The sequence below is a fragment of the Streptomyces violens genome, assembly GCF_000717745.1.
In the GTDB taxonomy this organism is placed as follows: Bacteria; Actinomycetota; Actinomycetes; order Streptomycetales; family Streptomycetaceae; genus Streptomyces; species Streptomyces violens.
Window position 1 is genome coordinate 1 of the sequence record NZ_JOBH01000012.1, and the last position, 113,421, is coordinate 113,421.

Annotated in this window: 101 protein-coding genes and 3 pseudogenes (1 of these 104 only partly in view); 64 read left to right on the top strand and 40 right to left on the bottom strand. The window is 72.1% G+C overall.

All coding sequences use genetic code 11. The features are described from left to right. From IF04_RS37710 to bioD, 3 genes and pseudogenes are all read left to right on the top strand, one after another. Positions 1-654: pseudogene (locus IF04_RS37710) on the top strand (biotin synthase BioB); the annotation flags it as partial. Next, on the top strand, positions 647-1,957 hold the full coding sequence (locus tag IF04_RS0123265) for an adenosylmethionine--8-amino-7-oxononanoate transaminase (RefSeq protein ID WP_030261260.1): 1,311 nt from the start codon (positions 647-649) through the stop codon (positions 1,955-1,957). The pseudogene IF04_RS37710 and the gene IF04_RS0123265, both read left to right, overlap by 8 nt. Positions 1,958-1,973: 16 nt before the next feature. Further along, positions 1,974-2,666, top strand: coding sequence for a dethiobiotin synthase (gene bioD / locus IF04_RS0123270; RefSeq protein WP_030261264.1), 693 nt, complete (start codon positions 1,974-1,976; stop codon positions 2,664-2,666). Positions 2,667-2,748: 82 nt separating this feature from the next. Here bioD and IF04_RS0123275 read toward each other — a convergent pair whose 3' ends face one another. The 3 genes from IF04_RS0123275 to IF04_RS0123290 form a co-directional block, all read right to left on the bottom strand. Continuing rightward, positions 2,749-3,987 (bottom strand): MFS transporter, encoded by a 1,239-nt coding sequence (locus IF04_RS0123275; protein ID WP_030261266.1) that lies wholly within the window; start codon positions 3,985-3,987, stop codon positions 2,749-2,751. Positions 3,988-5,250: 1,263 nt separating this feature from the next. Further along, complete coding sequence (locus IF04_RS0123285) at positions 5,251-6,186, bottom strand: LysR family transcriptional regulator (RefSeq protein WP_030261268.1); 936 nt, start codon at positions 6,184-6,186, stop codon at positions 5,251-5,253. Positions 6,187-6,233: 47 nt separating this feature from the next. Continuing rightward, positions 6,234-7,667 carry a purine-cytosine permease family protein gene (locus IF04_RS0123290; RefSeq protein WP_051831489.1) on the bottom strand — a complete coding sequence of 478 codons (1,434 nt, stop codon included), beginning with the start codon at positions 7,665-7,667 and terminating at the stop codon, positions 6,234-6,236. A gap of 149 nt (positions 7,668-7,816) precedes the next feature. Between IF04_RS0123290 and IF04_RS0123295 the strand changes: the two genes are divergently transcribed. From IF04_RS0123295 to IF04_RS0123320, 6 genes are all read left to right on the top strand, one after another. Beyond that, positions 7,817-8,725 (top strand): LysR family transcriptional regulator, encoded by a 909-nt coding sequence (locus IF04_RS0123295; RefSeq protein ID WP_030261273.1) that lies wholly within the window; start codon positions 7,817-7,819, stop codon positions 8,723-8,725. A gap of 124 nt (positions 8,726-8,849) precedes the next feature. Continuing rightward, positions 8,850-9,371, top strand: a complete 522-nt coding sequence (locus tag IF04_RS0123300) for a flavin reductase family protein (protein WP_030261276.1) — start codon at positions 8,850-8,852, stop codon at positions 9,369-9,371. A 23-nt stretch (positions 9,372-9,394) separates the two neighbouring features. Next, the gene (locus IF04_RS0123305; protein ID WP_030261279.1) at positions 9,395-10,867 is read left to right on the top strand and encodes a 4-hydroxyphenylacetate 3-hydroxylase family protein; all 1,473 of its coding nucleotides are present in this window, start codon (positions 9,395-9,397) and stop codon (positions 10,865-10,867) included. After that, complete coding sequence (locus IF04_RS0123310; protein ID WP_030261281.1) at positions 10,864-11,301, top strand: RidA family protein; 438 nt, start codon at positions 10,864-10,866, stop codon at positions 11,299-11,301. Before IF04_RS0123305 ends, IF04_RS0123310 begins: the two co-directional genes overlap by 4 nt. Continuing rightward, positions 11,298-11,978, top strand: coding sequence for a DUF1028 domain-containing protein (locus tag IF04_RS0123315; protein ID WP_030261285.1), 681 nt, complete (start codon positions 11,298-11,300; stop codon positions 11,976-11,978). The genes IF04_RS0123310 and IF04_RS0123315 overlap by 4 nt, the downstream gene beginning before the upstream one ends. Then, the gene (locus IF04_RS0123320) at positions 11,975-13,144 is read left to right on the top strand and encodes a M20 family metallopeptidase (RefSeq protein WP_030261287.1); all 1,170 of its coding nucleotides are present in this window, start codon (positions 11,975-11,977) and stop codon (positions 13,142-13,144) included. The genes IF04_RS0123315 and IF04_RS0123320 overlap by 4 nt, the downstream gene beginning before the upstream one ends. On the opposite strand, the gene IF04_RS0123325 is transcribed toward IF04_RS0123320, so the two are convergent. Then, positions 13,122-13,724, bottom strand: a complete 603-nt coding sequence (locus IF04_RS0123325) for a TetR/AcrR family transcriptional regulator (protein ID WP_030261290.1) — start codon at positions 13,722-13,724, stop codon at positions 13,122-13,124. The two genes, IF04_RS0123320 and IF04_RS0123325, sit on opposite strands and share 23 nt — an antisense overlap. A 149-nt stretch (positions 13,725-13,873) precedes the next feature. Here IF04_RS0123325 and IF04_RS0123330 point away from each other — a divergent pair, with 149 nt between their 5' ends. The 8 genes from IF04_RS0123330 (at position 13,874) to IF04_RS0123365 (ending at position 25,147) form a co-directional block, all read left to right on the top strand. Next, complete coding sequence (locus tag IF04_RS0123330; RefSeq protein WP_037960447.1) at positions 13,874-15,304, top strand: purine-cytosine permease family protein; 1,431 nt, start codon at positions 13,874-13,876, stop codon at positions 15,302-15,304. Between the two features lie 30 nt (positions 15,305-15,334). Then, a complete protein-coding gene (locus IF04_RS0123335) occupies positions 15,335-16,822 on the top strand; it encodes an aldehyde dehydrogenase (protein ID WP_030261293.1) in 1,488 nt (495 codons plus the stop codon). Continuing rightward, positions 16,819-18,132 carry an ArgE/DapE family deacylase gene (locus tag IF04_RS0123340; protein WP_030261294.1) on the top strand — a complete coding sequence of 438 codons (1,314 nt, stop codon included), beginning with the start codon at positions 16,819-16,821 and terminating at the stop codon, positions 18,130-18,132. Before IF04_RS0123335 ends, IF04_RS0123340 begins: the two co-directional genes overlap by 4 nt. Positions 18,133-18,167: 35 nt before the next feature. Continuing rightward, positions 18,168-19,511: an aminotransferase family protein gene (locus tag IF04_RS0123345; protein WP_030261296.1), complete on the top strand. Its 1,344-nt coding sequence runs from the start codon at positions 18,168-18,170 to the stop codon at positions 19,509-19,511. Positions 19,512-19,554: 43 nt separating this feature from the next. After that, the gene (locus IF04_RS0123350) at positions 19,555-21,042 is read left to right on the top strand and encodes an APC family permease (RefSeq protein ID WP_245654482.1); all 1,488 of its coding nucleotides are present in this window, start codon (positions 19,555-19,557) and stop codon (positions 21,040-21,042) included. A 172-nt stretch (positions 21,043-21,214) separates the two neighbouring features. Next, positions 21,215-22,495: a phosphonoacetate hydrolase gene (phnA, locus tag IF04_RS0123355; RefSeq protein ID WP_051831491.1), complete on the top strand. Its 1,281-nt coding sequence runs from the start codon at positions 21,215-21,217 to the stop codon at positions 22,493-22,495. A gap of 204 nt (positions 22,496-22,699) precedes the next feature. Next, complete coding sequence (locus IF04_RS0123360; protein WP_030261301.1) at positions 22,700-23,950, top strand: MFS transporter; 1,251 nt, start codon at positions 22,700-22,702, stop codon at positions 23,948-23,950. A 60-nt stretch (positions 23,951-24,010) separates the two neighbouring features. After that, on the top strand, positions 24,011-25,147 hold the full coding sequence (locus tag IF04_RS0123365) for a TIGR03364 family FAD-dependent oxidoreductase (protein ID WP_030261303.1): 1,137 nt from the start codon (positions 24,011-24,013) through the stop codon (positions 25,145-25,147). A 74-nt stretch (positions 25,148-25,221) separates the two neighbouring features. On the opposite strand, the gene IF04_RS0123370 is transcribed toward IF04_RS0123365, so the two are convergent. Both IF04_RS0123370 and IF04_RS0123375 read right to left on the bottom strand, forming a co-directional pair. Continuing rightward, positions 25,222-26,676, bottom strand: coding sequence for a glyceraldehyde-3-phosphate dehydrogenase (locus IF04_RS0123370; RefSeq protein WP_030261307.1), 1,455 nt, complete (start codon positions 26,674-26,676; stop codon positions 25,222-25,224). A gap of 100 nt (positions 26,677-26,776) precedes the next feature. After that, positions 26,777-28,255: an aldehyde dehydrogenase family protein gene (locus tag IF04_RS0123375; RefSeq protein WP_030261309.1), complete on the bottom strand. Its 1,479-nt coding sequence runs from the start codon at positions 28,253-28,255 to the stop codon at positions 26,777-26,779. A gap of 222 nt (positions 28,256-28,477) precedes the next feature. Between IF04_RS0123375 and IF04_RS0123380 the strand changes: the two genes are divergently transcribed. After that, on the top strand, positions 28,478-29,368 hold the full coding sequence (locus tag IF04_RS0123380) for an LLM class F420-dependent oxidoreductase (protein ID WP_030261311.1): 891 nt from the start codon (positions 28,478-28,480) through the stop codon (positions 29,366-29,368). Between the two features lie 19 nt (positions 29,369-29,387). Here IF04_RS0123380 and IF04_RS0123385 read toward each other — a convergent pair whose 3' ends face one another. Together IF04_RS0123385 and IF04_RS0123390 are read right to left on the bottom strand one after the other, a co-directional pair. Continuing rightward, complete coding sequence (locus IF04_RS0123385; RefSeq protein ID WP_078600678.1) at positions 29,388-29,999, bottom strand: helix-turn-helix domain-containing protein; 612 nt, start codon at positions 29,997-29,999, stop codon at positions 29,388-29,390. A 4-nt stretch (positions 30,000-30,003) separates the two neighbouring features. Then, on the bottom strand, positions 30,004-31,809 hold the full coding sequence (locus IF04_RS0123390; RefSeq protein ID WP_030261314.1) for an ATP-binding SpoIIE family protein phosphatase: 1,806 nt from the start codon (positions 31,807-31,809) through the stop codon (positions 30,004-30,006). Positions 31,810-31,946: 137 nt separating this feature from the next. Here IF04_RS0123390 and IF04_RS0123395 point away from each other — a divergent pair, with 137 nt between their 5' ends. The 3 genes from IF04_RS0123395 to IF04_RS0123405 all read left to right on the top strand — a co-directional run bounded on the left by IF04_RS0123395 (position 31,947) and on the right by IF04_RS0123405 (position 37,155). Beyond that, the gene (locus tag IF04_RS0123395; protein ID WP_051831492.1) at positions 31,947-36,068 is read left to right on the top strand and encodes a HAMP domain-containing protein; all 4,122 of its coding nucleotides are present in this window, start codon (positions 31,947-31,949) and stop codon (positions 36,066-36,068) included. Beyond that, on the top strand, positions 36,065-36,646 hold the full coding sequence (locus IF04_RS0123400; RefSeq protein WP_030261328.1) for a response regulator: 582 nt from the start codon (positions 36,065-36,067) through the stop codon (positions 36,644-36,646). Before IF04_RS0123395 ends, IF04_RS0123400 begins: the two co-directional genes overlap by 4 nt. Before the next feature lie 83 nt (positions 36,647-36,729). After that, positions 36,730-37,155, top strand: coding sequence for a GNAT family N-acetyltransferase (locus IF04_RS0123405; protein WP_030261330.1), 426 nt, complete (start codon positions 36,730-36,732; stop codon positions 37,153-37,155). Positions 37,156-37,175: 20 nt separating this feature from the next. On the opposite strand, the pseudogene IF04_RS0123410 reads toward IF04_RS0123405, so the two are convergent. Further along, positions 37,176-38,240, bottom strand: a pseudogene (locus tag IF04_RS0123410) (BNR repeat-containing protein); the annotation flags it as partial. A gap of 5 nt (positions 38,241-38,245) precedes the next feature. On the opposite strand from IF04_RS0123410, the pseudogene IF04_RS39900 reads away from it, so the two are divergent. Beyond that, a pseudogene (locus IF04_RS39900) lies at positions 38,246-38,392 on the top strand (BNR-4 repeat-containing protein); the annotation flags it as partial. Between the two features lie 42 nt (positions 38,393-38,434). Here the strand turns inward: IF04_RS39900 and IF04_RS0123420 are convergent. Together IF04_RS0123420 and IF04_RS0123425 are read right to left on the bottom strand one after the other, a co-directional pair. After that, positions 38,435-38,755: an L-rhamnose mutarotase gene (locus tag IF04_RS0123420; protein ID WP_030261332.1), complete on the bottom strand. Its 321-nt coding sequence runs from the start codon at positions 38,753-38,755 to the stop codon at positions 38,435-38,437. 75 nt (positions 38,756-38,830) lie between these two features. Then, entirely contained in the window at positions 38,831-39,742 is a 912-nt protein-coding gene (locus IF04_RS0123425) for an arabinan endo-1,5-alpha-L-arabinosidase (protein WP_051831522.1), read from the bottom strand. A gap of 247 nt (positions 39,743-39,989) precedes the next feature. Here IF04_RS0123425 and IF04_RS0123430 point away from each other — a divergent pair, with 247 nt between their 5' ends. From IF04_RS0123430 to mug, 11 genes are all read left to right on the top strand, one after another. Then, positions 39,990-40,916 carry an LLM class F420-dependent oxidoreductase gene (locus IF04_RS0123430; RefSeq protein WP_078600682.1) on the top strand — a complete coding sequence of 309 codons (927 nt, stop codon included), beginning with the start codon at positions 39,990-39,992 and terminating at the stop codon, positions 40,914-40,916. 222 nt (positions 40,917-41,138) lie between these two features. Then, positions 41,139-42,491, top strand: coding sequence for a hemolysin family protein (locus tag IF04_RS0123435; RefSeq protein WP_030261339.1), 1,353 nt, complete (start codon positions 41,139-41,141; stop codon positions 42,489-42,491). Next, positions 42,488-43,507, top strand: a complete 1,020-nt coding sequence (locus tag IF04_RS0123440) for a hemolysin family protein (protein WP_030261341.1) — start codon at positions 42,488-42,490, stop codon at positions 43,505-43,507. Before IF04_RS0123435 ends, IF04_RS0123440 begins: the two co-directional genes overlap by 4 nt. A gap of 51 nt (positions 43,508-43,558) precedes the next feature. Then, positions 43,559-44,332 (top strand): SGNH/GDSL hydrolase family protein, encoded by a 774-nt coding sequence (locus tag IF04_RS0123445; protein WP_030261343.1) that lies wholly within the window; start codon positions 43,559-43,561, stop codon positions 44,330-44,332. A 135-nt stretch (positions 44,333-44,467) separates the two neighbouring features. Next, positions 44,468-45,940 (top strand): extracellular solute-binding protein, encoded by a 1,473-nt coding sequence (locus IF04_RS0123450; RefSeq protein WP_051831524.1) that lies wholly within the window; start codon positions 44,468-44,470, stop codon positions 45,938-45,940. A gap of 2 nt (positions 45,941-45,942) precedes the next feature. After that, positions 45,943-46,893, top strand: a complete 951-nt coding sequence (locus IF04_RS0123455; RefSeq protein WP_030261347.1) for a carbohydrate ABC transporter permease — start codon at positions 45,943-45,945, stop codon at positions 46,891-46,893. Next, complete coding sequence (locus IF04_RS0123460) at positions 46,890-47,744, top strand: carbohydrate ABC transporter permease (RefSeq protein WP_030261349.1); 855 nt, start codon at positions 46,890-46,892, stop codon at positions 47,742-47,744. The genes IF04_RS0123455 and IF04_RS0123460 overlap by 4 nt, the downstream gene beginning before the upstream one ends. Further along, positions 47,741-48,787 carry an NAD(P)-dependent alcohol dehydrogenase gene (locus IF04_RS0123465; RefSeq protein WP_030261351.1) on the top strand — a complete coding sequence of 349 codons (1,047 nt, stop codon included), beginning with the start codon at positions 47,741-47,743 and terminating at the stop codon, positions 48,785-48,787. Before IF04_RS0123460 ends, IF04_RS0123465 begins: the two co-directional genes overlap by 4 nt. A 76-nt stretch (positions 48,788-48,863) precedes the next feature. Further along, positions 48,864-49,670 (top strand): DeoR/GlpR family DNA-binding transcription regulator, encoded by an 807-nt coding sequence (locus IF04_RS0123470; protein ID WP_030261353.1) that lies wholly within the window; start codon positions 48,864-48,866, stop codon positions 49,668-49,670. Positions 49,671-49,773: 103 nt separating this feature from the next. Continuing rightward, positions 49,774-51,207 (top strand): adenylosuccinate lyase, encoded by a 1,434-nt coding sequence (gene purB / locus IF04_RS0123475; RefSeq protein WP_030261356.1) that lies wholly within the window; start codon positions 49,774-49,776, stop codon positions 51,205-51,207. A gap of 12 nt (positions 51,208-51,219) precedes the next feature. Next, a complete protein-coding gene (gene mug, locus IF04_RS0123480; protein WP_030261359.1) occupies positions 51,220-51,771 on the top strand; it encodes a G/U mismatch-specific DNA glycosylase in 552 nt (183 codons plus the stop codon). Here the strand turns inward: mug and IF04_RS0123485 are convergent. Then, complete coding sequence (locus IF04_RS0123485) at positions 51,702-52,199, bottom strand: hypothetical protein (protein WP_051831493.1); 498 nt, start codon at positions 52,197-52,199, stop codon at positions 51,702-51,704. The two genes, mug and IF04_RS0123485, sit on opposite strands and share 70 nt — an antisense overlap. A 164-nt stretch (positions 52,200-52,363) precedes the next feature. Here IF04_RS0123485 and IF04_RS0123490 point away from each other — a divergent pair, with 164 nt between their 5' ends. Further along, positions 52,364-53,518, top strand: coding sequence for an ROK family transcriptional regulator (locus tag IF04_RS0123490; RefSeq protein ID WP_030261364.1), 1,155 nt, complete (start codon positions 52,364-52,366; stop codon positions 53,516-53,518). Positions 53,519-53,534: 16 nt separating this feature from the next. Here the strand turns inward: IF04_RS0123490 and IF04_RS0123495 are convergent, their stop codons facing one another. Together IF04_RS0123495 and IF04_RS0123500 are read right to left on the bottom strand one after the other, a co-directional pair. Then, positions 53,535-54,287 (bottom strand): GntR family transcriptional regulator, encoded by a 753-nt coding sequence (locus IF04_RS0123495; protein WP_030261367.1) that lies wholly within the window; start codon positions 54,285-54,287, stop codon positions 53,535-53,537. Between the two features lie 270 nt (positions 54,288-54,557). Further along, positions 54,558-55,445 carry an RNA polymerase sigma-70 factor gene (locus IF04_RS0123500; protein ID WP_030261369.1) on the bottom strand — a complete coding sequence of 296 codons (888 nt, stop codon included), beginning with the start codon at positions 55,443-55,445 and terminating at the stop codon, positions 54,558-54,560. A gap of 182 nt (positions 55,446-55,627) precedes the next feature. Between IF04_RS0123500 and IF04_RS0123505 the strand changes: the two genes are divergently transcribed. The 3 genes from IF04_RS0123505 to IF04_RS0123515 all read left to right on the top strand — a co-directional run bounded on the left by IF04_RS0123505 (position 55,628) and on the right by IF04_RS0123515 (position 59,614). Next, positions 55,628-56,479 (top strand): alpha/beta fold hydrolase, encoded by an 852-nt coding sequence (locus IF04_RS0123505; RefSeq protein ID WP_030261371.1) that lies wholly within the window; start codon positions 55,628-55,630, stop codon positions 56,477-56,479. Between the two features lie 168 nt (positions 56,480-56,647). After that, positions 56,648-58,231, top strand: a complete 1,584-nt coding sequence (locus tag IF04_RS0123510) for an alkaline phosphatase D family protein (RefSeq protein ID WP_030261373.1) — start codon at positions 56,648-56,650, stop codon at positions 58,229-58,231. A 114-nt stretch (positions 58,232-58,345) separates the two neighbouring features. Beyond that, positions 58,346-59,614 carry a GNAT family N-acetyltransferase gene (locus tag IF04_RS0123515; RefSeq protein WP_425428445.1) on the top strand — a complete coding sequence of 423 codons (1,269 nt, stop codon included), beginning with the start codon at positions 58,346-58,348 and terminating at the stop codon, positions 59,612-59,614. Here IF04_RS0123515 and IF04_RS0123520 read toward each other — a convergent pair. After that, positions 59,514-60,800: a trans-sulfuration enzyme family protein gene (locus tag IF04_RS0123520; RefSeq protein ID WP_078600686.1), complete on the bottom strand. Its 1,287-nt coding sequence runs from the start codon at positions 60,798-60,800 to the stop codon at positions 59,514-59,516. The genes IF04_RS0123515 and IF04_RS0123520 overlap by 101 nt on opposite strands. A 59-nt stretch (positions 60,801-60,859) precedes the next feature. Between IF04_RS0123520 and IF04_RS0123525 the strand changes: the two genes are divergently transcribed. Beyond that, on the top strand, positions 60,860-61,345 hold the full coding sequence (locus IF04_RS0123525; protein ID WP_030261380.1) for an Lrp/AsnC family transcriptional regulator: 486 nt from the start codon (positions 60,860-60,862) through the stop codon (positions 61,343-61,345). A 27-nt stretch (positions 61,346-61,372) separates the two neighbouring features. Here the strand turns inward: IF04_RS0123525 and IF04_RS0123530 are convergent, their stop codons facing one another. From IF04_RS0123530 to IF04_RS36735, 3 genes are all read right to left on the bottom strand, one after another. Beyond that, positions 61,373-61,735 (bottom strand): STAS domain-containing protein, encoded by a 363-nt coding sequence (locus tag IF04_RS0123530; RefSeq protein ID WP_030261382.1) that lies wholly within the window; start codon positions 61,733-61,735, stop codon positions 61,373-61,375. Between the two features lie 176 nt (positions 61,736-61,911). Beyond that, positions 61,912-62,115: a hypothetical protein gene (locus IF04_RS0123535; protein WP_030261384.1), complete on the bottom strand. Its 204-nt coding sequence runs from the start codon at positions 62,113-62,115 to the stop codon at positions 61,912-61,914. Beyond that, entirely contained in the window at positions 62,112-62,714 is a 603-nt protein-coding gene (locus IF04_RS36735; RefSeq protein ID WP_051831494.1) for a hypothetical protein, read from the bottom strand. The genes IF04_RS0123535 and IF04_RS36735 overlap by 4 nt, the downstream gene beginning before the upstream one ends. A 146-nt stretch (positions 62,715-62,860) precedes the next feature. On the opposite strand from IF04_RS36735, the gene IF04_RS0123545 reads away from it, so the two are divergent. Both IF04_RS0123545 and IF04_RS0123550 read left to right on the top strand, forming a co-directional pair. Beyond that, a complete protein-coding gene (locus IF04_RS0123545; RefSeq protein WP_030261387.1) occupies positions 62,861-64,882 on the top strand; it encodes an oxidoreductase in 2,022 nt (673 codons plus the stop codon). 92 nt (positions 64,883-64,974) lie between these two features. Next, positions 64,975-65,529 (top strand): PadR family transcriptional regulator, encoded by a 555-nt coding sequence (locus tag IF04_RS0123550; RefSeq protein ID WP_030261388.1) that lies wholly within the window; start codon positions 64,975-64,977, stop codon positions 65,527-65,529. Here the strand turns inward: IF04_RS0123550 and IF04_RS0123555 are convergent, their stop codons facing one another. The 3 genes from IF04_RS0123555 to IF04_RS0123565 are packed head-to-tail and all read right to left on the bottom strand — an operon-like array spanning position 65,530 to position 69,182. Beyond that, positions 65,530-66,693, bottom strand: a complete 1,164-nt coding sequence (locus IF04_RS0123555) for an acyl-CoA dehydrogenase family protein (RefSeq protein WP_030261389.1) — start codon at positions 66,691-66,693, stop codon at positions 65,530-65,532. It lies immediately after the preceding gene. A 51-nt stretch (positions 66,694-66,744) separates the two neighbouring features. Continuing rightward, positions 66,745-67,935, bottom strand: a complete 1,191-nt coding sequence (locus IF04_RS0123560) for a CaiB/BaiF CoA transferase family protein (RefSeq protein WP_030261391.1) — start codon at positions 67,933-67,935, stop codon at positions 66,745-66,747. Next, complete coding sequence (locus IF04_RS0123565) at positions 67,935-69,182, bottom strand: MmgE/PrpD family protein (RefSeq protein ID WP_030261393.1); 1,248 nt, start codon at positions 69,180-69,182, stop codon at positions 67,935-67,937. The genes IF04_RS0123560 and IF04_RS0123565 overlap by 1 nt, the downstream gene beginning before the upstream one ends. A 273-nt stretch (positions 69,183-69,455) precedes the next feature. On the opposite strand from IF04_RS0123565, the gene IF04_RS0123570 reads away from it, so the two are divergent. The 3 genes from IF04_RS0123570 to IF04_RS0123580 all read left to right on the top strand — a co-directional run bounded on the left by IF04_RS0123570 (position 69,456) and on the right by IF04_RS0123580 (position 72,061). Beyond that, positions 69,456-70,349: an HTD2 family dehydratase gene (locus IF04_RS0123570; protein ID WP_030261395.1), complete on the top strand. Its 894-nt coding sequence runs from the start codon at positions 69,456-69,458 to the stop codon at positions 70,347-70,349. Further along, a complete protein-coding gene (locus IF04_RS0123575) occupies positions 70,346-71,200 on the top strand; it encodes an HpcH/HpaI aldolase/citrate lyase family protein (protein ID WP_051831495.1) in 855 nt (284 codons plus the stop codon). Before IF04_RS0123570 ends, IF04_RS0123575 begins: the two co-directional genes overlap by 4 nt. 117 nt (positions 71,201-71,317) lie before the next feature. Next, the gene (locus tag IF04_RS0123580; protein WP_030261399.1) at positions 71,318-72,061 is read left to right on the top strand and encodes a GntR family transcriptional regulator; all 744 of its coding nucleotides are present in this window, start codon (positions 71,318-71,320) and stop codon (positions 72,059-72,061) included. Positions 72,062-72,068: 7 nt separating this feature from the next. On the opposite strand, the gene IF04_RS0123585 is transcribed toward IF04_RS0123580, so the two are convergent. Both IF04_RS0123585 and IF04_RS0123590 read right to left on the bottom strand, forming a co-directional pair. Then, positions 72,069-72,632, bottom strand: a complete 564-nt coding sequence (locus tag IF04_RS0123585; protein ID WP_030261401.1) for a GNAT family N-acetyltransferase — start codon at positions 72,630-72,632, stop codon at positions 72,069-72,071. A 26-nt stretch (positions 72,633-72,658) separates the two neighbouring features. After that, a complete protein-coding gene (locus IF04_RS0123590; protein WP_030261403.1) occupies positions 72,659-73,252 on the bottom strand; it encodes a TetR/AcrR family transcriptional regulator in 594 nt (197 codons plus the stop codon). A 97-nt stretch (positions 73,253-73,349) separates the two neighbouring features. Here IF04_RS0123590 and IF04_RS0123595 point away from each other — a divergent pair, with 97 nt between their 5' ends. Then, on the top strand, positions 73,350-73,775 hold the full coding sequence (locus tag IF04_RS0123595) for a nuclear transport factor 2 family protein (RefSeq protein WP_030261406.1): 426 nt from the start codon (positions 73,350-73,352) through the stop codon (positions 73,773-73,775). Next, a complete protein-coding gene (locus tag IF04_RS0123600; protein ID WP_030261409.1) occupies positions 73,772-74,638 on the top strand; it encodes an NmrA family NAD(P)-binding protein in 867 nt (288 codons plus the stop codon). Before IF04_RS0123595 ends, IF04_RS0123600 begins: the two co-directional genes overlap by 4 nt. Positions 74,639-74,645: 7 nt before the next feature. Here the strand turns inward: IF04_RS0123600 and IF04_RS0123605 are convergent, their stop codons facing one another. The 3 genes from IF04_RS0123605 to IF04_RS0123615 all read right to left on the bottom strand — a co-directional run bounded on the left by IF04_RS0123605 (position 74,646) and on the right by IF04_RS0123615 (position 78,347). Then, complete coding sequence (locus IF04_RS0123605) at positions 74,646-76,010, bottom strand: aldehyde dehydrogenase family protein (RefSeq protein ID WP_037960458.1); 1,365 nt, start codon at positions 76,008-76,010, stop codon at positions 74,646-74,648. A gap of 136 nt (positions 76,011-76,146) precedes the next feature. Continuing rightward, positions 76,147-76,842 (bottom strand): type 1 glutamine amidotransferase domain-containing protein, encoded by a 696-nt coding sequence (locus IF04_RS0123610; protein WP_030261414.1) that lies wholly within the window; start codon positions 76,840-76,842, stop codon positions 76,147-76,149. Between the two features lie 116 nt (positions 76,843-76,958). Continuing rightward, positions 76,959-78,347: an MFS transporter gene (locus IF04_RS0123615; RefSeq protein ID WP_211259853.1), complete on the bottom strand. Its 1,389-nt coding sequence runs from the start codon at positions 78,345-78,347 to the stop codon at positions 76,959-76,961. A gap of 242 nt (positions 78,348-78,589) precedes the next feature. On the opposite strand from IF04_RS0123615, the gene IF04_RS0123620 reads away from it, so the two are divergent. Both IF04_RS0123620 and IF04_RS0123625 read left to right on the top strand, forming a co-directional pair. Beyond that, complete coding sequence (locus IF04_RS0123620; RefSeq protein WP_245654483.1) at positions 78,590-79,117, top strand: DinB family protein; 528 nt, start codon at positions 78,590-78,592, stop codon at positions 79,115-79,117. Positions 79,118-79,266: 149 nt separating this feature from the next. After that, the gene (locus IF04_RS0123625; RefSeq protein ID WP_030261421.1) at positions 79,267-79,893 is read left to right on the top strand and encodes a histidine phosphatase family protein; all 627 of its coding nucleotides are present in this window, start codon (positions 79,267-79,269) and stop codon (positions 79,891-79,893) included. Positions 79,894-79,909: 16 nt separating this feature from the next. On the opposite strand, the gene IF04_RS38830 is transcribed toward IF04_RS0123625, so the two are convergent. Further along, complete coding sequence (locus IF04_RS38830; RefSeq protein ID WP_157847697.1) at positions 79,910-80,083, bottom strand: hypothetical protein; 174 nt, start codon at positions 80,081-80,083, stop codon at positions 79,910-79,912. A gap of 217 nt (positions 80,084-80,300) precedes the next feature. Between IF04_RS38830 and IF04_RS0123635 the strand changes: the two genes are divergently transcribed. Then, the gene (locus IF04_RS0123635) at positions 80,301-80,495 is read left to right on the top strand and encodes a hypothetical protein (protein ID WP_030261424.1); all 195 of its coding nucleotides are present in this window, start codon (positions 80,301-80,303) and stop codon (positions 80,493-80,495) included. Positions 80,496-80,535: 40 nt separating this feature from the next. Beyond that, the gene (locus IF04_RS0123640; RefSeq protein WP_078600688.1) at positions 80,536-82,134 is read left to right on the top strand and encodes a hypothetical protein; all 1,599 of its coding nucleotides are present in this window, start codon (positions 80,536-80,538) and stop codon (positions 82,132-82,134) included. Positions 82,135-82,274: 140 nt separating this feature from the next. Here the strand turns inward: IF04_RS0123640 and IF04_RS0123645 are convergent, their stop codons facing one another. Beyond that, the gene (locus IF04_RS0123645) at positions 82,275-83,780 is read right to left on the bottom strand and encodes an SCO1417 family PLP biosynthesis transcription factor (RefSeq protein WP_030261428.1); all 1,506 of its coding nucleotides are present in this window, start codon (positions 83,778-83,780) and stop codon (positions 82,275-82,277) included. A 288-nt stretch (positions 83,781-84,068) separates the two neighbouring features. On the opposite strand from IF04_RS0123645, the gene yczE reads away from it, so the two are divergent. The 4 genes from yczE (at position 84,069) to IF04_RS0123665 (ending at position 87,660) form a co-directional block, all read left to right on the top strand. Continuing rightward, complete coding sequence (gene yczE / locus IF04_RS0123650) at positions 84,069-84,680, top strand: membrane protein YczE (RefSeq protein WP_106975657.1); 612 nt, start codon at positions 84,069-84,071, stop codon at positions 84,678-84,680. A 127-nt stretch (positions 84,681-84,807) separates the two neighbouring features. Next, positions 84,808-85,599 (top strand): glycerophosphodiester phosphodiesterase family protein, encoded by a 792-nt coding sequence (locus tag IF04_RS0123655; RefSeq protein WP_030261433.1) that lies wholly within the window; start codon positions 84,808-84,810, stop codon positions 85,597-85,599. 73 nt (positions 85,600-85,672) lie between these two features. After that, entirely contained in the window at positions 85,673-87,025 is a 1,353-nt protein-coding gene (locus tag IF04_RS0123660; RefSeq protein WP_030261436.1) for an MFS transporter, read from the top strand. Between the two features lie 257 nt (positions 87,026-87,282). Next, a complete protein-coding gene (locus IF04_RS0123665) occupies positions 87,283-87,660 on the top strand; it encodes an RNA polymerase-binding protein RbpA (protein WP_030261439.1) in 378 nt (125 codons plus the stop codon). Positions 87,661-87,729: 69 nt separating this feature from the next. Here the strand turns inward: IF04_RS0123665 and fxsA are convergent, their stop codons facing one another. The 5 genes from fxsA to IF04_RS0123690 form a co-directional block, all read right to left on the bottom strand. Further along, on the bottom strand, positions 87,730-88,296 hold the full coding sequence (gene fxsA / locus IF04_RS0123670; protein WP_030261441.1) for an FxsA family membrane protein: 567 nt from the start codon (positions 88,294-88,296) through the stop codon (positions 87,730-87,732). Between the two features lie 142 nt (positions 88,297-88,438). Continuing rightward, on the bottom strand, positions 88,439-89,218 hold the full coding sequence (locus IF04_RS0123675; RefSeq protein WP_030261442.1) for a polyprenol monophosphomannose synthase: 780 nt from the start codon (positions 89,216-89,218) through the stop codon (positions 88,439-88,441). After that, on the bottom strand, positions 89,215-90,927 hold the full coding sequence (lnt, locus tag IF04_RS0123680; protein ID WP_030261443.1) for an apolipoprotein N-acyltransferase: 1,713 nt from the start codon (positions 90,925-90,927) through the stop codon (positions 89,215-89,217). Before lnt ends, IF04_RS0123675 begins: the two co-directional genes overlap by 4 nt. 592 nt (positions 90,928-91,519) lie before the next feature. Continuing rightward, on the bottom strand, positions 91,520-93,160 hold the full coding sequence (locus tag IF04_RS0123685) for an amidohydrolase (RefSeq protein ID WP_030261444.1): 1,641 nt from the start codon (positions 93,158-93,160) through the stop codon (positions 91,520-91,522). Between the two features lie 98 nt (positions 93,161-93,258). Continuing rightward, a complete protein-coding gene (locus IF04_RS0123690; RefSeq protein ID WP_030261445.1) occupies positions 93,259-93,699 on the bottom strand; it encodes an Lrp/AsnC family transcriptional regulator in 441 nt (146 codons plus the stop codon). A 207-nt stretch (positions 93,700-93,906) separates the two neighbouring features. Between IF04_RS0123690 and IF04_RS0123695 the strand changes: the two genes are divergently transcribed. Then, a complete protein-coding gene (locus tag IF04_RS0123695; protein WP_030261448.1) occupies positions 93,907-94,320 on the top strand; it encodes a hypothetical protein in 414 nt (137 codons plus the stop codon). 150 nt (positions 94,321-94,470) lie between these two features. Here IF04_RS0123695 and IF04_RS0123700 read toward each other — a convergent pair whose 3' ends face one another. Continuing rightward, on the bottom strand, positions 94,471-95,643 hold the full coding sequence (locus IF04_RS0123700; RefSeq protein WP_030261450.1) for an acyl-CoA dehydrogenase family protein: 1,173 nt from the start codon (positions 95,641-95,643) through the stop codon (positions 94,471-94,473). A gap of 343 nt (positions 95,644-95,986) precedes the next feature. On the opposite strand from IF04_RS0123700, the gene IF04_RS0123705 reads away from it, so the two are divergent. The 7 genes from IF04_RS0123705 (at position 95,987) to IF04_RS0123735 (ending at position 105,698) form a co-directional block, all read left to right on the top strand. Further along, positions 95,987-97,285 carry a glycoside hydrolase family 18 protein gene (locus IF04_RS0123705; RefSeq protein ID WP_030261452.1) on the top strand — a complete coding sequence of 433 codons (1,299 nt, stop codon included), beginning with the start codon at positions 95,987-95,989 and terminating at the stop codon, positions 97,283-97,285. 321 nt (positions 97,286-97,606) lie between these two features. Then, on the top strand, positions 97,607-98,116 hold the full coding sequence (locus IF04_RS0123710; RefSeq protein WP_425428446.1) for a DUF6230 family protein: 510 nt from the start codon (positions 97,607-97,609) through the stop codon (positions 98,114-98,116). Between the two features lie 26 nt (positions 98,117-98,142). Further along, positions 98,143-99,126: a DUF6114 domain-containing protein gene (locus IF04_RS0123715; protein WP_037960461.1), complete on the top strand. Its 984-nt coding sequence runs from the start codon at positions 98,143-98,145 to the stop codon at positions 99,124-99,126. Between the two features lie 165 nt (positions 99,127-99,291). Continuing rightward, a complete protein-coding gene (gene lanKC / locus IF04_RS0123720) occupies positions 99,292-101,934 on the top strand; it encodes a class III lanthionine synthetase LanKC (protein ID WP_051831497.1) in 2,643 nt (880 codons plus the stop codon). Beyond that, positions 101,931-102,044, top strand: coding sequence for a SapB/AmfS family lanthipeptide (locus tag IF04_RS38390; protein ID WP_106975652.1), 114 nt, complete (start codon positions 101,931-101,933; stop codon positions 102,042-102,044). The genes lanKC and IF04_RS38390 overlap by 4 nt, the downstream gene beginning before the upstream one ends. A 76-nt stretch (positions 102,045-102,120) precedes the next feature. Beyond that, entirely contained in the window at positions 102,121-103,854 is a 1,734-nt protein-coding gene (locus IF04_RS0123730; protein ID WP_051831498.1) for an ABC transporter ATP-binding protein, read from the top strand. Next, positions 103,851-105,698, top strand: coding sequence for an ATP-binding cassette domain-containing protein (locus IF04_RS0123735; protein ID WP_063829516.1), 1,848 nt, complete (start codon positions 103,851-103,853; stop codon positions 105,696-105,698). Before IF04_RS0123730 ends, IF04_RS0123735 begins: the two co-directional genes overlap by 4 nt. Here the strand turns inward: IF04_RS0123735 and IF04_RS0123740 are convergent. Continuing rightward, positions 105,628-106,233, bottom strand: coding sequence for a response regulator transcription factor (locus IF04_RS0123740; RefSeq protein ID WP_030261467.1), 606 nt, complete (start codon positions 106,231-106,233; stop codon positions 105,628-105,630). The two genes, IF04_RS0123735 and IF04_RS0123740, sit on opposite strands and share 71 nt — an antisense overlap. Positions 106,234-106,478: 245 nt before the next feature. Continuing rightward, positions 106,479-107,426 carry a hypothetical protein gene (locus IF04_RS0123745; protein WP_030261469.1) on the bottom strand — a complete coding sequence of 316 codons (948 nt, stop codon included), beginning with the start codon at positions 107,424-107,426 and terminating at the stop codon, positions 106,479-106,481. Positions 107,427-107,618: 192 nt separating this feature from the next. Here IF04_RS0123745 and IF04_RS0123750 point away from each other — a divergent pair, with 192 nt between their 5' ends. Beyond that, a complete protein-coding gene (locus IF04_RS0123750; RefSeq protein ID WP_030261471.1) occupies positions 107,619-107,837 on the top strand; it encodes a hypothetical protein in 219 nt (72 codons plus the stop codon). A gap of 24 nt (positions 107,838-107,861) precedes the next feature. On the opposite strand, the gene IF04_RS0123755 is transcribed toward IF04_RS0123750, so the two are convergent. After that, positions 107,862-108,608, bottom strand: coding sequence for a FadR/GntR family transcriptional regulator (locus tag IF04_RS0123755; protein WP_051831499.1), 747 nt, complete (start codon positions 108,606-108,608; stop codon positions 107,862-107,864). A 5-nt stretch (positions 108,609-108,613) separates the two neighbouring features. Beyond that, complete coding sequence (locus tag IF04_RS0123760) at positions 108,614-109,936, bottom strand: enolase C-terminal domain-like protein (RefSeq protein ID WP_030261476.1); 1,323 nt, start codon at positions 109,934-109,936, stop codon at positions 108,614-108,616. A gap of 186 nt (positions 109,937-110,122) precedes the next feature. On the opposite strand from IF04_RS0123760, the gene IF04_RS0123765 reads away from it, so the two are divergent. Together IF04_RS0123765 and IF04_RS0123770 are read left to right on the top strand one after the other, a co-directional pair. Further along, positions 110,123-111,454, top strand: a complete 1,332-nt coding sequence (locus IF04_RS0123765; protein ID WP_051831500.1) for an MFS transporter — start codon at positions 110,123-110,125, stop codon at positions 111,452-111,454. Further along, entirely contained in the window at positions 111,429-112,355 is a 927-nt protein-coding gene (locus IF04_RS0123770) for a fumarylacetoacetate hydrolase family protein (protein ID WP_030261480.1), read from the top strand. Before IF04_RS0123765 ends, IF04_RS0123770 begins: the two co-directional genes overlap by 26 nt. A gap of 21 nt (positions 112,356-112,376) precedes the next feature. Here IF04_RS0123770 and IF04_RS0123775 read toward each other — a convergent pair whose 3' ends face one another. Both IF04_RS0123775 and IF04_RS0123780 read right to left on the bottom strand, forming a co-directional pair. Beyond that, positions 112,377-112,787 carry a PaaI family thioesterase gene (locus IF04_RS0123775; RefSeq protein ID WP_030261481.1) on the bottom strand — a complete coding sequence of 137 codons (411 nt, stop codon included), beginning with the start codon at positions 112,785-112,787 and terminating at the stop codon, positions 112,377-112,379. Between the two features lie 64 nt (positions 112,788-112,851). Further along, positions 112,852-113,421, bottom strand: partial view of a maleylpyruvate isomerase family mycothiol-dependent enzyme gene (locus tag IF04_RS0123780; protein ID WP_063829517.1) — the 3' portion only. 72 nt of this gene lie beyond the right edge of the window; only the last 570 of its 642 coding nucleotides appear in the window; the start codon falls outside the window, past its right edge; it ends in the stop codon at positions 112,852-112,854.

Genomic DNA, 113,421 nt, shown 5'->3' on the forward strand with positions numbered 1-113,421 from the left:
CACCACGACGCACACCTACGAGGACCGCGTCTCCACCGTCCAGCAGGCCCAGGCCGCCGGCATGTCCGCCTGCTCCGGCCTGATCGCAGGCATGGGCGAAACGGATGAGGACCTGGTGGACGTGGTCTTCTCCCTGCGCGAGCTGGACCCCGACTCCGTCCCGGTCAACTTCCTGATCCCCTTCGAGGGCACCCCACTGGCCAAGGAGTGGAACCTCACCCCGCAACGCGCCCTGCGCATCCTCGCCATGGTCCGCTTCGTCTGCCCCGACGTCGAGGTCCGCCTCGCCGGCGGCCGCGAAGTCCACCTGCGTACGCTCCAGCCCCTCGCGCTGCACCTGGCCAACTCCATCTTCCTGGGCGACTACCTGACCAGTGAGGGCCAGGCCGGCAAGGACGACCTCGCCATGATCGCCGACGCCGGCTTCACGCCGAGGAAGCCACGGGCGGCTGCGGCGGACACGGTGGTGGCGGCGGCTGCGCGCCGTGCGGTGACGCCGGGGCCGAGCCGACCGCCGCCGAGCCGGTTACCGCCGAGCCGCAGCCGGTCGCCGCCGGTGCGGTGGCCGAGGCGCCGGACGCCGACGGTGCCCGTACCGACCTGGTCGCGGTGCGCCGCCGCGGCGCCGGCACCGACCTGCCGCCCAATGCCTGAGCCGGAACCGATGGACGTGCGCGACCTGCTGGCCCTGGACCGGCAGCATGTGTGGCACCCGTACGGCCCGATGCCCGGCAAGGACGACCCACTGGTGATCGAGTCCGCCGCCGGAGTCCGGCTGCGGACCGCCGAGCCGGTCCAGGGTCACACCGAGCTGGTCGACGGCATGTCGTCCTGGTGGTCGGCGATCCACGGCTACAACCACCCGGTACTGAACGAGGCCGCGCGCGGCCAGCTCGACCGGATGAGCCATGTGATGTTCGGCGGGCTCACCCACGAGCCCGCCGTCCGGCTCGCCCAGCGGCTCGCCGACATCGCGCCGGGCGACCTGGAGCATGTCTTCCTGTGCGACTCCGGGTCCGTCTCCGTCGAGGTCGCGGCCAAGATGTGCCTGCAGTACTGGCGTTCGCTCGGCCGCCCGGCCAAGCAGCGCCTGCTGACCTGGCGCGGCGGGTACCACGGCGACACCTGGCAGCCGATGTCGGTGTGCGACCCGGACGGCGGCATGCACGAGCTGTGGTCCGGGGTGCTGACCCGGCAGGTGTTCGCCGACGCGCCGCCCGGCGGGTTCGACGCGCCGGTGGACGAGGCGTACGCGGACCACCTGCGCGACATGATCGGCCGGCACGCCGACGAACTGGCCGCGGTCATCGTGGAGCCGGTCGTACAGGGCGCGGGCGGCATGCGCTTCCACTCCCCCGCGTATCTGCGGGTGCTGCGAGAAGCCTGCGACGCACACGACGTGCTGCTGGTCTTCGACGAGATCGCCACGGGCTTCGGCCGCACCGGCGAGCTGTTCGCGGCCGGCCACGCGGATGTCGTACCGGACGTGATGTGCGTCGGCAAGGCGCTGACCGGCGGCTATCTGACGATGGCGGCGACGCTGTGCACGCCTCGGGTGGCGGACGGGATCTCCCGGGGCGAGGTGCCGGTGCTCGCGCACGGGCCGACGTTCATGGCCAACCCGCTGGCCGCCGCGGTCGCCAACGCCTCGCTGGATGTGCTCCTGGCCCAGGACTGGCGCCAGGAGATCAAGCGGATCGAGGCCGGGCTGCGGGACGGACTGGAACAAGCCCGGACGATCCCGGGCGTCCAGGACGTACGCGTACTGGGCGCCATCGGCGTCGTCCAACTCGACCACCCGATCGACATGACGGCCGCGACCCGGGCCGCGGTCGGGACCGGCGTGTGGCTGCGCCCGTTCCGCGACCTGATCTACACGATGCCGCCGTACATCACCGGCGACGAGGACATCGCCCGTATCTGCGCCGCGGTGTGCGCCGCCGCGCGCGAGGGCTGAGGAGGAACACGTAAGTATGTCGGTGCTGTTCATCACGGGCACAGGCACGGAGATCGGCAAAACGGTCACCACCGCCGCCATCGCCGCCGCCGAACTGGCCCGCGGCCGGACGGTCGCGGTGCTCAAACCCGCACAGACCGGCGTGGCAGCAGGCGAGCCGGGGGATGTCGCGGAGGTCGCGCGACTCGCGGGCTCCGGCGTCACCACTGCCGAACTCGCCCGGTACCCCGAGCCGCTGGCGCCCGCGACCGCCGCCCGCCGGGCCGGGCTCCCACCGGTACGCCCGCACGAGATCGCCGAAGCGGCGGGCAAGCTGGCCACCGAGCACGATGTGGTGCTGGTGGAGGGGGCGGGCGGGCTGCTGGTCCGGTTCGACGAGGCCGGCGCGACCCTGGCCGACGCGGCGAAGGCGCTCGGCGCGCCGATGCTGATGGTGGCGCAGGCCGGGCTCGGCACGCTGAATGCCACGGCGCTTACGGCGCTCGCGCTGCGCACGATGGACATCGCTTGTGCGGGCGTGGTCATCGGCAGCTGGCCCGCCGAGCCGGATCTGGCGTCGCGTTGCAACGTGGAGGATCTGCCGGAGGTGGCGGGGGCGCCGTTGTTGGGACTGGTGCCGGCCGGGTCGGGGGCGTTGCCGCCTGCGCGGTTCCGGGCGCGGGCGGGGTCTTGGCTGGCGCCGCGGCTGGGCGGGACTTGGGGCGGGTGACGCCCGCGCCGGGGGTTTCGGGGGCGCTGCCCCCGGACCCCCGGTCCTCAATCGCCGGACGGGCTGGGTTTGGGCGCAGCCCTCAGTCCAGCTCCGCACCCTTCCGTTCCGGAATCAGGAGCATCGCCGCCATGTCCAGGACGTAGATGACGGCGAGGAGGCCGATGGCCTTCTGGAAGCCGTAGGTGCCGGCGACCAGGGCGACCACCAGCGGCGCGAAGCCGCCGATTCCGCGGCCGACGTTGAAGAGGACATTCTGCGCGGTGGCGCGGGCGTGCGTCGGGTACAGCTCGGCGATGAGCGCGCCGTAGCCGCCGGTCATGCCGTTCACGAACGCGCCCATGACCGCGCCGCCGATGAGCAGCGCGGTCGGCGTTTCGAGCGTGGCGTACGCGAGGACCGTGACGACCGAGCCCGCCTGGAAGATCCAGAAGGTGGGGCGGCGGCCGATGCGGTCGGCGAGGTGGCCGAAGGCGAGGATGCCGCAGGCCATGCCGACGACGGTGACGGCGGTCCAGGCACCGGACTTGGTGAGGCTGTAGCCGAACTGCTGGGAGAGGTAGCTCGGCAGCCAGGTCATGATGCCGTAGTAGCCGAAGTTCTGTACCGAGGTCAGGACGAGGACGCCGAGGGTGGCGCGGCGCGCGGCGGGGGTGGCGACCAGGGAGCGCAGCGGCGCGGTGGCCGGGCGCTCGGCGGTCTTCGCGGCAGTGAACGCGGCGGGCTCGTGCATGGTGCGGCGGAAGAGGAAGGCCGCGACCGCGGGCAGCACGCCGAGGGCGAAGAGGGCGCGCCAGCCCCAGGCGTTGATGACGGGCGCGGAGAGCAGGGCGGCGGCGAGGACGCCGGTCTGCCAGCCGAGGCCGACGTAGGAGGTGCCGCGGGCGCGCTTGCGGCTGGGGAACGCCTCGGCGGCCAGCGCCATGCCGATGCCGAATTCGCCGCCGATACCCATGCCGGCGATGAAGCGGGAGACCGCGAGCTGGGTGAAGTCCTGGGCGATCGCCGTGACGCCGGTGAAGACGGCGAAGAGGATGATCGACCAGGTCAGGACGCGGATGCGGCCGAGGCGGTCGGAGAGTATGCCGAAGAGGAGCCCGCCGGCGACGCAGCCGATGAGGGTGATCGTGGTGAGCGACCCGGCCTGGGCGGAGCTCAGGCCCAGCCCCGCGGTGATCGCGGAGAGAGCGAAGCTGAGGATGAGGAGGTCGAAGCCCTCCAGGCCGTAGCCGACGGCGGAGGCGAGTACCGCTTTGCGGGCGTAGGTGTCGGGCTGGGTGGCGGCCGGTTCCGTGGCCACGTCCGCGGGTGGGTTGGGCATGCGTCCTGGTCCTGCTCTTCCGTCCGTACGGGTTGGTGCTGGGCGTACGTCGGGGTGGGCAGGCGTGCGGCGGAGAAGGCTCGGCCGCGGGCCCGCGCCGACGCGGCCGAGACGCCATTCTAGGACGGGCCCTCGCCTGTCAGGTACGCGCGGTGCCGGGACCGGCGACAGACCGGCCTCCCGGCGGCGCAATCAGCGGCGGGAGCCGCCGTCGGGTCGTACGGGGGTTCGCGGTGGAGTCGCACCGACCGCTGCGGGTTCCGCCGCGCGGTATCGCCCTGCCGTCCTCGCCCGTGGTGCTGGGCACGGCGCGGCGCCCGGAGACGGCGGGTTGAACAGTACGCCGTCTCCGGGCGCCGGCCGCGTCCGCGATGTGTCGTCTCCGGACGCCGGTCGCGTCCGCGGATCGGTCAGCGGCCCTCGCGGGCCACGCCGGTGCCCCGCGCCGGGACGCTTCGTATGCTCGTGCACGGCACCTGTGAGCGCAGGTGCTTGCTGCCGCGCTGTACTGCCAGTGCGTCGGTGGCACGGACTCTTGCCACCGAACCGCGCTGGAAGACCAGCACGACGGCCGGCGCTCCCACCGCCCGCACATCCGCTCTAACGGACTGGACTTGCCGCCAACGGCCCTGAAGGAGCACCAGGTCGCCCTGCCTCACCTGCAGCGCCCTCACCGCACCATCACAGCCCACATTTCTTGGCCCACCCCATCTGTCGTGGCGGGACCTCTCGGTGCGCCCCCTCCCCAGGGGCGGACTTCGGTCCTGCCGTGATTGGTCCGGTAACTCTGGCGCCTCGTTCGCTTCTGCGCACACTCCGATCCGGTCACATTGCCGACCCTTGGGTATACGCGCGTTGCGTGACCATATGCGTTTGCTCATGCGGGGTGGACGGCCCGGTGACGGGGGCTTGGGTGGCACTGGGTGCCACATGCCGCCCGAGCAGCGGATGCGCTCCGCCCGGCCAGCGAAAAGTGCAATATTGCATCCGAGTGAGGTGGTGCATGGATGCACTTGTGCGCGGGTGCGCACCCTCGTGATGGCAGTGCGTGCCACCGTGATCACGCGCCGCTACGAGGCGGTCACCGGCCTGCTGGCCTCGGCCGGTGTGCAGCCACCGCGGAACCCTCCCGAACCGGCCCCTGCGCGGTACTTGGGCTGATCACGGCCCGTGCGGGCGCAAACGGCCGCGGGAGGCGGAAGGCACGGGGTGACGGCCGGATAAGGGCGGTGGGTGGCGCACGCCACTGTCTCCGACCGGCCGTTACTCGTCCGTACTGTGGGTTCCCGGGCCGGGCAACTCCCCTGGCCAGTGACGCAGTTCACGCAGCAGGGTGAGGAAGGCACGTTCCGCCGGGGAGAGCAGGCGGTCCCTGCGGTGCACCAGGCTGACCGGCCGGGGCTCCGGCGCGGGCACGACGGGCAGTACGGCGAGCCGGCCGGCCCGTACGTCCTCCCCCACCGCGTGTTCGGAGATCAGCGCCAGCCCCAGGCCGGCGGCCACGCACTGCTTCACGGCCTCCGGGCCCCAGATGTCCGCGCGCGGCACGTCCTCCAGCGCCCAGTCGGCCAGCACCTGTTCCTGCAGGCTGCGGGTCTGCGAGCCGGGTTCGCGCAGCAGGAAGCGCGCCCCGGCCAGCTCCGCGGGCGTCACCTCGGCGGCGCCCGCGAGCCGGTGGCCGGGGGCCGCGACCAGTACCAGCCGCTCGTCCAGCACGGTCTCCACGACGAGCCGGTCGCCGTGCGGGCTGCCGGCCACCACCGCGATCCCGATGCCGCCGCCCAGGAGTTGTTCCTGTACCGCCTCGCCGTTGCCCACGAAGATGTCGCACTCGATGGCGGGGTGCCGTTCCCGGTACCGGGCCAGCAGCGCGGGCAGCAGGTAGGTGCCGACGGTCGTCGAGCCGCCGACCAGCAACCGGCCGGTGGCCAGCCCGCTGACCTGCTGCACGGCCGCGACCGCCTCCTCGGCGAGCAGGAAGACCCGCTTGCCGTACTCGGCGAGCACCTCGCCCTCGGCGGTCGGCCGGGCGCGGGTTCCGGAGCGGTCCACGAGTGTGACGCGCAGCGACTGTTCGAGCTTGCGCACCTGGTTGGAGACCGAGGGCTGGCTCATGTAGAGCTTCTGCGCGGCGGCGGAGAAGCCCTGGTGCTCGACGACCTGCATGAAGATCCACAGCCGGTGGAGGTTGAGTTCCATGGCACCCCCTGAGGCTTGCGAAGATCGACTGACAGGCGGGCCGCAGCCTAACTCTCCGGCTGCCCGCCGGACAGAGCCACGACCGGTCCATCCGTACTGTCCAGATCAGCGGCCCCCTCCCCCGTGCCCTGTCGCGCGCGGGCCCACAGGTAGTACAGCGGTGCCGTGACGATGAGCCCCACCAGCCAGGACAGGTCGGCGCCGCCGAGGTGCGCGGCGAGCGGTCCGGTGTAGAGGTCGGTGGCGAGGAACGGGATCTGTACGACGATGCCGACGGCGTACGAGCCGAGTGCCACCGGGTTGAAGCGCCCGTAGCGGCCGCCGTCCGGGGCGAAGAGGGCGTCGAAGTCGTAGCGGCCGTGGTGCAGCAGATAGAAGTCGATGAGGTTGATCGCGGTCCAGGGGACGAGGACAACCAGCAGGACGAGGACGAGATTGACGAAGTGGGTGACGAAGTCGCTGGAGAGGCCGAGGGCGATGAGCAGGGATGCGGCCAGGACGAGTGCCGAGACCGCGCTGCGGGCGGCGACGCGCGGCTGCCAGCGGGCCCGGAAGGTCTGCCCGATGGTGATCATCGAGAGGACCGCGCCGTAGAGGTTGAGCGCGTTGTGATTGATGACGCTGAAGAGGAAGAGCAGCAGCAGTACCGGGCCGAAGGCGCCGGCCGCGTCGTGGAATCCGGCGACCGCGTCCGGGTCGGGGCTGACCAACGCGACGACCGTACCGGCGAGGAAGGGCAGCGCGGAGCCGAGACAGGAGCCCCAGTAGGTGGCCCAGAAGGTGCTCGCGGTGCGGACCGTGCGCGGCAGGTAGCGCGAGTAGTCCGAGACGTACGGGGCGAACGCGAGCTGCCACAGGGCGCTGAGCGAGACGGTGGCGAGCCAGCCGGCGAAGGTGAAGGAGCCGCGGGTGAGGAAGTCGTCGGGCAGGCCGCGCGCGATGACCATCGCGAGGCCGGCGAGGATGCCGAGGCCGAGGACGATGGTGGCGATCTTGCTGAGGGTGTGGATGAGGCGGTAGCCGATCAGGCAGATGGCCGCCGAGCCGGCCGCGCCGAGCAGGATGCCCGCGTCGACGGGGACGGCGGGCGCGAGGCCGTGCAGGGACTTGCCCGCCAGCACGATGTTGGAGGCGAAGAAGCCGACGTACATCGCGGCGGCCACGACCACGATGAGCAGGGCGCCGACCGAGCCGAACTGTGCCCGGCTCTGGATCATCTGCGGGACGCCGAGCTGCGGCCCCTGTGCCGAGTGCAGCGCCATGAAGACGCCGCCGACGAGCTGGCCGACGACGATGGCGAGGACCGCGGAGACGAAGGACTGGTGGAAGACCTGGACGCCCATCGCGCCGGTGACCAGCGGCAACGGCGCGATGTTGGTGCCGAACCACATCGTGAAGAGGTCGCGGACCCTGCCGTGCCGTTCGGTTTCGGGGACGTGGTCGATGGTGTGCTTTTCGAGCGCTTCCGATGGTTCGGGCACGGGCGTCTCCTCGCCTCACGTGGGATGGCAGGGAGTCTCGGACAGCCCTGTTGATCCGGTCAATCAGAGAAATCTGTGCTCCTCCATCTGATGAACCGATGCAGCGGGGATGGCAGGATCCCGTCATCACGACGCACAGGAGCTGCCCCATGCCCAAGGACGCGAACTTCACCCTCGTACAGCTGCGGTACTTCCTCGCCGCGGCGGAGCTCGGCAGCATGACTGCGGCGGCCCAGCGGATCAATGTCTCGCAGTCGGCGATCTCGACCGCGGTGACGCACCTGGAGCGGGAGCTGGGGGTGCAGCTGCTGATCCGGCGGCATGCGAAGGGGCTGTCGCTGACCCGGGCCGGTGAGCGCTTCCTGCACGAGCTGCGCGGCTTCCTCACGCATGCCGAGGACCTGACGGAGGCGGCGCGCAGCCTCGGTACGGAGCTGGTGGGCGAGCTGGCGGTGGGCTGTTTCCAGACGCTGGCGCCGTTCTGTCTGCCGCGGCTGCTGCGGGAGTTCGGGCAGGCGCACCCCGCGGTGCGGGTGCAGGTCACCGAGGGCGACATCCGGACGGTGCAGGAGGACCTGCGCAGCGGCACGTGCGAGCTGGCGCTCCTGTACGACCTGGGGCTGGACCCGGACATCGAGCGGGAGGTGCTGGCGGTGGCGCCGCCGTACGCGCTGGTGCCGCCGGACCATCCGCTGGCGGGTACCGGTGCGGTACGGCTGGCGGAGCTGGCGGCGGAGCCGATGATCCTGCTGGATCTGCCGCTGAGCCGGGACTACTTCCGCTCGCTGTTCCTGAAGGCGGGCGTGGAGCCGAGGGTGCGGCACCGCAGTACGAGTTACGAGACGGTGCGCGCGATGGTGGCGGCGGGGCACGGCTTCGCGATCCTCAACCAGCGGCCGGTGCACGACGCGACGTACGACGGCGGGCGGGCGGTGGCGCTGCGGCTGACCGATCCGCTGCCGGCCCTGCCGGTGGTGCTGGCCCGGCTCGCGGGCATCCGGCCGACGGGCCGCGCCCAGGCGTTCGCGGCGGTGTGCCGGCAGGCGCTGGGGGCGTGACCTGCCCGAAGTCGCAGTATCTGTAAAACAGATGCAGTAGGTCGAAAACCTCTGCTTTACGGATGCAGAGCGGCGCGCCCATAGTCATGTCTCAGCAGAGCCCGCACGCCTCGGGAGGCTGATGATGACCCTCACTCTGGACGACGCCGTGGATCCGCGGACGCTGCGCGCGGACTTCGTCGCGGCGATGGGGAATGCCGCCACCGGCGTCACCGTGGTCGCCACGGACGGCTCCGCCGGACGCTTTGCGCAGACGGTCAGTGCGATGAGTTCGGTGTCGGCCGATCCGCCGTCGCTGCTGGTGTGCGTGAACCGGCGCAGCCCGCTCGCGGATGCCGCGGCCCGTAACGGCGTCTTCTCCGTCAATGTCCTGGCCGTGGACCAGGCCCGCGTCTCCGACGTCTTCGCCGGACGGGCCGCGGACGGCTGCGCGCCGTACGACTTCGGCTGCGCGCGCTGGCTGCCGCTGCACACCGGTGCCCCCACCTTGGCCGGCGCCTCCGCCGTCTTCGACTGCCGCCTGGCCACTCATCACGAACACGGTACGCACCGCATCCTGATCGGCGAGGTGCTCGCCTCGTCGGTCACGGAAGCCGCGCCGCTCGTGCACCACGCCCGTGCTTACGGGTCCCACCGCCCGCTCTGACACCTATCTCCAGGAGAACCCGCATGATCCGTACCGGGGAGCAGTACCGGGAGTCGATCCGCGACGGCCGGGAGGTGTGGATCAACGGCGAGAAGGTCGCCGATGTCACCGCACACCCCGCCTTCAAGCCGCTGGTCGACATCCGGTCCCGTATCTACGACATGGCCCACGAGCCGGACACCCGCGAGGTCATGACGTACACCGACCCGGACACCGGCGAGGTCAACGCGATCCAGCAGAAGCCGCCGCGGACGCGGGAGGACTGGGACGCCAAGCGGGCGGCAACGGACGCCGTACTGACGGACGTTGGCGGGGTCGTCACCCGGGTCGGTGACGAGACGATCGGCGAGGTGTGGTCGCTGATCGACGGGCAGGACGTACTGGACGCGATCAACCCGGCCTACAGCGACAACGTCAAGCGCCACATCGACAAGGCGTGCTTCGGCGACCCGTTCCATGTGTCGGCCAACACCGACCCGAAGGGCGACCGTTCCAAGCGTCCGCAGGACCAGGACCCGGACATGCTGCTGCATGTCGTGAAGGAGACGGACCGCGGAATCGTGGTGCGCGGCGCGAAGTACGAGACCGCGGCGGCCTACTCCAACCAGGCGTTCACCAAGCCCACGATCGCCAACTGGGGTGACTCCGAACTCTCGGACTACGCCCTGGGGTTCATGCTCGACATGGGCTCGCCGGGGCTGAAGTACATCTGCCGTACGGGCTTCGCGGGCCGCGCGCCCGCCGAGGACTATCCGCTCGCCAACCGCTTCGACGAGGTGGACACCCTCGTCGTCTTCGACGACGTCGAGATCCCCTGGGAGAACGTGCTGTTCTACCGGGACACCAAGGCGGCCATCTTCATCCGCGCGACCCTGCACCGGTACAGCGCGTACGCCTTCACCCAGCGCAATCTGCGGCTCGCGGACCTGATGATCGGCGCGGCGCTGTGGAACGTGAAGCAGACCGGGCTGGAGAAGCAGCAGGCCGTGCAGGAGAAGCTGGCGACGCTGGCGTGTTACCGGGAGGGCATCAACGCGCATCTGACGGCGGCGGTGGCGATGGCGGAGCCGAGCCCGGGCGGGCTGCTGATGCCCAATCAGTCCTTGCTGTACACCGGCCGTGTGCTCGCCTGTTCGCAGTTGCACGAGATGATGCACATCGCGCGGGAGCTGTGCGGCGGACAGATCTGCATCACACCCGACAAGGCGTCCTTCGACCACCCGGACACCGCACCGTGGCTGGAGAAGTTCTACTCGGTCAATGAGCACTGGGTCGCGGAGGACCGCCGCAAGCTCCTCGCGTACGCGCGTGACCTGCTGAACTCCGACTACGCGGGCCACCGGCTCACTTTCCAACTGTTCGCGCAGTCACCGCCGTTCGCGCACCTCGGCGCGGTGTACCGGAACTTCGACTGGGACGGCCCGCTGGACCTGGTGAAGGACGCGGCCGGACTGTCGGACAACGTACTCGGCACGCTGGGAAGGAAGGCCAAGTGACGACGCATCGGCGCATTCGCCCTTTCAACACCGCCGACACCTACCCCGAGCAGAACCTCTCCAACGACCTCGCGCAGGCGGTGGTCGCCGAGGGCACGGTGTATCTGCGCGGCCAGATCGGACAGGATCTCGACACCCGCGAGAACGTCGGTGTGGGGGACGTCGAGGCACAGGCCGAGCAGGCCATGGCCAATATCGCCATGCTCCTCGAGGAGTGCGGCAGCCGCCTCGACGAGATCGTGAAGATCACTGTCTATCTGACGGACATCCGGTTCCGGGAGGACGTCTACCGGGTGATGGGCCGCTGGCTGAAGGGCGTGCACTACGTCTCGACCGGGCTCGTCGTCTCGGCGCTGGCCCGGCCCGAGTGGCTGGTGGAGATCGATGCCACGGCCGTGATCCCGTCCGAGCGTCGCGGAGGGAACCAGCGATGACCTTCTCTCTTGCCGCGCGCTGCCCGCGCACCGGTGAATTCGGTGTTGTGGTGTCCTCGTCCTCGCCCGCCGTCGCCGCGCGCTGTGCGTATGTACGGGCCGGGGTCGGCGCTGCCTGTTCGCAGAACGTGACGGATCCGCGGCTGGGTCCCGAGCTGCTGGACGCGCTGGCGGACGGGGTCGACGCGGAGACCGCGGTGGCGCGGCTCACCCAGGCCGTACGGCACGTGGACTGGCGGCAGTTGACGGCCGTCGGGGCTTCCGGCGAGCCGGCCGCGTACTCCGGTGACCGCACGCTCGGGGTGCATGCGCAGGCCGTCGGTCCGGACGCGGTCGCGGCGGGCAATCTGCTCGCCGACCCGGGCGTGCCGGCCGCGATGCTGGCCGCCTTCGCCGCCGAGCCCGCGGCCCCGCTGGCGCAGCGCCTGGTTGACGCACTGTCAGCAGGGGCCGCGGCGGGTGGCGAGGCCGGTCCGGTGCATTCGGCGGGGCTGCTGGTCAGCGGGCAGGTGCCGTGGCCGGTGACCGATCTGCGGGTGGACTGGACGGACGGCGATCCGGTGGCGGAGCTGGCGGCGCTGTGGAAGCGGTGGGAGCCGCAGGCGGCGGACTATGTGCGGCGCGCGCTGGACCCGGCTGCGGCTCCTGGGTACGGCGTGCCGGGTGATCCCGCATGAGCGGTACTGATACGGCTGTGCGGGACGCCGTCGCCGGTTCCTCGGAGGCCCTGCTCGCCCTCAGCCACCGCATCCACGCCCACCCCGAGGTCGCCTGGGAGGAGGAGCGGGCCGCCGACTGGACCGCCTCCGCCCTCGCCGACCTGGGGTATCGGATCACCCCCGGGATCTGCGACCTGCCCACCGCCTTCTCCGCGACGATCGGCTCCGGGCCGCTGCACCTCGCGCTCTGCGCGGAGTACGACGCACTGCCGGGGCTGGGCCACGCCTGCGGGCACAACATCATCGCGGCCTCGGCGGTGGGGGCCGCGGCCGGGCTGGCCCGGGTCGCCGACGACCTCGGGCTGACGGTGACCGTGCTGGGCACGCCGGCCGAGGAGGGCGGCGGCGGGAAGATCCTGATGCTGGAGCGCGGTGCCTTCGACGGGATGCACGCGGCGATGATGGTGCATCCGGGCCCGGTGGATGTCGCGGAGGCGGAGCCGTACGCGGTGGCGCATCTGCGGATCGACTACGAGGGCAAGGCCGCGCACGCGGCGGCCTACCCGGAGCAGGGCCGCAACGCCGCGGACGCGTTCACCGTCGCGCAGGTCGCGATCGGCCTGCTCCGCCAGCAACTCCCGCACTCCGTAAGGGTGCACGGGATGCTGACGCGCGGCGGCGAGGCGCCGAACGCCATCCCCGAGCGGACGAGCGGGCGGTGGTACGTACGGGCCGGTTCGCTGGAGGAGCTGGCGGCTGTACGGCCGCGCGTCGAGCGGTGTTTCGAGGCAGGAGCACTGGCGGCCGACTGCGAGCTGTCGGTGGCACACGAGAGCCCGCCGTACGCGGAGTTCCGTACGGACAACGACATGCTCGGGCTGTACCGGGCGCACGCGGAGGCCATCGGGCGGAAGTTCACACCGCCGTCCGCGCCCGAGGCACGGATGAACCGCGCCTCGACCGACATGGGCAATGTCTCGCGGGTACTGCCCGCGATCCATCCGTACATCGGCATCGGGTCGCTGCCCGCGGTCAATCACCAGAAGGAGTTCGCGGCGCACTGCGTCACGCCGGAGGCCGACCGCGCCGTGCTGGACGGCGCGACGGCCCTGGCGCTGACGGCGGTGTCTTTGGCGTCGGACCCCCGGCAGCGGGAGCGACTCACAGCCGCGGGCACGCCGTGACCGTACGGGCGTAGCGGAGGACCGCGTCGCGCGCCGCGGCGTGGTCCACCGCGGGGTTGCGGCTGATGATGTGCAGGCCGTAACCGTCCTCCAGCGCGACCAGGTCGCGGGCGATGACGGCGGCGGGCTGGTCGAGGGTGAAGTCTCCGCAGGCGGCGCCCAGTTCGAGGAGGGTGGTGTAGAGCGCGGCCTCGCGGGCGTAGAGCGAGGCCATCAGTGTGGCGTGCTGGCGGCTGCGGTCGGCGAGGCCGTGCAGTTCGTACAGCAAGCGGTGGGTGGCGTCGTCACTGTCGCGCGGCAGGCCGCTCGCCGCTGCCGCGCGCAGTCGCTCGACCGGGTCACCGGCGTCGTCTGTGGCCGTGTGACGGTTGGTCAGATACCGCTCCACCGCACTCTGGTGCACCTCGAAGACGAGGTCGTCGAGCTCGGGGTAGTAGTACAGCACCGAGCCCGCGGAGACTCCCGCCTCGGCCGCGATGTCCTTGATCCGCAGGCCGGCCAGCCCGCGCCCGGTGATCGCCCGGCCCGCCGCCTCGATGAGCGCTTCCCGGCGGGCGCCTTGGTTCTTGGTCCTTGCCATGCCGTAAATTCCCCGTTTCTCACTTCAACATATGCGGCCTTCTCCCCCGCGATGCATTGACAGACTAGCGCGCCATAGTTTGAATCTCAGTTCAAAGAATCGCTGCAAAGAATCCTCCCCCGATTCCCTCCCCCTCACTAGGAGGCGGCGTGGCACGCGAAGCGAACGCCACCGTGGAGCGGCACACCATCGACGTCATCCCCGACGACGAGCGGCACGGCCGCACGCGCGATCTGTTCACCATCTGGTTCTCCGCCAACCTCGGCCCGCTCACGATGGTCACCGGCGCCCTCGCGCCCACCGTCTTCGGACTGTCCTTCGCGTGGAGCGTGCTCGCCCTGCTCGTCGGGCACCTCGGCGGCGGCTTCCTGATGGCGCTGCACTCGGCGCAGGGGCCGCAGCTCGGCGTGCCGCAGATGATCCAGAGCCGCGGCCAGTTCGGCAGCACCGGCGCGCTCGCCGTGGTCCTCGTCGTGGTCGTGATGTACCAGGGGTTCTTCGCCTCCAACCTGGTGCTCGGCGCCCAGTCGCTGGAGCAGGCGCTGCCGGCCGTGCCCGTCGACGCCGGGATCGCGCTCGGCACGGCGGTCAGCCTCGTCGTCACCGTCGTCGGCTACCGCCTGATGCACGGCATCGGCCGGCTGACCACCTGGCTCTTCGGCGCGGTCCAGCTCGTCGGCGCCGCCTGGATCGCCTTCGGCGGGCTGCCGGCCGGGTTCCTGACCCGCGGTGGCTTCTCGCTCGGCGGCTTCCTCGGCATGGTTTCCGTCGGTGTGCTCTGGCAGATCGCGTACGCGCCGTATGTCTCGGACTACTCCCGCTACATGCCCGCCGACCGCGCCCAGGTCCGCTCGACGCTGTGGTGCACGTACTGGGGCAGTGTGCTCGGCAGCGTCCTGCCGATGCTGGTCGGCGTCGCCGTCGGCCTCGCGGTGGGCGGCGACGACCCCGTGGCCGCGCAGTCACAACTGCTCGGCAGCCCGCTCGCGCAGATCACACTGTGGTCCTTCGCCGCGGTCACCATGCTCACCAACTCGATGAACCTCTACGGCGCGACGCTGTGCGTGGTCACCGCCGTCCAGACCTTCGCGCACCGCTGGCTGCCGGGCCCGGCCGTCCGCGCGCTCCTCTCGCTCGCCCTCGGCGCGCTGTCCTTCGTGCTGGCCGCTGCCTTCGCCGACTTCTTCATGGCGAGCTATCTGAACCTGATCTACCTCCTGCAGTACGTCCTGATCCCCTGGACCGCCATCAACCTCGTCGACTTCTACCTCGTCCGGCACGGCGAATACGACGTGCCGTCCTTCTTCGCGCGGGACGGCGGGGTCTACGGCCGCTGGAACGCCACGGCCCTGGGCGTCTATCTGCTCGGCATCCTGATCGAGGTGCCTTTCATGGCCCAGACGCTCTACACCGGGCCGCTCGCCCACGCCCTCGGCGACACCGACCTCGGCTGGCTCGCCGGGCTGCTCTTCACCACGCCGGTGTACCTGTACGCGGCGCGGCGTCGGGTACGCCGGGCCGCCGCGCGGGCCGCGTCCGGCGCGGCCGCCGCCCCTCCCCCGTACGCCGACACCCACTGACCTGCACCCACTGACCTGGAGCCACTCACCATGAGCACCCCCACGTACAACGAATGGCAGCAGCGGGCTGCCCAACTCGCTTCTGAAACACGGGCGTTCATCGGGGGCGAGTACGTCCACGCCACCGACTGCCGGACCTTCTCCGACATCGATCCCGCCACCGCCAAGACCGTCGCCGACGTCGCCCGCTGCGGCGCCGACGACGTCGACGCGGCCGTGCGCGCGGCCCGTACCGCCTTCGAGGACGGCCGCTGGTCGCGGCTCGCGCCCGCCGAGCGCAAGCGCCGGCTGCTGCGGCTCGCCGAGCTGATCACGGAGCACGGCGAGGAGCTGGCCCTGCTGGACACCCTCGACATGGGCAAGCCCATCACCGAGACGCTGACCGTGGACGTGCCGGGCGCGGCCGGGTGCTTCGCGTGGCACGCGGAGGCCGTCGACAAGCTGTACGACGAGGTGGCGCCGACCGCACCGGGCAGCCTCGCGACGGTCCGCCGGGTACCGCTGGGCGTGGTGGGTGCGGTGGTGCCGTGGAACTTCCCGCTGGACATGGCGAGTTGGAAGCTCGCGCCCGCGCTCGCCGCCGGCAACAGCGTCGTACTCAAGCCTGCCGAGCAGTCGCCGCTGTCCGCGCTGCGGCTCGCCCGGCTCGCGACCGAGGCCGGCATCCCCGACGGCGTACTGAACGTCGTACCGGGCTTCGGCGAGGAGGCGGGGCAGGCGCTGGGCCGCCATCCGGATGTGGATGTGCTCGCGTTCACCGGTTCCACGGCCGTCGGCAAGCTCTTCCTCTCCTACGCCGCCGAGTCCAACCTCAAGCAGGTCTGGCCCGAGTGCGGCGGCAAGAGCCCGAACCTCGTCTTCGCCGACGCCGACCTGGAGGCCGCCGCGGAGAAGGCGGCCTGGGGCTTCCTGTACAACTCCGGGCAGGTCTGCTCCGCCAACACCCGGCTGCTCGTGGAGAGTTGTATCGCGGAGGAGTTCACCGCCCGGGTCGTCGCGCATGTACGGCAGTGGCGGTCCGGCGACCCGCTCGACCCGGCGACCGTGCTCGGCCCGCTGGTGGACGAGGCGCAGGCGAACCGTGTGCTGGGCGCGGTGCGGACCGCGCGTGCCGCGGGCGCGACGGTGGCCTGCGGTGGCACCCGGCCGGACGGTCCCGGCGCCTACCTCGACCCGACCGTGGTCACCGGCCTGACCCCGGACGCGCCGCTGGCCCGCGAGGAGCTGTTCGGTCCGGTGCTGGCCGTGCTGCCGTTCGCGGACGAGGCCGAGGCGGTACGCATCGCCAATGACTCGCCGTACGGACTGGCCGCTTCGGTGTGGACCCGGGACATCGGCCGGGCGCACCGGGTGAGCGATGCACTGCATGCCGGGACGGTGTCGGTGAACACGGTGGACGCGCTCGACCCGGTGACGCCGTTCGGCGGCTTCAAGCAGTCCGGCTTCGGCCGCGACCTGTCGCTGCACTCCTTCGCGAAGTACACGGGGCTGAAGACGACATGGATCCAGTACGCATGACGCAACGTCAGGATGTTGCAGAAGAGATCGCGCGGCGGGCCGACGACCTGGTCGCGCTCACCACCGCCCTCGTCGGCTTCGACACGACCGTACGGGGGTCGGCCGGCGAGCCGGCGCGGGACGAGGCGGATCTGCAGGAGTTCCTGGCGGGGCGGCTGCGGGCCGCGGGCGCGACGGTGGACGTGTGGACGCCAAAGCCCGGGGACCTGCCGGAGTCGCCGCAGACCCCGCCGGGGCTGGGCTTCGACGGGCGGCCGCAGCTCGTGGCGCGCTTCCCCGGTACGGGAGGCGGTCGCAGTCTGCTGTTCAACGGGCACATCGATGTCGTCTCCGCCGAACCGCGCGGCGACTGGGCCTCCGACCCGTTCCGGGCCGAGGTGCGGGACGGGCGGCTGTACGGGCGCGGCACGTGCGACATGAAGGGCGGCATCGCGGCCGCGGTGGTCGCGGCGGAGGTACTGGCCGCGCTCGGCATCCGGCTGCCCGGCGATCTGCTGATCAACACGGCGACCGACGAGGAGTGGAACGGCGCGGGCACGCTCGCCTCGGTCGGATACGGGGTGCGCGCCGACGCCGCCGTCGTGCCCGAACCCACCGACCTGAACGTCGTCACCGCCCAGCGCGGCATCCTCGGCGGCACGGTCACCGTCGCGGGGCGGCCGGGGCACGCCGAGTTCCCGCCCGGCGACTGGCGGTCGGGCGGCGCGGTGAACGCCATCGAGAAGACACTGCCGGTCCTCGACGCGCTTCGGGAGCTGCGTGAGCGGTGGGCGGCAGACCCGACGCACCGTCACCCGCTCCTCCCACCACCATCCATCGTGCCCACGATGATCAAGGGCGGCGAGTGGTGGGTGACCTACCCGGCCTCCTGCGAGGTCTGCCTGGACGTCACGTATCTGCCGGTGCAGGCGGACGGTGGCGGCTGGGCGAGCCGGGTCCGTACGGAGATCGAGGAAACCGTACGGAAGGCCACCGGATCCGACGGCTGGCTCGCCGCGCATCCGCCGGTCTTCGCCTGGGACACCGAGCTGGCGCCCGCGGAAGTACCGGCGGACCACGTTCTGGTCGGAGCGCTCAGCGGGGCCGCCGCCGGGCTCGGCCGCGCCCCGCGCGTCGTCGGCGAGCCGTCCTGGACCGATGCCGCCACCCTCACCCGCTTCGGGAACACCCCAGCCGTCTGCCTGGGCCCCACCGCCACCCGCCCCGACGGCTCCCCCACTCTCCACACCGTCGACGAGTACATCGAGGTCAGCGACCTGGTCGCGAACGCGCAGACCCTCGCGCTGACCGCACTGACCATGACCGCCTGACTGACCAGGACCACCGAACCTCTGAAGGGGACTCCATGAACCACGCCGAACTCGCCGCCGCCGACCGGGCCCGGATCATCCACCCCTATCTCCCCGGCACCGTCGAGGAGCGCGTCGTGATGACCGAGGGCTCCGGCTGCCGGCTCACCGACGCCGAGGGGCGCTCGTACCTGGACGCCACCGGCGGGCTCTGGCTCGCGCAGATCGGGCACGGCCGGGAGGAGGTGGCGCGGGCCGCCGCCGAGCAGATGCAGAAGCTGGAGTACTTCACCAGCTTCTGGGAGTTCTCCAACGACCGGGCGATCGAGCTGGCCACCCGGCTGACCTCGCTCGCGCCCGAGGGCCTGGGCCATGTGTACTTCACCTCCGGTGGTTCGGAGGGCAATGAGGCCGCGATCAAGATGGCGCGCTACTACCACCACCGGCGCGGCGAGTCCTCGCGGACCTGGATCCTCGCGCGCGACAAGGCGTACCACGGCATCGGTTACGGCGGCGGCTCCGCGACCGGCTTCCCGCTGTACCACGAGGGCTTCGCGCCGATGATGCCGCACGTCAGCCACCTGACGCCGCCGTGGCCGTACCGCACGGAGCTGTACGGCGGCGAGGACCCCTGCGACTTCCTGATCCGGGAGCTGGAGGAGCGGATCGCGGAGATCGGGCCCGGCAACATCGCGGCGATGATCGGCGAGCCGATCATGGGTGTGGGCGGGATGCTCGTGCCGCCGGCGGACTACTGGCCGCGGGTGCGGGAGGTGCTGGACCGGCACGGCATCCTGCTGATCTTCGACGAGGTCGTGACGGCGTACGGGCGGGTCGGCGAGTGGTTCGCGGCGCAGCACTTCGGGGTCACGCCCGACATCATCGTCACCGCCAAGGGCATCACCTCCGGATACACGCCGCTGGGCGCACTGCTGGTCGGGGACCACGTGGCCGAGCAGCTGCTGCGCGAGCACGGCTTCCCGATGGGCTACACGTACAACGGTCACCCGGTCGCCGCGGCGGTGGCGCTGGCCAATCTCGACATCATCGAGCGGGAGGGGCTGCTGGCCCGCGCGGTGGAGATCGGTGGTGCGCTGCACGGCGAACTCCAGGCGCAGCTGGGTGATTTGCCGGTGGTCGGCGAGGTGCGGTCGGTGGGCATGATGCTGGCCGTCGAGCTGGTCGCGGACAAGGAGACGCGCGCGCCGCTGCCGGTGCGGCCCGAGCGGATGCCGCACGATGTGATCCGGCGCGAGACGGGCGTGATCGTACGGGACTCCGCGCACAGCATCGTGCTGTCCCCGCCGCTGGTCATGACGGAGGCGGAGGTGAAGGAGACGGTGACCGCGATGCGGTCGGTGCTGGAACGCACCACGCCCGCCGGAGAGATCCGGGACTGAGCCACTCCTCCGCAACCGGCCACGACTGGAAGGGCGCACTGCCGTGTCCGTACCACCCACCAGATCCGCACCCGCACCACCACCTCCTCCTGAGACCATCCCCCACCTGCACCGCAGCCTGCGCCGGTTCGACATCATGGCGATGGGTGTGGCGGCCGTCATCTCCTTCGACGTGGTGGGGCAGATCGCCACCGGCGGGGGCGAGGCCGTCACCTGGATCGCCGTGATCGCGGTGGGCTTCCTGCTGCCGTACGCGCTGGTCTTCGCCGAGACGGGGGCGGCCTTCCCGCAGGAGGGCGGCCCGTACGTCTGGGTGAAGCTGGCCTTCGGGCGCACCACCGCGGCGCTCACCACGCTGTTCTACTGGGTCACCAATCCGGTGTGGCTCGGCGGTTCGCTGGTGTTCATCGCGGCGGAGTCCTGGGACGGCTTCGTCTTCCCCCTCGGCTCGGGGACGGTGGCCGACTACACGTTCAAGCTGCTGTTCATCTGGGCGGCGATCCTCACGGCGATCGTGTCGCTGCGCCGTGGCAAGTGGATCACGACGGCGGGCGCGGCGGCCAAGGTGCTGGCGCTCGCCGTCTTCTCGGGCACGGCCGTGGCGTACGGCGTCGAGCACGGCTTCCGCGGCCTGGACCAGGCCTCCTTTTCCCCCACCGCGGTCGGCTTCCTGGGCCTGGTGCCCGTGCTGCTCTTCGCCTTCGTCGGCTTCGAGGCACCGAACGCGGCGGGCGACGAGATGCACGACCCGCAGCGGGACGTCCCGGTCTCGATCGGGATCTCCGGGCTGATCGCCACGTGCTGTTATCTGCTGCCCGTACTGGCGATCCTCTCGGCGGCACCGGCCGGGCAGGTGACGGGCATCGGCGGGTTCATGGACGCGGCCCGGCTGGTCTTCGGTGTGTACGGGGACTGGAGCGGGCCGCTGCTGACCATGGCCGCCGTGCTGTTCGTCTTCGCGCTGCTCACCCAGGGCAGCGCGTGGATGATCGTCAGCGACCGGATGCAGGCGATGGCGGCGGCCGACGACGGGTTCTTCAGCCGCGGGCTGGGCGCGTTCCACCCGCGCCTGGGCACCCCGGTACGGATGAATCTGCTCTCCGGGATCACCGCGACGCTCTTCATGGTCGCCGCGATGAATCTGGCGGCCGGGGACGCCGCCGCGGTGTTCGGTGTCGTCCTGACGGTCGCGATCACAACGCTGCTGCTGTCGTACCTCGCGATCGTGCCGGCCCTGATCCGGCTGCGGCTGCGGCGCGCGGAGGTGCCGCGCCCGTACGAGGTGCCGTTCGGCACGCGCGGCTTCGTGGTGTGCGCGTCGCTCGTGTACGCGTGGATCGTGCTGGGCTCCTGGGTGGCGCTGTTCCCCGGCACCCTGGAGCACCTCGTCGGTCTGCCGTACGACTTCGCCGACGTCTGGGGCGTCTCCCGCACCACCTTCGAGACCTTCACCCTGGGCACGGTCGTCCTCCTGCTGGCCGTCGGCACGGCGGGGCTGTGGGGGCGGCGCGGGAAGGGCACGCGGCACTGACCACGGGCGCGGCGGCCCCCGGCGACCCCCGGTCGGTCGCCGGGGGCCGCCGCGTCGGGCTATGAGCGGTATAGGGATTCCGGTGGTTCTGCCGGGGGCCCGGGCGGTGTTCCCTGGTGGGGCAGGGCGGCGCGACCGGCCGCCGACTTCGACCACAGGGGTGGAACCGCACATGAAGGAAGCTGGTGCCGAGCGGCAGTCCGGGACGCGGACGGAGCGGCTGACCGTCAACGGGCGCGAGTACGCCTGGCCCGCCCGGCCCGTCGTCGTGGTGTGCATCGACGGCAGCGAGGACGCCTATCACGAGCGGGCCATCGCCGACGGCCGGATGCCGTTCCTGGAGCGGATGCTGCGGGACGGCAGCGATCTGCGCGCGGACTGCACGATGCCGTCCTTCACCAATCCCAACAATCTCTCCATCGCGACCGGGGTGCCGCCGTCGGTGCACGGGATCTGCGGGAACTACTTCTACGACCCGGCCGCCGACGCCGAGGTCATGATGAACGACCCGGAGCTGCTGCGGGCGCCGACGCTGTTCGCGGAGTTCTCGCAGGCCGGCGCGAAGGTCGCGGTGATCACCGCGAAGGACAAGCTGCGCCGCCTGCTGGGCAAGGGCCTCAAGGACGGCATCTGCTTCTCCGCCGAGAAGGCCGACCAGGTCACACAGCAGGACAACGGCATCGAGAAGGTGCTGGAGCGGGTCGGCATGGAGCTGCCGTCGGTCTACAGCGCCGAGCTGAGCGAGCTGGTGATGGCGGCGGGCGTGGACGTGCTGGAGCGGGACCGTCCGGAGCTGATGTATCTGTCGCTGACGGACTACATCCAGCACAAGCACGCGCCCGGCTCCCCCGTCGCGAACGACTTCTACGCCATGTTGGACGGCCACTTCGCGCGGATCGACGCGCTGGGCGCCGTGCTGGTCGTCACCGCCGATCACGGGATGAACGCCAAGAGCGATGGCGACGGGGACGCTCAAGTGGTGTTCCTCCAGGACGAGTTGGATGCCCGTCTCGGTGCGGGCGCGGCGCGTGTCGTGCTGCCCATCACCGACCCGTACACGGTGCACCACGGCGCGCTCGGCTCGTACGCGACGGTGCACCTCCCGCAGGGCGCGGACGCGGACGCACTCCGCGCCGAGCTGGCCCGCCTCGACGGTGTGTCCGAGGTGATGGGCCGGGAGCGGGCCTGCGTCCGCTTCGAGCTGCCGGGCGACCGGATCGGCGAGCTGGTCGTGATCGCCGAGCGCAACACGGTACTGGGCACCACGCCCGCCCGGCACGACATCTCCGGGTTCGAGGAGCCGCTGCGCTCGCACGGCGGGCTGACCGAGCAGCGCGTGCCGTTCCTGGTGAACGCGCGGGTCGGACCGGTCCCCCAGGGCCACCGGCTGCGTAACTTCGACAGTTACTGGGTGGGCACGTCGGTGGCGGCGGGGGTGCCGCTCACCGACTGACGCACCGTCACCCCAGCTCATCCCAACCCCCCTCATACGGACGCACCACCCGGCCCCGGCGTGCCGCCGAGGCGCGCGCCGGGGCCCCGTCATGCCCGAATCCAGGCCGAGGGACAGGACTCCGCCATGGCCGACCTCGCACCGCAGTCCGTACCATCACCAAGACCCGGCCCCCCGCTCTCCACGCGGGAGGCGCTGAGGGGGATGACCCGCTGGCGCCGGCAGATCTTCGCGGTCACCTGGCTCGCCTACGCGGGCTTCTACTTCGTCCGCCAGGCATTCTCGGTCGCCAAGCTCGGCATCCTGGACGATCCCCTGGTGAACGGGGTGCTGACCGAGCAGGTGCTCGGCGTGCTGGACGCGGTGTACCTCGCGGCGTACGCGGCCGGGCAGTTCCTGTGGGGCATGTGGGCCGACCGCTTCGGGCCGCGGGTGGTGGTCGCCGGCGGCATGATCGGCGCGGTCGTCGCCGCGTGCGCGATGGGGCTCAGCAGCGCCGTGCTGGTGTTCGGCGGGGCGATGGTGCTCCAGGGACTGGCGCAGTCGACGGGCTGGGCGCCGCTGTGCAAGAACATGGGCAGCTTCTTCACGGTGCGCGAGCGGGGCCGGGTACTCGGCATCTGGAGCAGCAACTACGCGTTCGGCGGCCTCGCCGCGCCGCCGTTCCTGGGCTGGTGGGCGTACGAGGTCTTCGAGAGCTGGCACGCGGCGTTCCTCGCGGGCGCGGCGACGCTCGCCGTCGTCCTGGTGCTGTTCCTGGTCTTCCAGCGGAACACGCCGCAGGACGTGGGGCTGCCCGATCCGAACCGTACGGAGGAGGAGCCCGCAGTGGTGGCGCCGCCGCGGCAGCGCGCTCTCGCCCTCTACAAGGAAGCGCTGCGCGACCGCATGGTGCTGACGCTGGGCGCCGCGTACTTCCTGCTCAAGCCGGCCCGGTACGCGATCCTGCTGTGGGGTCCGGTGATCGTCAGCCGGCAACTGCCGGAGGTCGGCAAGGTGGGGGCCACGCTCATCCCGGTGGCGTTCGGTGTCGCGGGCGTGCTCGCGCCCATCGTGATCGGCTGGGTCTCCGACACCGTCTTCCGGTCCCGCCGGGTGCCGCCGTGCGTCCTGGCGCTGGGACTGCTGACCGTCGCGCTCGCGCTGTTCATGCCGCTGACGGCGACCGGCAGCGCGGTGGTGATGATCGCGGTGCTGGCGGTGATCGGGCTGGCCGTGTACGCGGCGGACGCGATGATCAGTTGTGTCGCGGCGGTGGACTTCGGCGCCGCCGGTGGCGCGGGCACGGCCGCCGGGCTGGTCAACGGCTGCGGCTCGGTGGGTGCCATCCTCGGCGGCCTGCTGCCCGGCTTCCTCTCCGGCACCGCGCTGTTCTACGGTTTCGCCGCCGCGGCGCTCCTCGCGGGTCTGCTGATGCTCCCGCAGTGGAACCGCGTTCCCGCAACGGCTGCGTAAGCCAGGCAGCTTGCTCACTGATCCAGCCACGGTGCACCACCACTCAAGAGGGGATCATCCATGGCGACTCATCGTTGTGACACCGCCGTCGTCGGCGGCGGCATCGTCGGACTGGCGCACGCCCTCGCGGCCGCCAAGCGCGGCGACCGCGTCGTTGTCTTCGAGCGCGACGACCACTCCGTGGGCGCGTCCATCCGCAACTTCGGCATGATCTGGGCGGTGGGCCAGCAGCGCGGCGCGATGTACGAGCGTGCCCTGCGCAGCCGCGAGATCTGGCTGGAGATCGCGGCGAAGACCGGGCTGTGGGCGGCCCCGACCGGCTCCTTGCATCTGGCGCACCATCCCGACGAGGCCGCGGTGCTGGAGGAGTTCGTCGCCACCACACCCGCCGCAAGACAGCGCGGTACGGAAATGCTGACCGCGAAGGAGGCGGTGGCGCGCAGTCATGCGGCGCATCCGGACGGGCTGTTGGCCGCAATGTGGAGCCCGACGGAGCTGAACGTCGATCCGCGGCACGCGATCCCGGCGGTCGCGGCGCATCTGGCCGAGGAGTACGGCGTGGACGTGCGCTTCGGCACGACCGTGCGCGGCATCGGCATGCCGACGGTCTCGACCACGGCCGGCGACTGGCGTGCTGACCGGGTCTTCGTCTGCAGCGGCAATGACTTCGAGACGCTGTATCCGGAGGTGTTCGCGGCGAGCGGGCTGGTCCGCTGCAAGCTGCAGATGCTGCGGACGGGCGTGCAGCCCGGTGGGTGGCAGTTGGGGCCGATGCTGTGCGGCGGGCTGACGCTGTTGCACTACGCGGCGTTCGAGGGGCTGGCGGCGCGGGCGGCGCTGGACGCGCGGATGCGGGCCGAGCTGCCGTTCCACCGGGACAACGGCATCCATGTACTGCTGTCGCAGACGACGGACGGGCGGCTGACGATCGGCGACAGCCATGCGTACGCCACGACCCACGACCCGTTCGAGAGCGAGGAGATCAACGCGGCGATCATGGAATACCTGGCGGGCTTCGCGCGGCTCCCGGACACCACGATCACTGAACGCTGGTCCGGCTTCTACCCGTCCCTGCGCGACGGCCGCACGGAGCTGGTGGTCGACCCGGAGCCGGGCGTGACCGTGGTCAACGGCGTCGGCGGGGCCGGGATGACGCTGTCGTTCGGCCTCGCGGAGGAGAACGTCGCGGCGCGCTGAGCACAGTACGCGGGCGGGCCCGGCGGAATTTCTCCGCCGGGCCCGCTCCGTGCGCGTGTTGCGTCCTTGGGCGATCAGGCCGCCGGGGCCGGGTAGGTCGGGTACTCCACCCCGGAGACATGCTGGACGACGCGGATGACCTGGCAGGAGTAGCCGAACTCGTTGTCGTACCAGAGGTAGAGGATCGCGTTGTCGCCCTCGACCTTGGTGGCGCCGGCGTCGACGATCGAGGCGTGGCGCGAGCCGATGAAGTCGTTGGAGACCGCGTCGGGGGCGCTGGTGAAGTCGATCTGGCGGCGCAGCGGCGAGGTCAGCGACACCTCGCGGAGGTGGTCGAGGACCTCCTCGCGGGTGGTCTCGCGGGCGAGCTGCAGGTTGAGGATGGCGATCGAGACGTCCGGGACCGGGACGCGGATCGAGCTGCCGGTGATCTTCGCCTTGAGGTCGGGCAGCGCCTTGGCGACGGCGGAGGCGGCGCCGGTCTCGGTGATGACCATGTTGAGCGGCGCGGAGCGGCCGCGGCGCTCGGACTTGTGGTAGTTGTCCAGCAGGTTCTGGTCGTTGGTGAACGAGTGGACGGTCTCCACATGGCCGCGCACCACGCCGTACTCGTCCTCCATCGCCTTCAGCGGCGGGACGATCGCGTTGGTGGTGCAGGAGGCGCAGGACAGGATCTGCTCGTCCGGCTTGACCGTGTCGTGGTTGACGCCGTGGACGATGTTCGGGACGTCGCCCTTGCCCGGGGCGGTCAGGACGACCTTCTCGACGCCGGGGCGCAGGTGCTTGGACAGCCCCTCGCGGTCGCGCCACTTGCCGGTGTTGTCGATGAGGATGGCGTCCTTGATGCCGTACGCCGTGTAGTCGACCTCGGACGGGTCGTTGGCGTAGATCACCTTGATCTCGTTGCCGTTGGCGATGATCGTGTTGTTCGCCTCGTCAACGGTGATCGTGCCCTGGAACTGGCCGTGGATCGAGTCGCGGCGCAGCAGCGAGGCGCGCTTCACAATGTCTTCGGCGGCCCGCTCGCCGCCACCGCGGACCACGATGGCGCGCAGCCGCAGGCCGTTGCCGGAGCCGGCCTTCTCGATGAGCAGGCGGGCGACGAGGCGGCCGATGCGGCCGAAGCCGTAGAGGACGACGTCGCGTCCCTCGCGGCACTCGATCTTGTTGGCACCGGTGGCGCCCGCGACGGCCTCGGCGGTGAACTCCGCCACCGACAGACCGCGGTCGTCGGCGTTGTACGTCTCGGCGAGCCGGCCGATGTCGATCTGGGAGGGCCCGAGGTCGAGCGTGGCGAGAGCCTGCAGGAACGGGAACGTCTCGGTGACCGAGAGCTCCACACCCGCGATCTGCCGGGCGAACCGATGAGTCTTGAGGATGCTGACCACCGACTTGTTCACCAGGGAGCGGCTGTGGAGCAGGACGGTGACGTCCCGCTCCCGGTGCAGCTTCCCGATGATCGGGATCATCGACTCCGCGATCTCCTCGCGGTTCTTCCAGTTGGTGAACGAGTCGTCGTTGACAGTCACAGGCTTATCTCTCGATCGAGCTAGGCGGTGCTCACATGATAACCCCCTCTTCCTTCGACCTTTTCATCGGTCCCTCTGCGCACTCCCGCCCCGCAGCCGCCTAGTAGCTGATGCAGGCCGAGTGCCACTCCGTGTAGAAGTCCCAGACCTGCGGTGAGCACTCCGGCGGGCCGTACTGGGATGCCTTGGCGCCGACGTGCGGGAGGTGGGCGTACGCACCCACGCCCGGGCGGTTGACGTGCAGCATTCCCGCCTCGAAGCGCTCGATGGCCTCGAAGGCGCGGGACTGCGAGGCGGTGAAGATCGTGCCGGACATGCCGTATTTGACCGAGTTGGAGATCCGCATGGCGTCGTCAAACCCGTCCGCGTCGACGACGGCGAGCACCGGCCCGAAGACCTCCTCCTGGGCCAGCTCACTGTCCCAGGGCACGTCGCGGATGACGGTGGGCTGGACGTAGCAGCCGTCCGGCAGCCCGTCCCCGGTGGCGCGGCCGCCGCCGCACAGCACCTTGCCGCCGTCGCGCTGCGCCCCGGCGACGGCCGCCAGTGCCGCGTCCAGCCGCGCGGTGTTCACCACGGGGCAGATCTGCGAGGCGGGGTCGTCGCCCGGGCCGACCTTCATGCCCGCCACCCGGGCCACGAGCTTGTCCAGGAAGGCATCCCGTACGCGGACGTCGACGACGGCCCGGCTGGTGGCGCTGCACCGCTGCCCGGCCTGCCCGAACGCGCCGTGCACCACCGCCTCGACCGCCCCGTCCAGGTCCGCGTCGTCCAGCACGATCACCGCGTTCTTGCCGCCGAGCTCCAGCTGGGTACGGAGCAGCCGGTGGGCGCCGCCCGTGTGGATGGCGGTGCCGACGGGCAGCGAGCCGGTGAAGCTGATGCCGGCGACGGACGGGTTCGCGACCAGCGCCTCGCCCGCCGCGACATCGCCCTGGACGAGGTTGAGCACGCCGTCGGGCAGGCCGGCCTCATGGAAGACCTCGGTGAGCAGGGCCGCGGTGAGCGGGGTGAGCGGCGAGGGCTTGAAGACGGCCGTACAGCCGGAGAGCAGCGCCGGGGCGACCTTCCACATGGGGATGGCGAGCGGGAAGTTCCACGGCGAGACCAGGCCGACGACGCCGATGGGGCGCCGGAAGGTGTACGCGAACGTACGGTCCTCCTCGGCGGGCGCGGTGACGCCGCCGAGCAGCCGCGCCTGGCCCACGGTGAAGTCCAGTACGGCGCGGGAGCGGGCCACCTCGCCGCGGGCCTCGCGGAGGAGTTTGCCCTGTTCGCGGGTGATGGCGTGGGCGAATTCCTCGGCGCGCTCGGTGAGGAGGCGGCCCGCCTCGGCGAGGATCGCGGCGCGCCGGATGGGTCCCATGGCGCGCCAGGCGGGCAGGGCCGCGGCCGCGGCGTCCGCCGCGCGGTCCACGTCGACGCCGCCGGACTCGGCGAACTCGCCGAGGTGATCGCTCAGATCGGCCGGGTTGATGTTGGTGCGGGTCTGTCCCGATTCGGCCGGGCTCCACCGGCCGTCGATGAAGTTCAGCAGGTGATGCGGCGCGATGGGCTGCCGCCCCGATACGTCTGCCATGCCTGGTCCCTTCGCCGGACATTCGCTGACAACTGTCGCCACTGGGCTGCCGCCAGGCTGTCCCAGCGAACGCCGGGGCACCATCCGGGAATTGGCAATGCCCCCGATAGCGCTCCCCTATCTGGCACCGCGGTGGCGGGCGCGGCTGGCACCCTGCCGCGCGCCGTGCGGTGCCGTACGTACGGACAGACCACCGTCAGATCCCTGACCTCAGGAGGCTCAATGACCCGGCCATTCCGTTTTGGTGTCAATACGCTCGCGATTGCTTCGGGCGATGAGTGGCGCGCCAAGTGCCGCAGGGCGGAGGCGGCCGGTTACGACGTGCTGCTGGTGCCGGATCATCTGGGGATGCCCGCGCCGTTCCCCGCGCTGGTGGCCGCGGCCGAGGTCACCGAGCGGCCGCGGGTGGGCACCTTCGTGCTGAACACCGGCTTCTGGAACCCTGCGCTGCTGGCCCGCGAGGTGGCCACCACCGACGCGCTCACGGGCGGCCGCCTCGAACTGGGCCTGGGCACCGGGTACGTACGTGCCGAGCACGAGTCGGCGGGGCTGCCCTGGGGCACGCCGGGCGAGCGGGTCGATCACCTCACCCGCACGATCGAAGAGCTGGACCGGCTGCTGGGCGATCCGGAGCATGTCCCGCACGCCGCGCAGACGCCCCGGCCGCCGCTGCTGATCGGCGGGAACGGCCCGCGGATGATGCGGCTGACGGCACGGCACGCACAGATCGCGGCGTTCCAGGGCGGCCGGCAGGCGCCCGGGAAACCGGAGGGCGTCCTGGAGCTGGCCTCGGCGGAGCAGCTGGACGCGACGGTCGCCCGGTACGCGAAGGCGGCGGCGGACCGCGCGGAGCCGGCCGAACGCAACATCCTCGTACAGCGCGTGGTGATCACCCATGACCGCAGGGCGGCGGCCCGCGAGTTCGCCGCCCACGACATCGGCCTGGACGAGGAGCAGCTGCTCGACGCGCCGACGCTGCTCTTCGGCACGGTCCGGCAGATCGCCGATCAGCTCCGCGAGCGCCGGGAGCGGTACGGCTTCTCCTACATCACGGTGCTGGACGCGGCTCTGGAGACGTTCGCCCCGGTCATCGAGGAGCTGCGGGGCAGCTGAGCCCGGGGCTCACCCCACCTCACCCCACCACGAGCCGCAGCGGCATCGACTCCCATGCCCGGAGCGTGTTGTTGAGATGCCGCCGCGGCTCGCCCGCCGGCTCGATCCGGGCGACGCGTTCGGCGAGCGCGGTGAGCAGGGCCTCGGCCTCCAGGCGGGCGACGTGCTGGCCGACGCACTGGTGGAGTCCCATGCCGAACAGGCCGGTGGACGAGGCGTGCAGCGGGAGACGTCCGGCGATCCTGGTGATGTTGACGACCGCGTCGGGCGCGGTGAGCCGTTCGACGAAGAGGACTTCCGCCCCGTCGAGGACGCCGAGCTGGGTGGAGTGGCCGACGACGGCGTGCAGGTCGGCCATGAACGGCATGGCCGCCTCGCGCAGGGTCAGCGTCGGTGAGGCGCGCTGCGCCAGCTCCCAGAAGCGGACGCCGATGCGTATCCGCCGCCGCCCGTCGCGGCGCAGCAGCCCGTGCCGCACCAGCTCCTCGACGAGCCGGCCCGCGGTGGCGCGCGGGAGGCGGGCGCGGCGGGCGATCTCGGTCACGGTCAGCGCCGGGGCCTCCGGGCCGAAGGCGTCGAAGATGCGCACGGCCCTGGTGAGGAGCGATTCACCACTGGTCGACCTGGCCATCCGCTCATGATGCCCGGGCCGCTCCCAGGACCGGTACCGCTTCCAGTACCAGGACGGCGAGGTCGTCGTCGATCGGGTCGGGGCTGAAGTCGTGGGCGGCCCGGCGCACCCGCTCCGCGATGGCCTTGGCGCCCAGGCCCACGCAGCCGCGCAGCACCTCGGCCAGGCCGTCGTTGTCGTCCAACTGCCGGTTGCCCCGGCGGCGTTCGGTCACGCCATCGGTCACGCACAGCAGTGTCTCGCCCGGCGCCAGGTGGAAGGAGTTCGCGCGGAACTCCGCGTGTTCGTCGATGCCGAGCAGCATCTGCGGCTCGGCGGCCGTTGTCACCGTGCCGTCGGCCGACAGCCGCAGTGGCAAGGGGTGTCCGGCGCTGGCCACGGTGACGCGCGCGCCGCCGGCGACGGCGTCGGGCTCCAGCTCTCCGTACAGCAGGCTCAGGAACCGGGAGCCGACCTGCTCCCCGCCGACCACCACCGCTTCCGCGCCCTCCTCCGCCATGGCCAGATTGAGCCGGCCGAGCAGGGCCTCGACGCCGTGGCCCTCGCGTGCCAGCAGCCGTACGAGGTGGCGGGCCAGGCCGGTGACGGACATCGCCTCCAGGTCGTGCCCGCACACGTCGCCGAGCAGGAAGCACCAGCGGCGGTCGCCCATGGGGAACAGGTCGTAGAAGTCACCGCCGACGCTCTGCCCCTCGCCGTGGGGCTCGTACACGAGCGCCGTGTCGACGCCCGGGATGGCCGCGAGGAACGTGGGGAGCTGTCTGCGCTGGAGCGAGTGGCTGATGTCCGCCTGCCGGGTGTAGTGACGGGCCGTGAGGACCCCTTGGGCCACCCGTCGCGCCACGTCCTGCGCGAGGCGTACCGCGTCGCCGGTCAGCCGCGGCAGTCCCGCCCGTCCGATGAGCAGTGCACCGTGGCACCGCCCGGCCGCGACCAGCGGGAACATCAGCGCCGAGCCGCCCGCCCCGGTGGCGTCCGGCTCCCCCGGCCAGGGCCAGGCGATGCCGGTGGTACTCAGCGTGACGGGCGGCGGGCGGTCCTCCTCCAGGGCCTGGCGGAGGGTGCGGATGCGCTCCTCGTCGCGGTGCCACACGCGGGAGAGCCGCATCCGGCCATGGGTGGTGGTCAGCCATACGCCGCACCAGTCGGCGAGCCTGGGGACCAGCAGCTGTCCGGTGAGCGCCGCGATCATGTCCTCGTCGAGCTGCCCGGCGAGCAGCTCGCTGACCTCGGCGAGGAAGGTCTGGCCCGCGGAGTCGGGCCCCTCGGCGGCCGGAGCGCGGCGGTCGGGCGGTACGGCATCGTGGACCGCCGCCGCGAGGGCATCGCCGGGACCGGGCCGGGCCTCCATGGGGGTGCCGAGCCGGAACCACACGGTCTTCTCGGTGTGCCGGCAGGTCACGCCCCAGGATTCGGCCAGCGCGCGCAGCAGCCGCAGGCCGTGGCCGCGCAGGTGGTGCCACAGGTCCTGCCCCTCGTGATCGGCGCCGGAGGTGTAGCGGTCCACCACGTCGACCACGACCCCCACGTACGGTGTCGCGCCCGGCGCTGACGGGGCGGGGAAGCCGTCCCCGGTGTCGAGGCGGCAGCCGACCTCGACCTCGAATCCGCCCTGCGCGGTCACGGCGGTGGTCAGCTCGCTGACGAGGAGTACGGCGTCGTCGACGAGTCCGTCGCTGATCGCCGGTGACCCGCTGATCGCCAGCGCCCCGGGGAGGGCCGGCTCGACCAGTCCGGTGAGGGCTACGCGCAGGAACCTGCGGGCCGCGGAGGGTGCGAGCGCGTTGGCGGGCAGCCGGATCCGCGGCATGGAATCCCGCAGGTCGGAGGAGGTACCCACAGGCGACTCCCGGCTCGGTTCCGATGCTCGGCTCGCTCAATGAATGTAGCCTAAATCGCACTGAAGAGGTACATATGGTTTTATTGCTCGATTGAGGATCTTCCACCATGGAACGCGCTTCGGAATCCACGCCGGACCCCCCACCCGGGGCCGCCGAGCCCGGCGAGCCCGGCGACGGGGCCGGCCTCGCCCGGGACGAGCAGGTGCTGCGCGCGGCCGAACTGCGACCGCTGCTCACGGCCATGAACGCGGTTCGTGACGGCGATTTCACCGTGCGCGCGGACGGTGCGTACGAGGGGGTCGCCGCGGAGCTCGCGGAGGCGTTCAACCAGATCGTCACGCGCAACGCGCACCTGGCGTCGGAGCTGCAGCGGGTACGCCAGGAAGTGATCCGCGAGGGCCGGCTGGACGAGCGGCTCACGGCCAGCCCCGGGCACGGCGCCTGGACCACGAGCGTGGAAGCGGCCAACACACTCCTCGAAGCGCTGGTCGTACCGGTCGGGAACGCCACGCGCGTACTGGACGCGGTCGCGGACGGCGATCTGACCCGGCGGGTCGAGCTGCACGACGGGAAGCGGCAGCTCCGCGGCGATCTGGCCCGCCTCGGCCACGGCGTGAACCGCATGGTGGACCAGCTCTCGCTGTTCACCGGCGAGGTGACCCGGGTGGCCCGCGAGGTCGGCACCGAGGGGCGGCTCGGCGGGCGCGCGAAGGTGCAGGGGCTGTCGGGCGACTGGCGTTATGTGACCGAGGCCGTCAACGCGATGGCCGCGCGGCTGACCGCGCAGGTCCGTGACATCGCGGTGGTCACGACGGCGGTCGCCCGCGGCGATCTGACCCAGCAGGTCACGGTCGAGGCGACCGGTGAGCTGCTGGAGCTGAAGCTCACCGTGAACACGATGGTCGACCAGCTCCGGGCGTTCGCCGATGAGGTCACGCGGGTGGCCCGCGAGGTCGGCACCGAGGGACAGCTCGGCGGCCGGGCCCATGTGGCGGGCGTCTCCGGCGTGTGGAAGAACCTCACCGACAACGTCAACTTCATGGCGTCGAACCTGACTTCGCAGGTACGCAACATCGCTCAGGTCACCACGGCGGTCGCCACCGGCGACCTGAGCCAGAAGATCACGGTGGACGCCCGGGGCGAGATCCTGGAGCTGAAGTCGACGATCAACACCATGGTCGACCAGCTCTCCGCCTTCGCCGACGAGGTCACCCGCGTCGCCCGCGAGGTCGGCACGGCGGACAACCTCACTTCGCAGGTACGCAACATCGCCCAGGTCGCCACCGCCGTCGCCCAGGGCGACCTCGGCAAGACGATCACGGTGGAGGCGAAGGGCGAGATCCTGGAGCTGAAGTCGACGATCAACACCATGGTCGACCAGCTCTCCGCCTTCGCCGACGAGGTCACCCGCGTCGCCCGCGAGGTCGGCACCATGGCGCTGAACCTGACTTCGCAGGTACGCAACATCGCCCAGGTCACCACGGCCGTCGCCGACGGCGATCTGTCGAAGAAGATCACGGTGGATGCCCGGGGCGAGATCCTGCAGCTCAAGGACACCGTGAACACGATGGTCGAGCAGTTGCGCGCGTTCGCCGACGAGGTCACCCGGGTCGCCCGGGAAGTCGGTACGGAGGGCCGGCTCGGCGGCCGGGCCCAGGTCCGCGGCGTCTCCGGGGTGTGGGAGGACCTGACGGAGAACGTCAACTTCATGGCGGACAACCTGACTTCACAGGTACGCAATATCGCCCAGGTCGCCACCGCGGTCGCCCAGGGCGATCTGTCGAAGAAGATCGACGTGGACGCGCGCGGCGAGATCCTGGCGCTCAAGACGACCATCAACACGATGGTCGACACGCTCTCCTCGTTCTCCTCCGAGGTGACCCGGGTGGCGCGCGAGGTCGGCAGCGAGGGCCAGCTCGGCGGCCAGGCCCGGGTCGAGGGCGTCTACGGCACCTGGAAGCGGCTGACCACCGGCGTCAACGAGCTGGCCTCCAACCTCACCACCCAGGTACGCGCCATCGCCGAGGTGGCCGGCGCGGTCACCCAGGGCGACATGTCGCGCTCCATCACGGTCGAGGCGAAGGGCGAGGTCGCCGAGCTGAAGAACAACATCAACCTGATGGTGTCCAACCTCCGGGAGACCACCCGCGCCAAGGACTGGCTGGAGTCCAACCTCACCCGCATGGCCGCCCTCATGCAGGGCCACCGCGACCTGGTGGAGGTCGCCGGACTGATCCTCAGCGAGCTGACCCCGCTGGTCAACGCGCAGTTCGGCGCGTTCTTCCTGGCCGAGTCCGGCGCCCGCCCCGGCGAGGGCCTCCAGTTCATCGCCGGGTACGGCACCGACCAGGCCGGCGGCGAGAGCCCGCTCCCCGGCTCCGGCACCCCGGGCCGCGGCCTGATCGCCCAGGCGGCCAAGGAGAAGAAGCGCATCCTCGTACTGGACGCCCCGCCGGACTACATCACCATCAACTCCGGGCTCGGCGCGGCGCTCCCGGCCAGCATCGTCATCGTGCCCATCCTCTTCGAGGACGAGCTGCTCGGCGTGATCGAGCTGGCGTCGCTCAGCAGGTTCAGCGATGTGCACCTGGCCTTCATCGACCAGTTCGCCAACACCATCGCCGTCTCGTTCAACACGATCATCGCCAACTCCCGTACGGAGTCGCTGCTTTCCCAGTCCCAGCGGCTCACCGCGGAACTGCGCGAACGCTCCGACGAGCTGCAGCGCTCCAACGCCGCGCTGGAGGAGAAGGCGGCGCTGCTCGCGACCGCCTCGCAGTACAAGTCGGAGTTCCTGGCGAACATGTCGCACGAGCTGCGCACGCCGCTCAACTCACTGCTGATCCTCTCCCGGCTGCTCGCCGACAACCCCGACGGCCATCTCTCCGAGCAGGACGTGCAGTTCGCCGCCACCATTCACCGCTCGGGGTCCGATCTGCTCCAGCTCATCAGCGACATCCTCGACCTGTCGAAGATCGAGGCGGGCCGGATGGACGTCCACCCGAAGGACCTGTCCCTCGACAAGCTGCTCGACTACGTGCACGCGACCTTCCGGCCGCTCACCGCCGACCGCGGGCTCGGCTTCGAGATCATCGTCGGCGACGATGTACCGCACGAGCTGTACTCCGACGAGCAGCGCCTCCAGCAGGTGCTGCGCAATCTGCTGTCCAACGCGGTGAAGTTCACCCACTCCGGCGGTGTGGAGCTGCGCGTCGAACGGGTGCCGGGCGAGGAGTTCCCGGAGGAGACGCTGCGGAACGCGGACGCCGTCGTCGCGTTCCACGTCAAGGACACCGGCATCGGCATCTCCCCCGACAAACTCCCGCTGGTCTTCGAGGCGTTCAAGCAGGCCGAAGGCACCACCAACCGCAAGTACGGCGGCACCGGCCTCGGCCTGTCCATCAGCCGGGAGATCGCCGGGATGCTCGGCGGCCGGATCACCGCCGAGAGCGAGGTCGGCGTCGGCTCCCGGTTCACCCTGTACATCCCCGCGCGCCATCCCGGCGGCGTGGAGATCCCGACGCCGGAGGGCGGTCTGCGCCCGGCGGCGGACGCGCGCCCGGTGGAGACCCTCGGTTCGGTCGCGGATCTGAACCCGGAGGAGCTGGTCCCCGCCACCCTCGACTGGCCGGACGACACGGACGGGACACCGGGCGACGTGGCCGGCGCCGCAGCCACCGCGGGCCCCGACGCCCGCGAGGACGCCTGGCCGCAGACGACGCGGCTCAAGGAGTGGCTGAGCGGGCGCCCGGGGCGGGTGCTGGCCGGGCGCCGGATCCTCGTCGTGGACGACGACATCCGCAATGTCTTCGCCCTCACGCATGTACTGGGCCGGGTCGGCATCACCGTGAAGTACGCGGAGAATGGCCGCGAGGGGCTGGAAGTCCTGCAGCGCACCCCCGACGTGTCCCTGATCCTGATGGACATCATGATGCCCGAGATGGACGGTTACGAGACCATTCGCGCCATCCGCAGCACCCCCCGGCTCGCCGGTCTGCCGATCATCGCGCTCACCGCCAAGGCCATGCCCGGAGACCGCGAGAAGGCAATCGAGAGCGGCGCCAACGACTACGTCCCCAAGCCCGTGGACATCGACCGCCTGCTGTCGGTGATCTGCGCGCTGCTCGATCCGGAGAACGGCACGGCGTCGCCGGACGACGGTGAGGCAACACGGGAAGGCAATCCATCGCAGGACGAGGCCGGCGAGGCACCGAAGGGCAGGTCATGAGCAACGTCGCACCCGACCAGTGCAACATCCTCCTCGTCGACGACATGGAGGAAAACCTCGTCGCACTGGAGGCCGTACTCGGCCCGCTCCACCAGAAGCTGGTCCGCGCCCGCTCGGGAGAGGAAGCCCTGAAGGCGATGCTCCGCCAGGACTTCGCGGTGGTGCTGCTGGACGTCGTGATGCCCGGCATGGACGGCTTCGAGACCGCCGCCACCATCAAGCGTCTCGACCAGACCAAGGACGTGCCCATCATCCTGGTGACCGGCGCCAACCCCGAGGCGGACTACGCCTATCGGGGATACGCGGTAGGCGCCGCGGACTTCCTGACCAAGCCCATCGACCCCTGGATGCTGCGCACCAAGGTCGGCACCTTCCTCGACCTGTACCGCAAGAACCAACGACTGGCGGCGGCCGCGGAGCAGCCGGGCAGCGGAGAACGGCTCGCGGACATCGCCCAGCAGCTCGCCCGCATCGAACTCCTCCTCCGCAACACCCCGGCCCCCGACCCCACGGACGTCGCCGACCGCGTCGCGGAAGTGGCCCGCTCCGTGGACGGCCTGCGGGGGAACGGGGACTGACCCGTGCTCCGGCCGGCACTTTCCTGCTTCTTCTGCGCGGAAACCATTGGCCGTGCAGGCCGGTGATCTGCTTGGCTCGCCCCATGAGTGATCTTCACATTCGTCCCGCCACCCCCTCGGACATCGACGCCGTCCTGCGGTTCTGGCGCGACGCCGCGGAAGGAACGAGCATCAGCGACGACCACGACGGGGTGGCCCGGCTGGTCGCCCGGGACCCGGAGGCGCTGCTGCTGGCCGAACGGGACGGCGAGCTGGCCGGCACGGTGATCGCCGGGTTCGACGGGTGGCGCTGCCATCTGTATCGGCTGGCGGTCCACCCCGACCGGCGCCGGCAGGGCATCGGGCGGGCGTTGCTGGCGGCCGCGGAGGAGCGGTTCGCCGCGCTGGGCGGGCGGCGCGCGGACGCGATGGTGCTCGACCGCAACGAGCCCGCGCACCTCGCGTGGCACGCGTCCGGCTACGCCCCCGAGCCCCAGTGGAGCCGCTGGGTCCGCCACCTGACGGACTGAGGCGCTCGGGGGCCTCCCCGCTACCGCGGCAGCCGGAAGTCGGCCACGCGGATCGGCGAGGGCGTGCTGCCGGTCGACCGCTGCTGGTACATGAACGACAGGACGCCGTCCTGCGCGACACGCGTGTCGTCCACGACGACCTCGCCGAAGGCGTTCAGCTCCGCACCGTCATGGACGGGGTTCCAGTCGGTCCAGCCGGAGGACCGGGAAGCCGCGACGATCCGGCCGTACGGCATGACGGCGTAGGCGTTGTCATGCGCGTCGAAGACCAGGTGAGTGCGCTGGGAGGAGTTCAGCGGCACGGGGATCTCGGTCTTCTTCCACCGGCCGCGCGCGTCCTTGTACACATGGAAGGCCCGTCCGTACCGCACCCGGTCGTCGACGTAGTCGGTGGTGCACTGGGTGAAGCGGCCGGGGACGTACGAGATGATCGCGTGCGGCCGGCCGGCGGAGTCGGTGGCCTGGCTCTCCTGGTTCATCAGCGAGTGGTCGGGGCCCAGCGGGTCGACGACGGTACGGTCGTCGACCGACACCTTGTCCGCGCCACCGGTGACGCCGACGACCTCGCCGGCGGCGTCGCGCCAGGTCCGGCCGCGGTCGGTGCTGTGGACGTAGCCGGTATCGTGGTTGGTGATCCCGCCGCCGTCGCACATGACCGCGCTGTTCTGCTCCCGCCAGGTGAAGAAGGCATGGAGGGTGCCGTCCGCGCCGTAGTCGATGCCGTGCAGATACATGTTGCGGGCGGAACTGGTGCCGTGGGCCGTGGTGTAGGTACCGGTGGCGCTGCTCCACTCCCCCAGCGCCTTCCAGCGGGCCCCGTCGTACTCCGCCAGTCCGTTGCGACCGTTGCCGGAGACGCCGGCGCGGTAGCTCAGTTGCAGCTTGCCGTCGGGGGTCGCGAGGAACTGCGGATAGGTGAACTTGTCGGTGAGCGCGACACCGTCGAGCGTGCTCTGCACGTCGCCGAACTCGCGCGGGTCCCAGGCGCGTCCGGCAGGCGAATTCACCAGCCCGGCCGCTGACTTGACGTAGAAGTAGCCGCTGCTGTGCGAGTCCATGACGAGGTGCAGCCGGCCGTCGACGCGCTTCCGTGCCGGGGAATGGCCTGCTCACCTACAAGGGCCACCAATACGCCGCCTGGTACACCGCCGACCGCCACGCCGCCATCGCCCGCCACCCGGTGACCGGCGGGGCGTGGCAGACCGTGGTACTGCCGCACCGGCTGAGCGTCGACGACTCGCACAACGCGGCGAGGGGTCTCATGGGTTCCCGTCCTGCTTCAGTCGAGGTGGAACACTTCTGTCAGCGGGCGCATGGCCTCGTCCGGCTGCGCGCCGTCGAGCGCCTCGAAGAACGGCGCCATCTCCGCCTGCCAGCGGGCGTTGACGTCCGTGGCGGCCATGGCCTCCTGGGCCGCGGCGAAGTCCTCGGTCTCCAGATAGCCGACGAGCAGGCCGTCCTCCCGCAGGAAGAGCGAGTAGTTGTGCCAGCCGGCGGCGGACAGCGCCGCCAGCATCTCCGGCCAGACGTCGGCATGGCGCTCGCGGTACTCGTCGAGGCGCTCCCGGCGCACTTTGAGCAGAAAGCAGACGCGTTTCATGGAGAGCCCGTCCATCCGGAGGATCAGGGGATTGAAAGGTTTCATACCCTACCCGGAGAGACCGGCCCGGCGCCATCAGTACGCCGTCGGCCAACCGCCGCTCCAGTTCAGCAGGTTGACGCCCAGCTTGGGCGCGCCGCCGTCGTTGCCGTCGTAGTAGTGGTAGACGAGCAGGTCACCGTCGGCGTCGGGCATGATGTCCTGTCCGCCGGGGCCGATCACGGAGCCCTGGGAGGCCATGACCACGGTGCCGCCGTTGTCGGTCATGGCCACACCGTTGCGGTCGTAGTACGGGCCGGTGGGCTTGGTGGCCCGGCCGACCTTGATCTTGTACGTGGAGCCGGTGCCGTTGCAGCACGTGTCGTACGAGGCGAAGAGGTAGTAGTAACCGTTGCGCTTGACCACGGTCGGCCCCTCGACCGCCTTCGTACCGGTAGGACGCGCGGCCAGCGAGTGGCGGGTGGTGTCGCCCGCGTACTGCTTGCCGGTCGCCGGATCGAGGCGGATCATCTTGATCCCGCTCCACCAGGACCCGAACGCCAGCCACCACTTGCCGTCGCTGTCGACGAACAGGTCCGGGTCGATGGCGTTGTAGTCGCTGCTCGCGGTGGAGGAGTGGACGATGCCCTGGTCGCTCCAGCTCCCCGGCAGCCCGGTCGAGGAGGTGGCGAGCCCGATGGTGGAGGTGTTGGAGCCGAAGCGCGAGACGGCGTAGTACATGAGGTACCGGCCACCCTGGTACGAGATGTCGGGCGCCCACGGGTCGTTCGTTTCCGAGTACCTCGACCACCAACTCGGGGGCGAGGCAAAGGCGTTGCCGCTCCGGCTGAAGGCGGTGCGGTCGGTGGAGGTACGGGCTTCCAGAAGGCCGTGGGTGGAGTAGAGCAAGTACCGGCCGTCCGGCGCGCGGAGCATGGTCGGGTCGTGGACGACGACGTCACCGGTGACATGGCCCGGACCGGGGTAGGCGGACGCGCTCGCCGGCATCAGAGCGAGCAGGGCGGCGGCGGGTACGGCGAGGAGGGCGGATCTCAGGCGGGGGTGGCGCACGCGGTTCTCCTTTGCTCGGAGATTCGCACGGCATGATGTTCGGGATATCGAACTATGCCCGCGACTTCGAACGGGAAGCTAGGGAATCAGCGGAGACACGTCAACGCTTTGCGCAGAGTTTCTTGTACCGGGTGCGGCGGGGCGAGCCGGAATAGGGCGCGGGCTGCGGAGAGTTGTCGTCGGCATGACGTTCTCAGCAGATTCCGCGGCCGCCTCCGCCGGTGAGGCCGACTCCCGCCACGCACTCTTCGGCCGCATCGGCATCTGGAGTCCCGGCCTGCGTTCGCAGGACGCCGAGGGGGCCGCCCGGATCGCCGATGCGGTGGCGGAGCTCGAAGAGCTCGGGTTCGGGACCGTGTGGCTGGGCGGCAGCCCGTCGGTGGCCGATGCCCGCAAGGTCGTGCAGGCCACCCGGCGCATCACCGTGGCCACCGGAATCCTCAGCATCTGGGACCACGACGCGGCCACCGTGGCCGCGGAGGCCGCCCAGGTGGAGAAGGAGGCGCCGGGACGGTTCGTCCTCGGGATCGGCGTCAGCCACAGCGCGCTCGCGCCGCAGTACGCCAAGCCGTACTCCGCGATGGTCGGGTACCTGGACGGGCTGGACACGGCGCCGCAGCCGGTGCCGCCCGGGCGGCGGGTGCTGGCCGCCCTCGGGCCCAAGATGCTGCGGCTCGCCGCCGACCGTGCCGCCGGGGCCCATCCTTACCTCGTCACCGCGGAGCACACCGCCCAGGCCCGTGCCGCGCTCGGCAGCGAGGCGCTGCTCGCGCCGGAGCTGAAGGTGGTGCTCGACACCGATCTGGAGCGGGCGCGCGGCACGGCCCGCGAGACCCTCGCGATGTACCTCCGGCTGCCCAACTACACCGACAACCTGCTGCGCCTCGGCTTCGCCGAGGAGGACTTCGCCGACGGCGGCAGCAACCGCCTCCTCGACGCCCTCTTCGCGCTGGGCGACGCGGAGACCGTCAAGGCCCGCCTGGACGCCTACTACGCCGCGGGCGCCGACCACGTCGCCCTCCAGGCCCTCGGCGGGGGCGGGCGCGCCGATCTGCCGCGCGCCCAGTGGCGCGAGCTGGCCTCCGCGCTCGGGCTGACCACCACTGCCTGACACCTGAGAACACCCCACGTAGCGACCCGGGACCGTTCCGGTCACCGGGCCGCTGCTTTGCCGGTCCTTTACTATGGATAATCCCCCCGCTGCCGGATACACGGTCCGCAGCGCATTTCCCGAGGAAAGGTGTGAGCGTCCAGCCATGGGCGACCCTCCCAGTTGCAGTCGACATAGCGCGAACCTCCCGGTCCTGTTCGATCATGGGACGGAGGTGACCCGATGACCGAGCTGCTCCTGTTGGCCGTGGCGTTTCTGCTGACCCTGGCCTGTGGTGTCTTCGTCGCGGCCGAGTTCTCGCTGACGACCGTCGAGCGCAGCGACCTCGAGCGCGCCGCCGAGCGCGGCGAGCGCGGCGCGGACAGCGCCCTCAAGGCCGTACGCGGCCTGACCTTCCAGCTCTCCGGCGCGCAGCTCGGCATCACGGTGACCGGCCTGGTCATCGGCATGCTCGCCAAGTCCTCCATCGCCGCGCTGCTCACCGGCCCCCTGGAGGCCATGGGGCTGCCGCGGTCCGCGGGCGAGAGCGCCGCGCTGATCCTCGGTACAGCCATTTCGACGGTCGTCCTGATGGTCGTCGGCGAGCTGGTGCCGAAGAACTGGGCGATCTCCAGCCCGCTGCCCATCGCCAAGCGGGTGGCCACGCTGCAGCGCGGCTTCAGCGCCATGTTCCGGCCGCTGATCGGCCATCTGAACAACACCGCCAACCGTGTGGTGCGCCGGATGGGCCTGGAGCCGGCCGAGGAGCTGGCCTCCGCGCGCGGTCCGCAGGAGCTGGTGGCGCTGGCGAGGCACTCCGCCAAGGAGGGCGCGCTGGAGGCGGACACGGCCGAGCTGTTCGTCCGTACGCTGAGCCTCGCCGACCTCACGGCGGAGAACGTCATGACCCCGCGGGTGCAGGTCACGGCCCTGGAGGTGCAGTGCACCGCCGAGGACGTGGCCAATGCCACCCGCGCCACCGGCCTGTCCCGCTTCCCGGTCTACCGCGGCAGCCTGGACAGCGTCGTCGGGGTGGCGCACATCAAGGACGTGCTGGCCATACCGGCCGCGCGGCGGCGTCGGCACCCCGTCGCGGAGATGCTCCGCGAGCCGCTGCTGGTGCCGGAGACGCTGCCGGTCAACGAGCTGCTGGACCGGCTGTCGGGCAAGCGGACGATGGCCGTGGTGATCGACGAGTACGGCGGCACGGCCGGCGTCGCGACGCTGGAGGACATCGTCGAGGAGGTCGTCGGCGAGGTCGTCGACGAGCACGACCCGCTGGAGACCCCGGACCTGGCCCCGGCCGGCAAGGACGAGGACGGCCGCACGCTGTACGACGCGGACGGCGCGGCCCGTTCCGACCAGCTGGAGCGGATCGGCCTGCGGATGCCGGAGGGCCCGTACGAGACGCTGGCCGGGCTGATCGCCACGGAGCTGGGCCGCATCCCGCAGGACGGCGACGAGCTGTCGGTCGCCGGCTGGCGGATGGACGTCATGGACGCGTCCGGCCACCGGGCGGCGCGCGTACTGCTGCACGCCCCCGCCGCCGGTACCGGTGAGGACGCCCTGCGCACGCACGAGGAGGCCGCCCGATGACCGCGCTGCAGCTCTTCATCGGCCTGCTCACGCTGGTCGTCAACGCCTTCTTCGTGGGCGCCGAGTTCGCGCTGATCTCGGTGCGCCGCAGCCAGATCGAGCCGTACGCCGAGCAGGGCGACCGCCGGGCCCGCAGCGTCATCTGGGGCCTGCAGCACGTCTCCGCGCTGATGGCGGCGGCCCAGCTGGGCATCACGCTGTGCACGCTGGTGCTGGGCGCGGTCGCCGAGCCGGCCATCGCCCACCTCCTGGAACCGCTCTTCCACGTCACCGGCGTACCGGAGTCCCTGATCCACCCGGTGTCCTTCGTGATCGCGCTGGCCCTGGCGACGTATCTGCACATGCTCTTCGGCGAGATGGTGCCGAAGAACATCGCGCTGGCCGCTCCGGTGCGTAGCGCGCTGCTGCTGGGGCCGCCGCTGGTGGCGATGGCGCGGGCGCTGCGCCCGGTGATCTTCGCGGTCAACTCGTTCGCCAACGGGCTGCTGAAGCTGTTGCGGGTGGAGGTCAAGAACGAGGTCGCCGCGACCTTCTCCGACGCCCAGCTGGTCAAGATGGTGGAGGACTCCTCCGACGCGGGCCTGCTGGACGACCGGGGCGCCGAGCGGCTGCGGGACGCACTGGAGCTGGGCCGCCGCCCGGTCCGTGACGTGGTCCTGCCGGCCGAGAAGGTGGTCTCCGCCCGGCTGGGCATCACGCCCGAGGGGCTGGAGGACCTGTCCGCGCGGTCCGGCTTCTCCCGCTTCCCCGTCGTGGACGCCTCCCGCCGCATCCTGGGCTATCTGCACGTCAAGGACGCGCTGGACGCGATGCCCCGGGATCTGCCGTTCCAGGTGTCGTCCATGCGGCCGATCGCCCGGGTGCGGGCGGCGACGCCGCTGGACGACGTGCTGACGGCGATGCGCGGCTCGCGCACCCACCTGGCCGCCGTGATCGGCGACGACGGGCGGCTGGCCGGGCTGGTCACGATGGAGGACGTGCTGCGGGAGCTGGTACTCCAGCACCGGCCTGTGTAGACCGAGGCTCCGCGCGAGCGATCCTGTACTGCGTATAGGATCGCTCGCGCCATGGAGATGAGTGCTGAGTACACCAGTTTTGTCGCGGTCGGGGATTCCTTCACCGAAGGCATGTCGGACGCGCTGCCGGACGGCTCGTACCGCGGCTGGGCGGACCTGCTCGCGGCCCGCCTCGCCGCCCGGACGCCCGGCTTCCAGTACGCGAACCTCGCCGTGCGCGGCAAGCTCATCGGCCAGATCGCCGAGGACCAGGCGCCCGCGGCGGCGGCCATGGGCGCCGATCTGGTCACGCTGGTGGGCGGCCTGAACGACGTACTGCGACCCAAGTGCGACGTACCGCGGGCGTGCGCGCTCCTGGAGGAGGCCGCGGCACGGCTGGCACCGAGCTGCAAGCAGCTCGTACTGATGCGCAGCCCGGGCCGGCAGGGTCCGGTACTGGAGCGGTTCCGGCCGCGCATGGAGATGCTCTTCGACCACATCGACGAGGTGGCGCGGCGGCACGGCGCGCTCGTCGTGGACCTCTACGGCTCGGCGTCGCTCGGCGACCCGCGGCTGTGGGCGGACGACCGGCTGCATCTGACAGCCGAGGGCCACGAGCGGGTCGCCGAGGCGGTCTGGCAGGCGCTCGGCCTCCCGCCGGAGGCGGAGTGGGACGCGCCGCTGCCGCCGCCGGTGCCGCCGGGCTGGGTGGCCCGGCGCGCGGCGGACGCACGGTTCGCCCGCACGCACCTGGTGCCGTGGATAGGCCGCCGGCTGACGGGCCGGTCGAGCGGCGACGGACGGCCGCCGAAGCGCCCGGACCTCCTTCCGTACGGGGAGGACTGACCGCATACGCAGGACCCGAGGGGCCGCGCACGCCACGTGCGCGGCCCCTTTCGCATCCCCGGAACGGCATGGCAGGCCAGCACATCACGCAAAATGTGTTAACAACGCGGATCTCTTCTGCTAAGAATGCTGCCCATGCCTGCATTCCTGCCTGCCCGCTCCCCCGCCACCCGGCCACCGGTCGGCCGCCGCTCCCTGCTGCGCGGCGCCGCCGCCGTCGGTGCCGCCGGGCTGCTCACCGCCTGCGGCCGCGCCGCCGGCGCGTCCTTCGACGCGGGCGCCGCACCCTGGCGCCGGTACGCCGGTACCACGCTGAACTTCGTCTCCGAGAACACCGCGCCCACCGCCGCGATCGCCGCGAACCTCGCGCCCTTCACGCAGCTGACCGGCATCCACGTCAACATCGTCACGCTGGAGCTGTCCGCGCTCGCCCAGAAGGTCGCGCTGGACCTCGCCTCCGGCAACGGCGAGTACGACGTGGTGTACGCCGACCCGTACCAGGTCCTCGCGCCGTACGCGCCCGCCTTCGCCGACCTGCGGGACTTCCAGGAGAACCCGGACCTGCCGCCGCTGCCCGGCGGGTTCGGCGACTTCGTCGCCACGCACCTGGACGCGGCCGGGCGCTTCGAGGACAAGGAGAAGGTGCTGGCGCTGCCGTACGACTCGGCGACCATGATCTGGCAGTACCGGGCCGATCTGTTCGCGAAGTACCGCGACCGGATGGCCGCCGACCTCGGGTTCGACCCGACGCCGTCGGACGGCACGACGTGGGAGCAGTACTACGCGATCGCCCGCTGGTTCAACGAGCACACCGACGAGGTGAAGTACGGGACCGGGCACCAGGCGAAGCAGCACGACTCGCTGATGTGCGACTTCTCGAACGTGCTGTGGGCCTACGGCGGGGACTACTTCGACGACGGCGCGCGGGTCGGGAGCCTGGGGGCGACCGATCCCGGGCGGTGCCGGCTGGGGTCCGAACGGGCCGTCGCCGCCGCCGAGTTCTACCAGCGGCTGCTGAAGATCGCCGACCCCGGGTCGCGGACCTGGGACTGGGACGGGCTGGGCGCCGCGTTCCGGGCCGGGCGGATCGCGATGTGCCCCAACTTCCACGAGTACGCGGCGTCCAACGAGGCCGTCATGCCGGGGAAGGTCGGGTATGCGCGGCTGCCGAAGGGGCCCGCGCGGGCCGCCGGCATGTACGGCGGGACCGGCATCGCGATATCCGGCGTCGCCCCGAAGCGGCGCCGCGAGGCCGCCTGGCTCTTCGCCAACTGGGCGACGGCACCGAAGACGCAGCTCGCCGGGCTGGCGAGCAAGGTCGGCGGCGGCACCCCGACCCGTACGTCGGTGTACGCGGAGCGCGCGGTGCTCCGCGCCGAGCACCGGCCCACGAAGCTGCCCAACATGCTGACCGCCGAGGCCGTGCGGGAGACCTGGCGGCCGGCCAACATCGGGCTGCGGCCCAAGATCCCGATGTGGGGCGAGTGCGACACGGCCGTCTACACACAGCTTTCCGGGCTGGTCGCCGGGGACTCGTCCCCGCGCGCGACGATGCGCGCCACCGCCGAGCGCATCGACCGGATCACGGCACGAGGGTGGGTGGCCTGAGGATGACCGCGTCTTCCGTGTCTTCCGTACGGGCAAAGGCGCCGGACACCGCCGCCACCGCGCCCGGCCCCGGGCAACCGCGCCGCCGCCCGCTCCCCGGCTTCCACGGCCGCATGATGGCCCCCGGCATCCTCGTCCTCGCCGCCGTCTCCGTGCTGCCGTTCGTGGCCGTGGTGGCGATGAGCTTCTCCCGCGTCCACCTGCTCGGCGGCCTCGGCCTGGAGGGCGTCGGCCTGGACAACTGGGGGCGGCTGTTCGCCGACCCGGACATGGCCTGGGCCTGGGCGCGCACCGCCGCGTACTTCGTACTCACCGTCGGCGGCGAGATGGTGCTCGGCACGCTGCTCGCCGTCTGCCTGTGGCGGCTGCGGCGCGGCCGCAACGCGGCGCTGAGCCTGATGCTGCTCCCGATGTTCGTCGCGCCCGTGATCGTCGGGCTGCTCGGCCGCTTCCTCACCGACTCCACGTTCGGCCTGTACAGCTGGCTGCTGCGGCAGGTCGGGTACCACGGCGACATCATGGGCGACCGGACCAGCGCGTTCGCCGCGGTGACGCTGATGGACATCTGGGAGTGGACGCCGCTGATCGCGCTCATCGCGCTGGCGGGGCTGACGTCCGTACCGGCGAGCGTCCTGGAGGCCGCGGCCCTGGACGGCGCGGGCATGGTCCGCACCCTCCGGTACATCGTGCTGCCGTCGATCACCCCCGTACTGCTCGTGGCGCTGCTGATCCGGTCCATGGACGCACTGCGGTACTTCGACATCATCTGGAACACCACCGGCGGCGGCCCGGCCGACGCCACGAAGGTCGCCTCCGTACGGCTCTACGAAACGGCCTTCCGCTTCTTCGACTTCGGGTACGCCGCCGTGACCGGCCTGCTGATGCTCGCCGTGACCACCGTCGTCGCCCGCTTCTTCGTCCGCCTCCTCGAACGGAAGGAGCTGCCGCGATGACCACCGCCACCGCCGCTCTCGAACGCGGTACCCGTACCGCCCGCTGGACCGTCCGTGTCCTCGTGCTCGTCGCCCTGGTCTGGACGCTCGTACCGCTGGGCTGGATGCTGCTGTCGTCCCTGAAGGCCACCGGGGAGGTCACCGCGCCGACCCCGAGCCTGTCCTTCGCGCCGACGCTGGAGAACTACCGGCGGCTGTTCAGCGGCGGCAACTCGCTCTGGCCGTACCTGCGCAACAGCGTGGTCGCGGCGGGCGCTTCGGCGCTGCTGGCCACCGCGCTGGGCGCGCTCGCCGGGTACGGCCTGGCCCGCAGCCGGATGCGCGGCAAGCACCATCTGTCGTTCTGGATCATCTCCACCCGGATGGCACCGATCGCGGCCGTGGTGCTGCCGATCTTCCTGATCTTCCGCTACCTCGGGCTGATCGACACCCTCCCCGGCCTCGTCCTGGCCTACCTCTCCTTCAACCTGCCGTTCGCGATCTGGCTGCTCAGCGCCTTCTTCGCGGAGGTACCGCCGTCCCTGGAGGAATCCGCGCTGGTGGCCGGGTGCGGCAACTGGCAGGCGTTCCGCCACGTCATCCTGCCGCTGACGCGCCCGGGCCTGGTGACCACCTTCGTGCTGTGCCTGGTGTTCTCCTGGAACGACTACGCCTTCGCCCTGGTCCTCAGCGGACCGCACACCCAGACCCTGCCCATCGCCGCCAGCCAGCTGGTCACCCAGACCGGCATCGACTGGGGGCAGCTGACCGCCATCGGGACCGTCGTGGTGATCCCGATGATGCTGGTCGGCCTCGCTGTACGCCGGTGGCTGGTCACCGGCCTGACCATGGGAGCCGTGACCGGAGAATGACCCACACTTCTGATCTTCCCGAGACCATGCGGGCCGCCGTGCTCGTCGCGCCGAAGCAGCTGGAGATCCAGGAACGCCCTGTACCCCGTCCGGGCCCCGGCCAGGTGCTCGTACGCGTCGAAGCCGTCGGCGTGTGCGGCTCCGACGTGCACTACTACGAACACGGGCGGATCGGCGACTTCGTCGTCCGCTCCCCCCTGGTCCTCGGGCACGAGCCGGGCGGCACGGTCGTCGCGCTCGGGCCCGGCGCCCGGCGGCACACGCCGGGGCAGCCCGTCTCCATCGAGCCGGGCGTGCCGTGCGGCCGCTGCGCCCAGTGCCGCCAGGGCCGGTACAACCTCTGTCCGGACGTGTCCTTCTATGCGACGCCGCCGGTGGACGGGGCGCTGTGCGAGTACGTCGCCGTGGACGAGGACTTCGCGCATCCGGTGCCCGAGTCGCTGGGCACGGAGGGCGCGGCGCTGCTCGAACCGCTGTCGGTGGGCGTCTGGGCCTCGCGCAAGGCACGGATCGCGCCGGGGTCGCGGGTGCTGGTGACGGGGGCCGGGCCGATCGGGCTGGTCGCCCTGCAGAGCGCGCGGGCCTTCGGGGCGAGCGAGGTCGTGGTCACCGATGTCGCGCCGCAGCGGCTCGCCGTGGCGCGCGAGCTGGGCGCCACCGCGACCGTCGACGCGCGGCAGACGCGGCTCGCCGACACCGGGTACGAGCCGGACGTCCTCCTGGAGTGCTCGGGCGCGCCGGCCGCCGCCGAGGAAGGGCTGCGCGCGCTGGGCCGGGCGGGGCGTGCGGTGCTGGTCGGGATGGGCGGGGACACCATCCCGCTGCCGCTGGCGCATGTGCAAAACTTCGAGATCGAGGTCACCGGTACGTTCCGGTACGCCAACACCTGGCCGACCGCCATCTCGCTGGCCGCTTCCGGCGAGGTGGATCTGGGCCGGCTGGTCACGCACCGGTATGGCCTGGAGGACAGCGGGGTGGCGCTCACTGCGGGCGCCGCCGATCCGGCCGCGATCAAGGCGGTGGTGCGCCCGCAGACCGGCTGACGGCGCGCGGGGCCGGGCCGGGCCGCACGACGCTCCGGGCCGCACGCGAGGGAACGCACGAGGGAAGGAGGGCCGGGTGCCCGCCAAGGCGCGGCTGTCGCAGGCAGCCGTCGAGGACCGCCGGCAGGACGTACTGAAGTACGTCGTCGAGCGGGGCGAGATCCGCATCGACGATCTCGCCGCGCACTTCGGCCTCAGCCTGATGACCATGCACCGCGATCTCGACGATCTCGCGGGGCGTGATCTGCTGCGCAAGGAGCGCGGGCGCGCGGTCGCCTTCCCGGCCCTGACCATGGAGACCGCCACCCGCTTCCGGGAGGGCGCGCACCGCGAGGCGAAGAGCGCGCTGTGTGCCGCCGCGGCCCGGCGGATCCGGCCCGGCAGCACGCTGCTCATCGACGACTCGACCACGCTGTACCCGCTGGCCGGCGCGCTGGCGAAGATCGAGGGGCTGACCGTCGTCACCAACTCGGTGGGGCTGGCGCAGCGGCTGTCGTCGGCCGCCGGCACGGACGTCACGCTGCTCGGTGGGCAGTACCAGGGCGACTTCAACTCCTGCACCGGACGCGAGGTGACACGGGGGCTGTCCCGGATCCACGCGGATCTGGCGCTGATGTCGGCGACGGCGGTGCACGGCGGCCGGCTGTTCCACCCGCTGCCGGAGTTCGTCGAGGTCAAGGAGGCGATGCTGGGCGCCGCCACGGCCGGCCTGCTGCTCGCCGACCACTCCAAGTTCGGCAAGACCGCCACGTACTGCTACGGGGACGTCACGCTGTACGAGGCGGTGCTCACCGACACCGGCACGGACGAGCGGGAGGTCGCGGCGATGCGGGAGCTGGGGGCCGAGGTCGAGACAGTACCGACGGAGCCGTGCGGCTCGTAGCGCGGAGTCGTGCGGCTTGTAGCGCGGAGTCGTGCGGCTTGTAGCAAGCCACAATCCGGACCGTGGCGCCGGCCTGCGCAAACGAACAGTAGAATCGGCTCACGTGACTGCAAAGCCCCGCATCCCCAATGTCCTGGCCGGCCGCTACGCCTCCACGGAGCTGGCCGTCCTGTGGTCCCCCGAGTACAAGGTCAAGCTGGAGCGGAAGCTGTGGCTCGCCGTGCTCCGCGCGCAGAAGGACCTCGGCGTTGAGGTGCCCGAGCAGGCCCTCGCCGACTACGAGCGAGTCCTGGACGACGTCGACCTGGCCTCCATCGCCGAGCGCGAGAAGGTCACCCGGCACGACGTGAAGGCCCGGATCGAGGAGTTCAACGCCCTCGCCGGCCACGAGCAGGTCCACAAGGGCATGACGTCCCGCGACCTGACGGAGAACGTCGAGCAGCTCCAGGTCCGCCTCTCCCTCGAACTGATGCGGGACCGCACCGTCGCCGTCCTCGCCCGGCTCGGCAAGCTGGCCGGCGAGCACGCCGAGCTGGTCATGGCCGGCCGCTCGCACAACGTCGCGGCCCAGGCCACCACCCTCGGCAAGCGCTTCGCCACCGCCGCCGACGAGCTGCTCGTCGCCTACGCCCGCCTGGAAGACCTCCTCTCCCGTTACCCGCTCCGCGGCATCAAGGGCCCGGTCGGCACCGCGCAGGACATGCTCGACCTGCTCGGCGGCGACGCCGCCAAGCTCGCCGAGCTGGAGCAGCGCATCGCGGGCCACCTCGGCTTCGCGCAGAACTTCACCTCGGTCGGCCAGGTCTACCCCCGCTCCCTCGACTACGACGTGGTCACCTCCCTGGTGCAGCTGGCCGCCGCGCCCTCCTCGCTCGCCAAGACCATCCGCCTGATGGCCGGCAACGAGCTGGTCACCGAGGGCTTCAAGCCCGGCCAGGTCGGCTCCTCGGCGATGCCGCACAAGATGAACACCCGCTCCTGCGAGCGCGTCAACGGCCTGATGGTCATCCTGCGGGGCTACGCCTCGATGGCCGGCGAGCTCTCCGGCGACCAGTGGAACGAGGGCGACGTGTCCTGCTCCGTGGTCCGCCGCGTCGCGCTGCCGGACTCCTTCTTCGCGCTGGACGGTCTGCTGGAGACCTTCCTGACCGTCCTGGACGAGTTCGGCGCCTTCCCCGCCGTGGTCGCCCGCGAGCTGGACCGCTACCTCCCCTTCCTCGCCACGACGAAGGTCCTCATGGGTGCCGTGCGCGCCGGCGTGGGCCGCGAGGTCGCGCACGAGGCGATCAAGGAGAACGCCGTCGCCACCGCGCTCGCCATGCGCGAGCAGGGCGCCGAGCGCAACGAGCTGCTGGACAAGCTCGCCGCCGACGAGCGCATCCCGCTGAACCGTGACCAGCTGGCCGAGGCGATGGCCGACAAGCTGTCCTTCACCGGCGCGGCCGCCGACCAGGTGGCGGCCGTGGTCGCGCGCATCGAGGAGATCGCCAAGGCGCACCCCGAGGCCGCGGCCTACACCCCCGGCTCCATCCTCTGAGGCCGGTCCCCCATGCCGCGCTTCACCCCCGAAGAGCTGGAAGCCGCTCGTGACCGCCTCGTCCCGGACGTGGCCGCGAGCGGCCTCCGGGTGCTCTTCTGCGGCATCAACCCGGGCCTGATGTCGGCCGCGACCGGCCACCATTTCGCCCGGCCCGGCAACCGCTTCTGGCCCACGCTGCACGCCGCCGGCTTCACCCCCCGGCGGCTGCGGCCCGACGAGGAGCAGGAGCTCCTGCGGTACGGCGTCGGCATCACCAACGTCGTGCAGCGGGCCACGGCCCGCGCGGACGAACTGACGCCGGAGGAATTCGCGGAGGGCGGCCGCCAGCTGGAGGAGAAGGTGCGCCGGCTGCGGCCTGCCTGGCTGGCGGTCGCCGGGGTCACCGCCTACCGCGCGGCCTTCGGCGACAAGCTCGCCAAGGTCGGGCCGCAGGAGCGGACCATCGGCGGCGCCCGGATCTGGGTACTCCCCAACCCCAGTGGTCTGAACGCTCACTGGAACCCCACCACCCTGGCGGAGGAGTACGGCCGGCTCCGCGAAGCGGCGTTCGCCGAGGAGTGACCGCCCTGCCGGGGCAGCGGCGGTCCCTCGCCGCGGTCCGGCCACACCGCCGCGACCAGCTCGTACGGCTGGAGCTCTGCGGCTCTGCCCACGCCGGTCGCCACCCGGCACTCCCCCACCGACCAGACGTGCGCCGTCGTGGTCAGGGCCGACAGCTCGGCCAGCGGCGGCCACACCGGCAGCCCCATCGCCGACCGCTCCAGATGGGGAGTCAGGTCCAGCACTCCGGGCGGGCCCCAGCGTAAGGACAGCACACCGTCCAGCGCCTCCCGTTCCGCTTCGAACTCCTCCGCGGCGGCCCGCTCGTCCGCCGGATCGGTATCCCAGAACTCCTCGCTCACGCGGAGCCGGAGCATCCGCCCGGCATCGCCGAGCGCACCGGGAGCGGCGAGCACGGTGTCGATCGCGGCGTCGATCGCAGTGCCCATCGCGGACAGGTGACCGTAAAACTGTTGCCTCGTCATGTCACCAGTAAAGACCCGGGGTCTGACAATCGGTCCGTCACAGGCCGTGACCAGCGCACTTCGGGGCTCGCCGCAGGCCGTCCGACCGGCTACGATCCCGCAGACACGCGAGGCGAGGGAGACGGACGTTGGGGCGGCTCACCGGAGGGGACCCCTCCCTGCTGCGGCGGATCAACTCCGCGGTGGTGCTGCACACGCTGCGCGCCGCCGACTCCCCCACACTGACCCACCTGGTACAGCTCACCGGGCTGTCCCGACCCACCGTCGAGGGGGTCGTGGAGGGCCTGATCGAGTCCGGGCTGGTCGTGGAGGCGCCCGCCGAGGAGGGCGCGCGGCGGCAGGGGCGGCCCGCCCGCCGGTTCCGTTTCCGTGCCGAGGCCGGGCACTTGCTGGGCATCGAGATCGGCGCGCACCGGGTCTCGGCGCTGCTGTCCGATCTGAGCGGCCGCGTGCTGGGGTCGGTCCAGCACGACGTGGACGAATCGGCCCCGGCCGACCGGCGGTTGGCGTGCGCCCGGGACACGGTCGCCGACCTGCTGCGACAGGCCGGCGTGGCCCGCGACTCGCTGCGCGCGGTGGGCGTCGCGGGCCCCGGAATCGTGGAGGCGGACGGCACGGTACGGCTGGGTACCGCGCTGCCGGGCTGGACGGGGCTGCCGCTGGGCGACCGGCTGCGCAAGTCCTTCCGCTGCCCGGTTCTGGTGGAGAACGACGCCAACGCGGCCGCGGTGGCCGAGCACTGGAAGGGCGCGGCGGCCGGCTCGGACGACGTGGTGTTCGTACTGGCCGGGCTGAGCCCGGGCGCGGGTTCGCTGATCGGCGGGCGGCTGCACCGCGGCTTCGGCGGGGCGGCCGGCGAGATCGGCGCGCTGCACCTCTTGGGGCGCGGGGCGACGCCGGAGACGCTGTTGTCGACGACCGGCGAACCGTTGCACCCGCTGGACGAGGCGCAGGTCGCGCGGGTGTTCACGCTGGCGCGCGAGGGCGACGCGCGCGCCCGGGACGCGATGCGGCGCTTCATCCAGCGACTGGTGCACGACGTCGCCGCGCTGGTCCTCGCCCTGGACCCGGAGATCGTCGTGGTCGGCGGCTGGGCGGCCGGTCTGGACGGGGTACTGGACCCGCTGCGCGAGGAGCTGGCGCGCTACTGCCTGCGGCCGCCGCAGGTCGCCCTGTCGGCCCTGGGCGAGGCGGCGGTTGCGACGGGCGCCCTGCGCCTCGCCCTCGACCACGTCGAGGAGCAGCTGTTCGCGGTGGAGGGCACGGTGACGGCCCGGCGATAGTAGCCGGGCGCAGATCTCAGCCCGTCAGTACCGCCACATCGTCGCGGTCGCCGAAGGTGAGGCGGCAGGTGTCGGCCCGGTAGGTGGAGACGGAGACCGCCGTGGTGCGGCCGCCGGTCACATAGCGCGTGGTGACCACCAGTACCGGCGCGCCGGGGAGCCGGTCCAGCTGCTTGGCGTCCTCGGCACGCGCCGAGCCCAGTTCCACGGCGCGCTCCTCACCGTCCAGTTCGAGCCGCTGCAGTTCCTGGAGGACGGCGCGGGCGCGGGCCCCCGGGCCTGTGGCGGCGGCCGCCGCCAGGCCGGGGACGGACTCGGCCGGTACGTAGAGCAGTTCGGCCGCGACCGGCTGGCCGTTGTCGACCCTGGTGCGCCGCACGATGTGCACGGTGTCGCCCGCGCCCACCCCCAGGGGTTCGGCGACGGCCGCCGGCACCGACCCGCCGTCCACCGCCGCCGCGTCGGCCGGCTGCCAGGCGTCGCCGGGCGCGCCGGGCCAGCTGTGTCCGGAGCGGTCCACGGGCACGCCCATACGGGGCGGCGCGACCGTCGTGCCCACGCCGCGGCGGCGCTGCAGCCTGCCTTCGAGTTCGAGCTGTTCGAGCGCCTGCCGGAGCGTGGCGCGGGCGACCCCGAAGCGCGCCGCGAGGTCCCGCTCGTTCGGCAGGATCTCGCCGACCGCGAACTCCGAGTCGAGCGCCTCGCTGAGCACGGTCTTGAGGTGCCAGTACTTCGGTTCCTGCACCGTGTCGAGCTGCGTGGTCCCCACCCTGTCCTCCGCATTCGCCGTGTCCCGGGACCGCCCCCGGGGTGCCCCCGGCGCCGCCAGGGGTTTTGAGCGCTTCTTTATTAAAGGTTGTTGAGATATGCCTGCGACGATATGAGCGGCCTCACCCTTGGTCAAGACCAATGGGCGATCCGATGCCGTAGCGTGACCGACTCAACACGGTTGGACACGGCCGATGGGCGTGCGAATGCGGTGGTGGGCACACGGAAGCCGGCGGCCCACCGGGCCGCCGGCTCCGAAGAAGGACGGGACTCAGGCCGCCGCCGGCACCGCCGCCAGCTTGTCCGGGTTGCGGACGACGTAGATCGTCTGGATGCGGCCGTCGACCACATCGAGCTGGAACACCGTGTCGACCCGGTCACCGACCCGCCCCACCAGCGCGACCCCGCCGTTGAGCTCGGCGAAGCCGAACCGCAGGTCCGCGGCCGGGGCCTTGGAGATGCCGACCAGGAACCGTCCGACCTTGTCCGCCGTCTCGATGACGCGCAGCGGCGCCTTGGCCTTGCCGCCGCTGTCGCCGACCAGCCGCACGTCATCGGCGAGCAGGCCGATCAGCCCCTGGAGGTCGTCGCCGGCCGCGGCGGCCAGGAAGCGCTCGGTCAGGTCGCGCTGGCGCTCGGGGTTCACCTCGAAGCGCGGCTTGCGCTCCTCCACGTGGCGCCGGGCCCGGCCCGCCAGCTGGCGCACCGCGGCCTCGCCCCGCTCCAGTACGGACGCGATCTCCGCGTACGGATAGCCGAACGCCTCGCGCAGCACGAAGACGGCGCGCTCCAGGGGCGAGAGGGACTCCATGACGACGAGGACCGCGAGCGTGACGGACTCGGTGAAGACGGCGCGGTCGGCGCTGTCCGGGACGGCGCCGCCGAAGTCGGTGGCGACGGGCTCGGGGAGCCACGGCCCCACGTACGCCTCGCGCCGGGCCTGTACTTGGCGCAGCCGGTCGATCGCGAGCCGGGTGGTGACCCGCACCAGGTAGGCGCGTGGCTCCCGTACCGTGTCGTGGTCGGCGGCCGACCAGCGGAGCCACGCCTCCTGGACGACGTCCTCGGCGTCGGCCACCCGGCCGAGCATGCGGTAGGCCACGCCCTGGAGGACGGGCCGGTGTTCTTCGAAGACATCGGTCGCGGTGTCGGTCAGCACGCTCTTATCCCACCGGTACGCCGCCGTGTTGTCCAGCGGGTTCCGTGTTGTCCAGCGGTTCGGTGGGGTCGGGGAATTCGCGTCCGCCTGCTACCCACCGGTAACGATTGCTGACATGGTGTCTCTTGGGCCGCCCCCACGTACGGCCCTCCCCCAGCGGCTTTCCCCCTCGAAGGAGCTCCATGACGACCGCCACGGCCTCCTCCCTCCTCGTCTCCCCCGACGGCCGGCCGCCGTTCACCGTCGCGTACGACCGCAAGGGCGCCGGCGAGCCGGTCGTGCTGCTGCACGGCATCGGCCACCACTACCAGGCGTGGGAGCCGGTGTTCAGCGTCCTGGCCGCGTCGCACGACGTGATCGCGCTGGACCTGCCGGGCTTCGGCGCCTCCCCCGCGCTCCCCGACGGCGTGCCGTACGACCTGACGTCGGTGGTCCCGCTGCTGACGGACACCTTCGCGGCGCTGGGCATCGAGCGGCCGCACGTGGTGGGCAACTCCCTCGGCGGGCTGCTGGCGCTGGAGCTGGGCCTCACCGGAGCGGTGCGGTCGGTGACAGCGCTGTCGCCGGCCGGCTTCTGGACGGAGGCCGAACGCCGGTACGCCTTCGGAGTCCTGACGGGCATGCGGGCCGGGGCGCGGGCCCTGCCGCCGCAGGTGGTCGAGGTGCTGGCCCGCTCGGCGGCCGGCCGCGCGGCGCTGACCGGCTCGATCTACGCGCGCCCCTGGCGCCGCTCACCGGCCGCCGTGGCAGCCGAGACCCGCGCGCTGCGGGAGGCGCCCGGCTTCGCCGCCACGCTCGCCGCGGGGCGCGGCCCCGGTGTGCTGTTCCGCCACGACATACCGGACGTTCCCGTGACCATCGGCTGGGGCACTCGCGACCGGCTGCTCCTGCCCCGCCAGGGCGTACGGGCCAAGCGCGTGATCCCGGGCGCCCGCCTCGTCCGCCTTCCCGGATGCGGCCACGTCCCCATGAACGACGACCCGGCCCTGGTCGCCAGGGTCATACTCGACACGGTGACGCCGACCGCGGTGTGACCCGCGGCGCCGCCCTCCTGGTCATCGCCCCGTCCGCTTGCGACCATGGGCCGGTTCCGCGCTTCCGTACCGTTGTCACCTGGTTGTTCACTGTGCGTTCGGTTACGGGGCACCGGACACCGGTACGAACGGGACGGTACGCACAGCGATCGAGCAACGGAGGAACACATGGCCCAGGGAGCGGCAGCAGGCGGCAGAGCCTTCGGGCGGCGTTCGGTGCTGCACGGAGCGGCGGCCGCGTCCGCGGCGCTCGCGCTGCCGGCGATCGGCGGCGCGGCTCCCGCGCAGGCGCGCACCGGCCGGCCGAGCGCCGACTGGGGCGTGCAGGTGGGTGATGTGACGACCGGCTCGGGACTGGTGTGGGTGCGGTCGGACCGGCCGGCGCGGATGATCGTGGAGACCGCGGCGACCGAGTCGTTCCGCAACGCGCACACCTGGCGCGGTCCGGTGATCGGTGCGGACACGGACTTCACGGGGCTGACCTCGCTGCGCGGCCTGCCGCCCGGTGAGCAGATCCACTACCGGGTCACGCTCGCCGATCCCGACGATCCCCGGCGTACCGGGGAGCCGGTGACCGGGACGTTCCGTACGGCGCCCGTGAAGCGCGGCGAGGGGGTGCGGTTCCACTGGTCAGGGGACCTCGCGGGGCAGGGCTGGGGCATCAACCCCGACCGCGGCGGCTACCGGATCTACGAGGAGATGCGCCGCCGGAACCCGGACTTCTTCCTCTGCAGCGGTGACAACATCTACGCCGACGGCCCGATCACGGCCAGTGTGACGCTGCCCGACGGGCGGGTCTGGCGGAATGTGACGACCGAGGAGAAGTCCAAGGTCGCGGAGACCCTGGCCGAGTTCCGCGGCGCCTTCCGGTACAACCTGCTGGACGACAATCTGCGGCGGTTCAACGCGCAGGTGCCCACGATCACGCAGTGGGACGACCACGAGGTGCGCAACAACTGGTATCCGGGGCAGATCCTGGACGACGACCGGTACACGGAGAAGAACGTGGACGTGCTGGCCGCGCGCTCGCTGCGGGCGTTCGGCGAGTACTTCCCGATCCGCACGCTGCGCCCGGACGGGCAGGGGCGGGTGTACCGGGTCGTCCACCACGGGCCGCTGCTGGACGTGTTCGTGCTGGACATGCGGACGTACCGGAACGCCAACTCCGACGGGCGGCAGACGGAGGACGCGCAGGGCATCCTGGGCGCCGAGCAGTTGCGGTGGCTCAAGCGGGAGCTGTCGCGGTCGCGCGCGGTGTGGAAGGTGATCGCGTCCGACATGCCGCTGGGGCTGGTCGTACCGGACGGGAAGACCCGCTTCGAGGCGGTGGCGCAGGGCGATCCGGGGCAGCCGCTGGGGCGGGAGCTGCAGCTCGCGGAGTTGCTGCGGCACATCAAGCACCGGCGGATCACGGGCACGGTGTGGCTGACGACGGATGTGCACTACACCTCGGCGCAGCACTACGACCCGTCGCGCGCGGCGTTCAAGGACTTCGAGCCGTTCTGGGAGTTCGTCTCCGGGCCGCTGAACGCGGGCGGATTCCCGGCGCTCAAGCTGGACAAGACCTTCGGGCCCGAACAGCGGTTCCTGAAGGCGCCGGACCGCGCGAACACCTCGCCGGCCGAGACGCCGCAGTACTTCGGTGAGATCGACATCGACGGCGGGAGCGGGGAGCTGACGGTGCGGCTGCGGCAGGACAGCGGTGAGGTGCTGTTCAGCCGGACGCTGCAACCGGGGCGAGTCGGGCAGTAAAGGCGATTGTGCCCTTTACCTGGCGGACACAAGTCGTTTGTGATCATGCAACACCGGTCGGTGATGCTGGGGTGCATGACTGAGAAAACCGAGTACTGCACTGCCCGCCGTTCGATGTGGCGGCGGGCCGCCGACCACCTCGCCACCGGCTTCCCCCTCGGCAGGACACGACGCCACGAACACGCGCCGCCGCCGGGTGATACCGGCGCCGCAGCGTCGTCGGCCCCCGCCCTTGCCGAGGGTACGGAGCTCCCCGAGACGACGCTGTGGCGCATGCGGACGACCGTACGGGACGAGCCGGGCAGCCTGGCCGCGCTGTGCCAGGCGCTGGCCGCGCACCGGGTCGACATCCTGAGCCTGCAGACCCACCCGCTGTCGGACGGCACGGTGGACGAGTTCCTGCTGCGAGTGCCGGGCACACCGGAGCGGGGCGTACTGGCGGGCGCCGTGACCGCGGCGGGCGGCCGGGACACCTGGCTGGAACGCGCCGATGCCCATGATCTGGTCGACGCACCGGCCCGTATGCTGTCCCTGGCCACCCGAACGGCCCTGGACTCCGCCGAACTGCCTCTGGCGCTGCGGCAGTTGCTGGGCCGTTGCACCATCCACTCGGTACCCGCGCGCACGCTGAAGGGCGAGCCGCTGGCCGAACGAGTGCCGGACGACGGCGTACTTGAGGACCACACCATGAAGTTCCGCGACCCGTCCGGGGGTTCGCTCATCATCGAGCGGCCACAACTGCCCTTCACGCCCACCGAGTTCGCCCGGGTCCGGGCGCTGGTGGAGCTGGACACCCGGCTCGGCCAGCGGGTCCCGGAGCGCCGGGACACCCTCACCCTCCCCGAGGGCAACCACATCACCGTACGCCGCGCCGACCCCTCCGACCTGGCGGCAGCGCGCGAGATGCACGACCGCTGCTCGGAGCGGACGCTGTCGCTGCGCTACCACGGCCCGGTACAGGACTCCGCCCGTTACCTCGACCACCTGCTGAGCTCGCGGCACGGCCGCACGCTGGCCGTGGAGACCGCCTCCGGGCGGCTGGTGGCCCTCGGCCACCTCCTGTGGGACGGCGACGAGACCGAGGTGGCGCTGCTGGTGGAGGACGCGTGGCAGCGCCGCGGCATCGGCGCCGAGCTGCTGGAGCGGCTGGTCGGGATGGCCGCCGAAACGGGCAGCGAGAGCGTGTACGCGATCACACAGGCGTCCAACACCGGGATGGTGGCGGCCATGCGCGGCCTGGGGCTGCCGCTGGACTACCAGGTCGAGGAGGGCACGCTGGTGATCACGGCCCGGCCTGCGGGGCTGCGGCGCCGGCCGCAGCCGCGTACCGCCGACCGGCCGCTGCCGGTTCGCACCGAACGGGAGACGGCCGCCCGGCGCTGACGCCGCTGAGGCCGCTGAGCGCCCCGTCGAGGTCCTGCCACAGGTCCTCGACGTCCTCCAGGCCCACCGACATCCGCAGCAGTTGTTCGGAGATGCCGCCGGCCGTGCGGTCGGCGGCGTCGACGACGCGGTGGCTGATCGAGGCCGGGTGCTGAAGGAGCGTGTCGACGCTGCCGAGACTGACCGCCGGAGTGATCAGACGCACCCCGGCGGTCACCTCGTGCGGGTCCCCGCGCACCTCGAACGCGACCATCGCACCGCCGAGCTGCGGGTAGTGCACCCGGGACACCTGCGGGTGGCCGGCGAGCCGCCGGGCCAGCTCGGCCGCAGTGGCGGACGCGGCCCGCATCCGTACGGGAAGCGTGGCCAGCCCGCGCAGCAGCAGATAACCGGCGAGCGGGTGCAGCACGCCACCGGTGGTGAACCGCACCTGCCGCAGCCGCCGCGCGAACTCCTCGTCGCAGGCCACCACGCCGCCCAGCACATCGCCGTGGCCGCCGAGGTACTTGGTCGCGCTGTGCAGCACCAGCCGCGCGCCGGCCTCGGCGGGACGCTGCAGTACGGGAGTGGCAAAGGTGTTGTCGGCCAGCAGCGGCACGGAGCCGCAGGCGTGCGCGACCGCGGCGAGGTCAGTCTCCGCGAGCGTGGGATTGGCCGGGCTCTCGACCATGACCAGGCCGGTGTCGGGACGCATCGCGTCGGCGATGCCGGCCGGGCCGGTCCAGGTCACCTCGGTACCGAGCAGTCCACCGGACAGCAGGTGGTCGCTGCAGCCGTACAACGGGCGGACGGCCACGACGTGCCGCAGCCCTTCGGCATGCCGGACGAGGAGACAGGCGGTCAGGGCCGCCATGCCGCTGGCGAACGCAACGGCGGACTCGGTGCCTTCGAGGCGGGCGAGCGCGGCTTCGAAGCGGGCGACGGTGGGGTTGCCGAGCCGGCCGTAGACGGGCGGGCCCTCGAACTCGGCGCCGGTGGCGGCGAACTCATCGAGCCGCGCTGCCTCGCCGCGGCTGTCCGCCGAGGGATACGTGGTCGACAAATCCAGCGGGGCCGTGTGCAGGCCCTGCGCGGCGAGATCCTCGCGGCCCGCGTGCACTGCCTCCGTTGCAAGGGCGCGAGACAGGCGGTCGGGAGCGGTGACGGCGATGGTGGCGCGGTCCGGCCGCGCGGCTGATCGGCTCATGCTCCGATGCTGCTCGGGGGCGCTGACCGGATGGTCAACTTCCGTGTTACGTTCGGTACATGGCCGACTCTGTGCGTCTCGATCCGGTGGACCTGGAGATATTACGCCTGCTGCAGAACGACGCCCGGACCACATACCGCGACCTGGCCGCGTCGGTCGGCGTCGCGCCGTCGACCTGTCTGGACCGGGTGACCCGACTGCGCCGCAGTGGCGTGATCCTGGGGCACGAACTGCGCCTGGACCCCGCAAAGCTGGGCCGCGGGCTGCAGGCGCTGCTGTCCGTACAGGTACGTCCGCACCGCCGCGAGCTGGTCGGCCCCTTCGTCGAGCGCATCCGCTCGCTGCCCGAGGCGCTCTCCCTCTTCCACCTCACCGGGCCCGAGGACTACCTCGTCCACGTCGCCGTGCCGGACGCGGCCGCCCTCCAGCGGCTCGTGCTGGACGAGTTCACCGCCCGGCGCGAGGTGGCCAGGGTCGAGACCCGGCTGGTCTTCCAGCGCTGGACGTGCGGCCCGCTGCTGCCGCCGGCGGACGCGGTCGGCTGAGGGCCGCTGAGGCTCAGCGGGACCGGGCTACATCACCGAGCCCGGCGGCGCGATGACCAGCCGCAGATGCAGACGGGCGGCTCGGAGGCCGGAGTGAACGGTCATGCTGGGGCGGAGCAGTACCAGGCTGCCGCCCATGGAACGCAGCGCGCTCTGCACGCCGAGGAGGGTGTAGAGACCGGCGTTGTCGCAGGACGTGACGCCGGAGAGGTCCAGCCGGAGATGCCGCTTGCCGCCCGCCATGACCGCCGCGGTGGCGTCGCACAGCCCTGACACGCTGTCACCGTCGAGGACGCCCACCACGGCCAGCTTCGCCAGGGTGGGCGAGCCGGCGGGAACCGGCCACCGCTCGATCCGTACGCGCCTGTCGGTCGGGGTCTTGACGAGCATCCCGGCCGCCTCCCTTCAGCCGACTCACCGGTCGCACCGGCTCACGGCCCCCATGATGGCGCGGTGAGGTCGTCGTCAGGGCTCATCGATCGAAACCGACCGAAGAATTCCGTCACAGACCGTGACCGTGGCGGCGGCATGTGCCGGGGCCACGGTCACGGTGCGCATGCGCGCTGTCAGCCTCTGAGCCGCGCGTTGAACCCCTCGAAGATCTTGTAGAGGTCGAGGGCGCGGCGGCCGTACTCCACGGCGCCGTTGTATTCGGTGAGGATCTGCTGCCACTCCGCCCACACGTCGTGCCAGTCCTTCTCGTCCAGCTTCGGGTCGGGCAGCAGCCCCTTCTCATGGGCGAAGACACGGGCCGTGGATGAGCGAGTCAAGCGCGAGGACCTTGTCCAGCGACGCCTCGCTGCGGCGGCGGCACGGCCTCGTTCAACGCCTGGCGCGTCGCCTCGATGAGCTGCTTGGCCTCGCCCTCCCGCTGGTCGTAGCGCTCGGGGTAGGCGGAGACCTGCACCTTCTGGGCGAGCTGTCCGGCCGTGAACTCCGGGTTGTCCCGGTCGGCCACGACCGCGCGCTCGAAGAACTTGTGCGCCGCGTAGTTGACGTTCATGCACTGCGCCGCGGTGCCCCAGTCCTGGCTGGGCCGCTGCTGGAACACGCCGACCGAGTCCCGGTCGCCGTAGTTCAGGTTCTCCATGCCCGATTCGACGAGCGCCGCTTCGAAGGCGGCGAGCATGGCCTTGTCCGAGGCGTTCAGCTCCTTGCCGACCAGGTAGACCACCTTGGCCACCTCGGGATCGGGGCGCCCCTTGCCGGGGCCTGGCGGCGGTCCTTGCGGTGCCGGCTGTGGCACGTTCCCCTCCTGCCGTTGCTGTGGTGCCTTCTTGCCGGGCGCCTTGGCACCGTCGTTCTCGTCGTCGAACACATCGCGCACGTTGTCGGCGATGCGCTGTATGAAGCCCTCACGTTCGGGCATCGCGGCGTCCCCCAGTTCAGCCTCGGACCGAGGAGGGCCCGGGGCAAGACCACGTGACCCACGCCGCTTATGCAACATGTTGCAAAAGCGGCTCCGCTGGACTACAAACGAAGCTCGTCGGCACTGTGCGCGCGAGGAGACTTCGGATGAGCCCGTACCCCCACCTGCTGAGCCCGCTCGATCTTGGGTTCACCACCCTGCCCAACCGGGTCCTGATGGGCTCGATGCACCTCGGCCTGGAGGAGGCGCCCGGCGGTTTCGCGCGGATGGCCGCCTTCTACGCGGAGCGGGCGCGCGGCGGCGTCGGCCTCATCGTCACCGGCGGCGTCTCCCCCAACGAAGCCGGCTGCACGATGGACGGCGGCGCCAAGCTCACCACCGAGGCGGAGGCCGCCGAGCACGCGCAGGTGACCGAGGCGGTGCACCGCGAGGGCGGGAAGATCGCCATGCAGATCCTGCACACCGGGCGGTACGCCTTCAGCGAGAAGCTGGTGGCGCCCAGCGCGATACAGGCGCCCATCAACCCCTTCACCCCGCACGAGCTCACCGACGACGAGGTCGAGCAGACCATCGAGGACTACGTACGGGCCGCCGCGCTCGCGCAGCAGGCCGGGTACGACGGCGTCGAGATCATGGGCTCGGAGGGGTACCTGATCAACGAGTTCATCGCCGCGCCCACCAACCAGCGCACCGACCGCTGGGGCGGCAGTTACGAGAACCGCATCCGCTTCCCCGTCGAGATCGTGCGGCGCACCCGGGAGCGGGTCGGCCCGGACTTCATCCTGATCTACCGGCTGTCGATGCTCGACCTGGTGCCCGGCGGCTCGACCTACGACGAGGTCGTACAGCTCGCCAAGGAGGTCGAGGCGGCCGGTGCCACGATCATCAACACCGGCATCGGCTGGCACGAGGCCCGGATCCCGACCATCGCGACCTCCGTACCGCGTGGCGCGTTCTCCTGGGTGACCGAGAAGGTCATGGGTGCGGTGAAGATCCCGCTGATCACCACCAACCGCATCAACACCCCGGAGGTCGCCGAGCGGCTGCTCGCCGAGGGCCGCGCCGACATGGTGTCGATGGCCCGCCCGTTCCTGGCCGACCCCGGCTTCGTCGCCAAGGCCCGCGAGGGCCGCGCCGACGCGATCAACACCTGCATCGGCTGCAACCAGGCGTGCCTGGACCACATCTTCTCCGGGCAGCTCACCTCCTGCCTGGTCAACCCGCGGGCCTGCCACGAGACCGAGCTGAGCCTCTCCCCCACCCGGCGCCGCAAGGAGCTGGCCGTGGTCGGCGCGGGCCCGGCGGGCCTGGCGTTCGCGGTCTCCGCGGCCGAGCGCGGGCACGGCGTGACGCTGTTCGACGCCGCCGCTGAGATCGGCGGGCAGTTGAATGTCGCCCGCCGCATCCCGGGCAAGGAGGAGTTCAACGAGACGCTGCGGTACTTCCGTACGCGGCTGGAAGAGCTGAAGATCGACGTGCGGCTGGGCGCGGCCGTGACCGCCGAGGAGCTGGGCGCGGGCGGGTACGACGAGATCGTGGTCGCGGCCGGTGTCACCCCGCGCACCCCGGACATTCCCGGCATCGATCACCCCAGCGTCGTCAGCTACCTCGACGTGCTCAGCGGCCGGGTCGAGGCCGGGCGGACGGTGGCGATCGTCGGCGCCGGCGGTATCGGCTTCGATGTGGCGGAGTTCCTGACGGACGGCGGGGAGCAGGCGAGCCTGGACCCGGCGGCGTTCTTCGCGCAGTGGGGCGTGGACACCTCGTACGAGGACCGCGGCGGGCTCAAGGCGCCGGTGCGGGCGCCCGCGGCGCGCACGGTCCACCTCCTGCAGCGCAAGACCGGCAAGGTCGGCGCGGGGCTGGGCAAGACGACCGGCTGGATCCACCGCACGGAGCTGCGGCACCGCGGTGTGACCATGGTGCCGGGCGCCACGTACGAGCGCATCGACGACGAGGGGCTGCACATCACCGTCGACGGCGAGAAGTCCGTCCTCGCGGCCGACACGATCGTGCTGTGCGCGGGCCAGGAGCCGCGCCGCGAGCTGTACGACGCGCTGGTGGCGGCCGGGCACACCGCGCACGTGATCGGCGGCGCCGACGTGGCCGCGGAGCTGGACGCCAAGCGCGCGATTCTGCAGGGCACGCGGCTGGCGGCGGACATCTGAGGGCGGCTTAGGATCGTGGGTACCGGGGGCCGTACAGGCCACCGGTACCCACACCCCGGCAGCGCACGACCGCCACCCAGGAAGGCACCGCCATGTCCCTCCCCCACGCGATCCTCACAGCCCTGCTGGAGAAGCCGTCGTCGGGGCTGGAGCTGACGCGGCGGTTCGACCGGTCCATCCGGTACTTCTGGTCCGCGACCCACCAGCAGATCTACCGGGATCTGCGCAAGCTGGAGGAGTCGGGGCTGATCCACGCCCTGCCGCAGGCGCAGCCCTCCCGCGGCCAGAAGCGGGAGTACGAGGTGCTGCCGGCCGGCCGGGAGGCGCTCACCGCGTGGGTGGCGGAGCGGCAGGATCCCCGGGCCATGCGTGACCCGCTGCTGCTGCGGCTGCGGGCCGCCGCCGTGGTCGGCGCGACCGGCCTGACGGCAGAGTTCCGTCGCCATCTCGCGCTGCACGAGGCGCAGTTGGCGGAGTACCACGAGATCGAGGCGCGCGATTTCCCGCCGGAGAAGACGGCGGAGGCGGACCGGCTGCAGCATCTCGTGCTGCGCGCCGGTATCGCCCAGGAGAGTTTCTGGGTTCAGTGGCTGACCGAGTCCCTCGCCGAACTGGAAGCGCTGGAGAGCCGGCCCGATGCGGGCTGATCAGTCCAGCCCGCCGCGCTTGACGAGCTGTGCGGCGATGACGTTCCGCTGGATCTCGTTGGTGCCCTCGCCGACGATCATCAGCGGTGCGTCGCGGAAGTACCGCTCGACGTCGTACTCGGTCGAGTAGCCGTAACCGCCGTGGATCCGGACGGCGTTGAGGGCGATCTCCATCGCCGTCTCGGAGGCGAAGAGCTTGGCCATGCCGGCTTCCATGTCGACCCGGCGGTCGGCGTCCGCCTCGCGGGCCGCGTGCAGGGTGAGCTGCCGGGCGGCGGTCAGCTTGGTTGCCATGTCGGCGAGGTGGTTGCCGACGGACTGGTGCTTCCAGATCGGCTTGCCGAAGGATTCGCGCTCCTGGGCGTATGCGAGGGAGTCTTCCAGTGCGGCCCGGCCCACGCCCAGCGCACGCGCCGCGACCTGGAGGCGTCCGGTCTCCAGGCCCTTCATCATCTGGGCGAAGCCCTTGCCCTCGACGCCGCCGAGCAACGCGTCGGGCGCGGCACGGTAGTTGTCGAAGGACAGCTCGCAGCTCTCGACGCCCTTGTAGCCGAGCTTGGGCAGGTCGCGGGAGACGGTGAGGCCCGGGCCGTGCTCGACGAGGAGGATGGAGATGCCCTGGTGGGCGGGGGTGGCGTCGGGGTCGGTCTTGCAGAGCAGGGCGATCAGCCCGGAGCGGCGTGCGTTGGTGATCCAGGTTTTGCTGCCGTTGACGAGATAACCCTGCTCGTCCTTACGGGCGTTGGTGAGCATGGCCTGGAGGTCGGAGCCGCCGCCCGGCTCGGTGAGCGCCATGGTCGCGCGGATCTCGCCGGTGGCCAGCTTCGGCAAGTACCGCTGCTTCTGCTCCTCCGTGCCGAAGTGCAGCAGCAGCTTGGCGACGACGGTGTGGCCGCCCATCGCGCCGGCCAGGCTCATCCAGCCGCGCGCCAGCTCCTCGGTGACCAGGACGTAGTAGGGCGTGGAGACCTTGGTACCGCCGTACTCCTCGGGGATGGCGAGCCCGTAGATGCCGAGCTCCTTCATCTTCTCGATGAGCGCTTCGGGGTAGGTGTTGGCGTGCTCGAGTTCCTGGACGACGGGTTTGACGTCCTTGTTCACGAAGTCGTGCACGGTCTCGACGACGAACCGCTCGTCCTCGGGGAGGGTGTCCAGGGTGCTCATGCGGGTCCCTTCGGTGAATCCGGAGTCAGATGACGGAGTCGGATGACGGGGTCAGATGACGGAGTCGGCGCGGAGGGCCGCGAGGTCGTCGGGCGTGCGGCCGAGTGCGGTGAGGATGGCGTCGGTGTGTTCGCCGACGGCCGGTACGGGGTCCATGCGGGCGGTGAGTCCGGCGAGGTCGGCGGGCGGAAGGAGGGCCTGCACGGTGGCGCCGGGGACGGCGACCTCGCGCCAGCGGTCGCGGCCTTCGAGGACCGGGTGGTCGAGGAATTCGGCGACGGAGTTGACGCCGGCGTTGGCGACGCCGATCTCCTCCAGGACCTTCATGATGTCGGCGGCGTCGGAGCGGGCGAAGCGCTCGGCGACGATCGCGTTGAGCTCGTCGCGGTGGGTGACACGGTCGGAGCCGGTGGCGAACCGCGGGTCGTCGGTCAGCTCGGGCCGGCCGAGGAACTCCCGGCACAGTGCGGCCCATTCGCGCTCGTTCTGGATGGAGAAGAGCACGTCCTTGCCGTCGGCCGCGGTGTAGGCGCCGTACGGGGCGATGGTGGCGTGCTGGGTGCCGACGCGCGGCGGCTGGCTGCCGCTGTGCCGAGTGTAGTAGGCGGGCTGGCTCATCCACTCCGCGAGCGCCTCGAAGAGGGAGACCTCGACGGGCCGGACGACACCGGTCGTGGCGCGCGCGAAGAGCGCCGTCAGGATGCCGCTGTAGGCGTACATCCCTGCCGAGATGTCGGCGACGGACACGCCGACCCGAGCGGCCTCGTCGGCGCTGCCGGTGAGCGAGACCAGTCCGGTCTGGCACTGGACGAGCAGGTCGTACGCCTTGCGGTCGGCCCAGGGGCCGCTGGTGCCGTAGCCGGAGACCGTACAGGGGATCAGCCGCGGGTAGCGGGCGGTGAGTGCGTCGGCGCCGAGGCCGAGGCGGTCGGCGGCGCCGGGGGCGAGATTCTGTACGAACACATCGGCGTCGGCGAGGAGTTGGTGGAGTATCTCGCGGCCGCGCTCGTCCTTGAGGTCGAGGGTGAGGCTCTCCTTGGAGCGGTTCAGCCAGACGAAGTAACTGGAGTGGCCGTGGACCGTGGTGTCGTAGCGGCGGGCGAAGTCGCCGTCCCCCGGGCGCTCGATCTTGATGACGCGGGCGCCGAGGTCGGCGAGCTGGCGGGTGGCGAAGGGGGCCGCCACAGCCTGCTCGATGCTGACGACGGTGATGCCTTCGAGGGGGCGCTGCTGATCCTGCATCAGTACTCCTTGCCTGTACGGCCGTTGGCGGCGGGGAACGCCGTCCGCATCAGCTCGGCCGCGCCCTCCCACGTGATGCCCGCGAGCAGCTCCGGTACGTCGGGGCCGCAGGCGGCGAACTTGGCGCGCAGTTCGTCGTCGGTGGGCGGGCGCTGCGGGGAGCCGGGCGGCAGGGCCAGCGCGGAGTGCAGGGCGGTGCCGTCGGCGAAGTCGAGGCGGAGGGCGACCTCGCCGTCGAGGAGGGTGGTGGTTTCGCCGGGCCGCCGGTCGACGGTGACCCGGCGGAGGAGCTGCTGTGCCTCGGGGCGGTTCACGGCGTCGTCGGTGAAGCTGTCGAAGCCGGGGTAGGCGTCGAGGAGCGCGGTGGCGACGGCGTACGGCATGGAGAACTTGCCCTCCAGGCCGGTGGCGGGCCGGTCGTGGAGCAGGGGGTGGACGGTGCCCGCCGGGGTGGTGACGGTGACGCCCGTCAGCTCGCCGACCGCCTTGTCGTGGAGCTCGCGGATCTCGCGGATCTCTCGGAGTGCGGCGATCGGCCGCTGCATGGCGTAGCAGCAGGGGTACATCTTGATCGCGAGGCCGCCGGGGACGGCCGGGGCCGCGGGGAATTCGGTGGCCGGGGTGCCGCCAACGCGCTCCAGCCAGGCGTCCAGGGCGCGCGGGTCGGCGGTGGCGCCCGCCTGCGCGAGCCGCGCGGCCCGTACACCGGCGTCCGCGGCGAAGCCCACCTGCAGGGACTTGCTGTGCGTACCGAACGCCTCCTGCACGCCGCCGGCCGCGGGCACGGCGAGCGCCATCGCGGTGGCGAGCCTCTCGGGGCCGAGTCCGAGGGCGACGCCGGCCGCGACGGCGGCGGCCGGGGCGCCCGCGGTGCAGGTCGCGTGCCAGCCGCTCGCGTAGTGCCCCCAGCCGAGCATCGCGCCGAGCCGGGCCATGACGCCGGCGCCCGCGAGATAGGCGCGCGCGTCGCCGCCGGCGGCGAGCACGGCCGGGACGGTGACCACGGAGATATGGGTGGTGCTCTCGATGTGCAGGTCGTCAAAGTCCAGTACGTGTGCCATGGCCGCCCAGCGGGCCGCGTCCGGGAGCGGCGCCGCGATCGGCTGCAGTGGGTGCGCGCGGGCGGCCAGGGCGACGGCGACGGTGTCGGCCAGCGCGCGGCCGGCGAGCGCCAGGTCGTCGGGGTCTGCCCGGTGGTCGTGGGCCCACTGGGCGAGGGCTCGGGCGGCGGTCTCCGAAGCGGTCATGCGGTCCCCTCCGTGATGCGGCGACCGCCGGCGGTCCGGCCGACGGCTCCTCTGCCGCAGATTTGTACGGCCAAATGATCGCCGTGTCAACGGTGCCGGACGGGCCTCGGAATCCCCTGTCCATCCTTGAACAGTGGCCCCTTGACGCCGCCGTGAGCCGGGCCACAGAATGCCGACGCCGTACGCCATACGTCACACGGGAAGCCGCTTTGTACGTAACGATGGTGTACATGTCCGCGCTAAATGGCCGCCTGTTTCTGGGAAGGAGCCCCCATGCCCGGCGCCCCCGCCGACCTCGGCGTCCTCGAAGAGACCGCCCGTAGCTGGCATCCGGCCGACACCAGCGCCACCGATCCCCTCGCCCCGGCCCCGGTCGCCGCGCTCTCCGCCGTGCTGGACCTGCCGGAGCCGGTGGCCGCCGCCGGGCAGCCGCTGCCGCCGCTGTGGCACTGGCTGCACTTCCTGGGCTGGGCCCGGCAGAGCGAGCTGGGCCCGGACGGGCATCTGCGCGACGGTCACTTCCTGCCGCCGCTGCCCGAGCGGCGCCGGATGTTCGCGGGCGGCCGCCTGGAGGTGCGTACGCCCCTGACCGTGGGCCGCCCCGCCGAGCAGACCAGCGGCGTGGCCAAGATCGAGGCCAAGAAGGGCCGCACCGGCGGACTGCTGTTCGTCACCGTACGCAGCGAGTTCCGGCAGGACGGCGAGGTGCGGGTGGCCGAGGAGCAGGACATCGTCTACCGCAGCGGCGGGGACGCTCCCGTACCGGACCGGCTCACGCTCGACCTCGCTGCCGAGCCGCAGAGCGACGCGCCGTGGCAGTCGCCGTGGACCACCGACCCGGCCGTCCTCTTCCGCGTCAGCGCGCTGACCGCCAACGCGCACCGCATCCACTACGACGAGCCCTACGTCACCGGCGTCGAGGGCTACCCGGGCCTGGTCGTGCACGGCCCGCTGCTCGTCCTGCAGATGCTGGAGCTGGTCCGCCGCCGCGCGCCCGAGCGCACCGTCCGCACCCTCTCCTACCGGCTGCGCACCCCGGCGTTCTGCGGCGAGCGGCTGCTGTCCTGCGGCACGCCGTTCGAGGACGGCGCCGCGTCGGGCGTGCGGCTCTCGGTCGCCGGGCCGCGCGCGGCGGAGCACGCCACGGCGGAGGTGACGTTCGCATGACCGGCACCGAGGCACCCTCGTCCGGGCAGCCGACCGAGGCACCCTCGTACGCGCAGGCGCTCGCCGCGGCGCGCAGCCTGCTCTTCGTCCCCGGCCACCGCGCCGACCGGTTCGCGAAGGCGGCCGCGGCGGGCGCGGACGGGGTGATCGTGGACCTGGAGGACGCGGTCGCGCCGGACGGGAAGGACGCCGCGCGGGACGACGTGGCCATGTGGCTGGCGGGCGGCGCGCGGGCCGTGGTGCGGGTCAACGCGCACGGCACCGAGTGGTTCGAGGCCGATCTGGCGATGGCGGCGGCGCACGGCGCGCCCGTCATGCTGCCCAAGGCCGAGGACCCCGCCGTCCTTGCGTCCATCGCCTGCCGTACGGGTGGCCGCAGCCCGGTACTGGCGCTGATCGAGACCGCGGCCGGGGTGGAGAACGCCGCCGCGCTGTGCCGCGCCCCGAACCTCGTCCGGGCCGCGTTCGGCAATATCGACCTGGCGGCCCAGCTCGGCGTGGACCCCGACGACCACCAGGCACTGGCGTACGCGCGCTCGCGCGTGGTCTGCGCCTCGGCGGCGGCCGGGCTCGCGCCGCCGCTCGACGGCGTCACGGCGGCTCTCTCGGCCGACGGCCCGCTGCCGTCGGACATCGCGCACGCCCGGAGGATGGGCTTCGCCGGCAAGCTCTGCATCCACCCGCGTCAACTCGACGCCGTACACGAAGGGTTCACTCCATCGGCGGCCGAACAGGACTGGGCGCGGCGCGTACTGACGGCGGGCGAGGCGGTCACCGTGGTCGACGGGCAGATGGTGGACCGCCCGGTACTGGAGCGGGCCCGCCGCATCCTGCGGGCGACCGGCGGCTGAGCGGCCGTCCCCGCAGGTGACCCGCCCGTTGCGCGGCCGATAAGCTGGCCGTCTTCCTGTCCGGCCTGTCCGGACCACGCAAACTGTCCGACCTATCCGAACGGCGACGAGGATGTGATGGCGGCCAACAAGCCGGCCCGTGGGCGGTCCGCGTACCAGCAGCTCGCGGACGACCTGCGCACGGATCTCGCGGGCGACCGGTACCCCAAGGGGGTGCGGCTGCCGACGGAGGCCGAGCTGGCCGAGACGTACCGAGTCAGCCGCCAGACGGTGCGCCGCGCCTTCCACGATCTGGTCGCCGAGGGCCTGGTGTACCGGGTCCCCGGGCGCGGCACGTTCGCCGCGCCGCGCGACGGCCGGTACCTCCGCAGGTTCGGCTCGGTGGACGATCTGATGGGGCTGTCCCTGGACACCACCATGCAGCTCTCCAGCCCGCTGCGGCGGCGCGTGGACATCGACGCGGCCGGGCGGCTGCGGCTGGACAGCGACATGGTGCACACCCTCGCCTTCCGCCGGTTCCACGACGACGTGCCGTTCTGCCACACCACGGTGTGGCTGCCGCCGGACGTCGGCGAGACGCTGACCGATGTGGATCAGCTCACCGAGACCGGCGCGCGCTCCACGTTCACCATCATCGGCCTGCTGGACGACCGGCTGGACTCGCCGATCACGGAGGCCGAGCAGTCGATCACGGTCGCGCCGGCGCCGGACGCCGTCGCGGAGGAGCTGGCGTGCGAGCCGCACCACCCGCTGCTGCGCATCGATCGCCTCTACACAACCTCCGAAGGCCGACGCGTCGAGCTCGCCATCAGCTACTTCCTGCCGGAGCAGTACTCCTACCGGGTGCGCCTGCGCCGCTGACGGTCGGTCATGTAGCGGCGGGCGGGCGGTTGTTCAGGATGCGCTGGAAGAGCCGGATGTCCTGCCACTCGCCGTTGATGTGGAGGTAACGCGGCGCGACGCCGTAGGGCTCGAAGCCGCACTTCTCCAGGACGCGCTGCGAGCCGACGTTGTGCAGCAGCGTGCCCGCTTCGAGGCGGTGCAGCCCGCCCTCCTCGTCGGCGTACCGGGCGACCGCCTCGACGGCCGCGCTCGCCAGGCCCTTCCCGGCGTGGTCGACGTCGATCCAGTAACCGAGCTTCCCACTGCAGGACGGGCCGTAATGGATGCCGGACAGGGTGATCACGCCGACGATCCGGGGGCCGTCCGTCAGCACCCACAGCGCCATTCGCCCGGCTTCCCGCTCCGCCAACTGGCCCATGAGCCGGGCATGTTGACCCTCGACGGTGTAGAAATCCTCGCCCCGCCGCGGGTCCCAGGGGCGCAGGTGCTCGCGGTTGTGCAGATACGCCGCGAGCAACGCCTCGGCGTCGGTGGCGGCGGCCGGCCGCATGACGACACCGCCCGGCAGAACATATGTGTCACTGACCATGCCCGTCACAGTAACCCCGTCGCGCGTCACTCCGGATCACGCGGTGCGCGGAGGAACGCGGCGGTGTAGTCCGCCAGTTGCGATCGCATTGCCTCGCGCGGCACGCGCTCCTCGCCCGCCAGGTGCTCGACGAGGTCGGCGCGGACGGCGGCGAGTAGCGCATGGGCGGCGAAACCGCTGTCGGGGAGGCCGGGAAGCTGCTCCAGCATGTCCCGGAGCAGCGCGTGCCAGCGCTCGTAGTGCGCTGCCTGGTAGGGGCTGCCGCTGCCGGTGCCCTCCAGGGCCAGGGCGAGGTGGCGGTTGTCGAGCTTGAAGCAGAGGAGGGCATCGAGCAGGGCGGGTACGCGCTGGAGCGGCGGGGTGGCGGGTCCCAGTGGTGGCGGGCCCGTTTCGACGGCCTCCTCGACCGGTTCGAGCCGCGCCGCGTACAGCGCTCCGATCAGGCCGACGCGGTCACCGAAGGCGCGGAAGAGCGTGCCCTTGCCGACGCCGGCCGCTGCCGCGATGTCGGCCATGGTGACGTCGTCGGGGCTCGCGCAGTCGGTGAACAGGGTGTCGGCGGCCGCGAGGACGGCCGCCCGGTTGCGGGCTGCGTCCTTGCGGGGCTTGCGCTCGGGCACGCAGCTCCTCCTTTACAAAGCGGACCACGGGTCCGTATCTTTCATAAGCGGACCCCGGGTCCGTATTCTAGGAGATTCTTTGAACGAGGGGACACCCATGCCCGTACACACTTCACCGGCGGAGCTGTACCGCCACAGCCTGCGTCTGCTGCTCGACAAGGACATTCCCGCCTGGGTCGACCTCTGGGCCGAGGAGGGCGTCATGGAATTCCCCTTCGCGCCCGAGGGGTGGCCCCGGCGCCTGGACGGGAAGGCGGCCGTCGCCGACTACATGCGCCACTATCCCGACCACATCGACCTGCACGACTTCCCCGACCTGCGGATTCACCGGACCGAGGACCCGGAGACCATCGTGGTCGAAATGCTCGGCGTGGGCCGCCTGGTGGCGACCGGCAAGCCCTTCGACATGACGTACATCGCCGTCGTGACCGTACGGGAGGGACGCATCACCTCTTACCGCGACTACTGGAACCCCCTCGCAGTCCTCGAGCCCGGCGCCGACTTCGGGGGGAGCACCCGATGAGCACGGAGCATGCGACGACCAGCGCCGGCACCACACTGGTCATCGGTGCCACCGGCACCACCGGCGGCCGTACCGCCGCGCAGTTGATCGCCGCGGGCCATCGCGTCAAGGCCGCCAGCCGTCGTGGCACGCCGGTCCCGGGCGCCGAGCCGGTCCGCTTCGACTGGTACGACCCCGCCACGCACGCCACGGCGCTCGACGGGGCCGATCGCCTCTACCTCGTACCGCCCGTGGGCGACCCCGACCCGGCCGCGGTCATGCTGCCCTTCCTCCGGCAGGCCCGCGCCGCCGGCGTGCGCCGCGCGGTGCTGCTCAGCTCCTCGGCCATTCCCGAGGGCGGCCCGGTGGTGGGCGTCGTCCACCAGGCGCTGCCCGGTCTGTTCGACGAGTGGGCCGTGCTGCGGCCTTCCTGGTTCATGCAGAACTTCACCGGCTCGCACGCCCACGCCGACAGCATCCGGGAAAGCGGCACGATCCTGACCGCCGCCGGGAACGGCCGGGTCGGCTTCGTGGACGCCGACGACATCGCCGCCGTCGCCGTGCGCGCCCTCACCGATGACCGCGCGCCGAACACCGACCTGATCCTCACCGGGCCGGAGGCACTGACCTACGACGACATCGCCACGGTCATGACCGAGGTCGGCGGGCGGCCCGTGGCCCACCGCCGGCTGTCCTACGACCAGTTGTGCGCTCACCTCGCGGCACAGGTACCGCCGGAGTTCGCCGCGATGCTGGCCGGTATGGACCGTGCCATCGCCCAGGGCGCGGAGGACCGCGTCACCGACGCCGTCCAGCGCCTCACCGGGCGCCCGCCCCACGGCTTCCGCGAGGTCGCGGAGCGGGAGCGGGCGCACGGCCGGTGATGCACCGTCAGGTCAGCGGTACGTCCAGCATCGCCTTCCGGTGGCTGAACGTGGCGATGGAGTGGGGGCCGTGGTAGGCGCCCATGCCGCTCTCGCCGACGCCGCCGAAGGGCAGGTCGGGGACGCGGAGGTGGGCCATGGGCATGCCGAAGCCGAGGCCGCCCGAGGAGGTTTCCGTGGCCAGCCGGCGGCGGGTGATCTCGTTCTCGGTGAAGCCGTAGAGGGCGAGCGGCTTGTCGCGGTCGTTGATGAAGGCGATCGCCTCGTCCAGGTCCGCGACCTCGACGATCGGCAGCACCGGGCCGAAGATCTCCTCCTGCATGACCGGGGATTGCGGGCCGACATCGGCCAGTACGGTCGGCGCGATGTACTTCTGTGCCCGGTCGTGGGCGCCGCCGGTGACGGTCCGGCCCGAGTCGAGCAAGCCGGTCAGGCGGTCGAAGTGGCGGTGGTTGATGATCCGACCGTACGCGGGCGAGGCCGCCGGGTCGGGGCCGTACAGCTCCTCGACGGCCTCGGCGAGGGCGACTTGGAGGGCCTTGGAGGTCTCCGGGTCGGTCAGGACGTAGTCGGGCGCGACGCAGGTCTGGCCGGCGTTCTGGAACTTGGCGCGGGCCAGCCGCTGTGCCGTACGCGTCACGTCCGCGTCCCGGTCCACGAACGCCGGTGACTTGCCGCCCAGTTCGAGGGTGACGGGCGTGAGGTGCTCGGCGGCGGCGCGCATGACGATCCGGCCGACCGTGCCGTTGCCGGTGTAGAAGATGTGGTCGAAGCGCTGGGCGAGGAGAGCGGTGGTCTCCGGTACGCCGCCCTCGACGACGGCGACCGCGTCGTTGTCGAGGTACTCCGGCAGCAGCCGCGCCAGCAGCGCCGAGGTGGCCGGGGCCAGCTCGCTGGGCTTGGCGACGACGGTGTTGCCCGCCGCGAGCGCGCCCGCGAGGGGGACGAGCAGGAGCTGCGCGGGGTAGTTCCAGGGCGCGATGACCAGGACGACGCCGAGCGGGTCGTACCGGGTGCCCGCCGTGCTGCCGGCCGGGAATCCCTCGGCGGACAGCGCGACCGGCCTGGGCCGCAGCCACTCCTCCAGGTGCTCCAGCGTGTGGTCGATCTCCCGGATCGGGAAGTCCACCTCGGCTCCGAACGCCTCCGCCTCGCTCTTGCCCAGGTCCGCGTGGAGGGCGGCGGCGAGGTCCGCGCGGTGTTCGGTGAGCAGCGTACGGAGCTTCCAGAGCTGCTGCGCGCGCCATTCCAGGGAACGGGTGCGGCCGCCCCGGAAGGTGGCACGCAGCCGGGCGACGAGGTCGGCGGGGGCCTCGGCGGCCCCGGCGGCGGCTGCGGGGGCTTCGGCGGAGGTGACGGGTGAGCCGGTCATGCGGTGCTCGATTCGTTCAGGGTGATGCGTGCGATCGACCATGCACAGCGTCCGCGCGGAAGCATTCATTCCGCGCCGGGGTGGGAGATTTCCCTCCGCGCCGGGACGGAAAGGGCGCCCGGCCGGTCAGCGGCTCTCAGCCCAGCGCCTTGAGCATCTCCGCGGCGAGCGGGCCGGAGGAGGCCGGGTTCTGGCCGGTGAAGAGGTTGCGGTCGGTGCGGAGGTACGGCGCCCACGGCTCGCCCTCGCCGAAGTCCGTGCCGAGCTCCACCAGCCGGTCCTGGAGCAGCCACGGCGCCTTGTCGGCAAAGCCGGCCTGTGCCTCTTCGGCGTTGGTGAAGGCGGTGAGGCGGTACCCGGCGAACGGCGAGGTGCCGTCGGCGCCACCGGTGGCCAGCAGTGCGGCCGGGCCGTGGCAGACGAGGCCCAGCGGCCGGCCCGAGGCCAGCGCGTCGGTCAGCACCCGGCCCGAGTCCTCGTTCGTCGCGAGGTCCTCCATCGGGCCGTGGCCGCCGGGGTAGAAGACGGCCGCGTAGCCGGCCACGTCGACCTGCTCCAGCTTGACCGGGCGGCGCAGCGGGTCCATCGACTGGAGCGCGGCGGCGACCGCGTCGGCGCCTTCCTGGCCGCCGTTGACCTCCGGGGCCAGGCTGGCCGGGTCCAGCGTGGGCAGCACGCCGCCGGGCGTGGCGACCACGACCTCGTGGCCGGCCTCGGTGAAGACTTCGTACGGGGCCGTCACCTCTTCGCCCCAGAAGCCGGTGGGGTGCCGGGTGCCGTCGGCCAGCGTCCAGTGGTCGGCGCCGGTCAGCACGAAAAGGATCTTCGCCATGTCGGTCCTCCGGGTCGTTCGGTTCGGCGGGGTTCACGTGGTGCCCCGAACGTAACGGCTGTACGCGTCCGAGGCCGCCTACCGCGCCGGAGCCCGCATTCCCGGCATGCCGCGCGCTATGCCTTCTCGAGCCGGTCGGGGTGCGGTACAGGTGGGCCGTCCGCCGGGTCCGCCGGGTGCGGTACGGGTGGGCCGTCCGGGTAGGGCGCGGGCGGTTCGGCCGGGGGTTCGGGAGGCGCCGGCCCGATCCCCGTCTCCCGGTCCAGCTCCCGCCACTCGTGGCGCAGCCCCGCCAGATTGGTGGCGAGGAAGTACGCCGCGCCGCACACCGCGAGGACCGGTACCAGGCCCACCCAGACCACCGCCGCGCCGGCCACCAGGCCGCCGAGCGGGATGCCCGCCCAGGCCAGCGAGTCGCCCAGCGCGCCGACCCGGCCGAGGAGGCGGCGCGGTATCCGCTCCCAGATGACCGCGCCCAGGATCGGGTTGAGGAAGCCGGAACCGAAGCCGGAGAGCGCGTACACCGCCACCAGCGCCCACACCGGTACGTCCACCGCCAGGATCACGAACTTGGGCGCGCCGGCGATCAGGAAGCCGGCGAAGAAGACCGGCCGGCGGCGCAGCCGGTGGGCGACGACCGTGGCGACCAGGCTGCCGGCCACCGCCGTGAGGCCCGCCGCGCTCGTCATCAGGCCGATCGCGGACGGCCCGTGGCCGGTTTCCCTGGCCCAGATCGGCATCAGCACGGAGTTGCGGGCCGCGTCGAGGAAGTTGGTGAAGCCGACGGTGCAGATGATGATGAGCAGCAGCGGCTGGCCGCGCAGGTAGGTGAAGCCCTCGGCGAACCGGCGCCAGTAGCCCGCTTCGGGCCCTGCGGCCCCGGCTCCGGGGGCGGCCGGATCCCCGCCGTGCGCCGTCCCCGTACCGTCGTCCGCGCCGCCCATCCCGCGCGGCAGGGCGAGGCCGACGAGGACCGATCCGAGGGCGAAGGTCGCCGCGTTGACGAGCAGGCCGGCCAGCGGCCCGAGTACGGCGACGAGTACACCGCCCAGGCCGGGGCCCACCGTGGCGGCCAGCCGTTCGACCACGCCGAGGAGGCCGGTGGCCCGCTCGATGGGCATCGCCGAGCGTGCCGCGGCCTCCGGGATCATGACCTCTTTGGCCAGGTCACCGGGGCCGCGGGCGCCGCCGATCACGGCCACCAGGACGAGCAGCAGCCAGAAGTCCAGCAGGCCCAGGGCGTGCAGCGCCGGTACCCCGGCGACCAGCGCCGCGCTGACCACGTCCGTCGTCCAGGAGATCACCCGGGGTCCCGCCCGGTCGACCAGCGGCCCGGTCAGCGCCTTGATCAGGACGTACGGCGCCATCTCGCAGAACGCGACCAGGCCGGTCTGTGCCGCGCTGCCCGTGGTGACCAGGACGAACCAGGGCAGCGCGATCGCGGATACCCGGGTGCCGGCCTGGGAGACGGCGGCGGCCGCCAGCAGTCCGGCCAGCGGCCGCAGCCGCGTCCAGCCGCCCGCCCATCTGCCGCTCGGGCCGCGCCGGCCGCCCCCGGTCCGTCTGCTGCCGTCGGCCTGCTCGTCCTTGGGTCCGCTCACGCCGCCGCCCCCGTTCCGTCCGCGCGCCGTCGCGCGCCCGCGCCAGTTCCTGGATGTATTTCGTTCCTATACCGCCCGCTGTGCTCGCGCGGCAGTGCTCGCTCCCCGCGTAATCGCCCGCGCGGGCGGTACGGCAGACTCGCTCCATGACCGAGAGCACACCCACCGCCCCCGCCGACCTGCCCGCGCCGATGCTCGTCCGCACCGGCGGCGAGCGCGAGGTCCTGGAAGCGTTCCTGGACTTCCACCGCTCGACGCTGCGGGGGAAGGTGCAGGGCCTGGCCGACGACGCGGCGCGCCGCCGGCTCGTCCCTTCGGAGACCACCCTCGCGGGGCTGGTCAAGCACCTGACCGTGGTGGAGGGGTCCTGGTTCCCCGGCCTGCTGACCGATGCGGACGTTCCCGCGAAGGACGCGGACGGGCACGACGGCGGCTGGCAGGTGGGGCCCGAGGAGTCGCTCGACGGGCTGCTGGCGGCGTACGACGCGGCGTGCGCGCGGTCGCGTGCGGTGGCCGCCGCGCTCCCCCTGGACCACGTCGTGACGCATCCGCAGGTCGGTGAGATCTCGTTGCGCTGGATCTATGTCCATGTCATCGAGGAGACTGCCCGGCACGTCGGCCACGCCGACATCCTGCGCGAGCAGACGGACGGCGCGACGGGCGTCACCGCGTGAGCACACGGCCGGGCCCGGCGCCGGCTGTCCGCCGTCCGGTAGCCTGAAATTGCTTGCATAACCCATATACGTACGTGCCGTACGGGCGGCGCGCCAGTACGGACACACGCCGTGCGGGGCGCCGCCCGCGCCCCGACCGGAGTTCTCCCATGCGCCTGCTGCTGATCCGTCACGGTCAGACCCCGTCCAACGTCGGCCGCCTGCTGGACACCACGGCCCCGGGGCCCGGCCTGACCGAGCTGGGTGAGCAGCAGGCGGCGGCGCTCCCGGAGCGGCTGGCCGACGAGAAGATCGACGCGCTCTACGCCTCCACCCTCGTGCGCACGCAGCTCACCGCGGCGCCGCTCGCCGAGGCCCGCGGCCTGGACGTGGTGATCCGCGACGGCGTGCGCGAGATCACCGCGGGCGACCTGGAGATGCGCGGCGACGCGGCGTCGAACGACCAGTACCAGCGCGTGGCGTTCTCCTGGCCGGCCGGGAAGCCGGAGCTGCGGATGCCCGGCGGCGAGAACGGCGTGGAGATGCTGGCGCGTTACGACGCGGTGATCGAGGAGATCGCGACTTCCGGCGTCGAGGCGGCCGCCGTGGTGAGCCACGGCGCGGCGATACGCACCTGGTCCGCGGCGCGCGCCCGCAACCTGGACGCCGACTTCGCCATCGCCCACCCCCTCCCGAACACCGCGGTCGTCGTCCTGGAGGGCACGCCGGCCGACGGCTGGACGGCCGTCTCCTGGTCGGACATCGACATCCCGGCGACGGGCTGCGGCGTCAGCTGAAGAGGCTGCTGCCCGGTCAGCTGAAGAGGCTGCTGAACAGCCACATCACCAGCGCCCAGCTTCCGATGAGGGCCACGGCGCAGAGGATGAAGCCGACCCACACGGAGCCGGGCAGGCGCGGGGGGACGACCGGCCTCGGAGGGACGACCGGACAGCACTTCGAGCAGTGCGGTCGCACGGTGACGGCCATGGCGCCCACATTCCTGTGCACCGAAGTGCCGCACAAGGGGCGCGACCGGCATCTACGGCGCTTGTAGGCACACTCCGGGGCAGATTGCGCTACGACAGGGCCCGATTGGGCGGTTTCAACGATAAATCACCCATTTGCGGCTTTGCCGGGCTTGATACGGGCTGTGAGGCTGGAAGAACTCATGGTGACCGTCCCCACCACCCAGGAGAGAACCCCCATGGTCCTGTCCATCTCCGGCGTTGTCCTGCTCGGCGTCATCATGTTCCTGTTCTTCCGCAAGGACGGATTGAAGGTCTCCCACGCCATCGTCTGCGCGCTGTTCGGCTTCTATCTCGCGGGCACCGCCATCGCCCCGGGCATCAAGGCCGGCGGCGCGAGCCTCGCGGGTCTGCTCAAGGGGCTCTCGCTCTGAGAGTCCTGCCGAGTCGTCACGCATCCCCAGGAGACCTTCCGTGCCCCGGCGTCCACTGCCCAGCATCCTGAGCAACAGCGCTCCCCTCACCCGCGGCCGCGACTTCGCGCGGACCGCGGCCGACAGCGCCTCCGACGTGTTCCACCCGCTGCTCGTCATCGGCCGCGGCCTGGGCCGGCTGTGCGCGGCCGGCCGGCAGCGGTGGTCGGCGACGCCGCGGGAGCGCCGGGGCCCGCTGCTGGCCACGACGGCCGTCTGCCTGGTGTCCCTGGCGCTCGTGCCGTACGGACCGCTGCTCGGCCTCATCTCGGTGATGGCGGCGGCCGCTTGGGCGGGCCGGGAGCGGGCGCCCGCCGACGCCGGGCCGACCGAGGCCGAGACCGGCCGGCTGCGCGCCCTGTACGAGGCGCTGGTGCCGTACTTGAGCTTCGAGGGCGACCCGAACCCGCTGTATGTGCACGACGGCGACTGGGCCGCGGCCTTCCCCGAGTACGAGTTCGACGAGGACGGGCGGCTCGCGCGGCTGCGCCTGAAGTACCCCGTGTACTTCACCGATGCCGAGCCCCAGTCCCGGGTCCGCATCGAACAGGTGCTGCTCGCCAAGTCGGGGCGCGGCCGGGAGTACCACTTCGCGTGGGACCAGGAGGGCAACCAGCTCGTCCTGACCGTGCTGCCCGCGCTGCCGACCGACATCGCGGCCCAGCGGTTCGTGACCACGCCGGGCGAGACCGTGCTGGGCTTCACCGACGCGGGCGCGGTGCAGCGCACCGTACCGGTGGCGGGCGCGGCCGAGGAGGCGGAGCCGCGGGACGTACCGCCGGTGGTCTGGCGGACCGGGCCGCGCTCCACCGAGTCGCATCTGCTGGCCCTCGGGCGCCCCGGGAGCGGCACCACGACCCTGCTGCGGTCGATCGCCCTGCAAGCCCTCTGCCACGGTGACGTACTGGTCATCGACGGCAGCGGAACCGGGGAGTTCGCTTTCCTTCTCGGGCGGCCCGGCGTGCTCGGCGTGGAGTGCGGACTGACCAGCGCGCTGGCCACATTGGAGTGGGCGGCGCACGAGACGGAGCGGCGCCTGATCGCCGCGAACCGCGCGCGGCAGGCCGGGCTGCCGGTTCCCGACGACATCCGCCAGCCACTGTGGGTCCTCATCGACCGGCCGAGCGCGCTGACCCACCTCGCCGCCGCCGAGGGCCGCGACGACCCGCAGCGCCTCCTCCAAGTGCCGCTGCGCCACGGGCGCGCCGCGAGCGTCACCGTGGCCGTCGCCGACCAGTTCGAGAGCGCGGAGCTGCTGAGCGAGCCGGTACGCGCCCACACCCGGGCGCGCGTCGTGCTCGGGCCCACCGGCCCGGAGGACGTACGTGCCGTCCTGGGCGCGCTCCCGGACACCACGCCCGCCGACCAGGTCCCGCCGGGGCGCGGCTACGCCCGGCTCGGCTCGGGCCCGGTCCTCCGCCTCCAAGTGCCCGCCACACCCGATCCGTTCGACGATGCGACGAGCGAGTACCACCGGCAGGCGGTACTGGCGCTGCTCCCGGAGCGCACGGCGCTCGGCTCCGTGCCCGCGGCCGCCGCCCCGCCCGCCGACACCGCGGACTTCGGGTACCGCGCCGGCACCGCCTCCGGGGCGGTGTGACCGACCGCCCTTACGGGCCCTGTTCTCCGGGCGGCCACCGGTGACGCGCTCCACCGGCGGCCGCCCGGACCATTCCTCCGGAAGCCGGTGCCGGATCACCTTCCGGGACCGCGTGTCGGAACATCCTCCGGGGCCGCGTGTCAGGCCACGAACGAGTGCAGCGTGTCGGTGTCCTGGGAGCGGCCGGTGGCGACGAGGTGCGCGGCGCCGGCCAGCCGGGAGGCGGCCTGGTCGGCGACCGCGCCGCTGACCGTGAACGGGAGGCGTACGAAGCCCTCGAAGGCGCCGTCCACGCCGAAGCGCGGGCCCGACGGCACGCGTACGCCCAGCCGCTCCCCCGCCTCCGCGATGCGCGAGCCGGACAGGCCGCCCGTGCGTGCCCAGAGGGTGAGGCCGCCGCTGGGGACGCTGAACTCCCAGTCGGGCAGGTGGCGCCGGACCGCGTCGACGATCGCGTCCCTGTTCTCGCGCGCCTGGTCCCGCCGGATGGCGACCGCCTCCTCCCAGCCGCCGCCGTCCAACAGCGACGTGATGGCGAGCTGTTCGAGGACCGGGGAGCCGAGGTCGGCGTAGGCGCGGGCGGCGACCAGGCTGCGGATGATGTCCGGGGCCGCGCGCACCCAGCCGATGCGCATACCGGCCCAGAACGCCTTGCTCGCCGAGCCCACGGTGATCACCGAGCTGCCCGAGGGGTCGAACGAGCAGACGGCGGGCGGCACTTCGACACCCGGGTCGAGACACAGCTCGGCCATCGTCTCGTCGACGACCAGGACCGTGCCGGCCGAGCGGGCCGCCGCGACCAGTCCGCGCCGCTGCTCCTCCGTGGCGAGCGAGCCGGTGGGGTTGTGGAAATCCGCGACGACGTACGCCATACGGGGCGCGGCGTCCCGCATCACCTGGCGCCAGGCCGGGATGTCCCAGCCGCCGAGCCGCTCGGCAAGCGCCACGGGGACGAGCCGGGCCCCGGCGTCCCGCATCAGCTGCAGGATGTTCGCGTACGAGGGCGAGTCGACGGCCACCCGCTCCCCGGGGCGGGTGATCAGGCGGCAGATCGCGGCCACCGCGCCCATCGCGCCGGTGGTCACCATGATCTGCTCGGGCATGGTGGGGATGCCGCGGGCCGTGTAGCGGTCGGCGAGGGCCTGCCGCAGGGCGGGCAGTCCGGCCGGGTAGTCGCCGTGCGTGTGGGCGTACAGCGGCAGGTCCGCCATGACGCCCTGCACGGAGCGGGTGAGCCAGGGCTCGGGCGCGGGCAGCGCGGCGCAGCCCAGGTCGATCATGGAGCCGGCGGCCTCCGGGGGCAGCGGCTCCAGGCCCCGGGTGGGCAGCGGATTGCCGGCCGGTACGGCGGTCCAGCTTCCCGAGCCGCGCCGCGACTCCAGGAAGCCCTCGGCGCGCAGCGCTTCGTAGGCGGCGGCGACGGTGGTCCTGCTGACGGACAGCGCGGCGGCGAGCTCGCGCTCGGCGGGCAGCCGCGCGGCCACCGGGACCCGCCCTTCGAGCACCAGAAGGCGGACGCCGTCGGCGAGGGTCCGGTACGCGGGGATGCGGCGGCCGCCGACCGCCGCCGAGGCAGCGCGGTCGTCCTGCGACCGCACCAGGCGGGCGAGTTGGGCCGCACCCACCGCTGAAGTCCACTGCGCCATCTCGACCAGTCCACCTTTCCGTGATTGGCCATGGAACCCGGCTGTCAGCCCGCCACAGGCTGACCTCCTACAGTCCAATCTTGCCAGGAGGGGAACGCGTTGTCTGCAAAGGGACCTGCAAAGGCGTCCGCAAAGGAGCCCGCGGAGGGGTCGGAAAAGGGGCCGGAGGGCGGTCCGGCGGACGGCCGGGAGGGGGAGCCGGAGGCGGCCGCCGAGCGGCCCCGCGGACGCCATCTGCCGCGACGACTGGTCCAGCTCTACGTCGGTCTGGTGCTGTACGGCGTGAGCATGGGGCTGATGGTACGCGCGGACCTCGGCCTGGAGCCGTGGAGCGTGCTCAACCAGGGCATCGCGGAACACACCGGCCTGACGATCGGCACGGTCACGATCGTCTCCGGCGCGCTGATCCTGCTGCTGTGGATCCCGCTGCGGCAGCGCGTGGGCCTGGGCACCGTCTCGAACGTGATCGTGCTGGGCCTGGTGATGGACGCGACGATGGCCCTGGTGCCCGCGTCCTCGTCGTTCGCGGTGCGCATCCCGGTGCTGGCCGCCGCGGTCGCCCTGAACGGCGCGGCGACCGGGCTGTACATCTCCGCACGCTTCGGTCCCGGGCCGCGCGACGGGCTGATGACCGGGCTGCATCTGCGCACCGGCCGCCCCATCCGCCTCGTCCGTACCTGCATCGAGATCACCGTACTGGCCGCGGGCTTCGCGCTCGGCGGCTCGGTCGGCGTGGGCACCGTCGTGTACGCACTGGCCATCGGCCCGATGGCGCAGTTCTTCCTGCGGCTCTTCGCGATCAAGGGCCTGGACGAGCCGTCCCGGGTGGTCACCGGTAAGTCGGCGCCACAGGAGCCGACGGCGGCGACACCGGAGACGGTCACGGGCTGCGGGGGCTGAGGGGGCTGAGGGGCGCGGCTTACGGAGGCCGGCGCCGCAGCACCTCAAGGGCCAGGACCGCGCCTCCGGGACCGGCCCCCGCTGCCCCTCTGTACGGAGCGCCAGCCATACTGCCCGCGTGACCGTCCTGCGCCCCCGCCCCCGCCACCCGTACCTCGACCACCCGGCGCCGCTCGCCTTCGCCCACCGGGGCGGCGCGGCGGACGGCCTGGAGAACACCGCGCTCGCCTTCCGCCGCGCCGTCGAGCGCGGCTACCGCTATCTGGAGACGGACGTGCACGCCACGTCGGACGGCCGCCTGGTGGCGTTCCACGACGCCACCCTGGACCGGGTCACCGACAGCAGCGGCCGGATCGGGGCACTGCCCTGGCGGGCCGTGCGGCAGGCCAAAGTGGCGGGCCGGGAGCCGCTGCCGCTCTTCGAGGAGCTGCTGGAGGAGTTCCCGGAGGCGCGCTGGAACGTGGACGTGAAGGCCGAGCCGGCGCTGCGCCCGTTGCTGGCGCTGCTGCGCCGTACGGGAGCATGGGACCGGGTGTGCGTCGGCTCCTTCTCGGAGGCGCGGGCCGGGCGGGCGCAGCAGCTCGCGGGCGGCCGGCTGGCCACCTCCCTGGGCACCCGTGGAGTGGCGGGGCTGCGGCTGCGCTCCTACGGGCGGAGCCTGCCGCTGGACCGGTTGCTGGGCGCCGCGGTACGGCGCAGCGCGGTGTGCGTACAGGTACCGGAGCGGCACGCGGGCCTACGGGTGGTGGACCGGCTCTTCCTGAAGGCGGCCCGGCAGCTCGGACTTCAGGTGCATGTCTGGACCGTGAACGACGCCGCGCGGATGGCGGATCTCCTGGATCTAGGTGTAGATGGCATCATGACCGATCACATAGACACGCTGCGGGATGTGCTGACCGCGCGGGGCGCCTGGACCTGACCCGACCCACGGGTTCCGGCACCGCGACCGCTTCCGCCGCCGTGACGGGGAGCGCAAGGGGGAACCTGTGGGTGTGCACACTGCTGTCGAGCCGGCCGAGCCGAAGGACGTGGCCGACCGGCGGCGCGAGCAGCGCGGCTGGTACTGGTACGACTGGGCCAACAGCGTCTACTCGACGACCGTCCTGACGGTGTTCCTCGGGCCGTATCTGACGTCCGTGGCGAAGGCCGCGGCCGACGCGCACGGATTCGTCCACCCGCTGGGCATCCCGGTACGGGCCGGATCGTTCTACGCGTACTCGGTGTCGGCCTCGCTGCTGCTGTCGGTACTGGCGATGCCGCTGGCGGCGGCCGTCGCCGACCGCACCGGGCGCAAGAAGCCGCTGCTGGGCGGGTGCGCGTACACGGGCGCCGCGGCGACGACGGGGCTGCTCTTCCTGGGCGGCGACCGCTATCTGCTCGGCGGGGCGCTGCTGATCGTCGCGAACGTGTCGTTCGTCGTGTCGATGATGCTCTACAACTCCTACCTGCCGCAGATCGCGGACCCCGAGGAGCGGGACGCGGTGTCCTCACGGGGCTGGGCGTTCGGTTACGCGGCGGGCGCGCTGGTCCTCGTGGCCAATCTGGTCCTGTACGCGGGCCACGCCTCCTTCGGCGTCTCGCAGGAGGACGCCATCCGGATCTGCCTGGCGTCGGCGGGCCTGTGGTGGGCGGTGTTCACACTCGTACCGCTGCGCCGGCTCCGGGACCGCCGCCCGCTCCGTACGGCCGCGTCCCCGGCCCCCGGAGGCGGCCTGCGGCAGCTCCGGGAGACGCTGCGCGATCTGCGCCGGTACCCGCTGACGCTGGCCTTCCTGCTCGCGTACCTGGTGTACAACGACGGCGTACAAACCGTGATCACCCAGGCATCGGTGTTCGGCTCGGAGGAGCTGGGCCTGGACCAGACGACGCTGATCGTCGCGGTGCTGCTGGTGCAGGCACTGGCGGCGGCGGGCGCGGTGCTGATGGGCCGGCTGGCCCGGCGGTACGGCGCCAAACGGACGATTCTGGCGTCGCTGGTGGCGTGGACGGCGGTGATTGTGGCGGGGTACTTCCTGCCCGCGCACGCGCCCGTGTGGTTCTTCTGCCTGGCCGTGGCGATCGGGCTCGTACTGGGCGGCAGCCAGGCCCTGTCGCGGTCGCTGTATTCGCATCTCATCCCGCGCGGAAAAGAGGCCGAATACTTCGCCGCGTACGAGATCAGCGACCGGGGCGTGAGCTGGCTGGGGCCGCTGGTCTTCGGTATCGCGTACCAGATGACGGGCAGCTACCGCGACGCGATCGCCTCGCTGGCGGCGTTCTTCTTGATCGGATTTGTCCTGCTCGTCCGCGTGCCCGTGCGGCGCGCGGCGACGGCGGCCGGAAATCGCGTCCCCGACCTGATTTAGGCAAGTGGGACGCGGCCCGGTAGTGTACGCCTTTGGCTCACCAGGCGGACCGTTACTGCGCGCTGAACTTCGGACAGCGTCGGGTGACATCTGCTGCCAGATGTGACAAACCGGGCGCTGGTGGGTACAACAAGGGGCGGCACGACGGGCGACCTGGGTCCCGAATTCGGGAATCTTCACCGCCGACCGGACGTTGACCGGATGACGACGACAGCGACACCTGTCCTGTGGGCGACAAAGCCCGGGAGGCACGATTCATGAGTGAGCGAGCTCTTCGCGGCACGCGACTTGTGGTGACCAGCTACGAGACCGACCGCGGCATCGACCTGGCCCCGCGCCAGGCGGTGGAGTACGCATGCGAGAAGGGACATCGCTTTGAGATGCCCTTCTCGGTAGAGGCCGAGATTCCGTCGGAGTGGGAGTGCAAGGTTTGCGGCGCTCCCGCACTTCTGGTGGATGGCGATGGCCCTGAGGAGAAGAAGGGCAAGCCCGCGCGTACGCACTGGGACATGCTCATGGAGCGGCGCACCCGCGAGGAGCTCGAGGAGGTGCTGGCCGAGAGGCTGGCCGTCCTGCGCTCCGGCACCATGAACATCGCTGTGCACCCGCGCGACAGCAACAAGAAGTCCGCCTGACGGCGGACCTCACGACGAGGGCCGGTATCCCTGCTGCGGCAGGGATACCGGCCCTCGTGGCGTTTGCTGTCAGCGGGGCAGCGGCGGGTCCTGCCGGGGCGGGGCCGGCGGCTCGTCGTCGCGGACGACCTCGCCCGGGACGACCTTGCCGTCCGGAGCGTGCATACGCGCCTGCTGGAAGGCGTCGGCGAAGGAGCCGGGGGATGTGGGCGCCTGGCGGGCCAGCAGGCGCTCCACGCGCCGCTGGAGGATTTTCCTGGTCGGCGGGAAGAGGCAGAGCAGGCCCGCCGCGTCCGAGACCAGCCCGGGGCACATCAGGAGCAGGCCGCCGAGCATCGGCAGCATGTTGCCGCCGCCGGTCTCCGGGGCCGGCTTCGCCGGGTCGGCGCCGGGCTGCTGGAAGGCGCCCGCCAGGTTCTGCCAGGCACGCCGGCCCGCGCGCTTGATGACGTAACCGCCGAGCAGCACGCCGGCCACCAGCAGGAGAAAGACCGTCAGTCCGCCCGCTGCCTGCCCGACCAGGGTGAGCAGCCAGACCTCCAGGACGACCCAGACGGCGATGCCGAGCGGCACCAGACGGCGGGCGCGGGAGCGACGGGGCGGACGGGAACGCGGGGGCGTGGTGGCGGACGTCATGACTCAAGTGTGCCTGGTCCGCCGTGGGTAGGGCCCCTCCCTCTCCCCGAACCGGTGAGTGGGACCCCCTCCCCCGCCACCACCACACACCCCAAAACTAGCCCCCACCACCGACCGCCCCCGAGTTATCCACAGGCCCACTTCAGTGGCCCTTCTTGCCACGCAGCCTCTCCAGGCGGGAGCCGACGCCCCAGGCCGTCACGCGCCACAGGGCCTCCACGACGATGTCGCGGTTCATCTTGCTGTCGCCCCGCTCGCGTTCGACGAAGGTGATGGGCACCTCGACGACGTGGTAGCCGGCCTCGACCGCCCGCCGGGCCAGGTCGACCTGGAAGCAGTACCCCTGCGAGGCGACCTCCTCCAGGCCCAGCCCCTGCAGCGTCTCCTTGCGGAAGGCCCGGAAGCCGCCGGTGACGTCCCGGATCGGCACGTCCAGCAGCAGCCGGGAGTACGTGCTGCCGCCGCGGGAGAGGAACTCGCGGTACTTGGGCCAGTTCACCACCCGGCCGCCGGGCATCCAGCGCGAGCCGAGCACGAGGTCGGCGCCCTTCAGGGCGGTCAGCAGCCGGGGCAGCTCCTCGGGCTGGTGGGAGCCGTCGGCGTCCATCTCCACCAGGACGTCGTAGCCGTGCTCGATGCCCCACTGGAAGCCCGCGAGGTAGGCGGCGCCCAGGCCCTCCTTGCCCTGCCGGTGCAGGACGTGCACGTGGTCGTCGGCGGCGGCCAGTTCGTCGGCGAGCTTGCCCGTGCCGTCCGGGCTGTTGTCGTCGGCGACCAGTACGTGCGCGTCGGGCACTCCTGCGCGCACCCGATCGACGACGAGCTTGATGTTCTCCGCCTCGTTGTAGGTCGGAATGATCACCAAGATGTCGCCCAGCGGTCCGTACTGCCGCCGCCCGCCGTCCTGTGCGCCGTCTGTCACTGCTGCCCCTTCTCGTCCTTCGTACGCCCGCGCCGGCCGAGCACGAAGGCGGCAGCGCAGGACAGAAGGCCCACCATAGCGATCACCCATTCCGGAGACGCGCCGACGCGGTCGGAGACGGTCTTTTCGTCCCTCAGCGGAAGGCTCGCGCTGACGACGCCCTGGGTGAATTCGGGGATGCGGTGGGTGATTTCGCCGTTCGGGGCGACGACGGCGCTGATGCCGCTGGTGGCGGCGGTGACGACGGCGCGGCCGTGCTCGACGGCGCGCAGCCGGGACATCGCGAGCTGCTGCTCGGGCTGGCCGGTGCGCCCGTAGGTGGCGTTGTTGGTCTGCACGATGAGGGCGCGGGCCCCGGCGTTCACGGTGTCGTGCACGATCTCGTCGTACGCCACCTCGAAGCAGATGACGTCGCCGAGCTTGGCGCCCGCCATGTTCATCACGCCGGTGTGGTCGCCCGGGTAGAAGTCGCGCGGCACGCGCTGGAGGCGCGTGATGACCTTGCTGAGCTCCTTGCGGAAGGGCACGTACTCGCCGAACGGCACCGGGTGCTGCTTGGTGTACGAGGCGCCGGGGCCGGTCTTCGGGTCCCAGAGGATGCCCTGGTTGAAGACGTAGCCGGCCTTGCTCGGGTGGTCCACGAGGGCGCCGACGAGTACGGGGACGCCGATCGCCCGCACGGCCTCGTTGATCCGGTCGTATGCCTCCGGGTACTGGAAGGGGTCCAGGTCGGAGGAGTTCTCCGGCCAGATGACGAGGTCGGGCTTTTTGGCGCGGCCGGCCTGCACGTCGGCGGCCAGCTTCTCGGTCGCCGTGGCGTGGTTGTCCAGGATCTGCATGGGGCGGCCGAGGAAGTCCATGCCGGGCTGCTGCACGTTGCCCTGTACGACGGCGATGTCCAGGTGGTCGGTGGCCTTGGTCGGTACCGGGACGGCGTACCCGGCGACGGTGACGGCCGCGGCCAGTCCGAAGGCTTCCAGGGCCGGGATGGCCCGGCGCAGCCGCGTGCCGGCCGCGCTGTCCGGCCGGCGCAGCTGCCAGAGCGTCACGGCGATGGCGGCGAGCAGCGTGCCGGTGAGGGCGACGGCGAAGGTCACCAGGGGCGCGCCGCCGAGTGCGGCGAACGGGGTGTAGGGCGTACCGGTGTTGGCGAAGGCGAGCCGGCCCCAGGGGAAGCCCCCGAAGGGCACGCGGTCGCGGGCCCACTCCTGGGCGACCCACAGGCAGGCGGCCCACAGGGGCCATGCCTTCAGGCGCGAGGTGACGGCCAGTCCGGCGCCGAGCAGCGCCACGAAGACGGCTTCGGCGAAGGCGAGGCCGACGACGGCGTCCCAGCCGACGACGTGCAGCCACTTCAGCAGCAGGAAGAAGAAGGGCCAGCCGAACACGAGGCCGGTCCAGGCGCCCTGACGTGCCGTGCGGCCGCGGGTGAGCAGGCTGAGCCCGGCCACCGCGAGGAGCGACAGCGGCCACAGGTCGTACGGGGGGAAGGCGAGCCCGAGGGCGAGTCCGGCGAGGACCGCGAGTACCGTGCGCGGCGTTTCGCGGCGCACGAGGGCGGCGAGGCGGCGCAGGCGTCCGGGGCGGCGGTCTGCGGCGTCGGGCGCCTCGGTGGCCACGGGGCCGCCGTCGGCGGCGGGGCCGTCCCCTCCAGGGCCCTGGGCGGGGCCTGGCACGGTTTCGGCGGTGGTTTCGGAGCCCGATGGCACAGTCGCGGCCTTCCTGCAGGTCGTGCGGTGGTGAGCCGACGGTACAACGGGGCGCGGGCACGCGGGACGCGGGTGGCCGGTACGGGTACGCGCGGTCGCTCTCGGTGAGGGGGAGGGCCGTGCCGCGTACGGAGAGGGCGCCTCGTGACGAGGCGGGGTGCGGGTGGGGTGGTGATCCGCGGGGGTGCGGATCGGGGCCCGGCGCCCTTCGGGCCGACCTGGGGCCCGCTGGCTGCGGGTCGACCGAGAGCCGTTGTCTACTGAGCGTCCGGGCCCCACCCGGGTCGCACCCGCCGGCCGACTGAATCCTGTCCGTCGCTTCCGTGCCGCAGGGGTGGACCTGGCTCCCAGTTGTGGTGTGCCTGTGCGGCGCACCACCCCATGGCCCAGCTGCGTTCGACGACTGCGCGGAGGTCTGCCGGTCGGACGTCCTTGTGGTGGACTCGGCCGAACCTACCGGCCGCCGACCGGCTCCTGTCAACATCTGTTCTACCTGCGTCGTTTTTGCGTTCAACCAGGTCAGTGCCGAACTGCCGCAGGTAGGGCGAGTACGCGCCGGGCAGGTCGCCCGGCGGCACCCGCCGCGGGAGGTTCACTCGTTCGGCCGCTGGAAGACCGTCCGGCCGCCGACGACCGTCCGCAGGCAGCGTGGCAGCTCCTGGCCGGGGGTGAGGTCGGGCAGGCCGGGGGTGCCGGAGCGGGGGTCGGTGGACCAGCGCTCGACGCGCTCGTCGGGGGCCTGGACGAGCAGTTCGCCGGTGTGCCAGACCGCGTAGTCGGCGGGCGCGCCGGGCACGAGGATGCCTGCGTCGTCGCGGCCGACGGCCCGCCAGCCGCCGCGGGTGTGCGCGGTGAACGCGGCACGCGCGGAGATGCCGTGGCCGGGGGTGCGGTGGAAGACGGCGGCGCGGACGGTTCCCCAGGGGTCGAGTGGGGTGACGGGGCTGTCGGAGCCGAGCGCGAGCGGGACGCCGGCCTTGAGGAGGGCTGCGTACGGGTTGAGGGTGCGGGCGCGTTCGGCGCCGAGGCGGGTGGCGTACATGCCCTGCTCGCCGCCCCACAGGGCGTCGAAGGCGGGCTGTACGGAGGCGGTCAGGGCGAGTTCGGCGAAGCCGGCGATGGTGTCCGGGGTGAGCATCTCGCAGTGTTCGATGCGGTGCCGGGCGGCGCGTACCCGGTCCAGGCCGACCCGGTCGGCGGCCGCCCGTACGCCGTCGACGACGGCGGTGAGCCCGGCGTCGCCGATGGCGTGGAAGCCCGCCTGGAGGCCGGCTTCGGTGCAGGCGGCGACGTGTGCGGCGACGGTGTCGGCGTCGAGGAGTGCGTTGCCGGTGTGTGCGGCGTCGGCGTACGGGGTGCAGAGGTGGGCGGTGTGCGAGCCGAGCGAGCCGTCGGCGAACAGGTCGCCCGCCGCGCCGATGGCGCCGAGCTCCCTGATGCGCTCCGCGTCCTTTGCGGTCGTGATGAGCTCGCCCCAGTAGCCGACGACGCGCGGGCCGTCGCCGGCGGCGGCGCGGGCGAGCAGCGCGACGAGGTCGTCCTCGCCGGAGATCTCGGGCCCCGCGCATTCGTGGACGGTGCCGATGCCGAGGGAGGCGGCGTGCGCGAGCGCGGCGGCCTGCGCGTCGGCGCGCTGGGCCGGGGTGACGGTGTCGTACGCGGCCTGCCGTACGGCGTGGTGGGCGTCGCCGGTGAGCGGCCCCGCGGGGTCGAATCCGGCGCGTTCCCGCAGGCCGGGGACGAGGTCCAGGAGGGCGGTGGTGACCGCGGCGGAGTGCACGTCGATGCGGCTGAGGTAGAGCGGGCGGCCGCCGGTGGCCTCGTCCAGCTCGGTGCGGGAGGGCGGGCGGCCCTCGGGCCAGGCGGAGGCGTCCCAGCCGTGGCCGAGCAGTACGCGGTCGGCGGGGCGGGCCGCGGCGAAGGAGCGGATGCGCTCCAGGGCGTCGGAGAGGGAGCGGGTGTCGCTGAGGTCCAGGCCGGTCAGGGCGAGCCCGGTGGCGGTGGTGTGCACATGTGCGTCAGTGAACGCGGGGGTCACGAGCGCGCCGTCGAGGTCGATGACCTCGTCGACCCCGTCGGCGAAGGAGTCGGCGGCCCCCTCCGAGCCGACCCAGGCGACCGAGCCGCCCTCGACGACCATGGCGGTGGCGAAGGGGTCGGCCGGGCTGTGGACCTCGCCGCGGCGCAGCAGGACGGTGCGGTCGGGGGCCGGTGCGGGGGTGCGTTCACTCATACCGGACAGTTTCGCCCCTGCGCGTGCCCGGCGGTCGCGCGGGGTGGGTGTGGCGCGGCCGTACCCGGACCGGCGCCGCCCCGATGGCGCGGCGCGCTTCAGATGCGGGGCGGCCGGGCCTCGTACGGCGTGGACAGCACCACGGTCGTACGCGTCGAGACGCCCGCGAGCGTACGGATGCGGGTCAGCAGGTGCTCCAGCTCCAGCGGCGCGGCCACCCGGACCTTGAGGATGTAGTTCTCGTCGCCCGCGACGCTGTGGCAGGCCTCCAGCTCGGGGACCTCGGCCAGCCGCTCGGCGATGTCGTCCGGGGCGCTGGGGTCGAAGGGTTTGACCGAGATGAAGGCGGTCAGCGGCAGCCCCACCGCCTCGGGGTCGACGATGGCGGCATAGCCGCGGATCACGCCGCGCTGCTCCAGTCTGCGCACGCGCTGATGCACCGCCGAGGTGGACAGGCCAGTGGCCTTGCCCAGGTCGGTGTAGCTCATCCGCCCGTCCTTGACGAGCAGATCCACGATTTGTCGGTCCAGCTCCTCCACACGATCAACCTACTGTGCCGGAGCACTACGGCGCAGCTCGCGCCGGATCGTGGACACCGTGCGCCCCCTGTGTGACGAACACCACACCCCTCACTCCGTGTCCGGCCGGAAGCCGAGATTATGCAGCGGAGAGGCAGGGAAATGCTCGTGGTGGTCGAGGCCGCCCAACACAGGAAGATGGCGGTACTCGCAGCCCACCCGAGGGGGATGGACATCATGCGACGCCCGAAGCAGGAATCCACGCTGGAGAACACCGCCGCCCAGGAGGGCGACAGTTTCCGCGACGACGACTTCGACGCCTTTGACACCGTCGAGCTCTACCGCGTCAGCTGCCCGGACTGCGGGCAGCCCATCGCGCTGCTCGCCGACGAGGACACGCTGCCCGAGCACGCAGTCTGCTCCTCGCCCTGGAACCCCTTCGGCCTGACGGTCTGCCAGGGGTCCGGCCGGGGCGTGGCCGAGACGGCCTCCGCCGATGACGTGCTCGACCCCCAGGAGCAGGACAGTGGCATGCTCCTGACTCTCCCGGAGGGCCTGGACTGGCGCACCCAGCCGTTCTCCCACGTGGGCGGCCCCGGCTCCCGTCCGGTGCGCGTCCCCCTGATGCGCCGGCACCGCTGACGCGCCCGCGGACCGGCAACCGCGGAATCACCGTGCGAGTGAGCCGCCCGACTCACTCGCACCCTCTTGCCGCTCGATGAGCAACCGACTGACACAGGCCCGCCTTTGATGCGCCGTCAGCGGAACTGCGTCGTCAGCGCGACTGTGTCATCAACGTGACTCGGGGCCCGCGAGGTGCCGGGCGATGACCATCCGCTGGATCTGGTTGGTGCCCTCGACGATCTGCAGGACCTTGGCCTCGCGCATATAGCGCTCGGCCGGGAAGTCCGCGGTGTAGCCGTACCCTCCGAGCAGCTGGACCGCGTCGGTCGTGATGCGCATCGCCGCGTCCGAGCAGAAGAGTTTGGCCATGGCCGCTTCCTTGGTGAAGGGGCGGCCCTCGTCCCGCAGCCGGGCCGCGGTCAGGTAGAGCGACCGCCCGGCCGTCACCTGCGTGGCCATGTCGGCGAGCATGAAGCGCAGCCCCTGGAAGTCGGCCAGCGGGCGGGCGAACTGACGGCGCGTCGTGACGTACGCCAGTGCCTCGTTCAGCGCCGCCTGGGCCACGCCCACGGCGCACGCCGCGATGCCGAGCCGGCCGGAGTCCAGCGCGTCGAGCGCGATGGCGAAGCCCTGCCCCTCCTCACCGATCCGGCGCGCGTCCGCGATCCGTACGCCGTCGAAGTGCAGTTGCGCCGTGGGCGAGCCCTTCATGCCCATCTTGCGCTCGGGCGCGGCGGCGCTCAGCCCCTCGGCGTCGCCGGGGACCAGGAAGGCCGTGATGCCGTGCGGGCCCGCTCCCCCGGTGCGGGCGAGGACGGTGCAGAAGTCGGCGATGCCGCCGTGGGTGGTCCACGCCTTCGTACCGGTCAGGACCCAGCTGTCCCCGTCACGCGTGGCGCGGGTGGTCAGGGACGCGGCGTCCGACCCGGCGGCGGGCTCGGAGAGGCAGTACGCGCCGAGCAGCCCGCCGCCGAGCATCGCGGACAGGTGCTCGGCGCGCTGCTCCTTCGTGCCGTACGCGGCGAGCGCGTGGCAGGCCAGGGTGTGGACGCTGACGCCGAGGCCGACGGTGAGCCGGGCGGCGGCCAGCTCTTCGAGGACCTGGAGATAGACCTCGTACGGCTGGCCGCCCCCGCCGAACTCCTCGGCGTACACCAGGCCGAGCAGGCCCGACTCCGAGAGCAGGGTGAAGAGCTCGCGGGGGAACCGGCCCGCTTCCTCCTCGGCGGCGGCCGTGGGTGCGATCTCGCGGGCCGCCAGATCGCGTACGAGCGTCATCAGCTGGCGGGCTTCGTCGGTGGGCAGCCTGCGGTCCACGGGTCCGGGGCCGTACTCGGTCATGGCGGCGCTCTCCTCCCTGTAGGGAACTGCGGCGCGCGCCGCTCGGGTGGCGCGGCGCGGCCGGTCCCACTGCCGTGATGATCTCTCTCCGGGTCGCGGAAGGCGATGACCTGCGGCGGTGGCGCAGGGAGTATGCCCAATACGGCGGCGCTCTTCACCCCTTGATCGGCTTCTTCCGGTGGTCGCCGGATCGTGTGCGGGAGTTCAGCAAATTGGTCCAAACCATTGACCGAGTTGGTCTAGTCCTTCTACCTTCTCCCCCGACGCTCCACGCGTTCGGCGCCACTGCGGACGCAGGTCACAGCACTTCCCCCTCGATGGACCCCCACTCCGAGGAGCAACCATGCTCAGACCGCACAAGAAGCGCCTCCACCACGGATTCGCGGCCGTGGCCGCGGCCCTGTGCACCGCCGCGATGGCCGCCGGCGCGCTCACCGGGACCGCCGCGGCCACCCCCACCGACTCCACCCCCGTCGCCAAGACAACCGCCAAGACCACTGCCGCACAGCCCGACTCGGGCGCAGGGACCAAGGCGGCCGGCAGCAAGGTCGTCGGGTACTTCACCAACTGGGGCGTCTACCAGCGCAATTACCACGTCAAGAACATCGAGACCTCCGGCTCGGCGAACAAACTCACCCACATCAACTACGCCTTCGGCAACGTCACCGGCGGCAAGTGCGCGATCGGCGACGCGTACGCCGACTACGACAAGGCGTACACCGCCGACCAGAGCGTCGACGGCAAGGCCGACACCTGGGAGAACGGGGCGCTGCGCGGCAACTTCAACCAGCTGCGCAAGCTGAAGAAGCTGCACCCGGACCTCAAGGTGATCTGGTCCTTCGGCGGCTGGACCTGGTCCGGCGGGTTCGCCGAGGCGGCCAAGAACCCGGCGGCGTTCGCGCAGTCCTGTTACGACCTGGTCGAGGACAAGCGCTGGGCGGACGTCTTCGACGGCATCGACATCGACTGGGAGTACCCCAACGCCTGCGGCCTGACCTGCGACACCAGCGGCCGGACCGCCTTCACGAACCTGATGAAGGCGCTGCGCACGAAGTTCGGCAGCTCCAACCTGGTGACCGCGGCGATCACCGCGGACGCCTCCGCCGGTGGCAAGATCGACGCCGCCGACTACGCGGGCGCGGCCCAGTACGTCGACTGGTACAACCCCATGACGTACGACTACTTCGGTGCCTGGGACGCCAAGGGTCCGACGGCCCCGCACTCGCCGCTGACCTCGTACAACGGCATCCCGAAGGCCGGCTTCAACACCGCCGACACGACGAAGAAGCTCAAGGACCTCGGCATCCCGGCGAACAAGCTGCTGCTGGGCATCGGCTTCTACGGGCGCGGCTGGAGCGGCGTCACGCAGGACGCGCCGGGCGGCACGGCGACCGGCGCGGCGCCGGGCAAGTACGAGGCGGGCATCGAGGACTACAAGGACCTCAAGGGCCGCTGCCCGGCGACCGGCAAGGTCGGCGGCACCGCGTACGCCAAGTGCGGTGACCAGTGGTGGAGTTACGACACCCCGGAGACCATCGGCACGAAGATGAACTTCAAGAACGAGCAGGGCATGGGCGGCACGTTCTTCTGGGAGCTCAGCGGGGACACCGCGAGCGGCGAGCTGATCAAGGCGATCCGGTAACGCCCCTCGGATGAGTCGCATGTGAGGGCGGGTGGCTGCGGCCGCCCGCCCTTCGTCGTGCGGCACTGTTGCTGCGCACTGTTGCCGCGCCACTGTTGACGCGCCGTCAACAACGGCCCTAATCTCTCGTCAGCTACCTTCGTTACCGCAAGTAACCGCACGTCAGCGCTGTGACCGTACCGCCATGACCGAGCGCTCCCCCGGGAGGAAGCAGTGGGCAGGAATCAGCGGGCCGTACCGGAAGAAGGCCGCACGTCCTGGAGGAAGAGCGCGGCCGTGGCCGTGCCGGCGGTACTGGCCGTCGGGGCGCTGGCGACCGTGATGGCGCAGGGCGTGCTCGCCGCGTCGTTCGCCGTCTCCGGCACCAACTTCCAGGTGGCTTCGGGCAAGTTGACCAGCGACGGGCTGGCCTCGTACGTGCACACCGACCGCTCCGCCGACGGCACCGGTCACCCGGTCGCCCTGCTCGGCATCGGCAAGGCACAGCTCTCCGACATCTGCCAGTCGGCGCAGGTCAGTACTCCGATGGGGCCGGTGGTCTTCAAGCTCACCGCGGGCGGGAAGGCGGGCCCCGTCACCGCGGACAACCTCGTCATCGACGGGGAGGACCTGGTCGGTGACGCGCGCTTCGGCACGGCGCAGATCGGCCGGGACGCCTCGACGCTGGACGAAGTACCGGGCATCCGCGGCCCGAAGGGGAAGTTCGGGCTGCAGGCCGGTGACATCGAGGTCGCGGGCGTGCAGTCGCACGCCTGGTCGGCCACGGGCGGCAACTTTCGCCTCAAGGGCCTGAAGCTGGGCGTCAGCCTGGACGGCGAGAAGTGCTTCTGAGGCGGCCGCGGCTACCGGCCCGCCTTGTGCAGCAACTGCCCTGGCCCGAAGCCCGGGCCCGATTCCGCCGGTGGCGGCGGACCCGGCCGTTCTGGGCCGGACTGTTGCTGGTCCTCGGCGGTGCCGAGCTGCTGCTCGTCCCGCTCTCGCCGCTCGGCGTGCTGGTCAGCCTGGGAGTCGGCGGGCTCGCGGCGCTCGGCATCGGGCTGGCCCTGATCGTGGCCGGAGTGTTCCTGTGGTGCGCCCCGTCGGCGCGGCACTACGTGAGCGTCAACGCGCTGATCCTGTCCGTGATTTCCTTCGCGGCCACCAACCTCGGCGGCTTCCTGGTCGGCATGGGGCTGGGCATCGCGGGTGCGGCGATGGGCTTCGGCTGGACGCCGCTTCCCGAGGGCCGGGACTCAGCGGCACAGGACGGCGGCCCAGCGGCACAGGACGGCGGCCAGGCCGGCGGCCCGGACGGCGCCGCTCCCCCGGCCGGCCGTACGGGCCCGTCCACCACCCTCGCCGTGGCCCTGCCCATCGCGCTCCTCGCCGCGCTCGGGACGCCCGCCACCGAGGCCCGCGCCGCCGGCCCCGGCAGCCCCGCCCCCGCCGCCGTCCCCACCGTCACGACCAGCCGTTTCGCGCCGAAGGGCTTCACGCTCGCCGGCGTCGAGGACGTGCCCACCGCGCGCGGCCCCGTCCGGGCGATGGTGCTGAAGATGAAGGCCGCCTCCCTCACCGACTACCGCCTCCTCACCCGCGACGGCAGCGACGAACTGGGGCTGGGCGCCACGTCGCTGGAGCTGAGCGGCGACGTCACGCTCTACCTGACGAAGTTCCGCGGCTGCCTGCAAGGGGTGCTCTGCCTGACCTTCACCCCGGACCGGCTGCCCGTGCCGCCGCTGGTGCCGCCCTTCGTGTACATGACCGATGTCTCCGCCGAGCAGGCGCTGGTCACCTCGGACCTGATCGTCGCCGACGGCCTGCGGCTGCGCGCGGACGGACCGGTGCCGCCGACCGCCTGATTACCGGCCGAGGGCGGCCTGACCAGTACAAACGTCATGGGTGAGGCGTGTGTTTTTCCCGTGCTTTGCGTGACGGACGGTGCTATTCCCCGTCGGGCAACTCTGCGATGGTCGCAGATAGAGGCCGCAGGGATATCCCGCGGCACAGACCGCCGGGAGGGGTCAGTGGACAAGCGCTACGAGGTCTACTGCCTGATGGACCCGCACTTCTACGACGCGCCGGCCCGCGCGCAGGGCGGGGGCACCGCCTTCCCGCAGACGCGACGGCCGGCCCCTGACGGCTGGCGCCGCGCCGAGCTGGACGACTGGATCGTGTTCCGCCCCGCCGGCGGCACGCTCCCCCTCCAGGGCTGGAAGATCCACGTCTCGGCGTGTCTCGACAATGCGGCGGACATCCTCACCGCGGTCTGGGAGTACTGCGTCCCGCGCCGGATCGCCTTCAAGTTCCTGCCCGACAAGGACACGCTGCTGCTCGCCAACGCCAAGTACGCCCACCGGGGTTCGAGCGGCAAGTTCGTGACGGTCTACCCGGCGGACGAGGCGGAGCTGGAGCGGGTGCTCACCGAGCTGGGGCTGATCCTCGAAGGACAGGCCGGGCCGTACATCCTCAGCGATCTGCGCTGGGGCGAGGGCCCGCTGTACGTCCGGTACGGCGCCTTCGCCGAGCGGTACTGCGTCTCCCCGGACGGCGAGGTCGAGCCCGCGATGGAGGACGGCGAGGGCCGGCTGGTGCCGGACGTGCGCACGCCCACCTTCCAGGTGCCCGACTGGGCTCCGCTGCCCGGTTTTCTCGCCCCGCATCTCGCGGCGCGCGGCAGCGGCGCCGCCCTCGCCGACCTGCCCTACCGCTTCGAGAGCGCCCTGCATTTCTCCAACGGCGGCGGTATTTACGCAGGTGAGGACCTGCGCACCGGGGACCGGGTGGTGCTCAAGGAGGCCCGCCCGTACGCGGGGCTGACGCCGGACGGCCGGGACGCGGTCGCGCGTCAGCAGCGCGAGCGGGAGATGCTGGAGCGGCTGCGCGGCCTGGACTGCGTGCCGGCGCTGCACGATCACTTCGTACGGGGCGACCACCACTTCCTGGTCGAGGAGTTCATCGAAGGCACCGAGCTCAACGACCTGTTCGTCGACCGTTACCCGCTCACCCTCGCGGGCGCGGACGAGGCCGCGACGGCCGACTACACCGCCTGGGCCGTCGGCCTGTACGACCGTGTGGCGCGCGCCGTCGGCGAGGTCCACGCACGCGGTGTGGTCCTCGGTGACCTCCAGCCGTCGAACATCATCGTGCGCCCCGACGGCGGCGTGGTGCTGATCGACCTCGAAGGGGCGGCGGACGCCGCGGAGGGACAGCGACAGGCCCTCGGCGCGCAGGGGTTCACGGCGCCGCGCGAGGTGCACGGCCCGGCCGTCGACGACTACGCCCTGGCCTGCCTCGAACTCTTCCTCTTCCTGCCGCTGACCGGCCTGCTCTCCCTGGCGCCCGGCAAGGCGGGACAGCTCGCCCGGGAGGCGGCACGCACGTTCCCCGTCCCTGACGGTTACTTCGACGCGGCGGTACGCACCCTCACCGGCGACGGCGGGACGTCCCGAGCAGAAGCCGAACCGCGGCTGCGGCCGGACCGCGAGGGCTGGGCGGAGACCCGCGACGAGCTGGCGGGCGCCATCCTCGCGGCGGCCACGCCCGAGCGGGACGACCGGCTCTTCCCCGGCGACATCGAGCAGTTCGCTTCGCCGGGCGGCGGGCTGGGCATGGCGTACGGCGCTGCCGGAGTTCTGTACGCGCTGGACGTGACGGGCGCCGGCCGGCACCCCGGTCACGAGGACTGGCTGATCCGGCGCGCCCTGCGCCCGGAGCCCGGGTCCCTGCTCGGTTTCTACGACGGGCTGCACGGCGTCGCGTACGTACTGGAGCACCTCGGGCACCGGCGCGAGGCGCTGAAGATCCTCGACCAGTGCGCGGGCGAGCAGTGGCTCCGGCTCGGCCTCGACCTCCGGGGCGGGCTGTCCGGCATCGGCCTGAACCTCCTCCACTTCGCGTCGGCGACCGGTGAACCGGCCCTGCAGGACGCGGCCAGGGAAGCGGTGGACGCCGTGGCCGCCCGGCTGGGCCCGGTGGACGCCGTGCCAGAGGTGAGCGGCGGCGGGCAGCCGTACGCCGGTCTGCTGCGCGGCTCGTCCGGCCCGGCGCTGCTGTTCCTCCGGTGGTACGAGCACACGGGCGACCCGGCGTTCCTCGACCTCGCCTCGACGGCCCTGCGGCAGGACCTGCGCCGGTGCATGGTCCGCGACGACGGGGTCATGGAGGTCGACGAGGGCTGGCGGACGATGCCCTACCTCGCGGACGGCAGCGTGGGCATCGGCCTCGTCCTCGACGACTACCTGGCACACCGGGAGAACGAGGGGTTCACGGCGGCCGCCGCGACGATCCGCCGGGCCGCCGAGGGACGGTTCTACGTCGAGCCGGGCCTCTTCGACGGCCTGGCCGGGATGATCCTGCACCTCAGCCGCGCGCACCCGGCCGGCACCGCGGCCGAGCGGGACCCGGCCGTCGCCGACCAGATACGCCGGCTGGCCCGGTACGCCGTCGTCCACGAAGGCCGGCTCGCCTTCCCCGGCGAGCAGCTGCTGCGGCTCTCCATGGACCTCGGCACCGGCAGCGCCGGAGTACTCCTGGCGCTCGGCGCCGCCCTCCACGACTCCCCCGTACGGCTGCCGTTCCTCGCGCCACCACCCGCCCGGCACCCCGGGCCCCCAAGCCATTCCGATCCCGTCCCCATGGAGAAGAAGTGCGGAGGTGAAACAACATGACGATCCTGGATCTGCAAGGCATGGAAACCGCTCACCACGGCAGGCCGCGTAGGAGTGGCGCCAGCAAGTACTGCGGCGGCACCAGCCAGCTGAGTCTGCTGCTCTGCTGAAAGCAATAAGGGGCGAGGACGTGCAAGGCGTCCCCGCCCCTTCGCGTCTGCGTACAGGGAGATACAGGGAGAAGGCATGGACCGACGCGCCGCGGATCGGCTGCTGCTGGCGGCAGCGCGGCGGGGCGGGCCCTGGGTGCCCGCCATGATGGCCACCTCACTGCTGCTGGCCGGTGTGTACACCGTGCTGCCCGCCCTCATGGGCCGCACCGTCGACGCCGTGCTCACCGGCGGGGACACCGCCGTCTGGCTGACCCTCAGCATCGCGGCGATCGTCGTCCTCATGGTGTGCGACCTGCTGGACGACCTGGTGGGAAAGCTGGCCGAGGCCCGTTCCACCGCATGGCTCCGCCACACCCTCCTGCGGCACGTACTGGGCCTGGGCATTCGGGCCACGCGCCGCTTCACGGCCGGCGACCTGGTCGGCCGGCTGGTCGGCAACTCCTCGCGGACCGGGCAGGTGGCCTCGACCCTCGTATGGGCCGTGGTGGACCTGGTGCCCCCGGTGGGCGCGGTCGTCGCGCTGGCCCTCATCGACCCCTGGCTGTGCCTCACCTTCCTGGTGGGGCTGCCCGTCGTCCTTTCCCTGGTGCGTACGTTCGTCCGCGACGCCTCCGACATCAACGAGCGTTACTACGAGGCGCAGGGCCGGGTGGCCGCCCGGCTCGTCGATGCGCTGGCCGGGATCCGTACGATCGCCGCGGCCGGCACCGTGGACCGTGAGGTGCGTCGCGTCCTCGGCCCGCTGCCGGAGCTGCGCCGGCACGGGGCAGGCATGTGGCAGGTCCTCGCGCGGGTGTCGGGGCGGGAAGCGCTGGTCATCCCGCTGCTGGAGGTCGCCGTCCTCGCGGTCGCCGGTCTGCAGCTCGCGAACGGCCGCATCAGCCCTGGACAGGTCCTCGCGGCCGGCGAGTACGTCGTACTGGCCACCGGTATCAGCTCGCTGGTGTCGTCGGCGAGCCGGCTCGCGCTGGCCCGGGCGACGGCGGGCCGGGTCGCCGAGGTGCTCGCCGAGCCCCCGGTGGCGTACGGAGGCGAGCGCCTTCCCGACGGCCCCGGGACGCTGGAGTTCCGGGGCGTCACCGTACGGGGGCCGAGCGGCACGGTACTGGAGGATCTGCGGCTGACCGTCCCCGGTGGGGCCCTGGTCGCGGTCGTGGGCCGGTCCGGGTCCGGCAAGTCCGTACTGGCCGCGCTGGCCGGGCGGCTCACCGACCCGGACGCGGGCGAGGTACTGCTGGACGGCGTGCCACTGCGTCACCTCGACAGGTCGGCGCTGCGCGCGGCGGTGGCGTACGGCTTCGAACGTCCGGTGCTGGTCGGCGAGACGTTCGCCGACGTGATCGGCTTCGGGCCGCGGCCGGCCGGTGACGGCGAGGTGCCGCGGGCGGCCGCGGCGGCCCGCGCCGACACGTTCATCAGACGGCTGCCCCAGGGGTACGACACCCGGCCGGCCGATGCCCCGATCTCCGGCGGGGAGGCCCAGCGGGTCGGGCTGGCACGGGCGTTCGTCCAGGCCGGACGGGTGCTGGTGCTGGACGACGTCGCCGCCAGCCTCGACACCGTGACCGAGCACCACATCAGCCAGGTCCTCACCGGCGCGCTGGCGGGGCGCACCCGGCTCGTCGTGACCCACCGGGCGTCGACCGCAGCGCGGGCCGACCGTGTCGTCTGGCTGGACGGCGGCGGCGTCCGCGGGCAGGGCACCCACCGCGAACTCTGGTCGCAGCCGGGGTACCGGGCCGCGTTCCGGCCGGATGGTGCGGGCACCGGCGCGGAGGCCGCCGCGAGCGCCGGGGACGTGGCGTGAGGGGCCCGGCCGCGGGGCTGCTGCGGTCCTCGCTGCGCCGGCGGCGCGGGGAGTTCGTACGGCTCGCGGGGTGGTCGCTGGTGCAGGCCGTCCCGGCATTCCTCACCGGGTGGGTGATCGCCCGGGCCGTGGACGACGGCTTCCTCGCCGGGCGGGCCGGTACGGGCTTCGTCTGGCTGGGGGTGCTGGCGGTCGCGGTGGGGATCGGGGCGTGGGCGACGCACCACGCGACGCTGGGGCTCGCGGCGGTCGTCGAACCGCTCCGGGACGAGCTGGTCACCCTGGTGGCGTCCGGCACGCTGCGCCGGTCGGCCGGCGCCGACCGGCCGAGCGACACGGGCGGCGTGGCACGGCTGACCGAACAGGTGGAGATCGCCCGGGAGGCGTACGGCGCGGTCGTGATGTTCGTACAGAGTTTCACCGCCTCCGCGGTGGGGGCACTGCTCGGCCTCGCCACCCTGGACCCCGCCCTCCTGTTGTTCGTGCTGCCGCCGCTCCTGGCGGGGCTCGGGATTTTCGTCGGGGCGCTGCGGGCGATGGCCGCGCGCCAGCGGGACGTGATGCTCGCCGACGAGCGCGTCGCCGAGACCGCGAGCGAGGTGACCGGCGGGCTGCGGGACGTGGTGGCGTGCGGCGGGGAGGACGTCGTACGGGAGCGGGCTGGCGAGCGGATCGACGCGGCGGCGCGGGCCACCCGGGCGCTGGCGCGGATGACGGCCGTGCGGACCGCGTCGCTGGCCGTCGGCGGCTGGCTGCCGCTCGTCCTCGTCCTGGCCGGGGCGCCGTGGCTGGTGCAGCGGGGGGTGACGGCGGGTGCGGTACTGGGCGCGGTGACGTATGTGTCGCAGGGGCTCCAGCCCGCGCTGCAGAGCCTCGTCCGGGGGATCGCGGACAGCGGACTGTGGCTGCTGGTCACGCTCGGCCGGATCGCGGGGGTGGCCGAGCCCTCGGACAGCGGGCAGTCGGTGGAGCCCGCAGCCAGTAGCCCGTCCGGGCGCCCGCGGCACTCCGGTGTGGAGCTGCGCGGCGTCACCTTCGGCTACGCGCGCTCCGCCGAACCGGTGATCGACGCGCTCGACCTCGAGCTGCGGCCGGACGAGCACCTGGCCGTCGTGGGCCCGAGCGGGGCGGGGAAGTCGACGTTCGCCGCGCTGGTGGCCGGTGTGCTCGCGCCGCATACCGGTGGCGTCCGGCTGGGCGGCGTACCGGTCGGCTGCCTCGACGACGGGCCGGCCCACCACCGGGTACTGATCCCGCAGGAGGCGTACGTCTTCGCGGGGTCGCTGTGGGAGAACCTCACCTATCTGACGCCCGGCGTCCCGGCGGCGGTGGTGGACGCGGCGGTGGACGAGGTCGGCGCCCGGCCGCTCGTGGACCGGCTGGGTGGCTACGACGCGGCCGTGGACCAGCAGGAGCTGTCGGCCGGGGAACGCCAGTTGGTGGCCCTCGTCCGCTCCTACCTCCCGCCGGCGGAGCTGTTCCTGCTGGACGAGGCGACCTGCCATCTCGACCCGGCCGCCGAGGCGCGCGCGGAGGAGGCGTTCGCCCGCCGCCCGGGCACGCTGATCGTGTGTGCGCACCGGATCAGCTCGGCGCTGCGGGCCGACCGGATCATGGTGCTGGACGGCGCGCGGGCCGCCCTCGGTACGCATACGGAGCTGATGGCGGGCTCCGCCCTCTACCGGGACCTCGTCGGGCACTGGGAGGACGGGGCGGGGGCCGGGAAGCCGGGTTCCACAGCCGGGAAACCGGCTTCCACCGGGAAACCGGGGCTCACAGCCAGCCCGACTCCCGGGCGATCCGGATCGCGTCGATCCGGTTCCGCGCTCCGACCTTACGAGTGATCGCCGCGAGGTGATTGCGGACCGTACCCACGGACAGTGACAGTCGGTCGGCGATCTCCCGTCCGGGGGCGCCGTCGGCGGCGAGCCGCAGGACTTCCCGCTCGCGCGGCGTCAGCGGGTCCGCCGCCGCGTCGAGCACCAGCAGCGCCAGCCCGGGGTCGATGTAGCGCTGTCCCCCGACCACCTTGCGGATGCCCTCGACGAGCCGGTCGCAGGGCGCGTCCTTCCCGATGAGGCCGGGCGGCCGCAGAGCCAGTACGCTGCGCAGCCGCTCCAACGCCGGCGACCCGGCCACCAGCAGCGTCCGGCATTCGGGGAGCCGCTCGCACAGCTCGCCCGCCGTGGCGAGCGCCTCGTCCTGGCGGGCGTCGACGTCGATGACGACCACATCGGGGCGGTAGGAGAGCGCCCGCGCGAGGACCTGGCCGTCTCCCCCGCCCTGCGCGACGACCTCGAAGTCCGATTCGCGGGTCAGCAGAGCGGCGAGCGCTCCGCGCAGCAGCCCGTTTTCCTCGACGAGAAGAACACGGATCACTGTCGCTCCCTGGTCTCGGCACTGTTCTCCGGACCCCCTGAAGAATTATGTCCAGCTCCGTCCGCAGATGCCCGGCCAGCGCGCCCCCCGCAGCGCCACCCGTAGATTTATTCGCGGAATTCTTCGGCAGGACGGAACCTCTTGGCGGGTACGGCCGTTGTACTGAGTGAGGCCCCGCATCATCCCCCGTGTGCGGGGCCTCACCAATGCCCTCGGACGCCCTGCCGGGAGCCGGACACCGGCTCTTACGCCTCGTCCTGGACCAGCCGTTCCAGCATCGTCTGGAAGTCCTCGTCGACGACCACCCGCAGCCCGTCCCCGTCCGGCTCGCTCAGCCGGGTCATCGTGCCCTGGCGCCACCAGAAGACGTTCGGCGTGATCGCGCCGGCCGAGTCCTCGTGCCCGGCGGCGGCGAACTGCGCCATCGCCTGCAGCGCCGGTACGACCTGGGCGTCGTGGATGCAGTGGAAGGCGAGCTGGTGCCGGAAGGGCAGCGCCACGAGCGCCCCGTCGGGCGTCAGCGGCGCGCCGGTCAGCCGCTCGACCAGCTCGTCGAGGACCAGGACCCGGCTGGCGGTGAAGAAGGAGTCGCCCAGTACGACTTCGAAGGCCGAGCCGTCGCCGCGGCGCACCGTCTCGTGTCCCTCGACCGGCAGCGCCCGGAGGTTGTTCAGCGCCCGGATGCGCAGCTCGGCGACGTCCCCGATGTCCAGCAGCGAGTCCTCGCCGAGTATCTGCACGGCCTCGGGCAGGTCGAGTGCGAGGACCTCGCGCAGGCCAGGGGCGAGCGGGCGCGCGTACCGGAAGGAGTCGGAGGCGGGGAGGGAGTCCTCGGCGACGACGCGGGGGTAGAGCCGGGCCCGGATCTCGTCCTCGGGCATCGTCTCCATGGGCTGGGGGCCGTCCATCGTACGGAGGACCTTGCCGACGTGGTCCCGGACGAGCGCGGGCCAGGCGCGCTCGCCGCGGCGGTCGCGGTGGCAGACGGCGGCGAGGTTGCCGAGGCCGAACTGCCGGCCCGCCGAGTCGGCGACCATGCCGGCGTACACCGTGACCTCCAGGCCCTGCTCCGCGAAGGCCGCCCGCACCTGGCCGCGGAAGATTCCGCCCTCCCGTTCGGAGAAGAATCCGAACTCCTCATCGCGCGGGGTGTCGCGCGGATCCCGCTTCGGTCCGCGGCGGAACAGGCCCATCTCTCGCTCTTCCTCCCGGCGACGGCCATGAATGCGCCGATCGTAGCCGTTGGCCGGGGCACCTTCGACCGTGCGTGCCCGCCGTCCGGAGCGCGTTCTGGAGTACGTCCCGGGGCCCGTCGGCGGGCATCGGTACCGGCGGATTCGGGGCTTCGGGATGCGCGGCGGGCGACGGGGAGACAGCCTGGGGGTATGACCACACATCCGCCGGTGATCGTGTATCCGCCCACCGCCGGGGGGCGGCGGGTGACCATTCACGGCCAGATCGTCGGCCTCGCCCACGGCCGCGGGGACGTCGCCGAGTTCCTGCGCCGGGCCGGGCTGTCCGACGCCGACGAGATCCCGCTGGCCGATCCCACGCTCATCGAGTGGCGGGGCGGCGATCTGGACTACTGGCCGCGGGACGTGTGAGGACGGCGGACCGGGCCGTACTCCTCAGCGCTCCGTCCGCTCCCTGAGCGGGTCGAGGCGTTCGCGTACCCACAGCTCCACATCACCCACATGGCGGCCGGCCGCCGTGAAGGCCGCGAGGCTGTCGCGGGCGCGCAGCGCGGCGTAGATGTCCATGTGCTGCTGGTGGGTCCAGGAGAGTACGTCGGACTTGACCAGCGCACGCCAGATGCGGGCCCTGGCGGTCCGCTGGGTGACGGAGGAGACCAGGGACGACAGCGTGCGGTTGCCGGCCGCGGCGACGATGTCCGCGTGGAAGGCGAGGTCCTCGCGGACCAGCTCCTCGGGGTCCTGCAGGGTCCGCATCCGTTCGATGCGCTCCAGCAGGCGGTCCAGCGCCGCGTCGTCGATGCGGGTGGCCGCGAGCGCGGTGGCGCCGGGCTCCAGCACCTTGCGGCACTCCAGCATCTCCTCCAGGCCGGTGTCCTGGGCCAGGTCCAGGAAGCTGCCGATGGCGCTGAGCAGCCGGTCCGGGCGCAGGTCGGTGACGAAGGTGCCGTCGCCGCGGCGTACGTCCAGCACCCCCGCCATGGCCAGCGCGCGGACCGCCTCGCGGAGCGAGGGGCGGGACAGCTCCAGCTCGGCGGCGAGCACCGCCTCCGGGGGGAGGCGGTGGCCGGGCGCGAACTCGCCGCTCTCGATGCGCTTGCGCAGCCGGCCGATCGCCTCGTCGACGACGCTGCCGCCGCCGGTCCCGTCGCCGCGGCCCGGCCGTTCTCTCTTGGTGGGCATGGACGTCAGGATGCCACCCGGCCGCGGCCGCTCCAGACCGGGCCGTCCGGGTAGCGGTACTCCGCCAGCGTCGCGCGGCGGATCTGTGCGCTGTAGCCGGGGGCTTCGGGGACGAGGTAGCGCGAGCCGCGGATGCGGACCGGGTCGTGGAAGTGCTCGTGGAGGTGGTCGACGTACTCGATGACGCGGTTCTCCATGGAGCCGCTGACCGCGATGTAGTCGAAGAGCGAGAGGTGCTGTACGAGTTCGCAGAGGCCGACGCCGCCGGCGTGCGGGCAGACCGGTACGCCGTGCGCGGCGGCCAGCAGCAGGGCGGTGACGGCCTCGTTGACGCCGCCGAGCCGGCAGGCGTCGATCTGGCAGATGCCGATCGCGTCGGCCTGCAGGAACTGCTTGAACATCACGGCGTTGTGGGCGTGTTCGCCGGTGGCGACGTGGGTGGGGCCGATCTGCCGGGCGATGGCGGCGTGGCCGAGGACGTCGTCGGGGCTGGTGGGCTCCTCGAACCACCAGATGTCGAACTCCGCCAGCGCCTTGGCCCAGGCGACGGCCTCGTCGACGCCGAGGGTCTGGTTGGCGTCGATCATCAGGCGGCGGTCCGGGCCGATGATGGAGCGGGCGATGCGGCAGCGCCGGATGTCGTCCGCAAGGTCCGCGCCGACCTTGAGTTTGACGGAGTCCCAGCCCGCGTCGACGGCCTCCTGGCAGAGCCGGGCGAGCTTGTCGTCGTCGTAGCCGAGCCAGCCGGCGCTGGTGGTGTAGGCGGGGTAGCCGTGTTCGCGTACGTACGCCTCGCGCTCGGCCCGGCCGGGCGCGCGCTCCTGAAGCATCGTCAGCGCGTCCTCGGGGGTGAGCGCGTCCTTGAGGTAGCGCCAGTCGACCAGGTCGACGATCTGCTGGGGCGTCATGTCGGCGAGCAGCTTCCAGACCGGCTTGCCGACCTGCTTGGCGGCCAGGTCCCAGGCGGCGTTGACGACGGCCGCCGTGCCGAGGTGGATGGCGCCCTTGTCCGGGCCCAGCCAGCGCAGTTGGCTGTCGCCGAGCAGATGGCGGGAGAACGCGCCGAGGTCGCCGGTGATCTCCTCGACGGTCATGCCGAGCGCGCGCTCGCCGATGGCGCGGGCCGCCTGGACGGCGAGGTCGTTGCCGCGCCCGATGGTGAAGGTGAAGCCGTGGCCCTCGGGGCCGTCCGGCGCGTCGGTCTTGAGGACGACGTATGCGGCGGAGTAGTCCGGGGCCTCGTTCATGGCGTCCGAGCCGTCGAGGTCCTGCGAGGTCGGGAAGCGGATGTCGATCGTCTCGACATCGACGATACGGGCGGCGGTCATCGGCGCTCACTCCTTGTCCTTGGGTAGCGGCGTCCTTGGGTAGCGGCGCGGCCCAAGATGTCAGATGTCTGCGGTAGCGACCAGATGTTTCGCCGAAAAAAATTGCCGGTGCGCGGAGTATTGCCCGCTCATTGCGCGCCCTCTACGGTCCAGCGGTCAGATGTCTCTCCATGCACGGGAGGTCCGATGACCGCGGAGACCGTACGCCGCAAAGTGGCCAGACGCCTGCTCCCGCCCCTCTTCCTGATGTTCGTCCTGAGCTTCCTGGACCGGACGAACGTCGCGCTCGTCAAAACCCACCTCGCCACCGACGCCGGGATCGACGCGGCGGCGTACGGCTTCGGCGCCGGCGTCTTCTTCGTCGGCTACGCCCTCCTCGGCGTGCCCTCCAACCTCGTACTGCACCGCTGGGGCGCCCGCCGCTGGCTCGCCGTGCTGATGTTCGTCTGGGGCCTGCTGTCCTGCGCGATGGCGCTGACCTCCAGTCCCACCGGCTTCTACGTGCTGCGCTTCCTGCTCGGCGCCGCCGAGGCCGGCTTCTTCCCCGGCGTGATCCTCTACATCACCTACTGGTTCCCCGCCTCCGACCGCGGGAAGGCCACCGGCATGTTCCAGTCCGCCGTGGCCATTTCGAGCATCATCGGCAATCCGGTCGGCGGCTGGCTCATCGGGCTGCACGGCATGGCCGGACTGGACGGCTGGCAGTGGATGTTCCTGCTGGAGGGCGCGCCGACCGTGCTGCTCGCGCTCGCCGTGCCGTGGCTGCTCACCGACCGCCCCGAGGACGCGCGCTGGCTCACCGCCGAGGAGAAGGCGCTGCTGACCGCGCGCATCGAGGCGGACCGGCCGACGGAGGACGCGCGTCCGCCGCGCCGCATCCGCGAGATCGTCGGCGACAGCCGGGTACTGCGCCTGATGTTCGTGTACTTCGCGATCCAGATCGGGGTGTACGGGGTGACGTTCTGGCTGCCCGCGCTGGTCGGCCGGATCGGCGGCCTGGACGACGTCGGCATCGGCTTCGTCTCGGCGCTGCCCTGGGTGTTCGCGCTGCTCGGCGTGCTGATCCTGCCGTGGCTCTCGGACCGCAGCGGCAACCGGCGCGGCCCGCTCCGCCTCGCCCTGATCCTCACCGCGGCCGGCCTGGTCGGCGGGGCACTGCTGCCGCCCGTCCCGGCGGTCGCCGCGCTGTGCGTCGCCGCGTTCGGATTCCTGGGCGCCCAGCCGGTCTTCTGGACCGTGCCGCCGACGATCCTCAGCGGCGTTCAGATGGCCGGCACGATCGCGCTGATCTCCGGCTTCGGCAATCTCGGCGGCTTCCTCGGCCCGTACGTCATGGGCGTCGTCGAGTCGTCCACCGGCTCCGGCGCCACCGGACTGTACGCCGTCGCCCTGATCGTCGTCGCCGGCGCCGCGGTCGTCACCGGCTTCCGCTGGGCCGGCCTCCGCAACTCCCCCGCCACACCACCGCATCCCGCCAAGGAGGACATCACCGATGACCCGCATCGTGCGCTTCGCTGACACCACGGGCGCGGTCCGCACCGGCCTCGCGGACGACGCCGGCGCGATCCGCGCCTTCCCCGGCGCGCCGCGCCTCGCCGACCTGCTGCACCGCACCGCCGATGAACTGCGGGCGCTCACCGAGGAGACCGCCGCCCGTGCGCCGGACGCCGCCGGGTCCGACGTCCTGCTGCTGCCGCCGGCCGACGGGCTGACGGAGGTGTGGGCGGCCGGTGTGACGTACGAACGCTCGCGTGAGGCGCGGATCGCCGAGAGCACCGAGCAGTCGGTGTACGAGCGGATCTACGACGCCGAGCGGCCCGAGCTGTTCTTCAAGTCCGTGCCCTGGCGCGTGGTGACCGACGGCGAGCCGATCGCCGTACGGGACGACTCGCCCCTCAACGTTCCCGAGCCGGAGCTGGCGCTCGTCCTGAACCGGCACGCCGAGACCGTCGGTTACCTCGTCGCCGACGACGTCAGCTCCCGCTCCATCGAGGGCGAGAACCCGCTGTATCTGCCGCAGGCCAAGATCTACGCCGGCAGTACGGCCCTGTCGGCGGGCATCGTGCCCGCGTGGGAGATCGGCGACCCGTCGACCCTGAAGATCACCATGACCGTGCACCGGGACGGCGCGCCCGCCTACGAGGCCACCACCTCCACGGCCGCCTTCCACCGCACCCCGCAGGACCTCGTACGCCATCTCTTCCACGGCCAGCCGTTCCCGGACGGGGCGGTGCTCTCGACCGGTACGGGCATCGTGCCGGAGCTGGACTTCACGCTGGCGGACGGCGACGTGGTGGAGATCGTCATCGACGGCGTGGGCCGGCTGGCCAACCCGGTCCGCACCGGCCGGGCGGCGCTGGACTGGCTGAGCGAGTCGCTCGACGACCCGTGGGTCCGGCGGGCGCACCGGAGCGGCTGACGGCGGTGGCACGGTCCGGGGTCAGGCCCGGAGCACCGCCTGGGTCTGGGTGGTCTGGGCGAGGTGCCGGCCGTGGTCGTCGTGCAGGTCGGTCTGTACGACGATGCTGGTGCGGCCGGTGTGCAGCGGGCGCGCCGTCGCCCGGACCGTGCCCTCGCGCAGGGCGCGCAGGAAGTTGGTCTTGGACTCCAGCGTCGTGGTGGTGGAGTCCGGCGGCAGGTTGAGGAAGGCGCATACCGCGCCGACGGAGTCCGCCAGGGTCATCAGCGCGCCGCCGTGCAGGGCGCCGCCGAGCGTCGTCAGCGCGGCCGAGTGGTCCAAGTGCCCTACGACCGTGGCGGGTTCGGCCGAGTCGAGACGGACGCCCAGGGTGACGGCGAGCGGCATGGATGCCAGTAACTGGTCGGTGGTGTACGCGGGGTGGACCGTCATGGCATCGGACTCCAGTCTCCAGGTTCCAGGGCATCGTCACCGGGCGATCGTCCACACCGGACGGTCAGATGGTAACGGCCGGCGGTCCAAAACGGTCTTGCTCTTCCGTGAATCGGGCTTCTGCGGGGGCGAATTGGAGCTCCTCGGCCACCACGTCCCGGCCGCCGAGCCACATGCCGAGCGCTTCGGCCGTACCCCGTACTTCGGGGCCGCTGCCGAGCGCCGGCAGGCCCGCGGTGGTGGGCACCACGCGGTGCCGCAGCAGGCGCCTGTTGTGTTCGAAGCTGAGCAGGACGCCTTCTTGGAAGACGGCGCGTTCCGCGGCGCGCGGCAGGCGGCGGACGCGGCCGAGCCCGCGCAGGACGTCCTGGTGGTGGACGGCGAGGTCGCCGAGGAGGAACGCGGCGGCGCACCGGCCGAAGAGGGAGGGGCGGGCCGCCCAGCGGCGTCCGGCCGCGGTCAGTTCCGCGCGGCTCATGGTCCGTCCCGCGCGCACCTGCGCCGCGTTGGTCCGGTCGATCCACAGCCCCTTGGCGAGATAGTCGCCGAGCCGGTCCGTGCCGGTCACATGGGCGAGTACGTCCCGCGGCGCCCAGCCGGCGCACAGGGTCCTGCCGCGCTCGAACTCCGCGTC

Bases quoted from the DNA above. Each gene is read 5' to 3' on its own strand.
- IF04_RS0123755 (WP_051831499.1), bottom strand. From the start codon at position 108,608: ATGCCCACCAAGAGAGAACGGCCGGGCCGCGGCGACGGGACCGGCGGC.
- IF04_RS0123545 (WP_030261387.1), top strand. From the start codon at position 62,861: ATGAGCCCGTACCCCCACCTGCTGAGCCCGCTCGATCTTGGGTTCACC.
- IF04_RS0123405 (WP_030261330.1), top strand. From the start codon at position 36,730: ATGAGTGATCTTCACATTCGTCCCGCCACCCCCTCGGACATCGACGCC.
- IF04_RS0123450 (WP_051831524.1), top strand. From the start codon at position 44,468: ATGCCTGCATTCCTGCCTGCCCGCTCCCCCGCCACCCGGCCACCGGTC.
- IF04_RS0123625 (WP_030261421.1), top strand. From the start codon at position 79,267: ATGCGCCTGCTGCTGATCCGTCACGGTCAGACCCCGTCCAACGTCGGC.
- IF04_RS0123335 (WP_030261293.1), top strand. From the start codon at position 15,335: ATGAGCACCCCCACGTACAACGAATGGCAGCAGCGGGCTGCCCAACTC.
- IF04_RS0123575 (WP_051831495.1), top strand. From the start codon at position 70,346: ATGACCGGCACCGAGGCACCCTCGTCCGGGCAGCCGACCGAGGCACCC.
- IF04_RS0123520 (WP_078600686.1), bottom strand. From the start codon at position 60,800: ATGAGCCGATCAGCCGCGCGGCCGGACCGCGCCACCATCGCCGTCACC.
- IF04_RS0123360 (WP_030261301.1), top strand. From the start codon at position 22,700: ATGACCCGCTGGCGCCGGCAGATCTTCGCGGTCACCTGGCTCGCCTAC.
- IF04_RS0123465 (WP_030261351.1), top strand. From the start codon at position 47,741: ATGACCCACACTTCTGATCTTCCCGAGACCATGCGGGCCGCCGTGCTC.
- IF04_RS0123265 (WP_030261260.1), top strand. From the start codon at position 647: ATGCCTGAGCCGGAACCGATGGACGTGCGCGACCTGCTGGCCCTGGAC.
- IF04_RS0123320 (WP_030261287.1), top strand. From the start codon at position 11,975: ATGAGCGGTACTGATACGGCTGTGCGGGACGCCGTCGCCGGTTCCTCG.
- IF04_RS0123595 (WP_030261406.1), top strand. From the start codon at position 73,350: ATGCCCGTACACACTTCACCGGCGGAGCTGTACCGCCACAGCCTGCGT.
- IF04_RS0123325 (WP_030261290.1), bottom strand. From the start codon at position 13,724: ATGGCAAGGACCAAGAACCAAGGCGCCCGCCGGGAAGCGCTCATCGAG.
- IF04_RS0123515 (WP_425428445.1), top strand. From the start codon at position 58,346: ATGTGGCGGCGGGCCGCCGACCACCTCGCCACCGGCTTCCCCCTCGGC.
- IF04_RS0123565 (WP_030261393.1), bottom strand. From the start codon at position 69,182: ATGACCGCTTCGGAGACCGCCGCCCGAGCCCTCGCCCAGTGGGCCCAC.
- IF04_RS0123580 (WP_030261399.1), top strand. From the start codon at position 71,318: ATGGCGGCCAACAAGCCGGCCCGTGGGCGGTCCGCGTACCAGCAGCTC.
- IF04_RS0123585 (WP_030261401.1), bottom strand. From the start codon at position 72,632: ATGGTCAGTGACACATATGTTCTGCCGGGCGGTGTCGTCATGCGGCCG.
- IF04_RS0123390 (WP_030261314.1), bottom strand. From the start codon at position 31,809: ATGCCGCGGATCCGGCTGCCCGCCAACGCGCTCGCACCCTCCGCGGCC.
- IF04_RS0123635 (WP_030261424.1), top strand. From the start codon at position 80,301: ATGGTCCTGTCCATCTCCGGCGTTGTCCTGCTCGGCGTCATCATGTTC.
- IF04_RS0123440 (WP_030261341.1), top strand. From the start codon at position 42,488: ATGACCGCGCTGCAGCTCTTCATCGGCCTGCTCACGCTGGTCGTCAAC.
- IF04_RS0123445 (WP_030261343.1), top strand. From the start codon at position 43,559: ATGGAGATGAGTGCTGAGTACACCAGTTTTGTCGCGGTCGGGGATTCC.
- IF04_RS0123745 (WP_030261469.1), bottom strand. From the start codon at position 107,426: ATGGGCCTGTTCCGCCGCGGACCGAAGCGGGATCCGCGCGACACCCCG.
- IF04_RS0123400 (WP_030261328.1), top strand. From the start codon at position 36,065: ATGAGCAACGTCGCACCCGACCAGTGCAACATCCTCCTCGTCGACGAC.
- IF04_RS0123345 (WP_030261296.1), top strand. From the start codon at position 18,168: ATGAACCACGCCGAACTCGCCGCCGCCGACCGGGCCCGGATCATCCAC.
- IF04_RS0123380 (WP_030261311.1), top strand. From the start codon at position 28,478: ATGACCCGGCCATTCCGTTTTGGTGTCAATACGCTCGCGATTGCTTCG.
- IF04_RS0123505 (WP_030261371.1), top strand. From the start codon at position 55,628: ATGACGACCGCCACGGCCTCCTCCCTCCTCGTCTCCCCCGACGGCCGG.
- IF04_RS0123425 (WP_051831522.1), bottom strand. From the start codon at position 39,742: ATGCCGGCGAGCGCGTCCGCCTACCCCGGTCCGGGCCATGTCACCGGT.
- IF04_RS0123530 (WP_030261382.1), bottom strand. From the start codon at position 61,735: ATGCTCGTCAAGACCCCGACCGACAGGCGCGTACGGATCGAGCGGTGG.
- IF04_RS0123760 (WP_030261476.1), bottom strand. From the start codon at position 109,936: ATGACCGCCGCCCGTATCGTCGATGTCGAGACGATCGACATCCGCTTC.
- IF04_RS0123340 (WP_030261294.1), top strand. From the start codon at position 16,819: ATGACGCAACGTCAGGATGTTGCAGAAGAGATCGCGCGGCGGGCCGAC.
- IF04_RS0123395 (WP_051831492.1), top strand. From the start codon at position 31,947: ATGGAACGCGCTTCGGAATCCACGCCGGACCCCCCACCCGGGGCCGCC.
- IF04_RS0123730 (WP_051831498.1), top strand. From the start codon at position 102,121: ATGGACCGACGCGCCGCGGATCGGCTGCTGCTGGCGGCAGCGCGGCGG.
- IF04_RS0123570 (WP_030261395.1), top strand. From the start codon at position 69,456: ATGCCCGGCGCCCCCGCCGACCTCGGCGTCCTCGAAGAGACCGCCCGT.
- yczE (WP_106975657.1), top strand. From the start codon at position 84,069: ATGGGGCTGATGGTACGCGCGGACCTCGGCCTGGAGCCGTGGAGCGTG.
- IF04_RS0123430 (WP_078600682.1), top strand. From the start codon at position 39,990: ATGACGTTCTCAGCAGATTCCGCGGCCGCCTCCGCCGGTGAGGCCGAC.
- IF04_RS38390 (WP_106975652.1), top strand. From the start codon at position 101,931: ATGACGATCCTGGATCTGCAAGGCATGGAAACCGCTCACCACGGCAGG.
- IF04_RS0123420 (WP_030261332.1), bottom strand. From the start codon at position 38,755: ATGAAACGCGTCTGCTTTCTGCTCAAAGTGCGCCGGGAGCGCCTCGAC.
- IF04_RS0123685 (WP_030261444.1), bottom strand. From the start codon at position 93,160: ATGAGTGAACGCACCCCCGCACCGGCCCCCGACCGCACCGTCCTGCTG.
- IF04_RS0123610 (WP_030261414.1), bottom strand. From the start codon at position 76,842: ATGGCGAAGATCCTTTTCGTGCTGACCGGCGCCGACCACTGGACGCTG.
- IF04_RS0123645 (WP_030261428.1), bottom strand. From the start codon at position 83,780: ATGGCGCAGTGGACTTCAGCGGTGGGTGCGGCCCAACTCGCCCGCCTG.
- bioD (WP_030261264.1), top strand. From the start codon at position 1,974: ATGTCGGTGCTGTTCATCACGGGCACAGGCACGGAGATCGGCAAAACG.
- IF04_RS0123305 (WP_030261279.1), top strand. From the start codon at position 9,395: ATGATCCGTACCGGGGAGCAGTACCGGGAGTCGATCCGCGACGGCCGG.
- IF04_RS0123770 (WP_030261480.1), top strand. From the start codon at position 111,429: ATGACCCGCATCGTGCGCTTCGCTGACACCACGGGCGCGGTCCGCACC.
- IF04_RS0123525 (WP_030261380.1), top strand. From the start codon at position 60,860: ATGGCCGACTCTGTGCGTCTCGATCCGGTGGACCTGGAGATATTACGC.
- IF04_RS0123560 (WP_030261391.1), bottom strand. From the start codon at position 67,935: ATGCAGGATCAGCAGCGCCCCCTCGAAGGCATCACCGTCGTCAGCATC.
- IF04_RS0123435 (WP_030261339.1), top strand. From the start codon at position 41,139: ATGACCGAGCTGCTCCTGTTGGCCGTGGCGTTTCTGCTGACCCTGGCC.
- IF04_RS0123275 (WP_030261266.1), bottom strand. From the start codon at position 3,987: ATGCCCAACCCACCCGCGGACGTGGCCACGGAACCGGCCGCCACCCAG.
- IF04_RS38830 (WP_157847697.1), bottom strand. From the start codon at position 80,083: ATGGCCGTCACCGTGCGACCGCACTGCTCGAAGTGCTGTCCGGTCGTC.
- IF04_RS0123375 (WP_030261309.1), bottom strand. From the start codon at position 28,255: ATGGCAGACGTATCGGGGCGGCAGCCCATCGCGCCGCATCACCTGCTG.
- IF04_RS0123455 (WP_030261347.1), top strand. From the start codon at position 45,943: ATGACCGCGTCTTCCGTGTCTTCCGTACGGGCAAAGGCGCCGGACACC.
- IF04_RS0123385 (WP_078600678.1), bottom strand. From the start codon at position 29,999: ATGGCCAGGTCGACCAGTGGTGAATCGCTCCTCACCAGGGCCGTGCGC.
- phnA (WP_051831491.1), top strand. From the start codon at position 21,215: ATGAAGGAAGCTGGTGCCGAGCGGCAGTCCGGGACGCGGACGGAGCGG.
- IF04_RS0123300 (WP_030261276.1), top strand. From the start codon at position 8,850: ATGACCCTCACTCTGGACGACGCCGTGGATCCGCGGACGCTGCGCGCG.
- IF04_RS0123710 (WP_425428446.1), top strand. From the start codon at position 97,607: ATGGCGCAGGGCGTGCTCGCCGCGTCGTTCGCCGTCTCCGGCACCAAC.
- IF04_RS0123700 (WP_030261450.1), bottom strand. From the start codon at position 95,643: ATGACCGAGTACGGCCCCGGACCCGTGGACCGCAGGCTGCCCACCGAC.
- IF04_RS0123485 (WP_051831493.1), bottom strand. From the start codon at position 52,199: ATGGGCACTGCGATCGACGCCGCGATCGACACCGTGCTCGCCGCTCCC.
- IF04_RS0123295 (WP_030261273.1), top strand. From the start codon at position 7,817: ATGCCCAAGGACGCGAACTTCACCCTCGTACAGCTGCGGTACTTCCTC.
- mug (WP_030261359.1), top strand. From the start codon at position 51,220: ATGCCGCGCTTCACCCCCGAAGAGCTGGAAGCCGCTCGTGACCGCCTC.
- IF04_RS0123600 (WP_030261409.1), top strand. From the start codon at position 73,772: ATGAGCACGGAGCATGCGACGACCAGCGCCGGCACCACACTGGTCATC.
- IF04_RS0123605 (WP_037960458.1), bottom strand. From the start codon at position 76,010: ATGACCGGCTCACCCGTCACCTCCGCCGAAGCCCCCGCAGCCGCCGCC.
- IF04_RS0123510 (WP_030261373.1), top strand. From the start codon at position 56,648: ATGGCCCAGGGAGCGGCAGCAGGCGGCAGAGCCTTCGGGCGGCGTTCG.
- IF04_RS0123620 (WP_245654483.1), top strand. From the start codon at position 78,590: ATGACCGAGAGCACACCCACCGCCCCCGCCGACCTGCCCGCGCCGATG.
- IF04_RS0123315 (WP_030261285.1), top strand. From the start codon at position 11,298: ATGACCTTCTCTCTTGCCGCGCGCTGCCCGCGCACCGGTGAATTCGGT.
- IF04_RS0123765 (WP_051831500.1), top strand. From the start codon at position 110,123: ATGACCGCGGAGACCGTACGCCGCAAAGTGGCCAGACGCCTGCTCCCG.
- IF04_RS0123695 (WP_030261448.1), top strand. From the start codon at position 93,907: ATGGACATCATGCGACGCCCGAAGCAGGAATCCACGCTGGAGAACACC.
- IF04_RS0123705 (WP_030261452.1), top strand. From the start codon at position 95,987: ATGCTCAGACCGCACAAGAAGCGCCTCCACCACGGATTCGCGGCCGTG.
- IF04_RS0123555 (WP_030261389.1), bottom strand. From the start codon at position 66,693: ATGAGCACCCTGGACACCCTCCCCGAGGACGAGCGGTTCGTCGTCGAG.
- fxsA (WP_030261441.1), bottom strand. From the start codon at position 88,296: ATGACGTCCGCCACCACGCCCCCGCGTTCCCGTCCGCCCCGTCGCTCC.
- IF04_RS0123550 (WP_030261388.1), top strand. From the start codon at position 64,975: ATGTCCCTCCCCCACGCGATCCTCACAGCCCTGCTGGAGAAGCCGTCG.
- IF04_RS0123365 (WP_030261303.1), top strand. From the start codon at position 24,011: ATGGCGACTCATCGTTGTGACACCGCCGTCGTCGGCGGCGGCATCGTC.
- IF04_RS0123775 (WP_030261481.1), bottom strand. From the start codon at position 112,787: ATGACGGTCCACCCCGCGTACACCACCGACCAGTTACTGGCATCCATG.
- IF04_RS0123665 (WP_030261439.1), top strand. From the start codon at position 87,283: ATGAGTGAGCGAGCTCTTCGCGGCACGCGACTTGTGGTGACCAGCTAC.
- IF04_RS0123285 (WP_030261268.1), bottom strand. From the start codon at position 6,186: ATGGAACTCAACCTCCACCGGCTGTGGATCTTCATGCAGGTCGTCGAG.
- IF04_RS0123750 (WP_030261471.1), top strand. From the start codon at position 107,619: ATGACCACACATCCGCCGGTGATCGTGTATCCGCCCACCGCCGGGGGG.
- IF04_RS0123460 (WP_030261349.1), top strand. From the start codon at position 46,890: ATGACCACCGCCACCGCCGCTCTCGAACGCGGTACCCGTACCGCCCGC.
- IF04_RS36735 (WP_051831494.1), bottom strand. From the start codon at position 62,714: ATGCCCGAACGTGAGGGCTTCATACAGCGCATCGCCGACAACGTGCGC.